This is a genomic window from Pseudomonas sp. LBUM1660 (assembly GCF_059695935.1).
Genome location: NZ_CP166796.1, coordinates 173015 through 288357 on the forward strand (window position 1 = coordinate 173015; position 115343 = coordinate 288357).

The 115343-nt window shown below is 55.1% G+C and carries 70 protein-coding genes and 35 pseudogenes (2 of these 105 running past the window's edge); 57 read left to right on the forward strand and 48 right to left on the reverse strand.

Annotation, left to right across the window (positions count from 1 at the left end):
- Positions 1-371 carry the 3' end of an alpha-xenorhabdolysin family binary toxin subunit A gene (locus ACA068_RS30535; RefSeq protein WP_497310701.1) on the forward strand. The gene continues 829 nt to the left of window position 1, outside the view, so 371 of the gene's 1200 nt are visible here — the last part of the coding sequence; its start codon lies beyond the left edge, outside the window; the stop codon is at positions 369-371.
- 170 nt (positions 372-541) lie between these two features.
- On the opposite strand, the pseudogene ACA068_RS30540 reads toward ACA068_RS30535, so the two are convergent.
- The 8 genes and pseudogenes from ACA068_RS30540 to istA (ACA068_RS30575) all read right to left on the reverse strand — a co-directional run.
- Positions 542-992 (reverse strand): annotated as a pseudogene (locus ACA068_RS30540) (Tn3 family transposase); the annotation flags it as partial.
- Positions 971-1948: pseudogene (locus ACA068_RS30545) on the reverse strand (5-(carboxyamino)imidazole ribonucleotide synthase); the annotation flags it as partial. The pseudogenes ACA068_RS30545 and ACA068_RS30540, both read right to left, overlap by 22 nt.
- Before the next feature lie 416 nt (positions 1949-2364).
- Positions 2365-2829 (reverse strand): annotated as a pseudogene (locus ACA068_RS30550) (helix-turn-helix domain-containing protein); the annotation flags it as partial.
- Between the two features lie 758 nt (positions 2830-3587).
- On the reverse strand, positions 3588-3905 hold the full coding sequence (locus tag ACA068_RS30555) for a TrfB-related DNA-binding protein (RefSeq protein ID WP_497310702.1): 318 nt from the start codon (positions 3903-3905) through the stop codon (positions 3588-3590).
- A gap of 53 nt (positions 3906-3958) precedes the next feature.
- Positions 3959-4417, reverse strand: a complete 459-nt coding sequence (locus tag ACA068_RS30560; RefSeq protein ID WP_497310703.1) for a hypothetical protein — start codon at positions 4415-4417, stop codon at positions 3959-3961.
- 54 nt (positions 4418-4471) lie between these two features.
- Positions 4472-5305, reverse strand: a pseudogene (locus ACA068_RS30565) (DUF932 domain-containing protein).
- A 1447-nt stretch (positions 5306-6752) separates the two neighbouring features.
- Positions 6753-7508, reverse strand: coding sequence for an IS21-like element ISPsy14 family helper ATPase IstB (gene istB / locus ACA068_RS30570; RefSeq protein ID WP_497310704.1), 756 nt, complete (start codon positions 7506-7508; stop codon positions 6753-6755).
- A gap of 20 nt (positions 7509-7528) precedes the next feature.
- Positions 7529-9057 (reverse strand): annotated as a pseudogene (gene istA / locus ACA068_RS30575) (IS21 family transposase).
- A 605-nt stretch (positions 9058-9662) separates the two neighbouring features.
- Here istA (ACA068_RS30575) and ACA068_RS30580 point away from each other — a divergent pair.
- The 5 genes and pseudogenes from ACA068_RS30580 to ACA068_RS30600 all read left to right on the forward strand — a co-directional run.
- Positions 9663-12392, forward strand: coding sequence for a Tc toxin subunit A (locus ACA068_RS30580; RefSeq protein WP_497310705.1), 2730 nt, complete (start codon positions 9663-9665; stop codon positions 12390-12392).
- 34 nt (positions 12393-12426) lie between these two features.
- Entirely contained in the window at positions 12427-16206 is a 3780-nt protein-coding gene (locus ACA068_RS30585) for a Tc toxin subunit A-related protein (RefSeq protein ID WP_497310706.1), read from the forward strand.
- 72 nt (positions 16207-16278) lie between these two features.
- Complete coding sequence (locus ACA068_RS30590; protein ID WP_497310707.1) at positions 16279-20856, forward strand: SpvB/TcaC N-terminal domain-containing protein; 4578 nt, start codon at positions 16279-16281, stop codon at positions 20854-20856.
- Positions 20853-23693: an RHS repeat-associated core domain-containing protein gene (locus tag ACA068_RS30595; RefSeq protein WP_497310708.1), complete on the forward strand. Its 2841-nt coding sequence runs from the start codon at positions 20853-20855 to the stop codon at positions 23691-23693. The genes ACA068_RS30590 and ACA068_RS30595 overlap by 4 nt, the downstream gene beginning before the upstream one ends.
- Positions 23694-23904: 211 nt before the next feature.
- Positions 23905-24006 (forward strand): annotated as a pseudogene (locus ACA068_RS30600) (IS5/IS1182 family transposase); the annotation flags it as partial.
- A gap of 204 nt (positions 24007-24210) precedes the next feature.
- Here ACA068_RS30600 and istB (ACA068_RS30605) read toward each other — a convergent pair.
- From istB (ACA068_RS30605) to ACA068_RS30625, 5 genes and pseudogenes are all read right to left on the reverse strand, one after another.
- Positions 24211-24966, reverse strand: coding sequence for an IS21-like element ISPsy14 family helper ATPase IstB (gene istB / locus ACA068_RS30605; RefSeq protein ID WP_497310704.1), 756 nt, complete (start codon positions 24964-24966; stop codon positions 24211-24213).
- 20 nt (positions 24967-24986) lie between these two features.
- Positions 24987-26515: pseudogene (gene istA, locus ACA068_RS30610) on the reverse strand (IS21 family transposase).
- Between the two features lie 244 nt (positions 26516-26759).
- Positions 26760-27502 (reverse strand): annotated as a pseudogene (locus ACA068_RS30615) (IS5 family transposase); the annotation flags it as partial.
- Between the two features lie 238 nt (positions 27503-27740).
- Entirely contained in the window at positions 27741-28559 is an 819-nt protein-coding gene (locus tag ACA068_RS30620) for an RHS repeat-associated core domain-containing protein (protein ID WP_497310709.1), read from the reverse strand.
- Positions 28560-28705: 146 nt separating this feature from the next.
- The gene (locus ACA068_RS30625) at positions 28706-32677 is read right to left on the reverse strand and encodes an RHS repeat domain-containing protein (protein WP_497310710.1); all 3972 of its coding nucleotides are present in this window, start codon (positions 32675-32677) and stop codon (positions 28706-28708) included.
- A gap of 443 nt (positions 32678-33120) precedes the next feature.
- On the opposite strand from ACA068_RS30625, the gene tnpB (ACA068_RS30630) reads away from it, so the two are divergent.
- Together tnpB (ACA068_RS30630) and ACA068_RS30635 are read left to right on the forward strand one after the other, a co-directional pair.
- A complete protein-coding gene (gene tnpB / locus ACA068_RS30630; protein WP_497310711.1) occupies positions 33121-33390 on the forward strand; it encodes an IS66 family insertion sequence element accessory protein TnpB in 270 nt (89 codons plus the stop codon).
- Between the two features lie 106 nt (positions 33391-33496).
- A pseudogene (locus ACA068_RS30635) lies at positions 33497-34069 on the forward strand (IS66 family transposase); the annotation flags it as partial.
- 31 nt (positions 34070-34100) lie between these two features.
- Here ACA068_RS30635 and ACA068_RS30640 read toward each other — a convergent pair.
- Positions 34101-35653, reverse strand: a protein-coding gene (locus tag ACA068_RS30640) for an IS3 family transposase (RefSeq protein WP_497310712.1) whose coding sequence is annotated in 2 segments (ribosomal slippage) — positions 34101-35191 and positions 35191-35653 — 1554 coding nt in all. Because the reading frame shifts where the segments join, the coding sequence is not laid out codon by codon here.
- 77 nt (positions 35654-35730) lie between these two features.
- Between ACA068_RS30640 and tnpC (ACA068_RS30645) the strand changes: the two are divergent.
- Both tnpC (ACA068_RS30645) and ACA068_RS30650 read left to right on the forward strand, forming a co-directional pair.
- Positions 35731-36735, forward strand: a pseudogene (gene tnpC / locus ACA068_RS30645) (IS66 family transposase); the annotation flags it as partial.
- A 39-nt stretch (positions 36736-36774) separates the two neighbouring features.
- Positions 36775-37002, forward strand: a pseudogene (locus ACA068_RS30650) (IS5/IS1182 family transposase); the annotation flags it as partial.
- A 181-nt stretch (positions 37003-37183) separates the two neighbouring features.
- Here the strand turns inward: ACA068_RS30650 and ACA068_RS30655 are convergent.
- The 4 genes from ACA068_RS30655 to ACA068_RS30670 form a co-directional block, all read right to left on the reverse strand.
- Positions 37184-37831, reverse strand: a complete 648-nt coding sequence (locus ACA068_RS30655; protein WP_497310713.1) for a helix-turn-helix domain-containing protein — start codon at positions 37829-37831, stop codon at positions 37184-37186.
- A gap of 618 nt (positions 37832-38449) precedes the next feature.
- The gene (locus tag ACA068_RS30660) at positions 38450-39427 is read right to left on the reverse strand and encodes an IS5 family transposase (protein WP_497310714.1); all 978 of its coding nucleotides are present in this window, start codon (positions 39425-39427) and stop codon (positions 38450-38452) included.
- 125 nt (positions 39428-39552) lie between these two features.
- The gene (locus tag ACA068_RS30665) at positions 39553-39783 is read right to left on the reverse strand and encodes a hypothetical protein (RefSeq protein ID WP_497310715.1); all 231 of its coding nucleotides are present in this window, start codon (positions 39781-39783) and stop codon (positions 39553-39555) included.
- 181 nt (positions 39784-39964) lie between these two features.
- The gene (locus ACA068_RS30670) at positions 39965-40345 is read right to left on the reverse strand and encodes a tlde1 domain-containing protein (RefSeq protein WP_497310716.1); all 381 of its coding nucleotides are present in this window, start codon (positions 40343-40345) and stop codon (positions 39965-39967) included.
- A gap of 383 nt (positions 40346-40728) precedes the next feature.
- On the opposite strand from ACA068_RS30670, the pseudogene ACA068_RS30675 reads away from it, so the two are divergent.
- Positions 40729-40948 (forward strand): annotated as a pseudogene (locus ACA068_RS30675) (hypothetical protein); the annotation flags it as partial.
- Between the two features lie 248 nt (positions 40949-41196).
- Here ACA068_RS30675 and ACA068_RS30680 read toward each other — a convergent pair.
- The 3 pseudogenes from ACA068_RS30680 to ACA068_RS30690 form a co-directional block, all read right to left on the reverse strand.
- Positions 41197-41478: pseudogene (locus ACA068_RS30680) on the reverse strand (addiction module antidote protein); the annotation flags it as partial.
- Positions 41475-41675 (reverse strand): annotated as a pseudogene (locus ACA068_RS30685) (type II toxin-antitoxin system RelE/ParE family toxin); the annotation flags it as partial. The pseudogenes ACA068_RS30685 and ACA068_RS30680, both read right to left, overlap by 4 nt.
- Before the next feature lie 317 nt (positions 41676-41992).
- Positions 41993-42727: pseudogene (locus tag ACA068_RS30690) on the reverse strand (IS5 family transposase); the annotation flags it as partial.
- A gap of 169 nt (positions 42728-42896) precedes the next feature.
- On the opposite strand from ACA068_RS30690, the pseudogene ACA068_RS30695 reads away from it, so the two are divergent.
- Positions 42897-43615 (forward strand): annotated as a pseudogene (locus tag ACA068_RS30695) (IS5 family transposase).
- Between the two features lie 174 nt (positions 43616-43789).
- Here ACA068_RS30695 and ACA068_RS30700 read toward each other — a convergent pair.
- From ACA068_RS30700 to ACA068_RS30725, 6 genes and pseudogenes are all read right to left on the reverse strand, one after another.
- A complete protein-coding gene (locus ACA068_RS30700; RefSeq protein ID WP_497310717.1) occupies positions 43790-45154 on the reverse strand; it encodes a TolC family outer membrane protein in 1365 nt (454 codons plus the stop codon).
- A 2-nt stretch (positions 45155-45156) separates the two neighbouring features.
- Positions 45157-46506 (reverse strand): HlyD family type I secretion periplasmic adaptor subunit, encoded by a 1350-nt coding sequence (locus ACA068_RS30705; protein WP_497310718.1) that lies wholly within the window; start codon positions 46504-46506, stop codon positions 45157-45159.
- Positions 46503-48290, reverse strand: a complete 1788-nt coding sequence (locus ACA068_RS30710; protein ID WP_497310719.1) for a type I secretion system permease/ATPase — start codon at positions 48288-48290, stop codon at positions 46503-46505. The genes ACA068_RS30705 and ACA068_RS30710 overlap by 4 nt, the downstream gene beginning before the upstream one ends.
- Positions 48291-48505: 215 nt before the next feature.
- Positions 48506-48889: an AprI/Inh family metalloprotease inhibitor gene (locus ACA068_RS30715; protein WP_497310862.1), complete on the reverse strand. Its 384-nt coding sequence runs from the start codon at positions 48887-48889 to the stop codon at positions 48506-48508.
- A gap of 134 nt (positions 48890-49023) precedes the next feature.
- Positions 49024-49305 (reverse strand): annotated as a pseudogene (locus tag ACA068_RS30720) (M10 family metallopeptidase C-terminal domain-containing protein); the annotation flags it as partial.
- 284 nt (positions 49306-49589) lie between these two features.
- Positions 49590-50567, reverse strand: a complete 978-nt coding sequence (locus ACA068_RS30725; RefSeq protein WP_497310714.1) for an IS5 family transposase — start codon at positions 50565-50567, stop codon at positions 49590-49592.
- Between the two features lie 578 nt (positions 50568-51145).
- Here ACA068_RS30725 and ACA068_RS30730 point away from each other — a divergent pair.
- The 5 genes and pseudogenes from ACA068_RS30730 to ACA068_RS30750 all read left to right on the forward strand — a co-directional run.
- Positions 51146-51691, forward strand: a complete 546-nt coding sequence (locus tag ACA068_RS30730) for a fimbrial protein (protein WP_497310720.1) — start codon at positions 51146-51148, stop codon at positions 51689-51691.
- A 64-nt stretch (positions 51692-51755) separates the two neighbouring features.
- Complete coding sequence (locus tag ACA068_RS30735) at positions 51756-52496, forward strand: fimbrial biogenesis chaperone (protein WP_497310721.1); 741 nt, start codon at positions 51756-51758, stop codon at positions 52494-52496.
- 38 nt (positions 52497-52534) lie between these two features.
- A complete protein-coding gene (locus ACA068_RS30740) occupies positions 52535-55123 on the forward strand; it encodes a fimbria/pilus outer membrane usher protein (RefSeq protein WP_497310722.1) in 2589 nt (862 codons plus the stop codon).
- Positions 55120-56211 (forward strand): fimbrial protein, encoded by a 1092-nt coding sequence (locus ACA068_RS30745; protein WP_497310723.1) that lies wholly within the window; start codon positions 55120-55122, stop codon positions 56209-56211. The genes ACA068_RS30740 and ACA068_RS30745 overlap by 4 nt, the downstream gene beginning before the upstream one ends.
- A gap of 617 nt (positions 56212-56828) precedes the next feature.
- Positions 56829-57577: pseudogene (locus tag ACA068_RS30750) on the forward strand (IS4 family transposase); the annotation flags it as partial.
- A gap of 58 nt (positions 57578-57635) precedes the next feature.
- Here ACA068_RS30750 and ACA068_RS30755 read toward each other — a convergent pair.
- A complete protein-coding gene (locus tag ACA068_RS30755) occupies positions 57636-58802 on the reverse strand; it encodes an IS256 family transposase (protein WP_497310863.1) in 1167 nt (388 codons plus the stop codon).
- 124 nt (positions 58803-58926) lie between these two features.
- Between ACA068_RS30755 and ACA068_RS30760 the strand changes: the two genes are divergently transcribed.
- Both ACA068_RS30760 and ACA068_RS30765 read left to right on the forward strand, forming a co-directional pair.
- Positions 58927-60123, forward strand: coding sequence for an IS256 family transposase (locus ACA068_RS30760; protein WP_497303600.1), 1197 nt, complete (start codon positions 58927-58929; stop codon positions 60121-60123).
- 51 nt (positions 60124-60174) lie between these two features.
- Positions 60175-60747 (forward strand): annotated as a pseudogene (locus tag ACA068_RS30765) (transposase); the annotation flags it as partial.
- 217 nt (positions 60748-60964) lie between these two features.
- Here ACA068_RS30765 and ACA068_RS30770 read toward each other — a convergent pair.
- The 4 genes and pseudogenes from ACA068_RS30770 to ACA068_RS30785 form a co-directional block, all read right to left on the reverse strand.
- A pseudogene (locus ACA068_RS30770) lies at positions 60965-61357 on the reverse strand (transposase domain-containing protein); the annotation flags it as partial.
- A gap of 104 nt (positions 61358-61461) precedes the next feature.
- On the reverse strand, positions 61462-61752 hold the full coding sequence (locus ACA068_RS30775) for a type II toxin-antitoxin system RelE/ParE family toxin (protein ID WP_140896269.1): 291 nt from the start codon (positions 61750-61752) through the stop codon (positions 61462-61464).
- Positions 61715-61978, reverse strand: coding sequence for a CopG family ribbon-helix-helix protein (locus tag ACA068_RS30780; protein WP_497310724.1), 264 nt, complete (start codon positions 61976-61978; stop codon positions 61715-61717). The genes ACA068_RS30775 and ACA068_RS30780 overlap by 38 nt, the downstream gene beginning before the upstream one ends.
- Before the next feature lie 688 nt (positions 61979-62666).
- Positions 62667-63868, reverse strand: a protein-coding gene (locus tag ACA068_RS30785) for an IS91 family transposase (RefSeq protein ID WP_497310725.1) whose coding sequence is annotated in 2 segments (ribosomal slippage) — positions 62667-63106 and positions 63106-63868 — 1203 coding nt in all. Because the reading frame shifts where the segments join, the coding sequence is not laid out codon by codon here.
- Between the two features lie 410 nt (positions 63869-64278).
- Between ACA068_RS30785 and ACA068_RS30790 the strand changes: the two genes are divergently transcribed.
- The 5 genes from ACA068_RS30790 (at position 64279) to ACA068_RS30810 (ending at position 66633) form a co-directional block, all read left to right on the forward strand.
- Positions 64279-64917, forward strand: coding sequence for an SMI1/KNR4 family protein (locus ACA068_RS30790; RefSeq protein WP_497310726.1), 639 nt, complete (start codon positions 64279-64281; stop codon positions 64915-64917).
- A gap of 152 nt (positions 64918-65069) precedes the next feature.
- On the forward strand, positions 65070-65312 hold the full coding sequence (locus ACA068_RS30795) for a hypothetical protein (RefSeq protein ID WP_497310727.1): 243 nt from the start codon (positions 65070-65072) through the stop codon (positions 65310-65312).
- A 111-nt stretch (positions 65313-65423) separates the two neighbouring features.
- Positions 65424-65654: a hypothetical protein gene (locus ACA068_RS30800; protein ID WP_497310728.1), complete on the forward strand. Its 231-nt coding sequence runs from the start codon at positions 65424-65426 to the stop codon at positions 65652-65654.
- Positions 65655-65707: 53 nt separating this feature from the next.
- Positions 65708-66049: a type II toxin-antitoxin system HicB family antitoxin gene (locus ACA068_RS30805; protein ID WP_497310864.1), complete on the forward strand. Its 342-nt coding sequence runs from the start codon at positions 65708-65710 to the stop codon at positions 66047-66049.
- 227 nt (positions 66050-66276) lie between these two features.
- A complete protein-coding gene (locus tag ACA068_RS30810; protein ID WP_497310729.1) occupies positions 66277-66633 on the forward strand; it encodes a hypothetical protein in 357 nt (118 codons plus the stop codon).
- Between the two features lie 728 nt (positions 66634-67361).
- On the opposite strand, the gene ltrA is transcribed toward ACA068_RS30810, so the two are convergent.
- On the reverse strand, positions 67362-68846 hold the full coding sequence (ltrA, locus tag ACA068_RS30815) for a group II intron reverse transcriptase/maturase (protein WP_497310730.1): 1485 nt from the start codon (positions 68844-68846) through the stop codon (positions 67362-67364).
- Positions 68847-69996: 1150 nt separating this feature from the next.
- Here ltrA and ACA068_RS30820 point away from each other — a divergent pair.
- The 8 genes and pseudogenes from ACA068_RS30820 (at position 69997) to ACA068_RS30855 (ending at position 76133) form a co-directional block, all read left to right on the forward strand.
- Positions 69997-70404 (forward strand): methyltransferase, encoded by a 408-nt coding sequence (locus tag ACA068_RS30820; RefSeq protein WP_497310731.1) that lies wholly within the window; start codon positions 69997-69999, stop codon positions 70402-70404.
- Between the two features lie 315 nt (positions 70405-70719).
- The gene (locus tag ACA068_RS30825) at positions 70720-71439 is read left to right on the forward strand and encodes a hypothetical protein (protein ID WP_497310732.1); all 720 of its coding nucleotides are present in this window, start codon (positions 70720-70722) and stop codon (positions 71437-71439) included.
- On the forward strand, positions 71429-72811 hold the full coding sequence (locus tag ACA068_RS30830) for a pyridoxal phosphate-dependent decarboxylase family protein (RefSeq protein ID WP_497310733.1): 1383 nt from the start codon (positions 71429-71431) through the stop codon (positions 72809-72811). The genes ACA068_RS30825 and ACA068_RS30830 overlap by 11 nt, the downstream gene beginning before the upstream one ends.
- Positions 72812-73085: 274 nt before the next feature.
- Positions 73086-73250, forward strand: a pseudogene (locus tag ACA068_RS30835) (methyltransferase family protein); the annotation flags it as partial.
- A gap of 59 nt (positions 73251-73309) precedes the next feature.
- On the forward strand, positions 73310-73933 hold the full coding sequence (locus ACA068_RS30840) for a methyltransferase (RefSeq protein ID WP_497310734.1): 624 nt from the start codon (positions 73310-73312) through the stop codon (positions 73931-73933).
- 258 nt (positions 73934-74191) lie between these two features.
- A pseudogene (tnpB, locus tag ACA068_RS30845) lies at positions 74192-74422 on the forward strand (IS66 family insertion sequence element accessory protein TnpB); the annotation flags it as partial.
- Positions 74423-74470: 48 nt separating this feature from the next.
- A pseudogene (tnpC, locus tag ACA068_RS30850) lies at positions 74471-75825 on the forward strand (IS66 family transposase); the annotation flags it as partial.
- Complete coding sequence (locus ACA068_RS30855) at positions 75822-76133, forward strand: hypothetical protein (protein WP_497310735.1); 312 nt, start codon at positions 75822-75824, stop codon at positions 76131-76133. The pseudogene tnpC (ACA068_RS30850) and the gene ACA068_RS30855, both read left to right, overlap by 4 nt.
- A gap of 468 nt (positions 76134-76601) precedes the next feature.
- Here ACA068_RS30855 and ACA068_RS30860 read toward each other — a convergent pair whose 3' ends face one another.
- The 5 genes from ACA068_RS30860 to ACA068_RS30880 all read right to left on the reverse strand — a co-directional run bounded on the left by ACA068_RS30860 (position 76602) and on the right by ACA068_RS30880 (position 83486).
- On the reverse strand, positions 76602-76946 hold the full coding sequence (locus ACA068_RS30860; protein WP_497310736.1) for an OmpA family protein: 345 nt from the start codon (positions 76944-76946) through the stop codon (positions 76602-76604).
- 98 nt (positions 76947-77044) lie between these two features.
- Positions 77045-77380: an outer membrane protein assembly factor BamE gene (locus ACA068_RS30865; protein WP_497310865.1), complete on the reverse strand. Its 336-nt coding sequence runs from the start codon at positions 77378-77380 to the stop codon at positions 77045-77047.
- A gap of 149 nt (positions 77381-77529) precedes the next feature.
- The gene (locus ACA068_RS30870) at positions 77530-78861 is read right to left on the reverse strand and encodes an IS4 family transposase (protein ID WP_497310737.1); all 1332 of its coding nucleotides are present in this window, start codon (positions 78859-78861) and stop codon (positions 77530-77532) included.
- Positions 78862-78976: 115 nt separating this feature from the next.
- On the reverse strand, positions 78977-82456 hold the full coding sequence (locus ACA068_RS30875) for a YadA-like family protein (RefSeq protein WP_497310738.1): 3480 nt from the start codon (positions 82454-82456) through the stop codon (positions 78977-78979).
- 67 nt (positions 82457-82523) lie between these two features.
- Positions 82524-83486 carry a tetratricopeptide repeat protein gene (locus ACA068_RS30880; protein ID WP_497310739.1) on the reverse strand — a complete coding sequence of 321 codons (963 nt, stop codon included), beginning with the start codon at positions 83484-83486 and terminating at the stop codon, positions 82524-82526.
- Between the two features lie 163 nt (positions 83487-83649).
- Here ACA068_RS30880 and ACA068_RS30885 point away from each other — a divergent pair.
- Positions 83650-83832 (forward strand): annotated as a pseudogene (locus ACA068_RS30885) (transposase); the annotation flags it as partial.
- A 58-nt stretch (positions 83833-83890) separates the two neighbouring features.
- Here the strand turns inward: ACA068_RS30885 and ACA068_RS30890 are convergent.
- From ACA068_RS30890 to ACA068_RS30905, 4 genes and pseudogenes are all read right to left on the reverse strand, one after another.
- Positions 83891-84249 (reverse strand): annotated as a pseudogene (locus ACA068_RS30890) (transposase); the annotation flags it as partial.
- A gap of 41 nt (positions 84250-84290) precedes the next feature.
- Positions 84291-85828 (reverse strand): IS3 family transposase gene (locus ACA068_RS30895; RefSeq protein WP_497307607.1). Its coding sequence is split into 2 segments (ribosomal slippage): positions 84291-85378 and positions 85378-85828, totalling 1539 coding nucleotides; the frame shifts between segments, so codons are not numbered across the junction.
- 83 nt (positions 85829-85911) lie between these two features.
- Positions 85912-86047: pseudogene (locus ACA068_RS30900) on the reverse strand (IS630 family transposase); the annotation flags it as partial.
- Positions 86048-86505: 458 nt separating this feature from the next.
- Complete coding sequence (locus ACA068_RS30905; RefSeq protein WP_497310740.1) at positions 86506-87561, reverse strand: autotransporter domain-containing protein; 1056 nt, start codon at positions 87559-87561, stop codon at positions 86506-86508.
- Between ACA068_RS30905 and ACA068_RS30910 the strand changes: the two genes are divergently transcribed.
- The 5 genes from ACA068_RS30910 (at position 87466) to ACA068_RS30930 (ending at position 89995) form a co-directional block, all read left to right on the forward strand.
- On the forward strand, positions 87466-87906 hold the full coding sequence (locus ACA068_RS30910; protein ID WP_497310867.1) for a hypothetical protein: 441 nt from the start codon (positions 87466-87468) through the stop codon (positions 87904-87906). The two genes, ACA068_RS30905 and ACA068_RS30910, sit on opposite strands and share 96 nt — an antisense overlap.
- On the forward strand, positions 87792-88604 hold the full coding sequence (locus ACA068_RS30915; protein WP_497310741.1) for a Mu transposase C-terminal domain-containing protein: 813 nt from the start codon (positions 87792-87794) through the stop codon (positions 88602-88604). Before ACA068_RS30910 ends, ACA068_RS30915 begins: the two co-directional genes overlap by 115 nt.
- Positions 88601-89047: an AAA family ATPase gene (locus tag ACA068_RS30920; RefSeq protein ID WP_497310742.1), complete on the forward strand. Its 447-nt coding sequence runs from the start codon at positions 88601-88603 to the stop codon at positions 89045-89047. Before ACA068_RS30915 ends, ACA068_RS30920 begins: the two co-directional genes overlap by 4 nt.
- 27 nt (positions 89048-89074) lie before the next feature.
- Positions 89075-89323: a hypothetical protein gene (locus tag ACA068_RS30925; RefSeq protein ID WP_497310743.1), complete on the forward strand. Its 249-nt coding sequence runs from the start codon at positions 89075-89077 to the stop codon at positions 89321-89323.
- Between the two features lie 279 nt (positions 89324-89602).
- Positions 89603-89995, forward strand: a complete 393-nt coding sequence (locus tag ACA068_RS30930; protein ID WP_497310744.1) for a hypothetical protein — start codon at positions 89603-89605, stop codon at positions 89993-89995.
- A gap of 349 nt (positions 89996-90344) precedes the next feature.
- Here the strand turns inward: ACA068_RS30930 and ACA068_RS30935 are convergent, their stop codons facing one another.
- A complete protein-coding gene (locus ACA068_RS30935; RefSeq protein WP_497310745.1) occupies positions 90345-90662 on the reverse strand; it encodes an addiction module antidote protein in 318 nt (105 codons plus the stop codon).
- Positions 90663-91177: 515 nt separating this feature from the next.
- On the opposite strand from ACA068_RS30935, the gene ACA068_RS30940 reads away from it, so the two are divergent.
- From ACA068_RS30940 to tssK (ACA068_RS30960), 5 genes and pseudogenes are all read left to right on the forward strand, one after another.
- On the forward strand, positions 91178-91642 hold the full coding sequence (locus tag ACA068_RS30940) for an outer membrane lipoprotein (RefSeq protein ID WP_497310746.1): 465 nt from the start codon (positions 91178-91180) through the stop codon (positions 91640-91642).
- Positions 91643-91675: 33 nt separating this feature from the next.
- A complete protein-coding gene (locus ACA068_RS30945) occupies positions 91676-92080 on the forward strand; it encodes a TraR/DksA C4-type zinc finger protein (protein WP_497310747.1) in 405 nt (134 codons plus the stop codon).
- A 290-nt stretch (positions 92081-92370) separates the two neighbouring features.
- Positions 92371-92865 carry a type VI secretion system contractile sheath small subunit gene (gene tssB, locus ACA068_RS30950; protein WP_497310748.1) on the forward strand — a complete coding sequence of 165 codons (495 nt, stop codon included), beginning with the start codon at positions 92371-92373 and terminating at the stop codon, positions 92863-92865.
- A gap of 94 nt (positions 92866-92959) precedes the next feature.
- Positions 92960-94436 (forward strand): annotated as a pseudogene (gene tssC, locus ACA068_RS30955) (type VI secretion system contractile sheath large subunit).
- 16 nt (positions 94437-94452) lie between these two features.
- A pseudogene (gene tssK, locus ACA068_RS30960) lies at positions 94453-95166 on the forward strand (type VI secretion system baseplate subunit TssK); the annotation flags it as partial.
- A 235-nt stretch (positions 95167-95401) separates the two neighbouring features.
- Here the strand turns inward: tssK (ACA068_RS30960) and ACA068_RS30965 are convergent.
- A pseudogene (locus ACA068_RS30965) lies at positions 95402-96432 on the reverse strand (IS110 family RNA-guided transposase).
- Between the two features lie 28 nt (positions 96433-96460).
- Here ACA068_RS30965 and tssK (ACA068_RS30970) point away from each other — a divergent pair.
- The 10 genes and pseudogenes from tssK (ACA068_RS30970) to ACA068_RS31015 all read left to right on the forward strand — a co-directional run.
- Positions 96461-97150, forward strand: a pseudogene (tssK, locus tag ACA068_RS30970) (type VI secretion system baseplate subunit TssK); the annotation flags it as partial.
- 52 nt (positions 97151-97202) lie between these two features.
- Positions 97203-97880 carry a type VI secretion system protein TssL, short form gene (gene tssL, locus ACA068_RS30975; protein WP_497310866.1) on the forward strand — a complete coding sequence of 226 codons (678 nt, stop codon included), beginning with the start codon at positions 97203-97205 and terminating at the stop codon, positions 97878-97880.
- Positions 97832-98269, forward strand: a complete 438-nt coding sequence (locus ACA068_RS30980; protein ID WP_497310749.1) for a hypothetical protein — start codon at positions 97832-97834, stop codon at positions 98267-98269. The genes tssL and ACA068_RS30980 overlap by 49 nt, the downstream gene beginning before the upstream one ends.
- Positions 98270-98302: 33 nt before the next feature.
- A complete protein-coding gene (locus ACA068_RS30985; protein ID WP_497310750.1) occupies positions 98303-98524 on the forward strand; it encodes a hypothetical protein in 222 nt (73 codons plus the stop codon).
- A gap of 33 nt (positions 98525-98557) precedes the next feature.
- Complete coding sequence (locus ACA068_RS30990; protein WP_497310751.1) at positions 98558-98974, forward strand: hypothetical protein; 417 nt, start codon at positions 98558-98560, stop codon at positions 98972-98974.
- 123 nt (positions 98975-99097) lie between these two features.
- Positions 99098-99541 (forward strand): annotated as a pseudogene (locus ACA068_RS30995) (OmpA family protein); the annotation flags it as partial.
- A 37-nt stretch (positions 99542-99578) separates the two neighbouring features.
- On the forward strand, positions 99579-100070 hold the full coding sequence (locus ACA068_RS31000; protein ID WP_497310752.1) for an Hcp family type VI secretion system effector: 492 nt from the start codon (positions 99579-99581) through the stop codon (positions 100068-100070).
- A gap of 180 nt (positions 100071-100250) precedes the next feature.
- Positions 100251-100556, forward strand: a pseudogene (locus ACA068_RS31005) (Clp protease N-terminal domain-containing protein); the annotation flags it as partial.
- A 264-nt stretch (positions 100557-100820) separates the two neighbouring features.
- Positions 100821-102900 (forward strand): annotated as a pseudogene (gene tssH / locus ACA068_RS31010) (type VI secretion system ATPase TssH); the annotation flags it as partial.
- 158 nt (positions 102901-103058) lie between these two features.
- Positions 103059-103313 (forward strand): hypothetical protein, encoded by a 255-nt coding sequence (locus tag ACA068_RS31015; RefSeq protein WP_497310753.1) that lies wholly within the window; start codon positions 103059-103061, stop codon positions 103311-103313.
- 418 nt (positions 103314-103731) lie between these two features.
- Here the strand turns inward: ACA068_RS31015 and ACA068_RS31020 are convergent, their stop codons facing one another.
- Complete coding sequence (locus ACA068_RS31020; RefSeq protein ID WP_497310754.1) at positions 103732-104085, reverse strand: hypothetical protein; 354 nt, start codon at positions 104083-104085, stop codon at positions 103732-103734.
- Positions 104086-104619: 534 nt separating this feature from the next.
- Here ACA068_RS31020 and ACA068_RS31025 point away from each other — a divergent pair.
- From ACA068_RS31025 to ACA068_RS31040, 4 genes are read left to right on the forward strand one after another with little or no spacing between them, the layout of a single operon-like run.
- Positions 104620-104913 carry a hypothetical protein gene (locus ACA068_RS31025; protein ID WP_497310755.1) on the forward strand — a complete coding sequence of 98 codons (294 nt, stop codon included), beginning with the start codon at positions 104620-104622 and terminating at the stop codon, positions 104911-104913.
- Entirely contained in the window at positions 104910-105785 is an 876-nt protein-coding gene (vgrG, locus tag ACA068_RS31030; protein ID WP_497310756.1) for a type VI secretion system tip protein VgrG, read from the forward strand. The genes ACA068_RS31025 and vgrG overlap by 4 nt, the downstream gene beginning before the upstream one ends.
- A 21-nt stretch (positions 105786-105806) precedes the next feature.
- Entirely contained in the window at positions 105807-107003 is a 1197-nt protein-coding gene (locus tag ACA068_RS31035; protein ID WP_497310757.1) for a DUF2345 domain-containing protein, read from the forward strand.
- 30 nt (positions 107004-107033) lie between these two features.
- Positions 107034-108662: an SH3 domain-containing protein gene (locus ACA068_RS31040; RefSeq protein WP_497310758.1), complete on the forward strand. Its 1629-nt coding sequence runs from the start codon at positions 107034-107036 to the stop codon at positions 108660-108662.
- Here ACA068_RS31040 and ACA068_RS31045 read toward each other — a convergent pair.
- From ACA068_RS31045 to ACA068_RS31055, 3 genes and pseudogenes are all read right to left on the reverse strand, one after another.
- The gene (locus ACA068_RS31045; RefSeq protein ID WP_497310759.1) at positions 108646-113796 is read right to left on the reverse strand and encodes an autotransporter outer membrane beta-barrel domain-containing protein; all 5151 of its coding nucleotides are present in this window, start codon (positions 113794-113796) and stop codon (positions 108646-108648) included. The two genes, ACA068_RS31040 and ACA068_RS31045, sit on opposite strands and share 17 nt — an antisense overlap.
- Positions 113797-113899: 103 nt before the next feature.
- Positions 113900-114573: pseudogene (locus ACA068_RS31050) on the reverse strand (DUF3313 domain-containing protein).
- 40 nt (positions 114574-114613) lie between these two features.
- Positions 114614-115343: pseudogene (locus ACA068_RS31055) on the reverse strand (OmpP1/FadL family transporter); its annotated part runs 313 nt beyond the window's last position; the annotation flags it as partial.

A 115343-nucleotide genomic window follows, 5' to 3' on the forward strand; every position in this document is an offset into this window, starting at 1 on the left:
CGGAGTCCGCACGAAAGGAGCGTGACTCAGTGAGAGCGGAGGTTGAAGTTTTGGAGTTGCTAGTCAGTGGTCAGGAGAACTTGCAGCATTCTTTAGAAAGTGTGATGTCGACCTTTGGTGATCTCGGCATTCGCATGCTCGATGCCGAAGTAGGACTCAACATATTAAACATGATGTGGCAAACCATGTTGAACAAGATTGACTCATCGGCTGAGCAATTCGGGGATATCAATAACGCGTTAAAGCTCACTTCATTCGTTTCCGCATTTACGTTGGTGCTTGCGCCTTGGGTGGATGTAAAAAATATTGCTGCGGCGCTGCTTACAGTGTTTAACGAGGCGCTAGAAGAATACGAATCCATCTATGGCTAAAAAATCACCTGGTGGCCGCAAAAACTGAGTGCAATACCTGACCATTTCGGTACGGTGTTGCCCTTATGTGTAGCGGCTCGCGTTTGAAAACACACGGGCTCGCATTTATCCCGTTTCCCGGTTCAGATTATCTGCAAGGGGGCGCCTCAGAAAACGGAATTTAAAGCACGCTAAGCTGGTGGCAGCGCTCGTAACGGCCTGAACTTCCCCGCGCCGACCTTGGTGCGGCTGCGCCATAGGTAGTCGCCGGTCAAATTGATGTGCCCCCAGCCCAGCTGGTGACAGGTATTGCAACAGTGCGTTGTCAACGCCTTGGCCGTGATTGCGCAAGGCGTTCGCGGCCCGCTCCAGATAAACTGTATTCCACAGCACGATGGCAGCGGTCACTAGGTTGAGGCCACTGGCCCGGTAGCGCTGCTGCTCGAAACTGCGATCACGTATTTCGCCCAGCCGGTTGAAGAACACGGCGCGAGCCATGGCATTCCGTGCTTCACCCTTGTTGAGTCCAGCCTGGACGCGACGGCGCAGCTCGACGCTTTGCAGCTAGTCGAGAATGAACGGCGTGCGCTCGATACGCACCAGCTCGCGCAGGGCGACAGCTAGGCCGTTTTGGCGTGGATAGCCTTGTCGACACAACGCAGGTTCGCGTGGCCGACTTTACGGCCGGTCTTGAACGCCTTGCCGTAGTGGTGCAGATGGCCGTCGGCAATCGCACTCACTTTCTCGACCGGCGGCACCATACCGATAAAATTGAGCATCGCGTGCTCGCCGATCTTGGCTGTCGAGCCCAGCGGCAGACCGGCAACGGCGCGCAGGTGGTTTTCGAACTGGCTGCACTCAGCACCTTCGGTGGTCCAGTGCCCGGAGTTGTGCACTCGGGGGGCGATTTCGTTGGCCTTCAGGCCACCGTCGACTTCTAAGAACTCGAACGCCATCACGCCGACGTATTCCAGTTGCTTGAGCACCCGACTGGAGTAATCTTCCGCCAGGGCTTGCAGCGGGTGATCGGTGCTGGCCACAGACAGCTTGAGGATGCCGCTGTCGTGGGTGTTGTGAACCAGCGGATAGAACTTGGTTTCACCATCGCGGGCACGCACGGCGATCAGCGAGACTTCGCCGGTGAATGGCACGAAGCCTTCCAGCAGGCAGGCCACGCTGCCGAGTTCGGCTAAGGTGCCGACCACGTCTTCCGGTTTGCGCAGGACTTTCTGGCCCTTGCCGTCGTAACCCAGGGTGCGGGTTTTCAACACGGCCGGCAGACCGATCGAGGCCACGGCGACGTCCAGGTCAGCTTGCGACTGGATGTCAGCGAACGCCGGGGTTGGAATCCCCAGGTCCTTGAACATGCTCTTCTCGAACCAGCGATCACGAGCGATGCGCAGGGCTTCGGCGCTCGGGTAGACCGGGACGAACTGCGAGAGGAAGGCCACGGTTTCGGCCGGGACGCTTTCGAACTCGAAAGTCACCAGATCGACTTCATCGGCCAACTGACGCAGATGATCCTGATCGCCGTAATCGGCCCGCAGGTGTTCGCCCAACGCAGCTGCGCAAGCATCCGGCGCCGGGTCCAGGAAAGCGGCTCAAAATCGGGAAAACGGCACTCTACAACGCTTTGCGTGGGACCGATCAAGAACCTCAGCAAAGCTAAATGTCGTCAAATTGTAGCTTCGCTCCCCATGGGCCTATATGTAGCGTCGCGAAATTTCCGTTATGTCCTAGATCTCGTCCAGCCCGCTTTCGCGAACGCCCAAGTTGGGTTATTGGGGCGGTCCGCCCAGTCCTCTTCGGAGAGCAGAGCCTCTTCAGCTTTCATGATCCGGGTACCGGTGTTTCCACCTCTGGAAATCAATGAAACGGAGCCATCTGGATTACGATTGAACTCAATCCGAACCAGCATAGAGCCCTTGTTGCCATGACCCGTAACAAGCATGCAGTCAGTGCAACCAATAAACTCTACTGCGTGAGGCATAGTTTTCAGCATGGTGCTTTTCCCTTAACTCCGTTGTTCAATCAGACCACGCTCAGGCAGACGCGCGAGGTGTTGCACCCAAACACGTTTTACCTGGCTGACGCTGATCCCGGCCAGGCGCGCAGTTTCCGCAATGCTACACCCGCCGCTTTTGAGGGCAATCACCCGTTCGTGCATTTTGGTATTCGGTTTGCGCCCAACGTATCGACCGGCGCCCTTGGCCAGGTCTATGCCTTGTCGCTGTCGCTCTCGCCGGTCCTCAAAGTCGTCACGCGCTATTTGCAAAGCCACACGCAAAAGCATGTCTTGTACGCTCTGCAAAACCACCTTGGCGACTCCGCTGGACGCCTCGGCCAACTCGGATAGATCGACGATGCCAGGCACAGCCAGGCGAGCGTCTTTGGCCCGGATCGCGTGAACCAGTTTTTCTGCTTCGGCCAGTGGGAGGCGGCTGATTCGGTCGATCTTTTCAGCAACGACGACTTCACCTGCAGGCCCTACGCCGCCGACGCGGTCGCAGAGAAGCACAGGAAGACGACGTGGATGCGGATCTGTGAGCGCCCACGCCTAGATAGACAGCACCCTGACTCAACAGTGCGTGCAGAGTCATTAGTCGGGCGCCTGGTCGCCGCAAGCACATAAGTGCGGAGGAGTTTCACCACTACAGCGCCTGGTTGCTCAAAGCCAGCCGGGAGCAGTTCGCGCGGATGAGAGGAAATATCATGTCGAGCGCCCCTCGTTACGATTTTGTTGTTTTCTAGCGCCTTTCCGGATTTTTCTTTCGTATAGATAGTGAATGAACCAGACCACCAAAAATAGACCCGTTATGCTAAAAACGAACAGCAATAGCTCTATTGCATGACCTTCGTGTGAAAACATTTTTCGTTCCTCGTCCTGAAGTAGCGTGACCTGAAAACGATCACAACCGAAATTGTTCGTAACAATTCGAACATTTTCAGGGTAGTCGGCAAAACTGCAGCTGACAACCCTCCTTCGCTGCGCGACAAGATGCTCGCGGCCAGCATTCCTCTGTGACTCTAAACCGCCGCTGGTCATTTGCAGATAGCGTGAGCCCGTCGCGATGAAATGCGAGCCCGCGCCTTCAAATGCAAGCTCATTTGCAATTAATGTGAGCCGGTGGCTTTGGCTGGTTGCAGTTAATGTGAGCCAGAAATGCCGTTGAATGCGAGCCTGCGTGTTTTCAAACGCGAGCCGCTACAATTAGGGCCAGCTTTGGCGCACTCGCCTCATTTCTTCTTCGCTTTCCCTTTGCCTTCTGGCTGGTCAAAGGGCGCCGCCATTTGCCGAACCTGCTCGGCCAGTTCAGGCGGGAGCCAGACCATCACCGGCACCAACTCTTGCGCCTGGTGTTCCTCCAGGATCTTACGAACCCGTCGCACGGCGGCATAGACAAGCTGCCGGGATACGTCAGCTTGTCGCGCCAGATCCGAGGGCCGCACGCCGTCGACCAATACCGCCTTGGCCATCTCGACAGTGCCGACAGCCAAACCGCGAAAGGCTGAGGATACCTGTTCCCATTGAGCGGCTGTGTACTTTGGCTGCATTCGTCTTCTCCATTGGTGAAGCGCCCGACGATCTGCCAGGCGCATTTAGCTTTTTAGTGTGGTGGTGATCCGTGAGCCTGTCGATCAGTGAACAGGCCCCCCGCTGTGCTCAAGGTAACGCGCTGGACAATTATCTGGTGCGTGAGGGTGGCCAGCCCTAAGAACGTCCAATAGCGGCCATGACAGAGCGTGTAGATGCGCGTCAGGTTTCCAACCTCGTATTTCTCCAGTTTGAACGAGTAAGTTTTGCCATCAGCGGCGAAGTCCAACACCGGGAGACGGGTCAGCGCGTAGTCATAGCGCGCCTCGGTGGTTTCTTGGGGCTGCGTACCTAACGCGGCTTCCTGGGCCAGCAAGAATGCCTCTTCCTCACCCAGCACTGCGCCGGGGTGGCAGACACGCAGCTCGGGTAGCATCAGCATGCTGCAACGGGTTGCCCACATATTCGGGCCGATCTCGTGGGCATAGTCGATGATCGCAGTTTGGCCGGGTACATAGAAAACTTTGGACATGGCTGTATCTCCTACCGCACAAGAACCGGGCGCACTCGGCGCCCGGTTGGGTGATTAAGCGGCCTGCTGAGTACGCAGGGCCTGGGCCAGAACCCACAGGGAGCGATTCAGTTTCACGTCCTGGTCAATGCCGCCAACGGCGCGGGTAGTCGCCCGGCGCCCTTGCTTGTTACGGCCACGTAAGCCCCCCTTAATCGAGTTTTCTTGAATGCGGTTGAAGGTAGTCCAGAAGTCATTGTCGTAGTCCTGCACACGGCGCGGGCTGAGCTACTGACTGGACGTCACCGGCGCCGGTCCCTCTTTCGGGTCGTAGCGGTAGGCCAGCGCCGCCATGGCGAAGGCTTCTTGCTCGTCCGGGCGCAGCTTGATTTGCTTCATGCACTCACGCTGATCGTTCACAGCGTCGAACTGATTGAGCACTTCATAGGCTCCCTCGATCACGTCGCTAATTACGTCACCGCGACCACTGTGCCGTACTTTCTGATCAATCGAGCAATCGCCGATTACCAGGCCATTGGCGCAAACAAACCGGAACATACCCGCCATCATCTGGTAGCTGCTGGTTCCGTCATGGCTGTTCAGCAGAATAATTTCGTTCGCTTCCTTGTCCATGATGCTGTTGGCATGGCGCAGGCGCAGCATGTGTTTAGTGTGTTCGCGCTTGTCGGTATTACGAACGCGGGTTTGGCACGCCATGAACGGCTGGAAGCCTTCGGCGCGCAGTGCGTCGAGCACCTTGATTGTCGGGATGTACAGGTAACGATCGGAGCGGCTGTCGTGTGCTTCTTCGGCAAAGATCGAAGGGACAACGCTGGCAATCTGTTCATTGCTCAAGGCTGCATCGCTGCGGATCATGCAAGGGTTACGGAAGTTGCTGGATAGACGCATTTTTGAATCTCCTTCGCAGAATTCCCGGAGCGGTTGCCGCCGCTGGTTCCGGGTGTCAGAGCCGAATTGCTTCGACAGGGTTATTATCTCCCGGGGGCGATCTCGCGTAAACTATTTGTAAAATATAATTGTCCGTTTGTTTTACACTATGCACGGTCAACCGCCTGCACCTGGGCGCGCCGCCACCGCAACCACCCCGCGCCATGATTACCCCCGCTTTTAGTGCGCGGACCCACGACGCACAGCACCCCTGTGAGGTCAGGTCATGGCAATTAACATGGTTCAGCGACACGGGGTAGGCCTTCGGCCGCAGGGGCGGCCCTGTGCGGAGCGACGGCGGAGCTGGAACGTCGGACGACGATTCAGGATTTCACTCCGTTCGGGGTAGGCCTCCGGCCGCAGGGGCAGAGCCCCTGTTGCGCAGCGCAGGCGGAGCATGTGTTTGGATGGAACGTAGGCTTAGGATTTCACCCCGTCAGTGGCAAGCGGCAAAGCCCCGCCGTCGGGGCACGCAGGCCAAGAGCCAAGGGCCGGAGGCAAACGGAGCGCGCAGCCCGGAACGGGCGAAGGCGTGAGGATTGAAGCCCGAAGGGGCAAGACCTGGCAGCTTCACCGCCAGGGCTTGATTGGGGTTCGGGGAGCAATGGAACAGTGCGACCTGAGGTCGTCTGAATTTCTGTTTTACTGGAGAGTTTTTCTCTTGATGAAACCGGTTGTTCCATCAACCGTTTCCTACCTGGACATGCGGGGCCGGTAACAGCCCGGTGTGAAGCTCCGGGGACAATGTACCCGCCGATTTTCGGTACGCCTATCCGTGAGGGGAAGCGGAATCTACCAGCACAACGGTGGTGAGGGGCTAGGAACGAGCGGCTACGACCAACACATGTGAACCTCTGTTAAACGTCGTCATGCTCAACAAGCCAAATGTGCTGACAGGCTTGAACCAAAACGGTACGCGGCCAGGTATGACCCCTTTATTCCTGGGGCATCATGGACAGTAGGCCGCCGGCGAACAGGAGGGGTCCGCCCCGCTCAGAAATTCAGGCGGAACAGGGTAAGCCCGTAGTGCCGCCGGAAACGGCAGGCGAACCGCAAGGAACGCTGTGGGTGCTGCGGGTAAAGGAATGCGGAAAAAGCGAAGGCCCGCCTGTAATGGGCGGGATACGGGCTGAAACATTGCTCGACTCGAAAGTGGGCAGACTTCCGTAGGGTCATTCATGGCGAGAGAACTTGATTAATCGTTACTCGAAGGAAAGCAGATGACGGTTATTGGTAGCGCTGGGAAAACAGATGCGATCGGTACTGGTGCGCCTTCGCACGCTGAAAGGATGTGGCTTCAGGCTTGCGCATTCCACGCCATCCGGCCACCCAGCCCACCAACATCCGGCCACCTATTCCACGCTCATCCGGCCGGGCAGTCGGAGCGCAGCGACGCAGGTTTGTATTGTTAGTCTGAAGTCTCTGTCGCCGTCAATTTCGTTGCGCGTCTGCGCATCGATTCGCCCTTCAGTTCGATCCGATAAGCGTTGTGCACCAGCCGGTCGAGGATCGCATCGCCCAAGGTTGGATCGCCGATCAGCGCATGCCATTTGTCCACTGGCATCTGGCTGGTCACTAGCGTCGAGCGGTTGCCGTAGCGGTCGTCCAGCAGTTCAAGCATGTCGCGCCGTTGCGCAGCGGTAAACGGCGCCAAGCCCCAGTCGTCCAGGATCAGCAAATCGGTCTTGGCATAACCCGCCATCAGTTTCGCGAAGCGGCCGTCGCCGTGGGCCAGGCCTAGTTCTTCCATCAAGCGCGGCAAGCGCAGATAACGCACGCTGTAACCGTCGCGGCAGGCCTTATGAGCCAGCGCGCAGGCGAGCCAGGTTTTGCCTACGCCAGTTGGGCCGCCGATGATCAGGTTCAGGCCGTCGCGCAGCCACTGGCCGCTGCCCAGTTGCAGGATCAGGGACTTGTCCAGACCGCGCGGGCTGCGGTAGTCGATGTCTTCCAGGCAGGCGTTATGGCGCAGTCGTGCAGCCTTGAGGCGAGTAGTCAGGCGTGCGTCTTCGCGCTCGGTCAGCTCGCGGTCGACCATCAGACCGAGGCGTTCGTCGAAGCTGAGATCGTTGATGTCAGGCGTTGCGTGTTGTTCGCCAAGCGCCTTGATCATGCCGTGCAGGCGCAGGGTTTGTAGCTTGTCGAGTGTCGGGGTGGGCAGCATTTTGGTGCTCCTTTTTCAGGTCAGTGGTAGTAGCCAGGGCCGCGCAGATTGATGTGTTCTTCGGGCAGTAACGGCAGGTTTGGCTGGGCAAGCGGCAGCCGTTCCAGCCCTTGGCGCAGGATCGATTCCAAGCTTTTGTAGCTGCACGCGCCCAGTGCCAGCGCTCGCTGGCAAGCGGCTTCCAGCCGCTCTTCGCCGTGCTGTTTGCTCAGGCGCAGGATCCCCAGGCAGGCGCGGAAGCCGTGCTGCGGATGGATTCGGCGTTCGAGGATATGAGCGATGACACCAGCGGTGTTCGGCCCGGTCTGCTCAGCCCAGTGGATCAGTCGCTGCGGCGTCCATTCGGCATGTTCGCGGTGACTTTTGGGCATGTGCTCGGTTTGGGTGGTGTGGCGGCCTTTGTGCATGGAGCGCAGATGGCTGGCCACCCGCTGGTTGGCGTGGAAGCACTCGACGGTCTTAGCGGTTAGCCGCACTTCGAGTGGGTGCTTCACCAGCTGGTACGGAACCGAGTAGTAATGGCCGTCGACCTCCACGTGGTAGTCGATGTGCACTCGCACCTTTTTCCATTCGGCGTAGACATACGGATGTTCTGGTAGCGGTTGCAGTGCGGGTTGGTCGATGGTCTCGAAGGCCGAGCGGCGTGAGCCGGGCAGTTTCTTGAAGGGCTTCTGATTGAGGCGATCCAGCAGCAGCGCGATGGCTGTGTTGAGTTCGCCCAAGGAGAAGAACTGGCGGTTGCGCAGCACCGCCAAGATCCACCGCTCGACTACCTGTACGCCGACTTCAACCTTGGCTTTGTCCTTGGGTTTACGCGAGCGCGCGGGCAGCACGGCTACGCCGTAATGCTCGGCGAGATCGCGGTAACTGGGGTTGATATCCGGCTCGTAGCGATGCGCCTTGGTGACGCCGCTGCGCAGATTGTCCGGTACCAGGATCTGCGATGTACCGCCGAGAAAGGCGAAGCAGCGTACGTGCGAGCCCAGCCAGTCGGGCAGTTTCTGCGACCAGGTGGCCTCGGCGAAGGTGTAGCTGGACGCGCCGAGGACGGCGACGAAGATCTGCGTCTGGCGGATCTCGCCGGTTCGCCGATCAATGACCGGCACGGTCTGGCCGGCGTAATCGACAAACAGCTTTTCTCCGGCACGGTGTTCCTGGCGCATGACCACGTCGACCTTGGCAGCCCAGAGGCGGTAGTGCTCGCAGAACCAGCTGTACTGGAAGCCTTGCGGATGGGCGAGTCGATACTCTTGCCAAAGCAGGGCCAGGGTGACGCCGGGGCGGCGCAACTCGGCGTGAACCCATGCCCAGTCGGGCATCGGACGCTGATCGCTGATCGCTGATCGCTGGGAACGGCGGGCGGCGGTGGAAAAAGCCGCCGTTGCAACTCGGCGTCCGTTAACGCAGACGGCCAAGTCAGGCCGCTGGCAGCAAAGCGATTGAGGTACTCACCGACGCTGGCTCGACCCACTTGCAAGCTGACAGCGACCTGGCGGGCAGATAGGCCGACCTCGAACTTGAGACGTAGCACTTCTCGAATCTTACGCATGGATAACCGCTCCACGACGACCTCTCAGCTTCGATAAAAGAGGTCGATGGTAGTGAATTAATCCTGCGTTGCTGCCTGCTTTAAGGGTGGCCGGATGAGCGTGGAACGGGTGGCCGGATCACCGTGGAATCAGTGGCCGGATGTTCATGGAATACGCGGCCGGATGGGCGTGGAATCCGCACCTGAAACAGCGCGATTAGAGGAAAGAACCGTGAATTAAGGACAAGAAGGTCTGATTTTCGACCGGCTTATGATTTTTTGAGCATCAAGTAGTGAGGGCATCAAAAATCCGTGGGTACTTCAGACCTTCCTCAGGATCGCCGACTACGATTTCAGACTTTTTATTTTTTTCTCGTATTTATGTTTTATAAAAGACTTTGCAAAGGAAGTAGGTCGTCTTTAAGACATTATAGAGATGAATCGCAATGCGCTGGACTGGCTTGATCTTTTAGCGCCGGTTCCTTGCGGGGCTATCAAGTTTTTATCGACCATCGCGAATGGTTTGACTAATAAAGTTTCATACTTGCGCTGTGCTAGCGCGTCTGTCCATGGCTGACAGCGCAACGCACTTCGGTTTTCAATAGAAAAATTCTGAGAATAATACTATGAGCGAGTCTTTGTTGCAGTCGCTACGAATATCCACGGAAAGCGAAGTGACACTAAATCAGCGTGATGAAAAGGGTTTTAATTCGATCTTCGATATTGCTAAAGAACCACTTGAACAATTTTGCTGCGCGATGGAAGAGTTGTCTGGAGAGCAGGCTGAACTGATTCATACGGCAGCGTGCAAGCGAGTCGAAGCCTTGGAGAGTATCCTTCGAACACTCCGCGCTCGTAATGAGCCGGTAATGCAAAGTATTCCCAAGCTGGGCATTGCACCATTTCCGCACGAGCTACAAGTGGCGATGGGGCGCTCGCTGGGTGGCGCCGTAGATTTTGACGATCTTTTTGACGAGCGCTCCGGCGCTGGCTACGCGGAAGTGACGTCTATTCAATCGCTATTTTCGCCGGGGCGCTACTTGGTTGAACTTTATAAAATTGCCCAAGGTCTTCACTTGGAAGACAGCCCGTTGCATATAGATAATCGTCGTCCGGATATCAAAGATCTTGTTCTGAATGAAATAAATCTTGTCAAAGAAATATCAACACTCGATATCTTGAACGAGACCTTGTTGAAAGGCATGCAGACTTCATCCGGTGCTCCTGCCCTGCAAACTCTGGAAACTGTTTGGTACCCAATGACACTGCCTTATCACGATAACCTGGTGCAGGTACGTAGCGTGCTGTCGGCGAACAAACTTCCACTTATGACGCTTTGGTCCGCGCTGGCCGATGATCAAATGACCGCGTTCAACGCTAGTACTTTTAATATGGGAGGTAGCACTTTAAATCCTATCCTCACAGCGTCGCCGAAAACGCGAGAGCAACTGGAAATAACACCTGAACTTTACAACTTGCTGGGCAGCCTAAGTTCTAATGAAAACCTGGTAAAACGTCATTACAACCTTGCATCTGAGTCTGATATCGCTGGGCAACTCAGGTCGGTCGATGAATTTATCGCGCGTACTGGACTGACTTTCAATCAGTTGATCGGCATGACTGCTCAGGCCAACTACTCGGGCAATGTTGTCGTCAATCTTATGAAGTCGGTGTTCTGGCGCTATGGTGAGAGTGAGCCTGTTAACGTCGATATATACGGGCAAACCTATCTATCGAATATGAGTTCAGATCCCGCCTCATTGCTCGTTTGCACGACTGATGCAAATAAACTTGAGCTGAAGCTGTCCGGCGCGAATGAAGTGCTTTTCTGTGATCGTGCACAGCGACTCATTCGCCTTCAACGCCAGGTCAATCTCGAATTTCATGAGCTTGATTGGCTGGTCCTGAATGCTAATCGGGCGATCCACAAAGGTAGGACAATGTGGCTGGATACACCGGTGCTCAGCACACTAGCCGAGTTTACGCGTCTGAAGACGACGTATGGCATCTCCTGCGAAGAGTTCTGTTGTTTCATCGGCGACATGAATACTTTTGCTCGGAAGTCCGAGCAGAGTCTTTATCAGCGGCTATTCACCTCGACTACGGATGGCACTACCCTTGCTCTGAACGCCACGCTCAACTTTGACTCTGCAGTACACAGCGCTCAAACCGCCATCGTTTGCGGGGCACTTAAAGTCTCCGCGGATGAGCTCAAGAAGATGGCCGGGTTGGCCTTCGGTACTGCCAACCTCACTACGGTAGACATGACGTCGGCGCGTTACGCTCAGCTCTACCGATTAGCCATGATTCCACGCATGCTCGGTCTGAGTTTTACCGAGGCAAACGTGCTCTGGGAGTTGCTCAATCCCGGTGCAAATACAGCCTGGCGAGTGGCCGGCGCGGCCACACTGGATACGCTTGAGATTATTCAGCAAACCGAAACGGTGCTTGCCTGGATGGTCGACAACCAGTTAGATATTCGCACCGCCCTGAGCATGACGACGGACATCTATAGCCCCATCTTCACGCCAGAGTTACACAATTTCACCCATAACCTCTATACCTCGCTTATTGGCGATAGTGTCGCGTCTAGTCATCAGACCAACCAACCGATTTCTCCAGTACTTGCAAAAAGACTGCACCAAGCCATTGCACCGGTATTTAAAAGTAAACCTAATGTGATGGGTAAATTGTTGCAATGGCAGGACTTTTTCTTTCGCACGGCGGATGGCACTGCAGCCTATGGGCTCAATGATTTTTGGGCCGATGTGATTCGTGTACACGGTACTCAACCGGAAGAGAGTGATTCGCAAGCCTCAGCCAACATCGCTCGATACTGCCAGGGAATGGCGCAATACGCCCTTATCAGCCAATGGGCCGACTTGACCGAGCAAGACCTGTACTTGATTGTCGACTGCCCCAGCTGGTTTACGTCGGGCGTCGGGGTAGCACCGTCCATGCCACTGCTGTTGCGAGTTGTACGGCTCAAACAATGGTTGTCGCGAATCGTTGTTCCAGCGTCTGAAGCGTTCGGCTATTTCAAGATGGCTAATCAACAGGGCCTGATACTTGACCAAGCACTTGCCGCGCTGGCGACGATCCATGGCTGGGACTTGGAAAAAACTTCACGGATGAATATCTATCTGGTTAATCACCAAATCTATCGCAGCTTTCCAACCTGCGTCGATGATGTTTGTCATCTTGAAGCCTGGATGCAAATCAGTGCTCACTTGAACGTCGGCAGCAATTGCATTGCCCAGATTTTTGAAATGTCCAGGCCGCAATCAATCAATGAGGGACAGTCGAGTCTGATTCGTGGTGTCGCCGAGCAATTAAGCGCTGCGATCAAGAACTAATCCGTTGTCACTATTCAGTACTCTGGAGTACATCATGAATAACCAAACCACCATTAATGTCATCCAGACCACGCGACGCGATGCACTGGTTGACTATTACACCACTTATTGCATCTCCCCAACAGTACTGGAAGACGGGACTTCCTTGAGGCAGCATGTCAACAACGCTGAAGAACTTTACGAGTATTTGTTACTCGACACCCGGATTGGCCCGGAAGTCCTGACTTCCCGGGTTGCCGAAACCATTTCCAGTTTGCAGTTGTACATTAATCGCTGCCTGAGGGGGACTGATCCGGATGTGAAGAACGTCCCGGGGTCCACCATGGTTGAGCAATCCAAGCCAGGCCGCTTTCTTTATGACTGGCCGGATTACAATCAGGTGTATTCGACTTGGGCGGGTAAGGAGCGTTTGCAGTATTACCCTTCTACTTATATCAGTCCTGGTTTGCGCTATAGCAAAACCGAACTATTTAAATCCTTAGAAGAGACCATTAACCAAGGACGTATTTCTGACAGCCGGGTACAAGCAGGCTTCCAGCAATATTTGTTCAGTTTCGAAACACTCGCCAACCTGAAAACCATCAGCGGCTATCAAGCAGGGACGAATGCATCTGCTGATTGTCAGGACACGCTGTACTTTATTGGTCGCAGCCAAAATGCGCCCCACAACTATTACTGGCGTAGTTGCAATATGGCTGTGCGCAGCGATGAGAACTCGCTTACGGGTGGTGCGTGGTCACAATGGTTAAAGATCAATGTGCCTACCGAGGAGGCCTTGGATAATATGATAAGGCCTTGTTGGTTCCACCAGCGGTTATATATTTGCTGGATTAGCCGAACGGCAAAGAATGGCATCGGTAGCAGCAATGTGACGATCGAATATGAATACTTTAGTAATATTTGGTATTTGCAGGGTGATGGTGTGTGGGTTTCTTATAAAAAGGAGCTTCTTGCACATAAGCCTTTGAAGTTTTCGATTGTCAATAATATGATTGCAGGAAAGTTGAGATTTTTAGACGAGTCTTATGCTCTTGGGGGGAAAGATTTTGTTTTTTCCGATGCTGCGCTATTAGAAGATAAGGCAAAGGAGGGGGATGTTCATGAGTTTCATAAATTAAATACTACTGTCACGGTAGGTTACTTTTCGAGTACTACCATTGAATTGCGTTATAAGCATGCGGCGACAGCCAGGGTTCGTCTGTTTGCACATGATGGTAGTGTCAGTGATGAGTTGCAGTTTCAGGTCAGCAATGATAGTAATTATATTTATGAATTGAATAATAATACTACGTATATTGAGGTGGGGTTGAACATTGGCGGCGTGTTGGAGAGTAAAAAAATTCATGTCTACATAGGTTATAACTTGCCATTATTCGGTCAGCTTTTTCATTTGGCTGGGGGGTTCTTAAAGTGTGCATTGGGTACTTCGACTGAGTTGGTTGTCAGCAATCTAGAGACTAGCGCTGCACCCTATTTTACTTCGGCGTTACAAAGTGAAGGTGTTGATGGTCTTTTAAGCTATAACTGTCAGGTTAAGAATGTAGAGCAGGGCAATACGGCCCCCATTGATTTTAATAGCTCCTATGGGTTGTATTTTTGGGAGTTGTTCTTCCATAGCAGTTTCCTGATCGCCGACCGTTATCTGACTGAGCAGAACTACGCTCAAGCAGAGCAATGGCATAAATATATCTTCTCGCCGACGGGTTATCGTAACAGTCTAGGCATCTTGGACACAGTAGAGGAGAACATCCGTTACTGGAACGTGGTGCCGCTGCAAACGGACCAGACCTGGAATACGTCGATTCCCGAGACGGTCGACCCTGACGTCATCGCCATGAATGACCCCATGCAGTACAAGATGGCGATTTTCCTCAGCAATCTAAACACGCTGATCGAGCATGGCGACAATTGCTACCGGATGCAGCAACGCGACTACATGGTTCAGGCCAAAATGTACTACATGCAAGCCTCACAAATGCTTGGTCCGCGACCGGACATCGATTACACCAACAGTTGGTCCAATCCCACGGTAGGAGTGGAGGCTTCTACCATCAGCCTCCAGCAATCCGACAGCAGTAATGAACAAACTTCTAGCCGCATGGCAACGTTGTTCAAGTTCCATCTGCAAGACGCCAATGGCAGTTTCCTGCCCCCTTACAACGCCGACCTGTTGCTGTACTGGGTAAAATTGGAGGTACGCCTCTACAACCTGCGCAACAACCTGACCCTCGATGGCCAGCCATTGGTGCTACCACTGTTTGCCACACCGGTTTCACCCACTGCCTTGCAGCTTCAGCATGGCGCGGGTAACGGCGCATTGGGTGGTTCAGTACCCGCCAACCAGCAGCTCAGTGAATTTCGCTTCCCGGTATTGATGGACAAGGCCCGCACGGCGGTGAGCAGCGTCATTCAGTTCGGTAACGAACTGCAAACAGCACTGCTGCAGCGTGATAACGAGTACATGAGCTTGTTGGTACAGACCCAGCAGCAACAGATATCGACCCTGACTGAGGAACTTCAGGTCGATAACATCGTCTCACTGACCTCCGGGGTGACTGCCGCGACAGAGGCGCTGAACAGTGCGAAAGCTCGCCTGGCACATTACACCGGCCTTTACAACAACTGGATTTCCCGCAGTGAGCAAAGTGCCATGGATCTGCGCGTGGCAGCCGGGGCGCTGAACGCCGGCTCGCTGATCAGCAACGTGGTGGGTGCTGCGGTTGAAATGGCACCTAACACCTTCGGGCTGGCTGTGGGTGGATCGCGATGGGGTGGTGCGGCACGTGCAGTGGCCTTTGGGCTGCAAGCGTCCGCTACGATCCTGGAAACCTCCGCCCAGCGACTGGATATCAGTGAGCAATACCGACGTCGACGCGCGGACTGGCAGATTCAGAAGGAAAGTGCGGAATTCGAAGTCAAACAGCTGACGGCACAAATTCAGTCGCAGAATCAGCAACTGGCGATGGCGCAAAAGCAAAAAACGTTGTACGCACAAGAACTGAGCAATATGCGTGCGCAGTACGCCCTGCAGACCACACGCTTCACCGGGCTGGAATTGTTTAACTGGATGACCGGTCGACTCTCTTCGCTTTACTACCAGCTGTATGACAGCGCGCTGGCGCTGTGCCTGACGACTAAAGCTGCGCTGGGACGCGAAATAGGTGATTCCAACGCCGGCAGTCTGTTCACCACGCCAATGTGGAACGATCTCTATCAAGGGTTGTTGGCCGGGGAAAGCTTGCAACTGGAGCTGCAAAAAATGGAGAACATCTACCTGCGCCTGGAAAAACGTGGGCTGGAAATTCAGAAAACCATTTCGCTCAATACACAAATCACTCGAGCTGTCAGCAGTAAAAGCTTTTCCGTGTCCCTGAACGGGGCGCTTTCGGGAAATCCGGTTGCAGCGGCTGGCGGCGTAGCAATCACGACGCTAAACGACGACAAGCTGGTCATTACGCTGGACATCGCTGAGCTTGATCTGAACGGCGCCTATGGCAGCACGGATAAGGTCGGGCGCTTCAAAAATATTAGCGTTACGTTACCAGCTTTGATTGGGCCTTATCAGGATGTAGAGGCCACCTTGAGTATGGGAAGCGGCAACTACGTTGCGCTTTCCCGCGGGCTCGATGATTCCGGCTTGTTTATGGTCGACTTCAACGATCCGAAATACTTGCCGTTTGAAGGCAGTTCAACCACCACCGGGACGCTCGTTCTGACGTTCTTCAATGCCGGCACAGGTCAGCAGCAGCGTGAGCTGGTGGAAAGCCTGGTCGATGTCATTTTCCATCTCCGCTACACCCTCAAAGGGTACTGACAGTGGCCGCGTGCCAGGGGCTCAGCCCTTGGCCGCGTTGGAGAACACCTGCGCAACTTTTGAGGATGAACTATGAGTACCAGTCAGAACACTCCCGTTGAAGTGAATCAACCCTCGCTGCCCAAAGGTGGTGGGGCAATCCAGGGCATGGGAGAAGCCCTGGGCAGCGTCAGTTTGACGGGTATGTCCAGCCGAACGCTGCCATTGCCCGTCTCCGCCGGACGAGGCCATGCCCCTGCATTGTCGTTGAACTACAGCAGCGGTGCCGGTAATGGCGCTTTCGCGATCGGTTGGGGCCTTTCTGAAATGACGATCCGCCGACGCACCAGTCGCGGCGCGCCCTTGTATCAGGAAGACGATACGTATTTGGCGCCGGATGGCGAGGTTTTGGTTCCAGAAACGGGCTCCGACCACATCGTGATTACTACCCAGTGTTCCAGCTATAGTGTGCTGGATCTCGGCCAGACCTATGCGGTCACGCGTTACTTTCCGTGTATCGAAGGTTCATTCAGCAAGATCGAACGCTGGAGCCCGGAAACTACCGAGGGTGATTTCTGGTTGTTGCACACGGCAGATGGTCAACTGCATTGTCTGGGCAAGTCCGCCGAGGCACGGATTACCGATCCTGCACAACCGGGCCACATCGGTGTCTGGCTGCTTGAAGAGTCGGTGACATTGACCGGCGAGCACATTCGCTATCGCTACAAGCAGGAAGACACTGTTAATTGCATCCTGAGTGGTCAGGAACCTTCTCGGTCACACACCGCCAATCGCTATTTGCAATACGTCGAATACGGTAACGTCACTGAATATCAGCCGCTCTATGCCTGGCGTAAATTCACGGCGACAGAGGCTCCGGCATGGCTGTTTACGTTGGTGTTTGACTATGGCGAGCGAACATTGAACCCGCTGGCGCCGCCGCCGTTGTCGACCTCTGACAGTTGGCCGTGCCGCTCAGATTCATTCTCCGACTACTCGTTCGGTTTTGAAGTGCGCACACACCGGCTGTGTCAGCAAGTGTTGATGTTTCACCATTTCCCCCAGGAGCTCGGACAGTCGGACAAACTAGTCTCGCGTCTGCTGCTGGAGTACCAACAGTCGCCGCAACTGACTCAGTTGATCGGCGCACAAGTGTTGGCCTATGAGAGTGACGGAACCGTTCAATCCCGACCGCCAGTGGACTGGTCTTACAGCTCATTTGCAACGGACTTTAACTCGTCCGGCTATGCGGCATTGCCAGCGTTCCCAAGCCTCAATGATGGTCAGCAGTATCAATTAGTTGATTTGTTAGGCGAAGGCCTCTCCGGGATTCTCTATCAGGAGGGTAACGACTGGCGCTACCGGGCGCCGATTCGCGGTATGCAAGGCCCCGATGCGGTCGGCTACGCGCCTTGGCAATCATTGCCGCAACTGCCTTCTCTACTGCCTGAGGGGAATGAGCGAAAGGCACTCGTCGACCTCATGGGCACAGGTCGACTCACCTGGCTGATTGCGCAACCAGGGTTGGCGGGTTATTTCACGTTGAACGCCGATCAGCGTTGGAGCCATTTCGTACCCTATCCGGCATTCCCCATAGAACTCCTGAATCAATCAGCGCAGATGGTCGATCTGATGGGTACTGGCCTGCCTGATCTGGTCTTGATTGGCCCCAAAAGTGTTCGGTTGTACGCCAACCACCGAGAGAAGGGCTATGGCGCAGGGCGAGATGTTGCGCATGACGGCAATGATCGTTTGCCGATTCAGTCGGGTGATCAAGCATCGATTGTTGCGTTCAGTGATGTGTTGGGCTCAGGCCAGCAGCATCTGGTCCAGATCCGCTATAACCAGCTCACTTGCTGGCCAAATCTAGGTCGAGGGGCCTTCGGCGAACCGTTGGTACTGGCCCAGCTTCCGTTCGACGAGCGTACATTCAATCCCTCTAGGGTTTTTCTGGCTGATCTGGACGGTTCCGGGGCGGCTGATCTGATCTATGCCGAGTCTGAGCGGTTTCTGATCTTCCTGAATCAGTCCGGAAACGGTTTCAGCAGTGTGCCACTGATCTTGCCGATGCCCGTGGGTGTACGGTTTGACCAACTGGACCAGGTCAATTTTGTCGATCTCAGTGGTACCGGAACGACCTCGCTGGTACTGACCGTCTCCCATACCAACCCCCAGCACTGGCACTACACTTTTGCAGCGTCCAAGCCGTACTTGCTGGTGTCGTCCAACAACAATCTGGGCACCCATACGAGCTATACTTACCGCAGTTCTGCACAGGAATGGCTCGACGAAAAGCAGGCATCGCCCGAGAGTGTCTGTGAGCTGCCATTCGCGGTACCCGTGGTATCGATACAGAGTACGCTGGATGAGATCAGCGGTAATTGCCTCACGCAGCAGTACCTCTATCGACACGGAGTCTATGATGGTGTTGAACGGGAATTTCGTGGCTTCGGCTTCGTCCAGCACCTGGACACTGAGCAGCATGCCCAAGCGACCGCGAATGATCTACCGACGGCTGCGCCGACGCTGACCAAGGTCTGGTACAACACCGGGCGGGAAGGTGAGGAACTGTCCGGTGCGCTTCCTTATGAGGACTCGTTGGTTTTTGACCTGGGAGCGCCGCGCTTAACCCGGTTAAATCCCGTGACCGGCAATGATGATCTACTGCCATCGATTGACAGTTCTATTCGCTACCAGATGTACCGTGCCTTGAAAGGCAGCATGCAACGGACAGAGATTTACGGTGAGGACGCCAGTCCCCAGCAGGGCGTTCCGTACAGTGTCCAGACAACTCGGATGCAGGTTCGCTTGCTTCAGGATGCCGTTTCTCCAGAGGCATACAGTATCGTCCTGCCAATGGCTCTGGAGCAACTGAGCGTCGGTTATGAGCGCATTGCCGGTGACCCTATCGTTCAGCAGCAAGTGACTTTGCTGACCGATGAGTTTGGTGCTCCGCTCTGGACCGTCGGTGTAAATTACCCTCGTCGGCCCAAACCGGCCACCAGTAGTTACCCGGCTTCTGTCCCGGATGCCGTGTGGGCGAGCACTTACGACGAAAACCAGATACCGCTGCGCCTGACCGAGAGTCGCAGTAGTGTCTACAACCTGACATGCTCGGATGAATGGCGGCTGGGGCTGCCTTATCAGCAACGGCAAAATGTGTTGATGTTCGCGACAGGGTACAGCGGCTACCCCTTGACCCGCAGTGGTTTAAGTTACGAAGCGCTGATCGCATCGGAAAGCCTGATCAGCGCGAAGCAACCGCGCACCTTTGCGGGACAAACAGTCACTTATTATTTCAATGCTTCAGGTACAGATGTTCTCCTCGCGGGAACACCACCTCCTGCGCTGGCATTGGTCCATCATCAGGAAACGGCTGAACTCGATGTCGAGACGCTCAAGGCATATGACGGCGTTTCGATCCTTGATCTGGAGGTTGCCTTACCCTCCGCGGGCTATTTGAAGCGCAGCAAGGTGTTAAGTTGGCCGACAGACGTAAATCCGGACATTTGGGTGATTCCCAGCGGTTTCAGCACCTATGTCGAAAATGGCAACCGGTTGCCGTTCTACCGGCTAAGAACCACGCAAAATACGCTCATCGTGGCGCCTCAAACATTTACCTACGATGCACACAGTTGCGTTGTCACGTCGGTCACTGACGGTGTAGGCAATCGAGTCCTGGCGTTTTACGATTACCGTTTTCTCAGACCGCATCGCATCATCGATGCAAACGAAAACACCCAGGAAGTGCTGTTCGATGCCTTGGGTCAGGTGGTTGCAAGCTCCGGTTACGGCACTCAGCTGGATGAGGCGGGTGACTCAGTGGCCATCGGATTTTCTCCGCTGACTGAATTTGATTCCAGCCACTCTGCCTTGGCCAGTATCGATGCCGCGCTGGAAACGCCCTCTGCGGCGATTCAACAGGCGGCGCAAGTCTATTTGTATGAATTTGAAAATTGGATGGGGTGCTTTTCCAGCCTCCGGTTTGCAACCCCTTTAGCTTTCCTTCCGAGTCTAGAACTCGAATGTGTTCTGCAGCAAAATCATTTTCTGACATTTAACGGAAAACTGCGCTCACACGCCCGAGCCTGGGCCCGATCAGGTGCACCATTCGAGGGTATCAACGAGTCGGTGCGCGGCGCGATTGCCCGTGTCGAGCGTCGTCCGGTGCAAGCCGCGACGCTCCTGGCAGATCAATATCCAGGCGCGCTCCCCGCTGCGCTGATCAGGATCTCACTGTCACTTTTTGACGGGTTTGGTCGCACCCTGCAGGCCAAACAAAAATGCCCGCCCGGGCTTGCGTATGTTGTTCGCGCTGACGGAGCACTGGAGATCAAGGCTGGAAATCCTGTTGAGCGTGATACGGGATCGGCGCCGCGCTGGGCCGTGTCCGGGCGCACCGAGTACGACAATAAAGGCCAGGCAATTCGAACGTATCAGCCTTATTTCATTGACGAGCCGATCTATGTCAATGATGCCAGTGCCCGAGAGTGGGGGTATGCCGATACCCATTACTACGACCCCGTTGGTCGTGAGTACCAAGTCATCACCGCGCTGGGCTACTTGCGACGCACGAGCATTTATCCGTGGTTCACCATCGCGGAAGATGAAAACGACACACTGCAAGAGGTCATGGATAACGACCTTTCCTTGCTGAGGACACTGTCATGAGTACCACTTCCAACCTAATCACTGCGCACCTGTGCAGTGGCACTCCCACAGTATCGGTTGTCGACAATCGTGGTTTGTCAGTCCGGACGCTGCAGTACAACCGTAATGCTGTCGGCGAGGCGGCTAATGAGTTGATTGCCCAACAACGCTACAGCATCAGTGGGCAGCTATTGAGCAGCATTGATCCTCGGTTGTTTGTTGCGCAGCAGGTCGATCCAGCGGTGTTGCCGAACTTACTCTACCATAACTCGCTGTCCGGCCAAGTGCTGCAGAATCAGAGCCAGGATGCCGGTCAGCAGGTCACGCTGTATGACATTGAAACCGGGCCAGTTTGGCAGGGTAGCAGTCGCGGACACCTCAAGCGTTTTGAGTATGACTCGCTGCATCGTTTGAGCCGCGTGTTTGAGCAAGACGGTACGGAACGTGAGCGGGTCAGCGAGCGTTATGTCTATGGTGATAGCCAGGCCAATGCCGAGCGGTCGAACAGTCGTGGGCAACTGGTTCGGCAATACGACACGGCGGGGCTCAACGAAGTGGGCGGTTACACGGTCAATGGCCAGCCCCAGCAGATGGTCCGACAACTTTTGGGGAATGACTCGGCGCACAGCGATTGGCAGGGGGCTGAAAACCAGTGGCTCGTGGTGCTGGAGCCCGAGCGACATCAAAGTCGCATCGGCTACAACGCGCTAGGCGAAGTGCTGAACAGTGTCGATGCCAAGGGCAATCAGCAACGTCAGCAGCTTGATATTGCCGGGCTGTTGGCAAGCAGTGGCCTGACCCTGGTTGGGCAGGCCGTGGAACGCCCGATCCTGACTTCCATCACCTACAGCGCCGGCGGCCAGGTGTTGCGTGAAGCGGCAAGCAACGGGGTGGTCACCGACTACCGCTACGAGCCGCAAACCCTGCGCCTGAGCCAGTTGATCAGCACGCGCCCGCCACAGGCCGGGCGCAGTTCGCTGTTGCAGGACCTGAGCTACGTCTACGATCCGGTCGGCAACATCCTGTCGATCAGCGATGCGGCGATTGACAACAGTTACCACAACAACCAGCAGATCGAGCCAGCCAACGATTATCAGTATGATGCGTTGTATCAACTGCTCACGGCCAGCGGCCGGGAGAATGTCGGGGCAAGCCGACAAGGCCCCGGGTTGTTGGAACCGAGCAGTGCCGACTCGAACCAGTACAGCAATTACACCCGACAATACCGCTATGATCGCGGCGGTAACCTGACCCAGGTGCGGCATGTCGGCAACCGCAATTATACCCTGGACATGCTGGTTTCCAACACATCCAATCGTGCTGCGCAGCAGACGGAGTTCCTGACGCAGGATGATGTCGAGGAGCAGTTCGATGTCGCCGGCAACCTGAAACAGCTGGTGGTTGGCCAACCGATGACGTGGGACGGGCGCAATCAACTGCAGTCGGTTACCCAAGTGCTGCGTAGCGATAGCGATGACGACGAAGAACACTACCAATATGACGGCGGCGGCACCCGGGTACGCAAAACCACGGTGAGTCATACCAGTGGTACGAGCCGTCGTGCGCAGGTGATCTATTTGCCCGGTTTGGAGTTACGCCGGATCGAGATCACGCAAGGCGCTAGTACCCGTCTCGAGGAAGGGTTGCAGGTCATCAGCGTTGGCAGTGCAGGTCGCCAGCAGGTGCGGGTGTTGCACTGGGAGGCAGGCAAACCGGACGACATTGCCAATGATCAGTTGCGCGCCAGTCTGGATAACCAGATCGGTTCGAGCTTGCTCGAGCTGGACCAGAACGCGGACATACTGACCCAGGAGGAGTATTACCCGTTTGGCGGCACGTCGGTGTGGTCAGGTAAAAAAGCCAGCGAAACCAAGTACAAGTTTGTGCGCTATTCGGGCAAGGAACGCGATGTGACGGGACTGTATTACTACGGTTTCAGGTATTACGCGTCGTGGTTCGGGCGCTGGATCAATCCGGATCCGGGCGGCACAGTGGATGGGCTGAACCTATACAGGATGTGCAGGAACAATCCGGTGACACTCAGGGATAGTAATGGACTACTAACAATCTGGGAGAATTTTAATGAAGAAAATGGTGATCTGGTTTATGGTCTGGCTAGCCCGCGGGGGCCTTATATTTCCTCTGCTTTAGGGCGACCATTTTTGCCGGAAAAAAAAGATGCCCCTGCATCAATTATTGACTTGTATAACAACGCTGTTTCCGGGCGAATAGTTTATGGCGTGCCAACCAAGACTTTGTCTAAGTTTATGAAGTCACCAAGAACGCATGAAAAGAAACTTTTCCCACCGATAAATATCAAAGACTTGGCGAAAGCCCATAGAGAGTACCCGTTGTGGGATAGCTATTTTTTAGCAGGTGAAAGTAATACAAAATTTAATGTGGCGTCCATATACAGGGAAGTCCACGATTCACACGGAAGAAGTCCGTATCATGAATGGTCCATGACTCCGGCAGCATTAGCACCAAAACTTCTTTGGAAAAGAGGAAGTAAACTAGGTATTGAGCTTGCAGCCAGCGGGGCTGGTAATAAAATCCATTTTGTTATTGATGAGCTGAATATATCATCCGTCGTCAGAAAAGAAGGTGGAGAAGGACAGTCCATTACGGCCAGTGAGCTGCGTTACGCATATAGAAACAGGGAAAGACTGGTAGGGAGAATTCATTTCTATAAGGATAATGTTGAGACAGAATCTCCATGGAATGCAGATCCAGAACTGTGGAGATCTTATAATCCAGGGTCAGCTTCTGGAGGAAGGGAAACAGTGCCAAGTAGACGGCAGAGTGGTACCAGAAATGTCTTTTCCACATTAGGAAAAATATTTAGAAGGCAAACTTAATCGTTTTGTTTTCATCAACTTCTGTCGGGAGCGGCGGCCACATAAAAAGTTGTGTGCGGGCTACATAATCGCAAGCTTCTATTTAAATGTTCCCGCTGGTCTAAGATGTATTTTTCACACAGATCAAAGATGCAGTGCGCTGGCCATAAACTCAGGAATGAATTTCTGAGGCATTGACATCGGTATCGCATGAGTCGCGAAGGTGAGTGTTGGGTGGGCGAAGAACATCGCTCAGCAGGCGACATTGTTCGCGTTGTCGAATCTGTGGATGGTGCGAAAGGGGTTGTTGAGTGCGGGAGAGGTTCGCCTGTAATGCGGGCTAATCGCCCTGAAACGGCGTGATTAGGGATGCTCCGATCAACTTGCCACGCGGTGGTGGTAAGTCGGAAATTCCCAGGTGTGCATCGCTATTTTGCGCATTCCACGCCATCCGGCCACCCAGCCCACCAACATCCGGCCACCTATTCCACGCTCATCCGGCCGGGCAGTCGGAGCGCAGCGACGCAGGTTTGTATTGTTAGTCTGAAGTCTCTGTCGCCGTCAATTTCGTTGCGCGTCTGCGCATCGATTCGCCCTTCAGTTCGATCCGATAAGCGTTGTGCACCAGCCGGTCGAGGATCGCATCGCCCAAGGTTGGATCGCCGATCAGCGCATGCCATTTGTCCACTGGCATCTGGCTGGTCACTAGCGTCGAGCGGTTGCCGTAGCGGTCGTCCAGCAGTTCAAGCATGTCGCGCCGTTGCGCAGCGGTAAACGGCGCCAAGCCCCAGTCGTCCAGGATCAGCAAATCGGTCTTGGCATAACCCGCCATCAGTTTCGCGAAGCGGCCGTCGCCGTGGGCCAGGCCTAGTTCTTCCATCAAGCGCGGCAAGCGCAGATAACGCACGCTGTAACCGTCGCGGCAGGCCTTATGAGCCAGCGCGCAGGCGAGCCAGGTTTTGCCTACGCCAGTTGGGCCGCCGATGATCAGGTTCAGGCCGTCGCGCAGCCACTGGCCGCTGCCCAGTTGCAGGATCAGGGACTTGTCCAGACCGCGCGGGCTGCGGTAGTCGATGTCTTCCAGGCAGGCGTTATGGCGCAGTCGTGCAGCCTTGAGGCGAGTAGTCAGGCGTGCGTCTTCGCGCTCGGTCAGCTCGCGGTCGACCATCAGACCGAGGCGTTCGTCGAAGCTGAGATCGTTGATGTCAGGCGTTGCGTGTTGTTCGCCAAGCGCCTTGATCATGCCGTGCAGGCGCAGGGTTTGTAGCTTGTCGAGTGTCGGGGTGGGCAGCATTTTGGTGCTCCTTTTTCAGGTCAGTGGTAGTAGCCAGGGCCGCGCAGATTGATGTGTTCTTCGGGCAGTAACGGCAGGTTTGGCTGGGCAAGCGGCAGCCGTTCCAGCCCTTGGCGCAGGATCGATTCCAAGCTTTTGTAGCTGCACGCGCCCAGTGCCAGCGCTCGCTGGCAAGCGGCTTCCAGCCGCTCTTCGCCGTGCTGTTTGCTCAGGCGCAGGATCCCCAGGCAGGCGCGGAAGCCGTGCTGCGGATGGATTCGGCGTTCGAGGATATGAGCGATGACACCAGCGGTGTTCGGCCCGGTCTGCTCAGCCCAGTGGATCAGTCGCTGCGGCGTCCATTCGGCATGTTCGCGGTGACTTTTGGGCATGTGCTCGGTTTGGGTGGTGTGGCGGCCTTTGTGCATGGAGCGCAGATGGCTGGCCACCCGCTGGTTGGCGTGGAAGCACTCGACGGTCTTAGCGGTTAGCCGCACTTCGAGTGGGTGCTTCACCAGCTGGTACGGAACCGAGTAGTAATGGCCGTCGACCTCCACGTGGTAGTCGATGTGCACTCGCACCTTTTTCCATTCGGCGTAGACATACGGATGTTCTGGTAGCGGTTGCAGTGCGGGTTGGTCGATGGTCTCGAAGGCCGAGCGGCGTGAGCCGGGCAGTTTCTTGAAGGGCTTCTGATTGAGGCGATCCAGCAGCAGCGCGATGGCTGTGTTGAGTTCGCCCAAGGAGAAGAACTGGCGGTTGCGCAGCACCGCCAAGATCCACCGCTCGACTACCTGTACGCCGACTTCAACCTTGGCTTTGTCCTTGGGTTTACGCGAGCGCGCGGGCAGCACGGCTACGCCGTAATGCTCGGCGAGATCGCGGTAACTGGGGTTGATATCCGGCTCGTAGCGATGCGCCTTGGTGACGCCGCTGCGCAGATTGTCCGGTACCAGGATCTGCGATGTACCGCCGAGAAAGGCGAAGCAGCGTACGTGCGAGCCCAGCCAGTCGGGCAGTTTCTGCGACCAGGTGGCCTCGGCGAAGGTGTAGCTGGACGCGCCGAGGACGGCGACGAAGATCTGCGTCTGGCGGATCTCGCCGGTTCGCCGATCAATGACCGGCACGGTCTGGCCGGCGTAATCGACAAACAGCTTTTCTCCGGCACGGTGTTCCTGGCGCATGACCACGTCGACCTTGGCAGCCCAGAGGCGGTAGTGCTCGCAGAACCAGCTGTACTGGAAGCCTTGCGGATGGGCGAGTCGATACTCTTGCCAAAGCAGGGCCAGGGTGACGCCGGGGCGGCGCAACTCGGCGTGAACCCATGCCCAGTCGGGCATCGGACGCTGATCGCTGATCGCTGATCGCTGGGAACGGCGGGCGGCGGTGGAAAAAGCCGCCGTTGCAACTCGGCGTCCGTTAACGCAGACGGCCAAGTCAGGCCGCTGGCAGCAAAGCGATTGAGGTACTCACCGACGCTGGCTCGACCCACTTGCAAGCTGACAGCGACCTGGCGGGCAGATAGGCCGACCTCGAACTTGAGACGTAGCACTTCTCGAATCTTACGCATGGATAACCGCTCCACGACGACCTCTCAGCTTCGATAAAAGAGGTCGATGGTAGTGAATTAATCCTGCGTTGCTGCCTGCTTTAAGGGTGGCCGGATGAGCGTGGAACGGGTGGCCGGATCACCGTGGAATCAGTGGCCGGATGTTCATGGAATACGCGGCCGGATGGGCGTGGAATCCGCAGCTATTTGCGGAAAAACGCTTTTTACCCAACTGAATGGCGGCTTTTCTGCCTGGTTCTCCGCTTCAGTCGCGCAACTCGCCCATCCCCATCAGCTGTTTTCGAGCCATCCACAGGTTTGGCAGGGCGCACAGCGTGCTCAGCTGAACCGTGTTTTTCATCAGTCCACGAAAACGCACTTTCATATAACAAAACTGCCGCTTGATCACCCGAAACGGATTTTCAATCCTTGGCCCGTGTCTGAGCTTTGCAGTACTCGATCTTGCGCTTAGCTCTTATAGAGCAGGCTGCGTTTATTCAACTTGGAATAGTTGCTGCGATTTGCCAGATTACTCACGATTTTCATGCTCTTCGCGCTTTTCGACACCCGTGTATCCGGCGAATGCATACACGGCGTTTTCGTCGCCATGCAGCAGTTCGGCGACCTGTGTCACATCGGCTACATTCGCCGCCGTACCGTGAACGTGATGAACCAGCCCGGACTCTGCATCGGCGCCAATATGGGCCTTCCTCCCGAAGAAATATTGGTTACCTTTCTTGGTCTGATGCATCTCAGGATAGCGCTTGCCTTCTTCGTTCTTGGTCGAGCTAGGTGCATGAATAATAGTGGCATCGACGATGGTGCCCTGTCGCAGCGACAAGCCTTTTTCCTGCAAATAGCCGTTGATGACCACCACGATTGCAGGGGCCAACTGATGCTTTCCAGCAAGTGCCGGAAGTTCATGATCGTGGTGTCTTCGGTGATCGGCGCGCTCATCGTTAGACATGGGAACTTGCGCATGGGCGTGATTTCATAAAGCGCTTCTTTTTTCACTTTGGCATTCGGGCGTGCATCATGAAGCACTGTCTCCTGAAAGAGTTCAGGAGACAGCATTTAGGATCAACTGGCGGCTTTGAAGGAGTAGGTGATGGGTCGTTTACAATGCAGACTGATCGCTTCCTGCCTCCTTGGCTACGTTGTCTAAATGACCCAATCGTTCAGGTTCATTCGCCTGTACCATCCGGTATCTGCAACAATACTTTTCGTACAGAGCTTGGTGTTTTGTTCAGATCAGTCCACTACTCAAGCCCGGTCGAATGCCTGGCTGGATTGAACGTAAACCGATGTTAGATAGAACTCCAGGTTGGTTTGCCGGGTAGGAGAGTCCTCGAGGCATGCCAAAGCTTTTAGCAGGAAATTTTGATAATACGCCTCCGCCCAAAACCATCCCGATACCCGCTAGCGTGAATGCAAATCCAACGTTTTTCAAGGCATGGCTATCGGTTGCCACACCCGCAAATATCAGACCAGAACCTGTCAGCGTGGTAAGAACGCCTACACCTTGTAGAAGAGTTGCAGTTCCGCCACCTAGCCCCGTACCAACGGCAAAGGATGCTGCACCCAACCCATAGGATATCCAGCCCAGTTTATCCGCATATTCGTTATCACCTTGCGCGTCATAAATGCCCGAGGCTATCCCTGTTCCGATTGCACTCAATCCAAGACTGGCAGCGGCAACACCAACAGCCAGTGCGGTTAAAGACAAGCTCGCCCCGCCGGTAGGGATAGCAAGAACCACGCCCACGACCGTACCGACGACGCCCAAAATAATTCCTCCAATGGCTTGCCAACTAATATGACCCGTGGGGTCTATATAGTTAATCGGATCCAACTGACAATATTGGTAACGGTTAACACCAGCCGCTCCAAAAGGACTTAAACTGTCGATCGAATAGAACATGCGCAAAGCTGGACTAAAAGCACGATAGCCATTGCCCAGCAGATATGTATTAGAAACTGCATCACGAATCAAACCATTGAATCCACGAGTATTACTATCGATCAGAAACGCTCCGGCAACGGGAGAGTTGTTAACTGTTATCATGTTAATTCACCAATTGGCTTCATTGAAAGTTTTGGCCGAGACCAGCGTCGCGAAGCAGCAGATAGCCGCGGTGATATAAGCGATCGGTATCACGGCGGGGTTCGGTTTATCCATGCTAATTACCTCTAGCTAAATTCATTTAACAATTACCATTCACGGGACTCTCCAAAATCCGAGTAATCATGATAAATGGTTTCCACAATATTCCCGCCGGGTAAGCACTTTGTAACGCAACGAACAGTTCCAGCATTATCTGTTCCAAAGAGTTCAAGCTCTTCCCGCTCACCTCGCAGTAGGTAGCGACCAATGATAACATCACCAAATGACAGGTATAACGTTTTGGTATCACCACTGATTTCGCCAACAACCATATCGCCATCATAAACATAGGTGATATTTTCGCTACCTTTAAGAATTTGACTTGTTTTTCCAAATGGATCATACAAATAATCAAACACCACATTTTCATTGTAAACGTCACATGACGTCACGCTATTGGCGGCGTCATATTTAAAGAAACGAGTGTCGGCCCCGGTTTCAGGACCATTGGTTAAATTCCCCATAAAGTCAACATTGAAGTTCACAAATCTTCCGCCATCATTGATCTTGCTTACCCGGTCGCCGTGATAGCTGTACTCCTGCGTGTTTTGATTAGTGATCTCAATAGTGCTGAATCGCTGCCCACCTGCGAAGTTATAGTTCGTCACCGAGGGTGTCGTCGTACCTTTGGTCGTGGTGGACGAATGCAAATGACCATATGCCCCAAGATAGGTAAATGTTTGGTATATGTTGTCGGTAGCATTCTCACCTTTGCTTAATTGGCGGGAGATAATTAGCTCATTATTACCGTATTCTATATGAACATCGAGAATCACACTCATTGTTTCATTTTTTCTGATTGCTAAGCTTCGGCGAGACTCAAAATTAGAGGTGTCATATTCAAAAGACAGTATGGCAAACTCTTCGTTGGCACCTGAAAACTTAGAACTTTGTACTCGGATGCTTGAAAGGGCTCCATTCCTATCGTAAGCCGCTCCTATTAAAATATCCAAATCGCCGTATTTCTTCACCCATAGTCGACCGTAGTGATCATAGTGGTAGCTTTGCTGCTTTCCGAGATGGTTGGTGGCGATCATGACACGATCCCCCTTGGCGGAATAAGTCTTTTCAGTCGTGGTAGATGTACCGGTACCATATGTGCAACAGGTTTTGGTCAGCGCCCCCTTGGCGTTGTAGGTGTATTCAAATTTCGCCGTTTCGAGATCGGAACGGTAAGCGTGTGCTTGAATGATTGAACCCGTTCTTTTGTTATAGATATATTTAAACTTGATGTCTGGGGCTTTGCTTAGCGTCTTGACAATTTCGTCCGTTGACAGGGTGGTCGAGTTAAATATGGTTGAAATCCTGGCTTCGTCAGCAATATTGGAACTGGAAGGTAGTTTGTAATAAGGCTGTGCATAGCTAAATGTCTGGTCGTCCTGTTGAATCAGTCGTCCAAACCCATCGTAAGACTGTCTCGACTCAAGCACTACCTCTTGCTGTGTATTGAGTGAGGTGGTGCTGGTAACAGATGCCGATAGATTCATATTTTGCAAAGCGGAATCATAGGTGTAGGTGTTGCAGTCGACACGGCCGCGACCATCAGAATCATGTACCGTTTCTTTTATCAACCTGTCAAATTGATCATATTCAAAGTTTGAACGTCCACCCGTACGATTAATGGTCTCGACCTTCCTGCCAAAATGATCGTAGGTCGTTTGTTCAATAGGGCACAAGACATGATTGTTTCCATGATTCGTAATGACAGAGAGGGATGTGACTTTTCCGGTGGAATCAAACGTTTTTCTATAGATGGCACCACTTGGTTGTTGGTGGTCCTCTGTGTTGAGCACCTTATTTCGCTTGATTGTGCTTGTCGTCCCATCGGGATGGTTGATCTTGACAAGCTCCTTTGAATCGTAGATATACTTGGTTGTGTTACTGACTAAAATCTCAGCTCCTGAAGGAATTAGAACTTTGTCGTATTCAGTCTCCGAGGAAATCAAACCGCTGGCAAAGTACTGTAATTTTTTGACGCAAAACTCAACACCATCGGGAAATGTTTCCAGAGCATAGCTGAGTTGGTTGTTGAAGTTAATGTAACTGGTGAACTGCATGCCACTGGAGTTCGTAGCTTTTACAATATTCTGGTAGCCATAAGTGCTGTCGATGTGTCTGTAGTACTCATAGCTGTATTTTTTTTCCCGCTGCCAGTCTGTTCCGCAAAAATTCGTCTCTTTTATTAGTCGATTTTCTGCATCGTATTGATAATTAGTTATAGCACCATTAAAATCCTCTTCTGTATAAGTGAGACCGGAGGAAAGACTAAATATTTTAGATGTATTTTTTTCCAGAGCGCCCCCAGCATCAATTGAACGATGCGATGTGTCTATCTTGGCCAGGGAGTTTACTTTGGTGTACGTGTAAGAAATAGTGTATGGCGTGCTGTCTGACGGGTGTTTCTCCCACAGTTGCATGCCTACAAAGATTCGAGCGTTCTCGTCGGTGTCATTGGTAGCTGAAACATAATCGGCAGTAGAAAGGATGATGCCATTTGTTTTTGATTCCACAGCGCGCACCATGTAGGGTGTGATCGTCGTGGGAGGAGTGGATAATATCGGCGATGTATAAGACAAGCCCTGTATTTTTTTGTACTTGATTTCAAGCGTTTTCATTTCATCACTGGAGGACTCTGACTTAATTTCAGAGCGCTTCAGGTGGCAGGCAAAGTATTCGTTTTGCGTGGGCGGGCAGCCATCTTCCAATGTGGAGTCAGCAGGATAATAGATATTGTTTGTTGTAAGGCCGGAGACTTCTCGGTGAGATAGCAAGTTCCCGAACACGTCAAAACTGCGAGTTTCGTAAATTTCTCGTTGGGCATTAGACGAGTCGCTGTATACTGTACTCTTTTTAGTCCAAAATGATAAATTAGCTGGCTGCCCGTTGATGTCTTGATTTTTTACGACCGGGTATGTAAACGTAGTCAATGAATGTCTAGTGCTAGTCAGCGCATCAATGTATTCTTCTTCGACAGTTAGGTGAAACCTATTGAACGTTCTTTTGATTTTAATATCATCGTGCACTTCGGTAACGGTGTAGTTAAAATCATCGCGTCGGTAAATGCAGTTATCGCGACCGGGCATCTGGGTAGTTACAAGAGGGTAGCCGGTAAAGTTTTTATCACTGTACTCATAAACTACGGTTGCTTTGTTGCTTAGCGCAGGGTCATTGCCCATGGTTACTAGCTTTGATACAACATTGATCGTCTGAGAACCATTATAACTAATCTCTTTATAGGTAAAGACTTGTACCTGCCCTGTGGGCTTTATGATTTTTGACAAGTATACAAGGCCGTCTTTTTTTGCGGTGTACTCAAACTGGAAGCGTTGATCGCTATTGTTGGGGAGCGAAATACTTTTCACAATGTCCTGATTTATATTTCGCTGAATGTAAACTTTGGTCGTACTTCGCTCGCCGGCGGAGAATTGTGTGACTGTGACCACTCGCACCATTGACCCGGGGGGAGCAACGCCGTAATCAATGGCTAGTTCATTGCCATAGCCATCGTTAATTTTAGATAGGACTTGATAGGCCTCTCCTGGCTGGCTTTCATATGTAAAATTCAGGCTGTGCCCACTGGCTGAAACGAGTTTGGTAATCGCCCCTAGTTCATTATAGTATTCTACGGTGCCGTTTTTGTAAGCGATGACGGTGTTCCAATAAGATATCGAACCGTCAACGATTCGCTTCTTTTCAATTTTTATATCCTTGACACGATGATACTCCAGCACAAAGTTTCCGGTATATTGCGCTGATTTACCGTCGCCAAAATAGATTGTACGATTATTGAAATCAATGCGCGGAGAATTGATAAGCCAGTTTCCGCCAAATCCATATTTATTATTGCCGGGGTTTCCTGGATTCGAAGAAATCGTTAGATTGAATGCTACCCGGTCTTGAAGGCCGGAACTGATCTGCCCCAGCGACACGGAGACAACTACACCGCCGGTTCGATCATTTACGGATGATGAAATTGACGACAGGTTGTATGCCTCTGATGTAACAGCAATGGTGCTCATAGGATTATACCTTCAAAGTTTTCGTGGAGTGCTCGCACAACTATCCATATGCTCGAAAAATGAAAAGTTGGATTTAGCACTAGAGAGTGCCGTGGAAACACTGAAGTAAATATAAATCATGCGCCCCCTGTGTATGCCTTAAGTCTAAAATCGGACTAAACTTGACGAAGGCAGGAGCTGAGTTCCATACCGTTATTGAATTGAAGAAGTGATCGATCGAGTGCGAGTCGATGGGGGCAGTCGACTGTGTCACAACAAGCCGACCCTAAAGCTTGCCCGCTGCGTCGGCAGGCACGTGAGCACACCCCACAGATAAGCATACGGATCATGCCCATCAAGCCACACAGACTGGATCAAACGTAAGCGATCCATCGCCTACACATTCAAAGCCGCCAGTTGAAGCCTGATGCTGTGCTCTTGATCTCTTTCAGGAGCCCGCAACCATGATGCGTCCCGACGCAAAAGTCGAAATAGTTTTTCTGTACCCCAAACCCGTGGACTTTCGAAAGTCCATCGACGGCCTTGCCGCGCTGGTCGAACTGGATATCAAAGTCGCGGTGTTCGACCCCGTGCTTTTTGTTTTCCTCAACAAGCCCCGCAACCGAGTGAAGATTTTGTACTGGGAGCGCAACGGATTCTGCCTTTGGCTCAAGCGCCTCGAATCTAGCGCTTCAAAACATCGCCTGATTTCACCGATGAAGCTATTGTCCTGACGGTTCAAGAATTGAACTGGTTGCTCGACGGTTTCGACTTGTGGCGTAACCGACCGCATCAAGTTTTGACCCCTCGATTCGTGGCCTGATTGGGTATAATCCGGCGATGAACTCGCTGCCTGAAAACCTTCCCGATGATCCTGTGCAATTCAAACAGATGTTGCTTGAGGCGTTTGAGTTGCTTGGCCGTCAGCAGGAAGTGGATCAAGCGTATCAAGTTCAGATCGTCGACTTGAAAGAACAGATCAAGTTGCTGCGTGACCGTTTATTTGGCCACAAATCCGAGCAGACGGTCGAAGCTGACACACCGCAATTGGCGCTGTTCAACGAAGCCGAAAGCGTTGCCGTGCTGGAAGACGGTATTGCCGAAGACGAAGAAGTCGTTGCCCCGACCCAATGCCGTGGCAAACGCAAACGCAAACGCAAACCGCTGTCCGCCGATCTACCGCGTATTGAAGTCGTCCACGAACTGCCCGAGCACGAACTGAGCTGCGTGTGCGGCTGTCGTAAACACGTCATCGGCGAAGAAACCAGCGAACAGCTTGAAATCGTGCCGATGCAGATCCGTGTGATCAAACACATCCGCAAGGTCTACGCGTGCCGTGGCTGTGAAACGGCACCGGTAACCGCTGACAAACCGGCTCAGATGATCGAAAAGAGCATGGCCAGCCCCGGCGTTTTTCAAGGTAGTTGTCGCGTCAACCGTCTAACTATGCCGCTCTTTTCTCAACCTGTTGCTCTCGATCCGGGTTCAACAACACGGTTCCGATCGGCTCCCAGTTACGTGTTCGACCCGACCACCGTTCCGGCTTTTTCTCTTTAGCTCGTTCGTACAGCTCATGTCGCCGGGCCAGGACCTGATGGTCCAGTCCTCGATGCCGCTCAGCCGGTGTGACGAAGCGGATACGGCTATGCCGGTGTTCGTTGTTGTACCAACGCATGAAATCCCTCACCCAAGCTCGTGCGGCGTCCAAACTGGCAAAGCCGTCCTGCGGCCATTGCGGGCAGTATTTCAGCGTTCTAAACAACGACTCCGAGTACGGATTATCGTTGCTCACCCGCGGTCGGCCCCGCGAGGGCGTGATTCCCAGTTCGTACATCTTGCTCAACAGCGTCACCGACTTCATCGGCGCGCCGTTGTCCGAGTGCAGCACCAGCGGCTCGCGTAAACACTGCTCGCCGATCACGCTGCGTTGCAGCAACGCGGCGGCTTTCTCGCCGCTTTCCGCGTCGTAGACTTCCCAGCCCACGGCCTTGCGGCTGTAAATATCCTCGATCAGGTAGAGGTAGTAATACTGGCCGCGTATCGGCGACGGCAGATACGTGATGTCCCACGACCACACCTGATTGGGCCCTTTGGCCGCATGCGTCGTCGGTGCGGCGTACCGCCTGGGGCGCTGACTACGGCCTCGATGTTGCTGTTGACCCGCCGCCCGCAAGACCCGATAAAACGTCGCCTCCGACGCCAGATAGCGCCCTTGATCGGCCAGGCGCGGCACGATCTGGCTCGGCGGCAGATGAGCGTACTCCGGGCTGTTGCACAGCGTCACAAGGGTCTGTCGCTCCGCCTCGTTCAGTGCATTTCGCGGCGTTGACCGTGTGACAGTCGTTCGGGCATCGGCCTGGATAACGTCTGTTTCAGTCCACCGTTGCAAGGTCCGCAGCGATAGACCGATTTCCCGGCAGGCCCTGATTTTTCTGGCTCCCGCCGCGACCGCTTCGCTCAGCCAGTCAACCAGTAAGTGCCGTTCTGGCAAAGACGTCAGTTGTCCTCGTTGTCGGTCCCCCAGTAGTCGTTGAGCTTTTTCCGCAGCACCAATAACGCGGCTGTTTCAGCCAGCGCCTTGTCTTTGCGGCGCAGTTCGCGCTCAAGTTCCTGGATGCGTTTCTTATCTTTACGAGACTGTTCGCGGTCTTCTATTTGCTGGGCTTTTTCCGACTTCTGGCCAGCGATAAACGCTTGTCGCCAGGCCGTGATCTGCTCGGGGTAAAGGCCTTTGCGGCGGCAATATTCGCCCAAGTCGATCTCGGACAAACCGGCGGCTTCAAGCACGACAGCAAACTTGGTTTCGGCTGACCAGTTCTCGGTCAACGGCTTGTTTTCGGACACTGCATTTCCTTCAGAACTGAGCTGCTTGCGCCAGTTGGACAAAGACATTTCGCTGACCCCTTCGCGCCGGGAAACCTCGGCCATCGACAGGTTCAGCGGGGGAAGCAGCATCTTAAGTAATGCGGCTCTGCGTTCAGGTGAATAGTACGGCACGACCAGTCTCTTTCCGCCCCCGATATGCTTTTTCAGGAAAAACCGGAGAGGCGACAACTATCCTGACACCGGGGGGCCCCAGCGTGTTGGCGATGCTGCTGACCACCAAATACGTCGACGGTTTGCCACTGTATCGGTTCGAAAAAGTACTTGGCCGACACGGCGTTGATATCCCGCGCCAAACCTTGGCGCGCTGGGTGATTAAGAGCGGCGAACACTTGCAACCGTTGCTGAATTTGATGCGCGACCGATTGCTGGAAAGTCCGGTGATCCACTGCGACGAAACGCGGGTACAAGTGCTGAAGGAACCGGATCGAGACCCGACGAGCCAGTCCTGGATGTGGGTCCAAGCCAGCGGCCCGCCTGAGCGCCCAGTTGTCCTGTTTGACTACACCACCAGCCGCGCGCAGGAGGTGCCACTGCACCTGCTTGCCGATTATCGCGGCTACCTGATGACCGACGATTACGCCGGCTATAACGCCTTGGGTACGCAGCCAGGTGTCGAGCGTTTGGGCTGCTGGGCACATGCGTGACGTAAGTTCGTCGATGCGCAAAAAGTGCAGCCCAAGGGTAAGACCGGGCGAGCCGACATCGCGCTGAATCTGATCAACAAACTGTATGGCATCGAGCGTGAACTCAAAGAGGTCACTGATGATCAGCGTTTTGTCGGTCGACAGGAAAAGAGCTTACCGGTACTCGCCCAACTGAAAATCTGGCTGGAGAAAACCCATCCTCAGGTGACGCCGCAAAGTGCCTTGGGCAAGGCGGTCGGTTATCTGGCCAGCAACTGGAGCAAGCTTGAGCGTTACATCGAGGCCGGCTTCTTGCCCGTTGATAACAACAAGGCCGAGCGAGCGGTAAAACCCTTTGTGATCGGTCGCAAAAACTGGATGTTCAGCGACACGCCCAAGGGTGCGATGGCCAGTGCGCAGATCTATAGCCTGGTCGAAACTGCCAAAGCCAACGGCCAAGAGCCCTATACGTGGCTGCGCCACGTACTTGAACGCCTGCCACACGCTACTTCGGTAGAAGACTTCGAAGCCTTGCTTCCGTGGAACTGTTCCCCAACTATCTCGTGCTAAATGCACACATCGGTTTTTTGCCATGTGTGGTTTATGGGTCGCTTACTCCTGTACAAAGCCAAACGCCAGATCGAAAAAGCCAAAGCGCAAGTCAGGGCGAAGGTCAAGCACCCGTTCCCGGTGATCAAGCGTCAGTTCGGCTATGTGAAAACACGCTTCCGTGGCCTGGCCAAGAACACGGTACAGCTGGTGACGTTGTTTGCGCTGTCGAATCTGTGGATGGCCCGCCGAAATTTACGGAGCAATGCAGAAGAGGTGCGCCTGTAATGTGGAGAATAGCCGCCGCGAGGTGCTCGCCGCGGCTAAAAAGACGGAAATGAGTGAGGGATCTGAGTATTGTGGATCGACTTGCCCATTTAAAATCGGCGGTGCCGAAGTCAGCCAAAAATACATGGCTATTTCAGACTATCTCTAACCACGAATGATCAAGGCGGCAAGTAGCATCTATTCAATAACCATCAGGCAACTTCCTGATTAAGTTTATCAGGTATCCACCGTCCATCTCAATATAACCTCCTTGCTTTAATGACTTCATAATAGATAAGGCATGGGAGCGAGAAACTCCTGTAGTATCGGTAATAAATGCAATGACAGAGAACTTTGACCGAATCGACTCCGGCAAATCACTCATCCACTCTAATGCCAATTTAACTTCTACGTAGCTATTCCCCATACATTGCACCAACCATTTTTTTGAGATATTGCGGGCACTCCAGGCCATGAATTCAAGCAAACCCTCAAATAGTTCTTTGTCCGGAACAACTAGATGCATGCAGTCCATGGAGAACTCATAATAGGTAGAGAGTGAGAGTACTTCATACTGGCTGAATGGCGCGTGTGAAGCTTTAGGATGGCGGGCAAGCAATACTATCCCCCCAGCCCCTACAATGCCTATGACCTTTTTCTCACCAACTAACAGGCGCCAAGTACCGCTTTCAATCGTAAATATTGAGTGTTTGCTAGCACCCAACAGCTCCCCCCCAGATTCGACTGTTTTTTTAGTACCGTTCTTTTTAATCCAACTATACAAATACCGCACACTAGCGCTAGCTGAATTTAGCTCACAATTGAATCCAGTCAGATGAATATTGTTCACTTTTGGCTCTCTTGTCAATGAAAAAAACGAAGACACTTTTCATAGTGTGGGGGGGGGGTTTGTATGAAGGCTCTCTAGCAGTATTAAATAGATAAGCAGAGTTGTTTTTTGCGAGACAGTTCGTTCTACGACGTTAACGTCATTACTGAAACTCATTCAATTATCTTTCTGTAACGTATTGAGTTCAATTTAAAGTCTGATAAAAGACCGATGTTTTGCTCTCATAAAATATTTATTTTTTGTGATATTTTATTACGAGCCTCTATTGGAAGTGCTTTTCATGAAAACTCGGACAGATTTATTGTTTTACTGCAAGGGATTGAGTGGATGCTCGGCTCTCGAGAGGAAATAGTCCCGCACTTGATGAAATGATGGGTTATTTCGGTAGGCGTTTAAGTATGTTTTTCGTATAACGGTAATAAAACTTGTCTCGCGCATATTAAAGAGTTTCGCTCTCCTGTGACATAACACTATGGAAGGTCTGAAGTACCCACGGATTTTTGATGCCCTCACTACTTGATGCTCAAAAAATCATAAGCCGGTCGAAAATCAGACCTTCTTGTCCTTAATTCACGGTTCTTTCCTCTAATCGCGCTGTTTCAGGGCGATTAACCCGCATTACAGACGCACCTCGCCCATGCCCATCAACCGTTTTCGCACCATCCACAAGTTCGACAAAGCGAACAACGTTGTCTGCTGCGCGATATTTTTCGACAAGCCACGAAAGCGCACTTTCGTATAACCAAACTGGCGCTTGATCACGCGAAACGGGGGCTCAACCTTGGCCCGCACCTGCGCTTTCGCGTATTCGATCTTGCATCGCATGCGCCCGATCAGACTCTTTTTTGCGTGCTTTTTATAGCTGCTTGGCCGGGCGGCAATCGACCAGATCATCTGGCGACCCTGATGTTCGGGACGCTTGTCTACACCGGTGTAACCGGCATCGCCAGAGACGTACGTTTCATCACCATGGAGCAACTGATCGACTTGAGTCATGTCCGCCACATTGGCCGCCGTGCCCACCAGGCTATGCACCAAACCCGTCTCGGCATCGACACCGATATGCGCTTTCATTCCGAAGAAATATTGATTTTCTTTCTTGGTCTGGTGCATTTCGGGATCGCGTTTGCCGTCCTTGTTCTTGGTCGAACTGGGCGCATGAATGATCGTGGCATCGAGGATGGTGCCCTGGCGTAACAGCAAGCCGCGATCGCCCAGATAGCCATTGATGACCTGCAAAATCCCGCCGGCCAGCTCATGTTTTTCCAACAGATGGCGGAAATTGAGGATCGTGGTTTCATCGGGAATTCGATCCAGATGCAGCCCCGAAAACTGGCGCAGAATCGTGGTCTCGTAAAGTGCTTCTTCCATCGCCGGATCGCTGTAACCGAACCAGCTCTGCATCAGATGAACCCGCAACATGGACAGCAACGGATACGCCGGACGACCGCCTTCACCCTTTGGATAATGCGGCTCGATCAAGGTAATCAAACCCTTCCAGGGCACGACCTGATCCATCTCGATCAGGAAACGCTCGCGGCGGGTCTGCTTACGTTTGCCGGCATACTCGGCATCGGCGAAGGACATCTGTTTCATCGGGGCTCAACCGTTGGGTTCGTGTGAGGCGCGTATTTCACCAAATTTGGAAGTCTTTTTCAGAGTTCCCCTAAGCATTTATTCCCGCCCGCAGTTTTATGCAAAGCTCGAATGGCATCGACGACTTACTGATTGAACTCAGTTTCTTTTGTTTGATAGAGATGAATTGAACACACAACGCTGGTACTCCGTGACACGACAGCATCATCAAACACTGAAATAACGCCAGGTGCATTTTTAAGGATAGCTCTAGCCAGAGCGGTACTAGCATCCTCATTCCAGCCTTCAGCATCTGTGGTGGTGACCAGCGGAACAATATCTAACCAATCTTTGGATCCGCTGGCGATGTGCTCCATGATGTAGCTCCATTCCCCCCATCGGCATCTGGAATACTGGTGATAACCTTATCTGCACCCTTAGAATAAATCTGCAAGGATAATTCTTGTGCCGTTAAATGGGGAAATGGATTAACTGAAGTAATATGGCGGTCAGCAGCCAGCATCGCGGCGGAGGAAAGCGCTAAACATAATATAATTCTCATCGCACTACCAAGATAGTATCGCTTGAATTCACAATATTTTGTCGTATGGATACCCCATTAATGATGATACACCCTTCGGATGAGTTACCAACTGATGCAGGGTTGTCACCAAATATACTGAATGCAGACCTTCCAAACGTATTCGTACCGACAATCGGTTCAAGTATTACGATAAAAGGCCCTTTATAGTTGTTATATCCATTTATTCGGTAATGTCCTTTAGGTATAGGGTCAACATTTCCTGTGCTCTCTACTGATGGATTATTTTTCCATGAAGCATGGCCACTGTAGCCGTGTGCAATTGTTGCACCGTCGTGCTTCAGCTCGCCTGTATTTTGCGTATATTCCCCCGGCATATATCTATCCTTGATGTTCAATATTCAAGCTGCCTTGCCGGAGACAGCTTTAAGGTTTTTGATATTGTCGGGAATACTTGACGGTGTCTGTAGGAGATTTCTATTTTTGACCTGTCGAAAGGCGATTGGCTGGGTTTTCGCGGTACGCCACCAACGCGTGTTCCATAACGGTTTGCAAATTTCCTCGGGGTAATGCACTGATTGTTTCCCCGGCGAAAGCCTAAGCAGCTATGCGCTTCTAACTAAATAGCCCATCAAGCTGTGTGCAATTTGGATGGATCAAAAATATGGATCTCCATATTTAGCTCTCGCTCACGAATTTCCTGCGTAGGGAATAAGCCAAATTATTGTAGGAAATTTCGCAAGCGAGTAATCGATATCAAGCGGGCGGTGATGCACAAGTCTTAGCCAGAGCAGTGTTCTTCAACCGGTTGGCGAAATCAGGGATTAAAATTTTGAACGGCAGCACTACCAGGCCAACGGCCTCAATCAGGTAGCTGTCGCAATAGCGCTGGGCAGGGGACACATCAACTTGCCAGGCAATCAGGCAATTACATCTGGCGGCAGAGCCGTAAGCTGGAGGACGGGAAACTCAGGCTGCTACGACAGGTCGGACAACCTTAGTGTACGATTTTTTCCGAATTCTGTAAGCATCCCGAAAAGGATCGTTTTCGGACACTAGGACGGTGCCCCAAGGCCGGCATTTTCGCGTAGGCGAAAATCAACACCAAGGGCGCTGCCCTTGTCATCTCGCAACTGCCGCGTTGGGCTCGGGAGCGCGGGGCGGTGAAGCTGCCACGACGAGCCGGGGTCGCGTCCCTTGACCTGAGGGATATCGGCGGCGTGGTCGGAGGGGGGTACAGCGGGGATATGTGCTGCCGGGCAGTCATGTCGATCCCGAGGGCTCGCATAACGGCCAGCATGGTTTTGAGTGTTGGATTTCTTTTGTCGCTAAGTGAGCGATACAACTGCTCACGGGATAGGCCTGTTTCGCGGGCAAGCTCTGTCATGCCTTTCGCACGGGCCACAACACCCATCGCTTTGGCAATGTATTCAGCGTCACCAGTTTCAAAAGCATCCGCCATGAAGATGGCCATGGCTGCCGGCCCATCTAGGGCTGCTGCAGGGTCGTAGTCGTAAATTGCTTCTATCATTCTTGCCTCCACTCACTCACGAGTTTCTTAGCCGTTTCGATATCATGGCTTTGGCTGCTTTTGTCGCCGCCGCACAACAACACGAATTCATCGCCGCGCTGCTGGAAATATACGCGGTAGCCGGGGCCGTAGTGAACCCGTAGCTCACTGACGCCCTGCCCTACAGGCGAACCATCGCCCAACAGTCCGTTAGCCAACGGGGTTGGGGGAGCAATGGAACCGTGCGACCTGAGGCCTTTTGAATTTCTATTTTACTGGAGAGTTTTCTCCTGATGAAACCGGTTGTTCCATCAACCGTTTCCTACCTGGACATGCGGGATCGGTAACAGCTCGGTGTGAAGCTCTGGGGACAATGTACCCGCCGATTTTCGGTACGCCTACGGGCTGAAACATTGCTCGACGCGAAAGTGGGCAGACTTCCGTAAGGTCATTCATGGCGAGAGAACTTGATTAATCGTTACTCGAAGGAAAGCAAATGACGGCTATTGGTAGCACTGTGAAAACAGTGGCGATCGGTGCTGCGCCGAGCTGCGATCTGCCAAACCACCTCGCGATTATCATGCTCTTCGCGATTTTCGACACCGGTGTAGCCCGCATCGGCATAGACCGCGTTTTCCTCGCCATGCAGCAGTTCGACAACCTGGGTGACATCGGCTACATTCGCCGCCGTGCCGTGAACGTGGTGAACCAGCCCCGCCTCAACGTCAGCACCGATATGTGCCTTCATCCCAAAAAAATATTGATTCCCTTTCTTCGTTTGGTGCATCTCCGGATCGCGTTTGCCGTCCTCGTTTTTGGTCGAACTGGGCGCGTGAATAATCGTCGCATCGAGGATGGTGCCCTGGCGTAACAGCAAGCCGCGATCGCCCGGATAGCCATTGATGACCTGCAAAATCCCGCCGGCCAGCTCATGTTTTTCCAACAGACGGCGGAAATTGAGGATCGTGGTTTCATCGGGAATCCGATCCAGATACAGCCCTGAAAACTGGCGCAGAATAGTGGTTTCGTAAAGTGCTTCTTCCATCGCCGGATCGTTGTAACCGAACCAGTTCTGCATCAGATGAACCCGCAACATGGCCAGCAACGGATACGCCGGACGACCGCCTTCACCCTTTGGATAATGCGGCTCGATCAAGGTAGTCAAACCCTTCCAGGGCACGACCTGATCCATCTCGATCAGGAAACGCTCGCGGCGGGTCTGCTTACGTTTGCCGGCATACTCGGCATCGGCGAAGGACATCTGTTTCATCGGGGCTCAACCATTCGGTTCGTGTGAGGTGCGTATTTCACCAAATTTGGAAGTGTTTTCAGAGTTTCCCTAGGGGGCGTTCTCATTTGAGCTAATTAGTGCCATTCGATACCCTTGAGCTATTTGGGGGTAACTGGTGAGCCGCTATAGGTTGCGTGACGATCAATGGGTGCGCATCAAGGAACTGCTGCCGGGCAAAGCCAGCGACCGTGGCGTGACCGCCCGCGATAACCGTCTATTTGTAGAGGCGGTACTCTGGATTGCCCGAACTGGCGCGCCCTGGCGGGATCTACCTGAAACCTACGGTCACTGGCATCGGGTCTATGTGCGTTATAACCGCTGGTCACGCAAAGGCGTCTGGTTACAGATCATGGCATCGCTTGCGACTGACGCTGACCTAGAACACCTGATGGTGGATGGCAGCATAGTGCGCGTTCGTCAGCATGGTGCGGCAAAAAAACATGGCAGGACGCCGAAGCCATGGGCAAGTCCAGAGGCGGACTGAGCATCAAGATTCATGCGGCCGTCGATGCCCTGGGGAACCCGGTACGCCTGCTGCTGACGCCCGGACAAAGCTCTGAATATGGCCAAGCCGAAGCGCTGATCGAAGGTTTTACGCCCGATGCGGTATTGGCAGACAAAGGTTATGACTCAGATGCCTTCGTGGAGTTGATACAGCGCAATGGGGCTGAAGCCGTCATCCCCTCAAGAGGGAATCGTCTGACGCCCCGAAAGCTGGATCGACATACCTACAAGGCACGTAATCTGGTGGAGCGTTGTTTCCAGAAACTGAAGCAGTACCGCCGTATTGCAACCAGATATGAGCGACTGGCAAGAAACTACCAGTCGATGCTGAGTCTTGTATCAGTCGTCATATGGCTGGCCTGATTGAGAACACCCCCTAGGTGCGACTCTCATCATGGCACGGAGCATGCCGCAAACAGACACCGGATAAATTTATGCAAGCCAGCCACTTCTCCCTCTAATCTGTATTGCCGAAATGGGGAACCATAGATTCATCAGACCACTTTACCGGTTCAAGAGCGGTGCCCAGTGAGGCATTTATCGGATGGTCTTGCGCGGACGGAAGGCTTCATCGACCCTGGCCAGATCTTGTTCATTCAACGTTCCGGCGTAGTAGTGCAACCGGGTCCACGCCATCAGGTAGTCATACCTTGCCTGGGCCAAATCCCGGCGGGTGGTAAATAGTTGTTGTTCGGCGTTTAGCGCATCAAGGGTGACGCGCTCACCGCCCAAAATGCTTTGCTTGGTCGAGACCACCAGCGCTTCGGCAGACGTCAGGGCCTTCTGATAAGCCCGCAGTTTGTTCACACCGGACAGGCAGGCACTGAACTGTCGACGCAGTTCGATCAATGTTTCCCGGGTCTTGCCGTCCAGTTCGTACTCGGCCTGCTCCATGGTGCGGCTGGCCTGGCGAGTCGAGGCCGAGACCCCGCCGCCCGCATACAGCGGCACGTTGACTTCGATGCCGATGGTGTTGGTGTCGTAACGCTGGTTGTAAGTGTTGCCGCTTTCCGATTCGTTCTGGCGCACCGAAGCGTAGGCACTGACTTTCGGCAGGTGTCCAGCGCGGTTGCGTTCGACTTCATACCGCGCGACTTCCACCGCCTGACGCTGGGAGGCCAGGTTCGGGTTGTTGGCCACGGCCATCTCGTGCCAGGTGTCGTAGTTGGCCGGCAATAGGCTGAAGGTCTGGAAGTTCTGGTCCAGCGGCGCCAGGTCCGTGATGTCGACGGCTGGCACGCCAATCAGCGCACCCAGTTCGCGCAAGGACGCGTCCTGCTCGTTGCGTGCCTCGATTTCCTCGGCGGTCGCCAGTTCGTAACGAGACTCGGCCTCAAGAATATCGGTGCGCGTGCCCTCGCCTTGCCGGAACATCTGCTCGTTCTGCTGGAACTGCTGCTCGAAGGCCTTCTTCTTCGCCAGCGCGATGTCGATCTGATCCTGAGCGAACAACGCATGGGTGTAGTTTTCCAGCACCCGAACCAGCAATTCCTGGCTCTTGCCGCGGAAGGCTTCGTCGGCAAACAGCGATTGCGCCACGCCTTTGCGATACGCCGCATAGGCTTCGTAATCGAGTAATGGTTGTTGCAGGGTCAGGGTCGAACCGTAACTGCTGTAATTACGGTCATCGCTCTGGTTTTGCCCGCGCTCATTGAGGTAGGTGACCTTGGATGTATTGCGGCCCTTGTTGTAGTTGTAACCGAGCTTTGGCAGCAAGCCAGCACGGCCAATGATGCGGTTTTCAAGGCCCGCATCGCGTTCCTTGATCGCGCCAAGGAATACCGGGTCATTGCGCAACGCTTGCTCGTAGATATCGAACGGCCCCATGGCCATCACACTGTTGCACGTCAGCAACGCCAGGGTTGCTGCGAGCATGGAAAGCTTATTCATACAGCCGAACATCCTTATTCCTCGGTCAACGCGGAGCCTGCCCGGTCGAGCAGCGGTTTGAACAGATAGTTGAGGAGTGAACGTTCACCGGTACGCACGAACATTTCCGCCGGCATGCCGGGCTTGATCACCAGACCGTTGAGTTTTTCCATGGCCTGATCGCTGACGCTACTGCGCAGCACGTAGTACGGCGCGCCGGTTTTCTCGTCGACCATCTGGTCGGCCGAGATCAGGCTGACTTCGCCCGGCACCCGGGGTGTGCGGCTCTGGTTGAACGCCGTGAACAGAATGTCCACCGGCAAGTGGGTGCCGACCTTGTCGATCAGGTTGATCGGCAGGTGCCCTTCCACTTCCAGGCGAGTGCCTTGAGGTACGATCTCCAGCAAGGTTTCGCCCTGGCGGACCACCGCCCCTTCAGTGTGAACGCCAAGGTTGACCGCAATGCCGTCGGCGGTGGCGATGATTTCGCTGTGTTGCAGATCGAACCCGGCGGAGGTCAGTTGCTCTTCCAGGGTCACGCTTTTGAGTTGCGCGTCGGCCAGTTGTGTGCGGACTTCTTTCTGGTATTCCTCGATGTGCTGTTGCAGCTTCAGGCGCGACTCGAGGATGCCCTGTTCGACCCGGCCGCTTTCACCGCTGTTTTCCGCCAATTGTTGCTGCACCTGCGACAGTTGCCGCTGGAACTCCATTAAGCGGTTGCGCGGAATGTAGCCGTTGTCTGCCAGGGGCTGGAGATTACTCAGTTGTTGTTGCAGGGAGCTGGCCTGAGCCGTCAGGTCCGTACGCGCGCGGCGCATGCCGGCCAATTGCGCACCGGCGCCTTCGATGCTGGCGCGCAAGCCCGCCTGCTCGCGGGAAAACGCTTCGCGGCGGCTACTGAACAATTGCCGCTGGCCTTCGAGGACCAGGGCCAGGCGCGGGTCGGGATCGTTGCTCAGTTCAGCGGGAAAATTCACCTGTTTGAGGTTGTCCCGTTCGCTCTGCCAACGCGCCAGGCTGGCCCAGGCCATGCGGTATTGCGCTTGCAGCGATTGCACGTCGGCCGCGACCTGGGTCTGGTCGAGCTGGAACAGTGGCTGGCCCTGCTTCACCACTTGGCCCTCGCGCACCAGAATCCGGCTGACCACGCCGCTGCTCATCGATTGCACGGCTTTGCGTTTGCCCGAAACCACGACCGTGCCTTGCACCGGAATGCCTTGGTCGAGCGGCGCAAGGCTGGCCCAGGTAAAGAAACTGCCGGCGCCGACGATCGCTAGAATCCAGCCCATGCGGGCGAAGAAACGCGCATCACGCTCGGGGCGTTCGGCGATGTAATCGTGTTCCATCGTCGCTTCGTTTTCAGTGTTCATGCGAGCGCTGCTCATACACCCGAATTCCTTGTCGTGGGCTGATACTGGCGACTCATGCTGAGCCCGCCCGGTGCTTGCGGCGTTTTTTCACGTTGCTGTTCCTGGGCGCCTGACTGGTTACCGGCAAGCGCCTTGAGCACTTCCTGGCTTGGGCCGAACGCCTGCAAACGCCCTTCGTTGAGCACCAGTAATTTATCGGCCTGGGCCAGCGCCGAAGAACGATGGGTCACCAGAATGACGCTGGTGCCCTGGGCTTTCATCTGCGCAATGGCGCCGGCCAACGCCGCTTCGCCCACGGTGTCGAGGTTGGAGTTCGGTTCATCCAGCACCACCAGGCTTGGCTTGCCGTAAAGCGCGCGGGCCAATGCCACCCGTTGCTTCTGACCGCCGGACAAGCCACTGCCGTCCTCGCCCAGCACCGTGTCGTAACCCTGCGGCATGCGCAGGATCAGCTCATGGACGCCCGCCTGTTGCGCGGCTTCGACGACTTTTTGCGGATCCGCCTCGCGAAAGCGGGCGATGTTTTCGGCGATGCTGCCGCTGAACAATTCGATGTCCTGGGGCAGGTAACCGATGTACGGGCCGAGGTCGTCGCGGTTCCAGCGATGGATGTCCGCGCCGTCGAGCCGCACGGTGCCGCCGAGGGTTGGCCACACGCCAACCAGCACCCGGGCCAGGGTCGATTTGCCAGAGCCGGAGGCGCCGAGCACGCCCATGACTTCACCGGCACCCAGGCTGAAATTGACCATGTGCAAGGTCGCCGCGCGTTGCCCCGGCGGACCGGCACTGACCTGTTCAAAGGTGATCAGCCCCTTCGGCGCCGGCAGTGCCATCGCCTCGTCACTCGGGGGGAAGGCTTGCAGCAACGCATCAAGACGACGGTAAGCGAGCTTGGCGCCGCTCCATTGTTTCCAGACCGCGATCAATTGATCGATGGGACTGAGGACGCGGCCCATCAGAATAGACCCGGCGATCATCATCCCGGCGGTCATATCGCCCTTGATCACCAGCAAGGCGCCCAGGCCCAGAACCAGGGATTGCAGGCACAGCCGCAACGTCTTGCTCAGGGAGCTGATGATGGCGCCGGTGTCGCTGGCCTGATTCTGCAGACCGAGGAACCGCGAGTGCACCTGGAACCAACGCTTGCGCAACACCCCGAGCATGCCCATCGCCTGAATGGTTTCGGCATTGTGCAAGTGGCTGGTGGCCAGTTGGTTGGACTTCTGGGAAAACCCCGCCGCCTCCCCCAACGACTTTTTGGTCATCGCCTCGTTGAGGCATGCCAGGCCGATCAGCAACACTGCGCCCGCTGTGGCCAATACGCCGAGCCAGACGTTGAACAGGAAAATAACGAACAGGTACACCGGAAACCACGGTGCGTCGAAGAACGCGAACAGCGCAGGGCCGGTGACGAATTGGCGAATGTGGGTCAGGTCCCCGAGGGATTCCCCGGCGTTGCCTTCACCTTTGAACAGGTTGCGCTCGAACGCGGCTTGATAAACCCGCAGGTTGAAACGTCGTTCCAGTTGGCTACCGATGCGGATGACGATGAAACTACGGACGATCTCAAGCAAACCGATGAAGGCAAAGAAACCGACCACCATTAGCGACAACATGGCCAAGGTCGTTTCGTTTTGCGAAGACAGCACGCGGTCATAGACTTGCAGCATATAAATCGACGGGACCAGCATCAGCACGTTAATTAACGCGGTGAAACAACCGACGCTAATCAGAATGCTCTTATAGTCGCCCAGCGTCTTCAATAGCGGTGCAGTGGGAGTGGTCTTCGTCATTCTCATTAATCTTCCCTGAGCTGATAGCCCGCGCGTAGTTCGACAAGGTTCCAATAAATGGCCCCAACTCCGGTCGGGGCGTGCTTTGAATAATGTAACTGACTGGCGAACGAACTCTATTTCATGACGAGATAGAGTTCAGGTTATTTACCTGGTAACAGAAAACTTCGGATGAATCCATATTTCTATTGCTGGAAACGATTCGGCTTACCGTTGTGCTCTTAGTCTTGAGCGCGTTGCAGAACAATCTGTGGATCAGATTGTTTGGTACTTCGGTAAAGCCCTTCCTGCTGGCGGCCAAGATGAATGATTCTTGAACCTTCTTTACCCGTCAGCGATATACCGTCGGGTTCCGGGAACCAACCGATCGGTATCTCACTGAGCCAGCCGGCGAGGCACTCAATATCGCCTACCAATGTTTGATTCTGCTCAAGTGTCAGTGCACAGATGTTCTGCGGCTGCGCCTTCAGATAAATCTGCCATTGCCCGGCCAGTTCCGATGGGTCCGCTAATCTCAGGCCGCTTGCCATGACTACTCCAGAAAATATTATGGGCGTGGCGATTATCCAAGCCATTGCCCTGTAGGTAAAGGCGTTATGCGTCATAGGATGTTTCGCTCCGAGCTGTAATCCATTAAAACTTGTCCACCACAGGAGTGCAGACAAGGACAGAGAGCAACGCATGTTCACGGCCCTCCGTTTTCCTTCACGTCGTTCAACCGCGCGGGCGAGCTCCGCCTTTACGCTGCGATATACGAGACCGCTGCCTGGCCAACGATGTTGACGAGGAGGTCAGCAACGCCATGGCCGGAAAAATCTACAGCCAAGGTCCTGTTGCCACCCAAGTTACTCAGTACTGCGTCGCCTGCCGCCCCCCCCGTGAAAGCATCCCGGAAGTGCAGGCCTGCGCCTTTGGTGATGGCGGTCAGGTCGATTTTGTCCTCGCCACTAGTAAAGTCCATGACCCGGTCGGACGCATCCGGCGTCGAGTCCGAACTAGCAGCGTATACGGAGGTATCCGCCCGATTCATCCGGTACATCGGCATAGCATTGATGGCCCCCGGTGCACCCAATCCCAGGCTGATACTCAGCTTACATGCGCGCATGATGACCCCCTCATTCGTCGGTGCGGGTCTGAGCCAACGAAAGAGTGCTCCTCTAGGGAAGGTCTGAAGTACCCACGGATTTTTGATGCCCTCACTACTTGATGCTCAAAAAATCATAAGCCGGTCGAAAATCAGACCTTCTTGTCCTTAATTCACGGTTCTTTCCTCTAATCGCGCTGTTTCAGGGCGATTAACCCGCATTACAGACGCACCTCGCCCATGCCCATCAACCGTTTTCGCACCATCCACAAGTTCGACAAAGCGAACAACGTTGTCTGCTGCGCGATATTTTTCGACAAGCCACGAAAGCGCACTTTCGTATAACCAAACTGGCGCTTGATCACGCGAAACGGGGGCTCAACCTTGGCCCGCACCTGCGCTTTCGCGTATTCGATCTTGCATCGCATGCGCCCGATCAGACTCTTTTTTGCGTGCTTTTTATAGCTGCTTGGCCGGGCGGCAATCGACCAGATCATCTGGCGACCCTGATGTTCGGGACGCTTGTCTACACCGGTGTAACCGGCATCGCCAGAGACGTACGTTTCATCACCATGGAGCAACTGATCGACTTGAGTCATGTCCGCCACATTGGCCGCCGTGCCCACCAGGCTATGCACCAAACCCGTCTCGGCATCGACACCGATATGCGCTTTCATTCCGAAGAAATATTGATTTTCTTTCTTGGTCTGGTGCATTTCGGGATCGCGTTTGCCGTCCTTGTTCTTGGTCGAACTGGGCGCATGAATGATCGTGGCATCGAGGATGGTGCCCTGGCGTAACAGCAAGCCGCGATCGCCCAGATAGCCATTGATGACCTGCAAAATCCCGCCGGCCAGCTCATGTTTTTCCAACAGATGGCGGAAATTGAGGATCGTGGTTTCATCGGGAATTCGATCCAGATGCAGCCCCGAAAACTGGCGCAGAATCGTGGTCTCGTAAAGTGCTTCTTCCATCGCCGGATCGCTGTAACCGAACCAGCTCTGCATCAGATGAACCCGCAACATGGACAGCAACGGATACGCCGGACGACCGCCTTCACCCTTTGGATAATGCGGCTCGATCAAGGTAATCAAACCCTTCCAGGGCACGACCTGATCCATCTCGATCAGGAAACGCTCGCGGCGGGTCTGCTTACGTTTGCCGGCATACTCGGCATCGGCGAAGGACATCTGTTTCATCGGGGCTCAACCGTTGGGTTCGTGTGAGGCGCGTATTTCACCAAATTTGGAAGTCTTTTTCAGAGTTTCCCTAAGGCAATTGGGTATGCAGGTGGATCTCTGAAGGGCCGGGGCGGCATTTGCGATCCGAATTGACTTACGGGTTCGCCACTGAGGCTGTCCGTTGAAACCTTCCGTTCTGAACTGGGGGTTAAGCCCGTTGTGGCGAGCGGCGCGGCATTATCGTACGGATCACATCAGGCAGCCCGAACTCCCAGGGCGCCCACTCGATCAGTTGCCTCGGCCTGTAATCCGGGTGTTTGCTTCTTCGCAAATAGCGAGGGTGTGATTTCATTTTCTGATTGGGTGCGGGCTGCTCCCTGTCGCGCCTGATGCGGGGTTTAAAAAGTGACATGCGTTCGTTGGGAAATTTCCTACAGCTTGGAAGGACCAAGCCTACATTGGCGGTGTGTGCTCCAGCGCATGATGGTCTCGCCGCTCAAACAGAGGATTTGTTCTTACTCATGACACATCCAGTGTCAGGCAAATCATCAAGGTTTTTGTGGCAGGTTGTTGAATCTAAAATTTTGGAGTTGCACATGAATCGCCAAGTTCTTGCCCTTGCTGTGCTGGTTGCCGCTTCGGTTTCTCAGTTTGCCAATGCTGCTGACGGTACTATTAACTTTAACGGTCTGTTGGTTAACCAAACATGCACCATCGCCGTTAACGGCGTGGTGAGTCCTGCTCCGGCGACCGTAACCTTGCCGACTATCTCCAACAGCCTGTTGACCGCTGCTGGTCAAGCCGAAGGTCGTACTGGTTTCAACATCAAACTGAGCCAGTGCGTCGGTGCTGCGACCACTGCTGCCGCATTCTTTAACAGCGGCGCCACTGTTGATCCAGTCACCGGCAACCTGAAAAACATGAGCGGTACTGCTACCAACGTTCAACTGCAACTGGTTGACGCTCAAGGCGGCGCCCCTATTCAGGCTGGTTTCTCTCAGCAGAAGACCGCCACCACTCGTAACACTATTGATGGTACCGGTGCCGCCGACATGCCATACGCCGTGCAGTACCTGGCTACCGGCGCCACCACTCCGGGTACCGTGGTCAGCTCCGTGACCTATAACGTCGACTACCAATAAGTCATGTTCACTGATGCGCGCCTGCCCTAGGGCAGGCGCGCATCAGTGCGCGGTGAGGGGTTTTATGTCTAGTTTTAAAGCGGTTCGTCGCGGCGTGTTGTTGATGCTTGTTAGCTTGGCCTGCTCCCAGGCCATGGCCGGTGTGGTGATCACCGGTACCCGCTTGATTTACCCGGCAGGCCAGAAAGAAATCACCGTCAAATTGAACAATAACGGCACGCGTCCGGCCCTGGTGCAGTCTTGGGTGGACAGTGGCGATGTGGAGTCTAGCCCGACCAGTTCCAAGGCGCCGTTCGTAATCTCGCCGCCGGTCGCGCGTATCGATCCGAGCAAGGGTCAGAGTTTGCGGTTGATGTTTACCGGTTCGCCCTTGCCAACCGACAAAGAGTCGGTGTTCTGGTTCAACGTATTGGAAATTCCCCCGGCAGCCGAAGGTCCGGTGGATCTAAATGTGTTGCAAATGGCATTTCGCTCGCGAATCAAGATTTTTTACCGTCCAGATGGGTTGCCCAGTAGCGCAACCGAAGCAATTGATCAGGTGCAATGGAAGGTCATCAAGGTCGCTCAGGGCTATGCCTTACAGGCCCATAACCCGACCGCCTTCTACGTGTCGCAAGTGGAGCTGACTCTGGTCGCCGCAGGTCAGCGCTACAACAGCGTCGACGGCATGGTCGCTCCGGGCGAAACCAAGGAATTTGCTCTGCCCTCGCTCAAGGCGCTGCCTGCTGCGGGCGCCCAGGTCGAGTTTAACGCCATTAATGATTACGGCGCGCTGATGCCAACGAAAAAAACTCTGCCCACTTGAAGTTACGCCTCCGTCGTTAGTCGCTTGAGTATCCTGTCATGAGTATGTCCAGCTTTAAGTTGAATCAACGATCTCCTTTAGTTTTGAGTCTGAAGAATATCTTATTTTTCAAAATGTTTGCCGTCGCAACGGGTGTATTTGGCGGACAGGCATGGGCAGAAGATGTTCAGTTCAACGGGGCGTTTCTCCCGCAGGGTTCGAAAGAGCTTGATCTGACCCAATACGAGAAGGGTAATCCGGTGTTGCCGGGGGAATACCGAGCCGATATTGCAGTCAACGGTCAGTTGGTCAGTCGTCAGGATATTCGCATTAATGCTGAGGCGGATGGCAGTAATCCGACAGTGTGTATCAATCGGGCACTGTTGGAGTTGGCCGGTGTTGACCTTCATAAACTAAGCGTTGATGCCACGCTTAGTCTCGAAAGTGGCAAAACTTGTCTGGACTTGACGCAGTTGATCGAGGGGGCTAGTGCCACTTTTTCGCCATCGTCCCAACAGCTTGATCTCAGTATTCCGCAAATTGCACTTCGTCGTGACGCTCGAGGCTATGTAAGCCCTGAGTTGTGGGACCGTGGGGTGACGGCGGCAACTTTGAGCTACAACCTCAATGCCAACCATAATAAAACAAGCTTCGATACCTATGATTCGGCGTATATGGGGTTGAATGCAGGGTTCAATATTGGTGACTGGCGCCTGCGTCATAACGGCTCTCTGAGCTGGGACAAGATGGCCGGTAAAAATTATCAGTCGTTGGACAGTTATGCCCAGCGCGACATCACTTCGCTCAAAAGCCAGTTGTTGGTGGGCGAGTCTAATACCAGTGGTGAAATTTTCGACACTTTGGCTTATCGCGGCGTACAAATGGCCACTGATGATCGAATGCTGCCCGAATCCCAGCGCGGCTATGCCCCGGTCATTCGCGGCATTGCCCGAACCAGTGCCCGAGTGACGGTGCGCCAGGCCGGTAATCTTCTGTATGAGACGACAGTGGCGCCTGGCTCGTTCGTGATCGATGATCTGTACTCCACCGGTTACGGTGGTGACCTGCAGGTGACCGTTTTCGAGGCGGATGGCAGCGAGCAAACGTTCATCGTGCCTTATGCCTCCACCGCGCAGTTGCTGCGCCCTGGAACTTCGCGCTACAGCGCCACGATTGGTGAAACCCGTAATAACTATGTCAGCGAACAAGCAAAAGTATTGCAGGGCACTTATCAACGCGGTCTGAACAATATTTTCACCGGTTTCGGTGGTGTCCAGGCAAGCGATGATTACAAGGCAGTGCTGGCAGGTTTGGCATTTAGCACGCCAATCGGCGCCATGGCGGCCGATATCACGCAGGCCCAGACCGATCTGCGAAGGGGCACGATCAGTGGTCAAAGTCTGCGTCTGACCTACAGCAAGAACATCCTCAGCACCGGCAGTAACTTCGCGGTGGCCGCGACCCGCTTTTCCACCGAAGGCTTTCTGGATTTCAACAGCGCGGTACAGCTGGCTGACGCTGAGCATAATGGCCTGGACACCAGTCTGTATGGTCGCGCGCGCAGTCGTCTTTCCTTGACCGCTAACCAGAGTTTGGGTGGGTGGGGTCAAGTTGCGCTCAGTGGCTTCACCCAGAATTACTGGAATTTGCCCGGCACTGACGTTCAATATCAGTTCAGCTACAACAAGCAAGTCGGTCAGGTCAGTTACGGTGTTAGCACTAACCGCAGTCGCGTTGGTTTGGGTGACATGGAGAGCACCCTCATGTTTACCGTCAGTATGCCGCTGGAGTTTGGCTCTTCTCTCAACCGTCCTCAACTGTCCGCACGAGTGCTGCGTGATAACAATGGCAACTACAGTGAACAAGCGAGTGTAAGCGGTACAGGCGGTGAGGATCGTCAGTACAGCTATGGCGTAACGGCAGGGCATGATGGTGTATCTCGCGCCAACAGCACGTCGGTGAATGGTCAGTACATCGGCCCTAAAGCCACCGTCGGCGCCACCGTCAGTCAGGGGGATGGTTACGAGAGTCTTTCGCTTAATGCCAGTGGCTCAGTCGTGGCGCACCCGGCAGGCGTAACCTTTTCTCCGTATCGCGGCGAGACCATGGCAGTGATCAGTGCGCCAGGTGCTGAAGGCGCCAAAGTGGTTGGGTTCCCGGGACTGAAGCTTGATGGGCAGGGTAACGCCGTCGTGCCGTATTTGCGTCCTTATCAACTTAACGAAGTGGCGATTGATCCCCTGGGCAGCTCAATGGATGTTGAATTGACTGAAACCAGTCAACAAGTCGCACCTCGTGCCGGTGCTGTGGTCGCTCTTAAATACGGCACCAATAATGGTCAGGCCGTACTGCTCAATGTAACCCTGGGCGACGGTAGCCCGCTGCCGTTCGGGGCTAGCGTGACCGACGATCGCGGGGTGTCTGTAGGCGTGGTCGGGCAAGGTGGTCAGCTCTATGCTAGAGTCAAGGATGATGCGCACCGACTGTTGATCAGTTGGGGGGGCTTGGTCAATCAGCAATGCAGTTTGCCACTGCCACCGAGTAAGAGTGACGGCAAACAACTGCATCAGGTGGATGTTGTGTGCTCTACCGCTCAACCAGACGCTCGCGTTGTTACGACGAGTCGCGTATCGGAAGCCAAGTTATGAACATGATTCGAATAGTAAAAAATAGTATAGCGCTGCTGGGTTTATCGTTGCTGGCCGGTGTAGCGTCGGCTAATAACTGTACCTTTCAAGCGGGCAGTGGCCAAATTATACGAAACATGCCGCTGCTCAGTAGTAACCTGACCGTGGGGCGTGATGTGCCGATAGGTAGTGAAATCTATCGTCAAACCTTTAAACCTAGCAGTTCGATCAAGTATCAGTGCGATCCTGGTGTTTACACTATATATGAAGAGAGGGCACTTATATCAACGCCGCTTCCATTGGCGAACTATACGGGCTCTCCGGCTCAAACCGGAAAGATATATGAGTCGGGAGTGCCGGGTATCGGCGTAGGTTTTTGGCGGGCCGGTACTCATATGCCTAGTTCATCGACTTTGGCAAGCAACCCGGGGGCGATTCTTTTAATTTCTTCCCCTGGGGATTGGGATATCTCTTTATATAAGATTGGCCCGATTTCTCCGGGGGTTATTCAGGGCGCTTCTCTGCCGACGATGGCTCTTCGCGTTACATCTCCTAACCAACTGGTGTTAGAGCAAATTGGGTTATCCGGCAGTATTAATATTGTTTCGCGTACCTGCGATACCCCCGATGTGATGGTAACAATGGGGGAGCACCGTACGAGTGAATTTAGCGGCGTGAACAGTGCGACGCCATGGCAAGATTTTTCCATCTCCTTAAATAATTGCCCTGCGTTTTACGGTTTCTACCCCTCCGGCGGCCCAGCGTGGTGGTCTGATGCTAGTGTTACGAGCCGTAGCGCCAACGCCAACGTGTTGTCTTTCCGTTTGGATGGAACCCAATCAGCCATAAATTCGAGCCTAGGTATCTTGAGCATAAACCCAAGTATTGCAGGACAGCCCACCGCTGCCGTGGGCATCGGCGTGCAGGTCGCCGATAAATACAGCACACCGTTGCCGCTGGCGACCTACGCCGCGAGTCGCATCACGACTAAAGACATTGATGGCCAGAGCTACTCCATTCCACTCAGGGTACGTTACATCCAAACCGGCAGTAGTCTGGTCGGCGGTCCGGCCAATGCCTCGGCAACGTTTACCATCAACTATCAGTAAGGAGCCTTTGAGGCAGAAATTCTACCGTCCCAGGGCATCCGCAGCAGTCCCAAGTCACCAGCGTGGCCACCACAGCCAAGTTGCTTGCGCTTGCGCGAAACGCACCATGCCTGGCGCAAAAAAAAACCTTCTCGAAGGAAGGTTCAAAAGTGCTGTAGACATAAGCCGCTCAACAATAGCACCCGGCAAGGGAAGTGCTAGCCAGAAGCAAGAGTGTCGCGGGTGACTGCTAACCTGAAGGAAGCCCGAAGCAAATGCGGGCCTGACGAACAGGAGGCGGATAGAGGCGGTGCAGTGGGGTGAAATGGCCAAAATCATCAAAGCCCAATACTTGCGTGTGTCGCGAACGCTGGCGTAAGCCAGCGATGCTGGATCGAAGATCGGGAGTAGGCCTCCCGAAGTCCGCTTGCAGGAGCCGGCTTCAAACCTCCCGGTGCTGCTGCGTTCAAAAGGCGTGGTGGTGAGCGACTTTGGAAAAGGCAATAGAGGCGTCAGGTATGAATGGCACTTACTTAGCAGTTAACCTCTTGAGCTAAAAGCAAAAAATGAAGACGGGCTGGTCTTGGTCTACGGTGATAGTTGCGAACACACACCGACGAACCAAGGACACAGCCCCAATGAATCGTAGACGTCAAATTCTCCAGCATCAAAAGCAACGTTTTCATCGACACGCTTCGAACTGTGATGTCTAAGTTTTTTCAATCTTCTCACTGCTCCCGAACTGTTCCAGCCTGTCGAATCTGCACTGCCAGAATATCGGGAGCGTCTGTTTCCGCCGACTGAAACGCTGTCTATGTTTCTGGCTCAAGCGATGAGTGCCGACCGTTCCTGCCAGAACGCCGTCAGCGACTTGTCCATCAAACGGTCTTGTGGCGGCATGAAGCCCAATAGCATTCGTACGGGCGCCTACTGTAAAGCCAGAAAACGCCTGCCTGTGGAAATGGTTTCCACGTTGGTCAGGCACACCGGCGCTTCGATCAGTGATAAAGCACCATCGTCGTGGCGCTAGATGGGACGGCCTGTACGCCTTGTGGACGGTACGACGGTCAGCATGCCCGACACCGCGGCCAATCAGGGTGCCTATCCGCAGTCTCGCGCTCAGAAAGTCGGTCTTGGCTTTCCGTTGTGTCGAGTGGTTGGCATTGTTTGCCTCTCCAGCGGCGCCGTTTTATATGCCGCCCTTGGGCGTTTCAGAGACAAGGGCGGCGATGAACAGACGCTGCTCAGATCAATGCTCGACACGTTGAAAACAGGCGACATTTTGTTGGGCGACGCTTACTACGCTACCTATTTCCTGTTGTGCGAGTTGCAGCGAAGAGGTGTCGATGGCGTATTCGAACAATATGGCGCTCGACGGCGCAGGACGGGATCGTGTCCCTGGACGTGGTGTAACTCCCGTGTTCTTGGCTGTTGAGTTTGATGCCTCAGTTAATTATGGCTGATAGTTTAGCCGTGGGGTTGTCACTCACCGCCTGGAAGCCTTCCAGCTGCATGTAGCGCTTCTGCAGGCTCCATTCGTCGTTCTGCTCCAGTAGCATGGCGCCGACCAGGCGCACGATGGCGGCGTCGTTGGGGAAGATGCCCACCACGTCGGTTCGCCGCTTGACCTCGGCGTTTAAGCGTTCCAGTGGATTGGTGCTGTGGATCTGTTGCCGGTGGGCCTTGGGAAATGTCATGTGCGCCAGGACTTCGTCCTCGCTGGCATCCATCAGCTGGCTGATTTTCGGGTACTTTTCGCGTAATTGATCCGCCACGACACGCCATTGCCGGCGTGATTCGGCCTCATTGTCCTGGGCAAAGACCGTGCGCAGCAGGGCCGCCACCATGGTGCGCTGGCCTTTGCCCACATGGGCCATGGCATTGCGCATGAAATGGACCCGGCAACGTTGCCAGGTCGCGTTGAGTACCTTAAAGATCGCGGCCTTCAGGCCTTCATGAGCGTCGGAGATCACCAGCTTTACGCCCCGCAGTCCTCGCCGCATCAGGCTGCGCAAAAAATCCGTCCAGAACGGTTCAGCCTCCGAGGGGCCTACGCGCATGCCCAGCACTTCACGACCTCCGTCAGTGTTGACGGCCACGGCGATTATGACGGCGACCGAGACGATCCGTCCGGCCTCCCGCACTTTGACGTACGTCGCATCGATCCACAGATAAGGCCAATCTCCTTCGATGGGGCGATCCAGGAAGGCGTGCACACGCTCATCGATTTCGCCCGCGAGTCGTGAAACCTGGCTTTTGGAAATCCCGGTCATGCCCATGGCCTTGACCAACTCGTCGACCGATCGCGTTGAGACGCCTTGGATGTAGGCCTCCTGAATGACCGCGGCCAAGGCCTTTTCAGCGGTGCGGCGCGGCTCCAGGAAGCCAGGGAAGTAGCTGCCACTGCGCAGCTTGGGGATGCGCAGATCCACGTCACCGGTGCGCGTCTGCCACAAACGGTCCCGATAGCCGTTGCGGCTGTTGGTGCGCTCCATGCTCTTGATGTCGTAGCCGGCGCCGCACAGGCCTTCAACATCGAGTTCCATCATGCGCTGGGCGACAAATTGAATCATTTGCCTGAGCAAATCGACGTCAGCCCCTTTCTCCAGGATCGTGTCCCTGGAAGTGGTGTAACTGAAACCAGCTGAAGGCGCCTTGCGGCGAAAGAAGTGGGTCACCGTGGTTCTTGGCTAAGGTTGAGTTTGCAAAGACCTAACCTGAACCGGGAGAACCACGATGACCAAACCTACTGTCTCACTGAACGAGCTGCTGGAGAAAGGGGCTGACGTCGATTTGCTCAGGCAAATGATTCAATTTGTCGCCCAGCGCATGATGGAACTCGATGTTGAAGGCCTGTGCGGCGCCGGCTACGACATCAAGAGCATGGAGCGCACCAACAGCCGCAACGGCTATCGGGACCGTTTGTGGCAGACGCGCACCGGTGACGTGGATCTGCGCATCCCCAAGCTGCGCAGTGGCAGCTACTTCCCTGGCTTCCTGGAGCCGCGCCGCACCGCTGAAAAGGCCTTGGCCGCGGTCATTCAGGAGGCCTACATCCAAGGCGTCTCAACGCGATCGGTCGACGAGTTGGTCAAGGCCATGGGCATGACCGGGATTTCCAAAAGCCAGGTTTCACGACTCGCGGGCGAAATCGATGAGCGTGTGCACGCCTTCCTGGATCGCCCCATCGAAGGAGATTGGCCTTATCTGTGGATCGATGCGACGTACGTCAAAGTGCGGGAGGCCGGACGGATCGTCTCGGTCGCCGTCATAATCGCCGTGGCCGTCAACACTGACGGAGGTCGTGAAGTGCTGGGCATGCGCGTAGGCCCCTCGGAGGCTGAACCGTTCTGGACGGATTTTTTGCGCAGCCTGATGCGGCGAGGACTGCGGGGCGTAAAGCTGGTGATCTCCGACGCTCATGAAGGCCTGAAGGCCGCGATCTTTAAGGTACTCAACGCGACCTGGCAACGTTGCCGGGTCCATTTCATGCGCAATGCCATGGCCCATGTGGGCAAAGGCCAGCGCACCATGGTGGCGGCCCTGCTGCGCACGGTCTTTGCCCAGGACAATGAGGCCGAATCACGCCGGCAATGGCGTGTCGTGGCGGATCAATTACGCGAAAAGTACCCGAAAATCAGCCAGCTGATGGATGCCAGCGAGGACGAAGTCCTGGCGCACATGACATTTCCCAAGGCCCACCGGCAACAGATCCACAGCACCAATCCACTGGAACGCTTAAACGCCGAGGTCAAGCGGCGAACCGACGTGGTGGGCATCTTCCCCAACGACGCCGCCATCGTGCGCCTGGTCGGCGCCATGCTACTGGAGCAGAACGACGAATGGAGCCTGCAGAAGCGCTACATGCAGCTGGAAGGCTTCCAGGCGGTGAGTGACAACCCCACGGCTAAACTATCAGCCATAATTAACTGAGGCATCAAACTCAACAGCCAAGAACACGGGAGTTACACCACGTCCAGGGACACGATCGCGTTTGACCTGGAGGTTCGTCAGCATTGTCCGAAAGCGCGAGTGGTCTACGACCTGTTTCATGTGGTGGCCAAATATGGCCGGGAGGTCATTGATCGGGTCCGCGTCGACGAAGCTAATCGGTTGCGTCACGACAAGCCGGCTCGCAAGGTCATCAAGCAAGCGCGATGGCTGTTGCTGCGCAATCCGCAGAATCTGAAAACGCCGGAACAACAGGTTCACTTGCAGGATTTGTTAGCCGCCAACCAATCGTTGATGACGGTTTATTTGATGAAGGCTGAGCTCAAAACGCTTTGGACACCGCGTGCTGCCTGGGCCTGGAGATCGGACTGGAAGCAATGGCTGCGCCATGCTCATGAAAGCGAAATACCAGCTCTGATCCAGTTTGCCAAACGGTTAAAGGGTTACTGGCGGGGTATCGTGAGCCGGGTGCGCTGGCCAATGCACACTGGTCAGTTGGAAGGAATAAACAATCGAATAAAGGTCATCAAGCGAATGGCGTACGGTTACCGGGATAGCGAGTTCTTTTTCATGAAGATCAAGAGCGTCTTTCCCGGTAATCCGTGAAGAAATCGAGTAGGAGGCGATTTCACAACCGCCGTCCTCTCACATACATGGACGCCCCCCGTTTGCCGAGCTTTCAATTCGTGACAACACAGACGGGGTTGAGATTGCAGCCATACATCCGGACTTTGAATGAGGCTCTGCCTCTGTCCCTGATGGAATTCGCTGATCGGGCTCTTATCACCACCACGCGCTCGAAGCGCCTGTGAGAGGGCAGAGTTACCTGCAGGTCATGCCAGGCATCATCGTCGTAGCGCTCCGCGCCCCATTGGGTTCCGGCTTTGCGGAATAGCCACTCAACAGGATCGGCACCGAGCCGCTTTCGCGCCTCGGTTACACCACTGCGGGCCAACAAGTGATCAGAGGCCAGGCCTTGGGCGCAGATGTTCAAGCGTCTGGCCACCTCGTGAACCGGCTCGTCACGAAACAACGCCATGCCGAGCACCAGCCAAAGCACTTGGTCAGCGGGCAGGCGACGTCGGCGAATGGTTGCCTGACTCGACAGATCCAGCGCAGTCGCTACCCATTCAATGGGAATGTTTTGGGTGAAAGTGCTCAGGTCGCAGAAGTTGAAAAGGTCGCCGAGGTCGAGCAGGTCCTGTTGAACAGACATAAAAAATCCGATGCCAGAGGTCTGGCATCGGATTTTCGGATAAGCCCGACTTGACTCAAATGCTTAAGTGAACAGCATTACGTATGGCTTACGGGCTTTTTGGCTTACCAGTCTTCTGGGCGTTCGGCGTGCTGATGGAGAATCCGGAAGACCAATACGGTGGCCCCTTTCAAGGTGTAAACAGCTCGGTAGGGGAACTTCGCAATAATCAGTTCCCGGCAATCAGGGATGTCCGAGGCTTTCCCTAGCTGGGGAAAGCTCTCCAGCCGATACAGGGCCTCGAGCACCTGGAATACCACGGCCTCGGCTTTTTCCGCGCCTAGGCGCGGTGCGTAATGCTCGTAGATCCCTTCAAGATCACTGTCCGCCTTGCTGGTTAATGCGATTTTCGGCACGGGCCACCCACTTAGCCTTCACGGCATCCAAGTCGATTAGATTACCTGCCTCTGCATCGGCGATCCCCTCGGCTACAGCGCGAAAATGCCAGGACTCAGATTCTACATAACGTGCCAGTGCACGCTTGAGATGGTACTGACGATCCCGGTCGGTTGCTTCAGCGAGCTGATCGAGCTGGGTAACCAGTTCGGGCTCCACACGAAAAGACAGGACAGGCGAGGCCATGGTAAATGCTCCCAGCAAATTTGTATACGTTGTTTACGATAATAACTATGTCAACACGATAATCATAAATGACGGCCTCGTCAATGGCGAATACCCATCATCCGATGAAGAGGGGAGGCCGCCGCTGCTGTGTCAAGGCTAGGTAGAAATGTCGCTCATCGGGCTAAGTAGAAATGTCACAGACCGAATACGACTCGAGGTCGCAATCAGCCATTTGGCACTGACGGCAATATAAGCCTACGAACAATACGGCGCCTAGTAAGATCTGTCCCCTAGATGACGCATTCGGTCGCGTTTCACATTGAGTGATCTTTTACACTGACCGCCCAAGGGCTGGCATTTTATGGTGTTACTGATGAAAAAAACTGTCTTTCGTTTTCTCTGACCCTGCTCGTGGTGGTAGCCGCTGTTCCTGTTTTTGCTGAGCCAATACAAGGGCCGTACATAGCTCCAGATTCGCCTGTGAATACGACGATTGCCGGGTACCAGGACTGGCCCGATGTGGCCACTCTTCTTGATGTATAGGAAACTCAAAGCTGTAACCCTCCCTATACATCAAGGCGGCGTTACCTGTCTTCGCCATGAAGGCAGTGCAGTGGTTGCCTTCAGGGCATAAGTGAGGTGACGTTTTTGCCGATAAGCGGCTGAATTGCCGCCTTTTGCGAATCGCGGACGCACCTTCCCTGCATCACTGCGAGACATACCTCAACAGCCCGATGTCGCGTGCTTTGCACACCAGCTGGGCGATGCCCAGGCCTGACAGGGCACGGGTGTAGACCAATTTGCTTCCACACAGCACGCAGCTGAACGGATTGCGGTTGAGAAACGCTTTGCTCATCTGCGCGAAATACAGCTTCGGCGCTTTTTCGGGTGTGACCATCTGCAGGGCCTCATAGACCCGCGGCAGCTGCCGGCCGCAGACACGGTTGGCCAGAAAACCAAAATAGCGAATCATCCGGAAGTGCTTTTCCGGAATGTGCTGGATAACCCGGCGCAGCATCTCTGACTGGCTCACGGTTTCGCGCTGAAAGGTCTTCGTACGGTGATCCAAGTAGGTAAAACTCACTGTCGGAATGGCCGAGTAATGCGCCAGGCGGCTGCCGGAGATCGGTGGTTTTTTCAGGTGGCGCCGAGGTATTCCACCATTTTGCGGCCGTTGTGGGTCTTTTTCGATACGTAAATGTGCCAGTGTGAACCGCCGGCCTGCCGCACAAAGTGTTTAAAGGTGCTTTCGCTGTCGATCCACTGCAATTGCGGTGGCATCTGCAGCTGATCCCACTGACTGATCAGAAACTGACGCAGATTCCACATCCAACGGCGGCGGATGGCCGCTTTGTGATACGCCAGATCCCTCCAGACACCGTCTTTGTCGAGGCCACGGCAGGTTACCGAGACATGCACGTGCGGATGCCAGTTGAGCCGGCGGCCGTACGTGTGGATCGCACAGAAAATGCCAATGATTACCCAGCGCTGCCGCGCGGCATACAGCAGGTTGTCGACGGCCAGGCGGCACACGGCTTCGAGCAGGTGGCGGTTGTAGAAAAACAGTGGCCACAGCGTATCGGGCTGGGTGAACACCAGGTGTTGCCAGGCACAGTCGGGCAGGCGGTGATTTTGGGTGGTGATCCACTGATCGGTGGCCTTTTGGCCGCAGCAGGGACAGGCACGGCTGTGGCAGGTGTTGCACAGGCATTTCTGGTGCGGACAATTTTCGTGGCTGCAGCGGTACTGTCTGACGCCGAGGATCGAGGTGCTGCAGGCGAGCATTTTGGTGACCGCTTCGACTTCGATGTCGCGCAGGCCTCTAGCGTCGAGCAGGACCGGCCAGCACTGATTGGCGGTGAAGAGGTATTTCAGCGGACGAGGCTGGAAGCCGGAAGGGGTGGACATGGCAGTGGGTAAAAGTGGCAATGGAGCGACTCAGGCTAGCAGAGCCCGCCACGTAATCGACCGAAGGCAAACAACTTCAGAATTTCCCTACAGACCGTGTATGCCGGGCCCTATATATTGCGTGGCTAAATTAAGTAAACAATACAGTACTGGCATGACACTGTCCGATTTGCTGCCGAAAGCTGCACAGTTCGCGTCTTGTTGAGCGGAACGCAAGTCGTCGAGATGGGGGACGCCGAGACGTCGTTCGTATCCCCAGAGTGGCAATAGGCAATGGAACTTCCGGCCACCGCAGACGTTCGTTTGCACCCAACCCGACGTTGGCGAGCGGTGGGTTGCCGGCAAGCCCTCTTTATCGACCAAACGAGGGTCGATCGAAGGGATGGCATCACTTAACGTTGGACTTCAATATGATGAACGAACTCTCACAGATCGAGCAGCAGTACAGCTTCACGCTCCCGAGCACGTACCGGTCGTTTGTGGAGCGCGGGTATTTAACGTACCCGGGCGACACCTGCCTTTATGTGCACGAGGCCGAGTGGTTGCCGACGGAGAAAATGCAAGATCTCGGCGGATTTTGGGGCAACCCAAAGCCTGGACTGGTCGCGTTTGCATTCAGCGGTCGTCGCGATCTGTGGGCATGGCAGACGCAATGCATCTCAAAGCTTGGTGAGCCCGCAATCGCCTTCTGCCCACGCGACGACTATGAAGGAGAATGGTTTGCGCCTTCCCTTCTCGGCTGGCTGTATCGCATCTCTTTGGAGTACGGGAATTCAATGTGGGATGACGAGCCCGCAACAAGGAAGAATCTGAACCGATGGGCTGCGGTACTTCGGGAGCACGGTGCACAAGAGTGGGCGGAAGTCGTGTACTCCGTCGCTTCCCGTAAGGTCGCCCAAATTCGATCCAGCTCGCGCGGACGAGAGTATGTTGAGAACTCACTGATTGGCCAACGCGAACTCAATGAGCGCGTGACGGCAGCGTTTGGACCGCACTTCGTCGAGACGCCCTATATCTGGGACATGGATGGGGAACCGTTGGCAGGCTAGTCCTTGCTGCAATGGCGAATCGCGATCACATAGCGGCTCCTCTGACTTTCGCGGATCGGCCATGATCCGACTTTTGGGAAAGACCGCTTTGAAGCACGCCGCGGGACGCAATCAATCATCAACAACGATCTGATTTTGTGGGGGGGCGCGCGATGAAGGTACTAGAACAGAATCTGCGGGCAAGGCTTGCGCATGACGATCTTCCACACTTGCTGGCATTGCTTCAGCAGTTCAAAGAGCGCGGTGGAACTAGCGACTGCGCCAGACGTGTTCTTGAGATGCTCAGAGAAGAGCAATCTGTGGCCTACCTTGAGGATCGGGTCCTCGAACTGCTGGACGTTGCCACGCGCTTCTGTTCGCAGAAGCTTCGCATTTGGGAGGAAAATTCCAAGTAACTATCTCTAGCACAGGTCACGAAGGCACTGGAAACCGTTGCTTCTGGGGATTTACTGGTTGTTGCGCGTGTTCGGGGTCACAACAAGAGTGAAATCAGGCGCATGGTCCAAATGACAAGTGATGATTTGAAGAAGCTTGTTTTTAGTGCTCTAGAAGATGGCCACATGCGCGGCGGGGACATCGAAGTATTTCTCCCAGGATTGAACCGCATGCTCGTCGGACACCATGACGGCGTTTTCTGGTTCAATGGCAAAACAACCGTCTTTGCGGACCAGGGCAGCAAGGAAATGCACGAAGGGTTGCGCAAAACCATCATCAAACAGTTGGGCCTCAAGGCTTGAGGCTTGGCTGTACCCCCAAGAGGTGAGGCGCCATATATCAATACCCGCTAGAGCTGCACCCCGAGTCCATCGGCGTGTGGTTGTCGTGCCCGGACATTCCGGAAATGAACGCCGCCGGCGACACCCTGGGCGAAGCCTTTGCCGATGCCCTGAACGGACTGGAATCGGCGCTGTCGTTGTACGTCGAGCAGCGCCGTCCGATTCCGGCCGGCTCGTTTGACAGGTTTAATTTCAATCCGATCCCGGCGAAGGACTTTGACCAGTACTTAGAACTCGTCGCGCTTGACCCCGACAAAGGACTGCTTTCTTGGGCGCTGTCGTGGGTGGTGGAAATCCCGGACCTCACGGCTGACCAATTTCGAGCTCTTGCAGTGCATCCTCTTGTGGCGACCTGAGAGAAACACGCATTCTTCCTTGAACGGAACCGAAACGACTCGGAATGATGGAAGCGGCAAATCGGCGGCCATCATCAGATTAGGTCAACTTGAGACAAAGACGAGAGTTCCTCTGATGGGTCTTCGACCAGGCTGGACCGAACGCTTAGTACCTTGTTGAGTCAGGTTCGGTCGTCCGGCTGCGAGGTCTTACGCGACATCGAACGACCGAACATCCCGAGAAAATCATGAAAGTACCCAACTCGAAGGCCGTCAAGATTCTTCTAAACTACAACCTGCTTGCGCCCCAAGAAACCACGGCGGATGATTTCGCCTATGCCAAAGCCGCTGGGCTTATGTTCGATCCGTCGCGGATAAGCCATGATGCCATCGTGCAGTGGGCATTGGACGAATTTGCTCGATGCGATCGGCAGTCAGTTGCCACCGCGTTTCTCCTTGGGCTGGAGTTGAATCAGCCCCATCTCCGCGCCGCGTTGTCCGCCTGCGCGGTGATGACGCATTTCCCGTCTCACGGTTATCCTGCAATGGTCATCCGTTGCATTGCTCCATATGTGCCGTTGCTGAGGTTGCAAACGTCAATCTGACGTTCCTGAACCTATGTCGATGGGAGGCTGGATGCATCATCGCGCGCGACCCTAGCGCTCTAGCCTTCAACCTACAGCAGCACCGCCTTGGTGAGATCACGCCGCCAGGCGGCACGGGCGCCGACAGGTTCTGCGAAATATTGAGTCTGATTGACGCCAGTAGTCCGGATGAGACGCCGTCGACGCTACACAAAAAGATTCGCAAATTGCCCGGACTTCGAATGTCTTTGGAACAAGCCCGCTATCTCCTTGACACGATGGGCTATTGCGGGATTTTGCATACCCCGGAGCACCAAGGTTTTATTTACCGGTACGTCGATCACCTCAACCCGCGCAAGTCCCGTAGCTCTGATTGGGGCTACCCAGTTGATTTCTGGAAAGGCAAAGAGGGCATCAACCCAGATGCATTGAGGTACTGGTTCCCTCACCAACCACGCATCGCCGGATGGCGCTCCGTACGAGCGTAGCAGCGCGACAGCGACATGGCTGAATCCAGCGACCGCTTTGGAACCATGCGTACGGCCGGTAAGGCCCCGCTGCCGCTCGTGGCCCCCCCCAAGTTCTCGGCATAGGGTTCAGCGCGAAGCCGGCGACCATCGGCCTTAAGTCGGTTTGCGTCGGGTAACAGCAGCGCATTACTGCGCCGCCGTCCCCTAAGAACCGGACATGAGAGTCGCCCCTCATCCGGCTCAAGCCGTTCAACAGCACCGTCGTCTGGTACCGGGCAATTAATCAACGTCCATCGCGGCTCGACGTCGGGCAAAGTAAGACGACCACGCAGGGTCAAAGGGATTAGCCAAGCCACGTATTTTGACATGCCGAACGATTGGAATCGTCGACGCGCGAAAAAGCCACCATCGTTGGACAATACCTCCGACTTTGGTTTGCGCAGCAAATACCCAGTTTTGGTACCTCACTGTGTGGAAGTATCTCTGTCTTACCCAGCCTGCGCCTTTATTGGGATGCCGGCGCAGGGCCCATGTCCATAAGAGACGCCAAATTTGAGCATCTATCGATGAGAATAGAGACTTGGATACCACATGGCGGTGATACATCGCCCAACCGCGAATGATCGGGTTGAGCTGTAGGATCAGATTCGCCTGTGTGGCACTCTTGTTGTTCTTTACGATTTCCCTAACCTTGCCCAGCAGCGCCTTCACGCTCTTGTTGGCCGGTTTGATGAGCAGCTTACCTTGGTACTTGCGTACGTTCTGCCCAAGGAAATCAAAACCCTCAGCAATGTGGGTGATCTTGGTTTTCTCTTCCGAGAGTTCCAGTCCCCGGATGGCCATGAACTGCCTGACCGCCGGGAGGACGCTGTGCTCTAGAATTTCTTTCGAGATTCCAGTCACAACAAAATCATCCGCATATCTGACGACGTTAATCTTGGACCTTTCGCGCGCGCGTTTCGTCGGTCCCACGCTGGCATGCACTGCCGCTTCCAGTCCGTCTAACGCCATGTTTGCGATCACCGGCGAAATGATTCCCCCCTGCGGGGTACCGGCCTGTGTCGCAAACAGAGTTCCTTCATCGATAAACCCAGCCTGAAGCCATCGCCGCAGGATCGTCTTATCCATCGGTATATTCTTGAGCATCCATTCGTGGCTAAAGTTATCGAAACAGCCACGGATATCACCCTCAAGTACCCACACTGGCGACCTACGTTTGGCCAGCGTGATGAAACAATATTCGATGGCGTCGGCGGTCGAGCGGTTGGGCCGAAACCCATACGAGTTTGGATCCGCCAAGCTTTCTGAAACAGGTTCCAGAGCCAGCTTCCACAGTGCCTGCATTGATCTGCAGAGCATGCGGGGAATTCCCAGCGGACGCTTCTGGCCATTGCTCTTGGGGATGTAGATACGTCGCAGCGGCAACGCACGGTAGCTGCGATGCCGCATTGACTCCATCCCGCTCCACTTGGCCGCCGGGATCGCCCAGATTTTGCCATCGACGCCCGGCGTTCTCTTGCCACGATTTTCTGTCACTCGTTTGACAGCTAACATCTTGCCGCTGTGCGAGCGGGTCAGCAGGTGTTGCAGGGCTTTCACCTTGCCCCACCGGCCTTCCATTGTTGCCTTAGCGATACGCGCCTGGAGTCGTTTCACGTCTTCTTTGATGAGGCCCCAGTTAGCCTGAAGCCACATCCTTTCAGCGTGCGAAGGCGCACCAGTACCGATCGCATCTGTTTTCCCAGCGCTACCAATAACCGTCATCTGCTTTCCTTCGAGTAACGATTAATCAAGTTCTCTCGCCATGAATGACCCTACGGAAGTCTGCCCACTTTCGAGTCGAGCAATGTTTCAGCCCGTATCCCGCCCATTACAGGCGGGCCTTCGCTTTTTCCGCATTCCTTTACCCGCAGCACCCACAGCGTTCCTTGCGGTTCGCCTGCCGTTTCCGGCGGCACTACGGGCTTACCCTGTTCCGCCTGAATTTCTGAGCGGGGCGGACCCCTCCTGTTCGCCGGCGGCCTACTGTCCATGATGCCCCAGGAATAAAGGGGTCATACCTGGCCGCGTACCGTTTTGGTTCAAGCCTGTCAGCACATTTGGCTTGTTGAGCATGACGACGTTTAACAGAGGTTCACATGTGTTGGTCGTAGCCGCTCGTTCCTAGCCCCTCACCACCGTTGTGCTGGTAGATTCCGCTTCCCCTCACGGATAGGCGTACCGAAAATCGGCGGGTACATTGTCCCCGGAGCTTCACACCGGGCTGTTACCGGCCCCGCATGTCCAGGTAGGAAACGGTTGATGGAACAACCGGTTTCATCAAGAGAAAAACTCTCCAGTAAAACAGAAATTCAGACGACCTCAGGTCGCACTGTTCCATTGCTCCCCGAACCCCAAAGAAAACGTTTTTTCTGAGACAGCACACTATGGCGCCTCCTCGGATGAGTTGTGCTTATGAAGCTTACATATACATAAAATTCCAGTCTGACCGCACAAATAAAGAAATATTCTGTAGCACTTCCTCAGCTTGCCACCCAGTCTATGTTGCGACTACTCTGCCCAACGATAAAAATCGTTATACAGATTACAACAAATGATAGCCCCCATATGCTTTATTCTGTTGGAAAGCTCATGCATTTTGAAAATCATCAATGATAATTCGGTGAGTCGGTGAGTCGGTGAGTCGGCACAATGCCACGCCATGCTCTTATATCCTTATATTTCGCCGACCAAGTTTCTTAAAATCGTTCTAGATTTATATCTACATGGACTGAAAGTTTTTGCGTCCAGGCTCTGTACGGAACATCTTGAAACAACTGAACGTATAGGATCATCGGATACATCATATGGGAATCCGGATAACATTCGTAACACACACCTTACAACTTTAACTCTTTATACAAGAATTGACGTCATGCAGGCCAGTCCATTCAAGGATCGCGAAGAAGTAAAACAATTAGAAAAAGAGCTCATTGCAAAAGCGAAGATCAGCACAGATGAAAGATTTAGTATTTTCGGCCTAGAGTTATTTATACCAAAAACAGTATTTAATACTGTAATATTCTCATGCGCAACAGACCGGATGATTACGCATATTCCGATAAAACCAGGCAAGTCATTTCTTGATCTCGGGTGCGGCTGCGGGCTGTATGCGATACTGGCAGCCAAATCTGGATGTTATCCAGTATATGCTACCGACATCAACCAGGACGCCATCCATGCAACCGAAATAAATGCAAAGGCGAATACTGTTTCAGTAACGACAATCAAGTCAGACATTTTTCATGATGTGCCGAAAAAACATAAATTCGGCATAATCTAGTGGCACCACCCTTACAACTTCGAACTCAATGCAAACGATACCGATCCTTACTTCAAAAATCTTGTTGACCCTGACTACAGCCTTCTGAAGAACTTTCTTTCAGAGGCGCCTAAATACCTTGAGAAAAACGGGAGAATATACCTCCCGAACAGCAAAGAAATTGGATGCAGAGAGCTGCTTTTGCAACGAGTGCACGAGGCAGTCTTGACCGCAAAACTAGTGGCAAGTGAAGCAACGGGTGATGGTGTGTCTGTGGATATATTTGAGCTACACAACTAGATTAAATAATTAAACATTGGTGATGGTGGACGTAGCATGTCTTTGCAATTGGCTGAGCGGTATGATCACAACAAATTCATTCTTTCAGAGCAAAGTCCAGAAGATAGAGAGACATGGAGATCTGTGTGGCAGTCTATTTCAATATATAAGAATTTTATATGTAAAGAGTGGCATCAGGGGGTCGAAATATTTTCGATTTGCGAAAAAATTCCATCATTGGCGGACCTTGAAAAAATATCGTACTGCGGTGGTATGGAGTTAAGCCTGACACCTCCAACAACCTTAGATAAATGGTTCTATATTCTAAGTTTGGGTAAATTTCCAACCTATAGCAACATGAGAGCTAAATCGGAGGTGCTTCAGGCTCAAAAACCAGATTTCTGTCATGACATGATTGGCCATATTCCTTATTTGTATAACGACGAAATTTGCTCCGCCGTTATCTCATTTGCAAACGATTGGATGAGGGCGACAAAGGAGCAAAAAGAACGACTTATAATACTGTGGTTCTACATATTGGAGTTTGGTGTAATACAGGAAGTAGATGGGAACAAAATATTTGGTAGCGGCCTCATTACTTCTGCAGTATTGGCGGAAAGATTCAAAAAAAATGAAATCATGGTGATTTCATACGATTTTCATGAGGTTATGGAGCACGAGATTTCGCCATCTGGAATGCCGTCGGTGCTTTTCGTGTTTCAGTCTATTTCTCATGCAATTTTCGAACTAAAAAAAGGGATAAAGTATGTTGTCTGAGAGTGCGATAGACGTGCTTGCAAAATCAATAGAGTCGCTAAAAAGCAATTTCAGCTATCTTCCAGAGTTTAATCAGGAAACCCCTAACCTTAATGTCGTAATTGCCGAGCTGACCAAGAGGCTGTCTGATAACGATCCTTACTTTCATCCAAACTATCTTGGACATATGACCGGGTATGTTTGCGAGGCCGCCCGCATTGCTCATTTTTTGGCAATGCAAATAAATCCCAATAATCATAGCTACGATGGCGGCAGAGCGACAACCAATATGGAGGTTGAGTGCATCAGGGAAATGGGAGGACTATTTGGATGGACAAATTTCCAAGGACATCTTACATCGGGTGGAACAATAGCAAATCTTGAAGCTGTTTGGCACTCCAGGGAGCTAGGGACCACCGCAGTCATCGCAAGCGATTGCGCCCATTTCTCCCACAAAAGGATCGCAAATATATTGGGAATGAACTATATCTCGATTCCTACTGACGCATTGGGAAGAATGGATGCTACGGCACTTGGGGACGTGTTGAAAAGTTTCGATCTGCCGCAAAAACTGGTTGTAATACCAACAATTGGGACAACCCTCTGCGGGGCAGTAGATCCACTACATGAGATTGTTGAGCTTAAAAACATATTTGGTTTTAGAGTTCATGTTGATGCCGCCTACGGAGGATATTTCTATATTGTAAGGAACCTTCTTTCAAAAAGTGTCTGCGATGCATTGTCGGCGTTACCAATAGCTGATTCTATAGTTATAGATCCTCACAAGCACGGTTTGCAGGCGTTTGGCTGCGGATCCTTGTTGATTAACTGCGAAAACAAGTCTCCATCCGCTGCTGTTTATGATCATGAGTCGCCATATACATACTTTGATAAAAGCGGTGTTAGTATAGGGAAGAATACATTGGAGTGTTCTCGATCAGGCGCTGCTGCTGCTGCGTTATGGGCAACCATGCAATGCTACCCATTTACCTCTGGCGGTGACTTTTACAAGTTGCTATCAGACTGTAATGCGGCTGCAACTAAAATAACGGTTCTTCTTCAGTCAGACACAAAAAAATTTGAGGTTCTTATTGAAAATCCAGACCTGGATATTGTTGTGTTCTACCCTGTTGCAGAAAACGTTCAAGAAATAACGAATGCATCCAATTACATATATAACAAGGCCAAGGAGCTCGGATTTTATATGGCACTTGCGCAAGTTGATCTTAAGCAATTTGGCAGAACGAACTTTGGGCAAGCGACCTGCATCAGACTTACGCTAATGAAAAAAGAGCATCTAGTAACGGTACATTCGCTCTATGAAGCCCTTTGCATTGCCCACCAAGAATACTTTGAGGACGATGAATTGGCTAATAATTATCCCGTAGTATAATACTTGTGCAGAATATGAGTATCTTCACGTATGAATCTTGAATTTTCGTACCTCTTCTACTGCCGTGCTTTGCGAAAGGGAGGTAAGAAATTATTCGAACAGATTGCACAAGGTGCTTGATATCATATCGATTACGCTTACTTATTGTATTTTATTTTTACAATTTCCTGAGTGTCTGGATAATATACTGTACTGGTACAGTAAAATGAATAAATGTGGTATTTCAAACTCGGCATCAAAAGAAAACCTTTCTCCATATGCCAAAATCCTTGACATGACATACGTGTCGCTCATAAATGCTCGCGCAATTTATGCAGCGGTTAAGCTTAGGATTCCAGATCTTACAAAGGAGTCAATTTGCGATTGCAACGGTATTGCTCACATGGTTAAGGCGCATCCAGAATCCATATATCGCCTAATGCGGGCGCTGGCAAACGCAGGTATTTTGACTGAACAGCCCGAGAGGAAGTTTTTACTAACCCCGCTGGGAGAAACGTTGTGCAGCGTAGCTCTGGGCTCCATGCGCGATTGGGTATTATTCAGCGGCGCATCCTTTTATCAAGGCACATTGCAAGAGATTGTCCATTCGATTTGCACGGGCGAGCCTGCATGGAACAAAGTGCATGGAACAAGTTTTTCGAATACATCAGGCACGATAGCGAAGCATCGGATATTTTCGACAGGGCAATGACTAGCCTGTCAGGAAGAGAGGCCCATGCGATTGCAGATGCATACGACTTTTCAGGCCTAGAAACGCTGGTCGATATTGGCGGAGGGCACGGCGCACTTTTGCTGGAAATTCTTGAAAAATACAAGCATGTGCGAGGAATACTGTTTGATCAATGTCAGGTTGTATCCGACGCGCGCGAGAATATTTTAACCCTTGGCCTGGATGATCGTTGTGAAATAAGGTCCGGAAATTTCTTTGAGTTCATCCCTGATGGTGCAGATACGTATATATTGAAATATATAATTCATGACTGGGACGACGTTAATTGTGTGGCTATACTAAAAACTGCCGGCAATCAATGTCACCAAAAAGTAAGCTTCTCCTTATTTAGACGGTTGTTCCGGACATCGGAGCGGTGCACATTTCCAAGGCACAGGATCTTGACATGTTGATGTTACTGGGGGTGCGGTAGAAATCTTGGACTACCTGGAGGTAGTTCATGTATTCATACGAAGACCGCATCCGAGCAGTCAAGCTCTACATCAAACTGGGGAAGCACACCGGGGCAACTATTCGTCAGTTGGGCTACCCGACGAAGAACTCTCTGAAGAGCTGGCATGAAGGTAAGCGCGCCATAAAGCCCACATTCCAAGCCGAAATCTAATGACTGATGCTGTACTCCCGATTTCTTTCAGGAGCCAGCCGCCATAATGCGTCCCGACGGCAAAGTCGAAAAAGTGTACCTCTACCCCAAGCCCGTGGACTTTCGAAAACCCATCAACGGCCTCACCGCTCTGGTTGAGTTGGATATCAAAGTCGCGGTGTTCGACCCCGTGCTTTTCGTTTTTCTCAACAAGAACCGTAATCGGATCAAGGTGCTGTATTGGGAGCGCAACGGCTTCTGTCTTTGGCTCAAACGCCTGGAGGCCGAGCGTTTCAAAACCTCGCCCGATATGACCGAGGAGGTCATTGTGCTGACGGTTCAGGAAACCCCGCAGCTTGTGCTGTTTAATGAAGCCGAAAGTATCGCTGTGCCCATCGCTGACAAGGCTGATGAAGAAGCTGAAGAAGTCGTCGCCCCGACCAAGCTCCGTCGTAAACGCAAGCCGCTGCCTGCCGAGCTGCCGCGCATCGAGGTTGTCCACGAACTCCCTGAGCACGAACTGACCTGTGCCTGCGGCTGCCGCAAACATTCCATCGGCGAAGAAACCAGCGAACAGCTGGAGATCGTGCCGATGCAGATCCGCGTGATCAAACATATCCGCAAGGTCTACGGCTGCCGAGGCTGTGAAACAGCGCCGATCACTGCCGACAAACCAGCCCAACTGATTGAAAAAAGCATGGCAAGCCCCAGCGTCTTGGCGATGCTGCTAACGACCAAATACGTCGACGGTTTACCGCTGTATCGTTTCGAGAAAGTTCTCGGGCGTCACGGCGTCGATATCCCGCGTCAAACGTTAGCGCGCTGGGTGATCCAGTGTTGTGAGCGCTTCCAACCGCTGCTTAATCTGATGCGTGACCGATTGCTGGAAAGCCCAGTGATTCACTGCGATGAAACCTGGGTGCAGGTATTGAAAGAGCCGGATCGCGACCCGACCAGCCAATCCTGGATGTGGGTTCAAGCCAGTGGGCCACCTGAGCGCCCCGTCATCCTTTTTGACTACACCACCAGCCGAGCGCAGGAGGTGCCGTTGCGCCTGCTGGGTGATTATCGCGGCTATCTGATGACCGATGATTACGGGGGCTATAACGCTTTAGCGTTGCAACCGGGCATTGAACGTTTGGCCTGTATGGCCCATGTACGACGTAAGTTTGTCGATGCGCAGAAAGTGCAGCCCAAGGGAAAAGTGGGCCGTGCGGACGTTGCGTTGGCGATGATCAACAAGCTGTATGGCATCGAGCGCGACTTCAAGGACGCCAACGATGAACAGCGGTTTGTCGGGCGTCAGGAAAAGAGCTTGCCAGTGCTCGCCCAGTTGAAAAATCGGCTGGAAAAAACCCAGCAACACGTCACCCCGCAAAACGCCTTGGGTAAAGCAGTCAACTACTTGGTCAATAACTGGAGTCGGTTGGAGCGTTATGTGGAAACCGGTTTTTTACCCATAGACAACAATAAGGCCGAGCGCGCAATAAAGCCGTTTGTTATTGGAAGAAAGAGCTGGTTATTCAGCGATACCCCAAAGGTGCGACGGCCAGCGCGCAGATTTACAGCTTGGTCGAAACCGCGAAGGCTAATGGTCAAGAGCCCTATACGTGGCTGCTCCACGTACTGGAGCGGTTGCCGCAGGGCGTGTCGGTAGAGGACTTTGAAGCACTGCTGCCGTGGAATGTGGAGACATTATGAGTATCAATATTGATCATCTGAGTGCGGATGAATTGGTGGCGTTGAATCACCACATCATTGAACGGCTGAAGATGCTGAAGATGCTGGAGTCGCTGGAAGCGCACAAATCGATGATGCAGTTCCATTCAGGTGCGCGGGTAAGCTTCGACTCCCCCAACAATGGGCGCCTGTCTGGGACCATTATGAAGTTCAACCGCAAGAGCGTCACCGTGGTCACCGATAATGGACAGCGTTGGAATATTTCGCCGCACCTGCTCTCGCCGATCAAAGATCGTACGGGCGGGGGCGATGGTGGATATCAAGCATAAGAAATAAAAGAATATCGCATGTTGAGCGCCTCACCTTTTTGAACAGGTGGAGTTTATGGTGCGCTTACATCGATTTAATGTAGGACGTTTCTGAATCTATCTTTGTATGGCGCCATCCATCTGATGAACGTTTGATGGGGTGACCGCCAGTACAAACAATAAGCACACGAAGGGAACGCAACCTGGCGGCGCTAAAGGCCAGTTTTGAAGCTCATTCGGTAGTAGTAAGATAACTGCTGTCAGCGAGGCACGACTTCACCAGTTTCGATCAGTTTCATTAACCAGTACTTTCCTTAATTAGGATAAAAGACCGCACCATTTGCCGCGCGACTGAATGCGTCAAGTTGGTGCGCCGATTGTGCCAAACGCTGATTCCAGCCTCAGTGAGTTCCTCCCTTTGTTCGCTCAGGAACTGGGCGTTCAAATCGGCCCACGGCCCGCTGATCCATAGACCCAAGGTCGAGGGACCTATCTTGGGAGGGGGCAAACGCGGGGCTGATTGACGCCGGTGAGTACCGAGCTGTTTACAATACTTGTCGCCACTGTCTTGGAACACATCTCGGTCATACTGACGACAATTTCTGGCGGCGGAGGCAGCATTCGGAAAAGCTTAGCGTACGATTTTTTCCGAATTTTGCAGGCGCCACGAGAGGAAACATCTTGCTCAATCAGATACGTGCGAACGGTATTGGCCCTGCCCAAGGCCAGTCGCGTATTTCGCTGCGGGCTGCCAATCCGGTAAGTATAGCCAACGATGTGAACGCTATGCGCATTGGACAGGTCTAGATCGTGGATCTGTTTTGCCAATGACACTTTTCCCTTCCGGGCTCAGCCGCGCGCTGCCAAATGCAAATGAAGCATCGGCCGACAAGGTGACTTTTTCAGACTCGCGGTGCCATTGCTTTCTGTCTTTACCGGTGCATTAACTGTTGTGCTGGTTGTAGACAATTTTGAGGAAAAAAGTAAAACGATTGGGCAATCATGTTGTCGTCGAACAATACCTTGTATTGGCATACTTTATCGGCTTGACCATCTGATTGTCGGAACTTGAGGATGTAGTCCCACTCTCGAGGGCCGAACATACCCTCCGAAAAGTGTGGAGCACCGATCAGATCGCGAACTTTCCCTTTAGACATCCCTTTTGCGATGTTGTGCAAATTGTCTAGGTTTACATAGGTGCCTTCTGCACGGCTGGCATCTGTGACTGCTGGAAATACAGAATGTGGAGTAGTTCCTTGGCCATCCACATCGCTGAGGGTACGAGTGCCGCAGGCCGAGAGTGTAACTAACGTGAATGCTATTGCCGCCAAGCGGAAGTAACTTGTTTTTTAAGCCGTACATTGTTCGTATCTCAAAAATATTGCCGTGAAAGGCCCGTCTCCAGACGTAATGCTGTTCACTTAAGCGGAGCAGCCTTACGGTCCACTGGAAACCGGGTCTTTGAGATCTTCACCGTCCTTGGCCTCGAAGGCCTGGGACGGTGATCCAGAAACAATCCCCCGATACCTGCCCTCAGCTCTGCCAAACGTCTTCCTGTCGCTGAAACTGGGTTGGCTGCGGCCATCACAATCAGTTGCACAGCGATGTACTGACAAGCTGGTTTGAAACGGATGTCCGATGGTGCTCGGCCAAACGCCACCGCCGCCTGACTGGCCTCTCGACGAATCACGTTGTAAGCCAGCAAAAGCCACCACACTTCCTGATAGATCAGCTCGACTTTTTTGCTGCGCAAGGTCATTGCGTTCTGCTGCATCGAACTCTTGATGTCCCTGAAACCCAACTCGATCTCCCAGCGCTCCTGATAAAGCTTGGCAACGGCCTTGGTGTTGTAGGTCTTGGCCGGCAAGGACGTCATGACGGTCTTTACTTTGCCTTGGACTTCATAGCTGACCTCGCGTGCCTCCCAGTGCGATGGAAGAGCCGGATTTCGCTTTCTGGCCTGCGGCGAGACTTTCATGCGCACCAAACGGTCGTGCTGGCTGTAACGGGCCACTTCCTCACAGACCATCCCTTTTTTGGCCGGGATCAACCAATGACGGTTGATGCCCGCACTGCTCAGGCTCGACAGCAGCTCGGCGCCCCAGAACCCTTTGTCGAACAGCGTCACCGAGTGGTCGGGAATCTGCTGCAAAAACTCGTCGGCCAAGCGTATTTCACTTCGTCGGTAAGGGCTCAATTGAGCATCCAGGATCACGTGCGAACGCACATTCATCAGCGCCACCAGGCGCAACATCGGAAACGGCGTCTGGCGGTCGTTCGGCGTGTTTCCCGACCCGAAGTGATCGCGGAGTTCGGGCGTATCCGGAGAGCGCAAAAGTGCACCGTCCACCGCGAATACCTGCAGGTCATGCCAGGCATCATCGTCGTAGCGCTCCGCGCCCCATTGGGTTCCGGCTTTGCGGAATAGCCACTCAACAGGATCGGCACCGAGCCGCTTTCGCGCCTCGGTTACACCACTGCGGGCCAACAAGTGATCAGAGGCCAGGCCTTGGGCGCAGATGTTCAAGCGTCTGGCCACCTCGTGAACCGGCTCGTCACGAAACAACGCCATGCCGAGCACCAGCCAAAGCACTTGGTCAGCGGGCAGGCGACGTCGGCGAATGGTTGCCTGACTCGACAGATCCAGCGAAGTCGCTACCCATTCAATGGGAATGTTTTGGGTGAAAGTGCTCAGGTCGCAGAAGTTGAAAAGGTCGCCGAGGTCGAGCAGGTCCTGTTGAGCAGACATAAAAAATCCGATGCCAGAGGTCTGGCATCGGATTTTCGGATAAGCCCGGCTTTGACTCAAATGCTTAAGTGAACAGCATTAGGTCTCCAGACGGGCCCACTCACTCAGGAAGCGATTACCACTGGTAACCCACGCCGATCGATGCGCCCATTTCACGCTGAGTATTCGCAGTCGCTTGCACCTTGGTGACCCAACGGCCGTTATCGGAAATCCGCGACATACCCACTGCCATTGCGGATTGACCGCGGTAGGTGCCCAAGCCACCGGAAGTCATGCTGGCGCCCGGCGCATAGGGCTGAGGCAGCGAAGCCATGGCCATGGCACCGGCGATACCAGCGCTCAGCTCATCGTCGAGCTGCTTGATGTCCTTATTCAGCGAGTTGTAAACGTCGTTGGTGTAGGCATTGGCGTTTTTGGTCACATCCGCCAAGCTGCTGTTCAACTGACTGACGTTGACCGCATCGGTGGCAGCAGTACCGGCCGCCACGTTGGTGATCTGCCGCTCACTACCCGCCGCACCTACGGAGACGCTATTGGCGCGATCCGCAATCGAGTTGGCACCCAGTGCAACCGAGTTGTCACCCGAGGCATTGGAATTGCTGCCCAACGCCGTGGAGTTGCTGCCTGACGCCTTGGAACCTGCACCGCCCGCGACCGAATCCTTGCCGGTAGTCTGTGGTTTTGCCAGCTTACTAGTGTTGTTCACCTGAAACATGCCGTCAGTGCCGTCCTTGAGGTTGTTGATATCACCCTCGACATTCGTCACGCGGTTGCCAAGGTTGGTCACTCGGACCCCTTCGTTCGTTACAGCACCCTTGACATCGCTGATGGAGTCATCGGTGTAGTTCTTCGACTCGGCCACTGCGCCATCGAGTTGACGCAGGTTGACCGCATCAGTGTCTTCCTTGCCGTCCGCGACGTTGCTGACCGTGCGGTTTTCACCGGTTGCGGCGTTGCCGACGGAAACGGTGCCAGCGGTGTCGTTATCGGCACCGGAATACTTACCGGTGTAGCTTTCCTTGCCGCGGCCGCCGTCGCTCGAGCCTTTGCCCAGCGCCACGCTGCCGTCGGCGGAGGACGAAGCGCCCTCGCCCATGGCCACGGAGCCTGCTCCTGAAGCGTTGGCACCGCTACCCGACGCCAGTGCGCCCGCACCAGATGCCGTAGCGTTCGGACCGATTGCCACCGATTCGGCACCACTTGCCACCGAATCAGCGCCTGTCGAATTGGCATGGAAGTACTTGACGCCTTTACCGTTGTTGATGTCGCTGAAGTTATTCTCGATGTTCGTGACACGACCGTCGACATCGGTAACCCGATTGCCCAGCGCGAACAACTGCGAACCGTTTACTGCATCGGTGCTGGTTGAATTTAAGGCGCCGTCCGCCACGTCGGTAATCTTATTCGGACCTGTGCCGCCGTGCTTGGCACTGAATGCACCCACACCGCCGTTGGCCGTCGCGTCCCACAACAGAGCGTCGTCTTGCAGACCTTTTATGTTGTTGGTGTTGTTCGTGACCTGGTTATTGGTCTCGTTCAGCTGCGACATGTTCACGGCGTCGCTGTCGGCCACTCCATCGGCTACGTTGGTGATCTTGGTGCCGCCGGCCTTGGTGCTGCTGTTGTAGGTATCGCCACCCAGCGTAATGCTGTTATGGGTGCCGTTGTCATACATCACCGCATCTGCGACGGCGGCGCTGGCGGTGGCCTTCAGTTGTGACACGTTGACGGCATCCGTGGCATCTGCACCAGCCGCAAGGCCCGTCATGCGGCGATTGCCTACGCTGACTTCGCCGGTGGCGGTACCCCCCACTAGGTAAGCTTCGTTGCTCAATGTGCTGCCGTCTGCCACAGAGCCTGCGCCCAGTGCGACGCTGCCATCGTGGCTGGCCACCGCGCCCATGCCGATAGCGACCGCATCCTGGCCCGAAGCGACCGAGTCGGCACCGGTGGAGTTGGCGTGGAAGTACTTAGTGCCAGTCTCGTAGATGTTGGTCAGCGAGTTGCCGAGGGTCGTCAGGATTGAATTAGTGGCGTTCAGTTGCGAACCGTTCACCGCGTCGGTGCTGCTCGAAGTCAGCGCGCCATCGGCTACATTGGTGATCTTGTTCGGGCCGGTGCCACCATGCTTGGCGCTGAATGCGCCGTTACCGCCGTTGGCCGTCGCGTCCCACAACAGCGCATCGTCTTGCAGACCTTTGATGTTGTTGGTGTTGTTCGTGACCTGATTGTTTGTCTCGTTCAACTGCGACATGTTCACGGCGTCGCTGTCGTCCACGCCATCGGCCACGTTGGTGATCTTGGTGCCGCCGACTTTGGTGGTGGAGTTGTAGGTATCGCCACCGAGTGTCAGGGTGTTATGCGAGATATCGTCATACATGACGGAATTGACCACCGCCGACTTCAACTGTGAAACGTTTACGGCATCCGTATCGGTTGCACCCGCTGCCAAATTGGTAATGCGGCGGTTATTACCAACACTACCGACCGAAACTTCGGACATCGGAGCAGCACCGGCGATAGTGACATTACTTTTACTGTCGGGGTTATAGGCGGCTTGATTAAGCGTACCACCGTCAGCAATAGAGTTTGCCCCGAGCGCAACACCGCTCTGTACAGTCGCGACAGAATCGCTACCAATTGCTACACCGTAGTCCGCATTACCGGTTGCACCGGAACCAATCGCAACTGCTCCGCGGCCTGCCGACAAAGCAGCGGCACCAATAGCCGTCGAAATCAAACCTGACGCCATTGTATTACTACCAAATGCGGTAGCCTGCGACGCAAGTGCGGACGAATAGCTGCCAAGGGCGGTCGCATAACCTCCATCCGAATGTGCATTGAGGCCTACGGCGACATCCAGCGCACCTTTAGCAGTAGCATGTCCACCGATTGCAGTGGTGTTGTTTCCCGTTGCCTCTGCTTGGCCGCCGATCGCGGTGCTAAGATTAGTTACGGCTTTAGCAAACCAACCGATAGCGGTAGATTGATCTTGCCCCCCAAACGAATATTGACCGATAGCAATAGATCTGACCCCTGCCGCGGTAGCAGCTTCGCCAAAAGCCAATGCTCCAGCAGCACTAGTAGCAGATGCGTTGTGGCCAAGGGCGATATTGCCGATGCCACTGGATATGGCGTTTTGGCCAAAAGCGATCGAATTTGTACCAGAAGCTACAGAGTTGCGCCCTGCTGCAATTGCCCATGACGCGGTCGCACTTGCATTGTCACCAATGGCAATAGTGTCAGCATCCGTTGCGTTCGAGTTTAATCCGATTGCAATGGCTTGATTGCCACTGGCCGTAGCTGTCGGCCCTACGGCAATAGTGTTGCCGGCGCCAGTTGCTTTGCCCCCATTAATGGAGGTGTTCGAGTTGATATTGCCATCCAACAAAGGACCGCTCACGCCGGTCCCTGCCACCCAGGCATGCGCGGGACCAGCCACCAGCGAGATTGCCATCGCACTGATCACACCCCCGGCACGGATAGCCGAACGACGCGTGACGCTTTTGCTCTTACCTTTCGCAGTCGCCAGTTCCGAAGCTACAACCCACATATTCGAACTTGCATTCCAGATCAATCGAAACACTTTATTCACAGGTACTCCATCGCCTTGACAATCAGTCAAAGCTAATTAGAAAAATTTGATGAATGAGGGGATGGTATTAAATTGAGTTGATAGCCTGCTCTATGAGCGGTTTTTCCACCGAAGCTTCGGTTTGAGGTAACTCGCGCAAGTACACGCGAAGGGCACTCTTAATATCCTTGCGAACATATTGCAAATAACCACCTCCAAAGAATGCTGCTTCAGAGCGTGCATCGCGCGCTGGAAGCCCTTCGACGACCGTTTTATTTATCATCGTGAACACTTCTGCCACTTCACCTTCTCCGGCAAACACAGAGATCAATTTGCGTTGATAAGCGGCGCTGGGGCTGGTGTCGCTAGCCATCTTTTTCAGCTCTTTCTGCAGAGCTGCTGGTTTGCCTGTAAAGGTACGAGCCGTCAGCCATAACTGCCACAATTTGGCATAGCTGGCTGCTCGCTCATCGTCGCTCCTCTCTATCTTGGCGAACGCTTTTTTAGCGTCATCATAACGGCCCAGCACCGCGAGGTTGACCGCCGAGGGAACAGCAACGCTAAAGTTCAGGTCTGCGCCTTCAAGTGCGTCGTACCATTTGCGGGCCTGCTCGTGTCGCCCCGCCGCATCATCCGCGACAGCCTGTTTGAACACAGACGCCAGATTGCTGTGGTCAACCTGAGGTGTAGCACCGCTGACTACCGCACCAGCAATACTCGATTGCGAATCTGCTACTGGTTGTTTAGTCGATGCGTTAGCGACAGTGCGATCACAAAAGAAAGAGCCCACTGTGATTGCGCCAATAACCGCGATCTGAAGTGCTGTAGCTCGAATCCGCATGGACTTAAAGATTATCCACGCGTTCAGAATGAAGGGAGGAAGTCCATTTCCAAGTTTTAAATCACAAGATTGTGATTCATTAATGATCTCGGATTTAATATTCATTTCCAGATACTGATGTGTGGCAGACATCCATAGACTATGGAATGCGGGATCTGCGCGACACAGGTATATTCCCAGCGCCTTGTAGGAAATTTCCGAACGGCTCACTCCATCCCGCTTGCGGCTCACAGAGATTGGCCTGCAGCATCGAGCCCTTAGCGTTGGGTGAGCTTGGAGCATTACCTCAGTAGGCGGCCTAGCGGATGGGCCTCACAGGGAGTCACAGCACGATCCGCCCCCCCCTAGGCAACGCACCTGCCGCCCCGGCATGGGAGCTGAGGCCGTGATTCCATCCAAGAAGAATCGCCTGCTCCCTCGCACACTGGATCGGCATCTCTACAAGGCGCGCAACCTGGCGGAGCGTTTCTTCCTGAAGCTGAAGCAGTTCCGCCGGATAGCGACCCGATATGAGCGACTGGCCAGGAACTATAAGGCGATGTCAAGCCTCGTGTAAGCCGTCATTTGGCTGGCCTGATTGAGAACGTCCTGTAGTGTGCTGCTCTCGAAATAATTTACCTTTCTTGCACGGTTTCAAGCGCCTCACGTGCCCGCTGGATTTTGCTCAAAATCTCCTCACCCTTTGCGTTCCAAACGTATCGGGTCGGCTTGGCGTTTCGTAATGCCATGAACGTTGTAATTGAGCTTTCCAACTCGCGCACGGAGGCAAAGCTACCGTCCCGTAGATATACCGTAATGTCTCGAAAAACCATTCGACCATCTTCATCCAGGAACTGGACGTCGGTGTGAAGTGCATATGAAAGCGTGGATCCCAGCCAGGCTTCACGGCGGGGTGCTTGTGCGTCGCCTAGTTATCGACGATCAGATGGAGCTGGAGGTGCTTGGGGGTCTGCTTGTTGATTTTCTTGAGGAACGGTACGTGTCAAGGTACCTGTCGCCTTAGTACTGCTGTGGCTAACCCATTGCGTCCTTAACTTCAGGGCGTTCTGGGTTCAAATACACCGCATCTGCCAGCTTCCAGTTGCGTGTCCTGGTACTCCAGCGGCTCGGATTCGCTTCCTTGGCCTTTTCATAAAGCGCTGCTCTAGCTTGTAATAAAGCCGTCGCTTTGCCTTCGTGTCGCTCGTTTGGTGTCACGTATTTCAAGGCACTGTGGCGGTGATCTTCGTTGTACCACTCGATGAATTTCTGCACCCAGAGCCTTGCATCAGTGACCGTATCAAAAGGTTGATCCGGCCAGAGTGGGCAGTACTTGGCGGTGCGGAAAAGTGCCTCGGCATAGGCGTTATCGTTGCTCACCCTTGGCCGGCTAAAGGATGGCTCGACGCCCAGCGCAACCATACTTTCACGCAACAAAGAACCTCTCATCACGTGCCCGTTATCCGAGTGCAGCACCAGCGGACGACCCGCTGTGTGTTCACGTAAGCACCCCTTTCTGAGCAGTTCGCACGCGTGTTCGGCGCACTCCACCTCATGTACTTCATTGGCGACCAGCTTGCGGCTGTAGACATCCTTGACCATGTACCAGTAGAAAAAACGACCTCTAACGGTACTAGGCAACCAGGTGATATCCCAGCACCACACCTGATTGGGGCTGTCAGCGCGATGCGTCGTCAGCACCCTGCGTTTCGGGGCTTTGGTTCTGCCACGACGCACGTTTTGGTTGGCGGTTTTTAACACACGATAAAACGTCGACTCCGAAGCCAGGTAGATGCCTTCATCGGCCAGCTTAGGAACGATTTGGTGCGGGGTGAGGCTGGCGTAGCCAGCCTGATTGGCGGCATCAAGCACCGCTTGGCGTTCCGTCACACTGAGCTTATTAGCCGGAGCTGCCCGTTGAGCCAGTCGTCGTCGATCACAGCCAGCGTGTCGCCAGCGTTGAACTGTGCGCAGGCTCAGCCCCAGCTCATTGCAGGCTCGATATCGACGAGCGCCATTCAGCACCGCGTCTGCAATCAACTTCATGGCTTGCTTACGATCAGAGGCGTCGATCAGTCTTCCTTGTCCTTGCCCCAGATCGCATTGGCTTTTTTTCTGAGTTCCAGCAAAGCCTCCGCCTCAGCACGTCCAGCGTCTGATCGGATCAACTGACGTTCCAACTCTTTAATCCGCCGTTGCTCGGCAGTTTTCCCTACATTGGGTTTCAGATCAGCAAGAATATTGGCGTTTTGGCAGGTCTCGCGCCATTGACGGATTTGCTCCGGGTAGATGCCCTTGATCCGGCAGTATTGAGAAGTTTCCACCTCACTCAACGGTGCGGTTTCCATCACAGCGTTGAATTTATCGGCGCTGGACCATTGATCACTGGTCTTGCCGTTTCCTGGCACGATCAAACCTTTATCTCTAGCCATTTGTCTCCAGTTTCGCAGTGACTGAGGCGTGAGATTAAGCGCAACGGCGAGTTCCGCCACTGAGCGATTGAGGGGCGGCATCATTTGCAGGACGACCCAGTCTTTGAAGTCGTTGTCGTAGCGTTTGCCAAGGTTGGACATTGTTATGCACCTTCGCCCTCTTGAATGAATGAGTCAATCAACAAGGGCGACAGGTAGCCTGACACGGAGGGGGAAGGCCAACAGTCTTGATTACGGTGTTGACGTTCGATGCTGCTGATCAGTTTGCCCTGTAGGTAGTCCAGCGCTGCGAATAACGTAAGCGTGCCGTGGAGCGTGTAAATCATGGGATTTTGTCTGGATGTGACCGATGCCCAAAGGAGACGTGCATCGTGGGCGGCCGCCGCCTCTCAAATCGCTTCAGCCTCAATGAAATCGTTTAGTTGCCTTTGACGACGGCTTGATTTACTGCGGGGCGTGCAGTTTCACCGCGCAGTCCATCGAGCGAGCCAATAGGCTTCGCCGCACGACTCCATCACCACCTTACAGGCCGGTGGCCGCGCTAATTTGGCTGAACTACCTGCCGCGGTTAGTTTTCTTGCGTAAAACCTGATGACCTTTGGCACCTTGCCCATGCAGTTGGAAACTGTGTCTGCCAATGCCAATACCGAGAAGCGTCATCTTGTCCGAGAGAAAGCCTCCGCCGAAAAACGAGAAAAGCCCTGCAAGCGTAAACCTGCAGGGCTTTTTGTTTACTCTGACCATCTTATTAAAGGCTATAGACAAAGTGGCCTAAAAAACAAATAAGTATTTGGTCGAAGTGGCCTGTACTTAAGGGTTCAGTGGTCTATGTCTAGTTTAAAGTTTTTGTCGTCGAGAGATTTCTTATTATTTAAAATTTTTACACTGAGTCCCACTTGAGCATTGTACCCACTGCCAGCAGTGTTTTGCGAAGCTCCCCAATCGTAGCCCGGTTTGCTGTTGAGAGAGACGTTTTTGGTCAATTTACCGTCCACCCCCATATCTAATTTCAAGAGCGTACCACGCTCATCAGAGTTGAAATTAACGTCTCCCTGAGTTGAGGTAGAGAAACTAGTGGTTGGATTGCCTTTGAGCTCTTGTACGACGCTCGGTCGTACCCAGGCTATGATCGAAGTCTGCTCCGGTTTAGTCCAGGTCTTGGAAACACGTACGCCCATACGGGCCTGCAGACTATCCACCGCACCAAATTGCACGTTCGCCGCCACATCATGCGAGTTGTCCATGCTTATATGCTGATAAACCACTTGAGCCTGGGGCTCAACCACCACCGAGTTACCCATATCAAGCCGGAGTCCCGCCTCGAGCGAGGCTGCTGTGCCAAAACCATTGCTGCTCAGATTGAGGCCGTTGGCCGAATCAGCTTCCGCTTTGTTCCAAGTGGCTTGCAATACACTATCGAGATACCAGCCAGACGGAGCAATATGAGTCCAGTAGGCGCCCAAGGAGTAAGCAGCCAGCTTGTTGTTACCGGCATTGCTACCGTCAAAGTGATCTACCGAACCTTTGCTTTGACCGATGCCTCCATAGACGCCAGCAAGATCCTTGCCAGTGGTATCGTTGCGCTGATAAAGGTCAGTACCAATTTGCAGGGCCGTGATGGTGGAATCATAAGCGGCGCCATTGCCGTATACGCCATCCGAAGAACCATCATGCTTAGTATGCTGGGCCAACGTGCGCATCCAAGTACGCTGACCGTGATCGTGTCCCTGGAAGTGGTGTAACTGAAACCAGCTGAAGGCGCCGACGGCACGGCGGTGATGCCACGGGCGATTGCCTGGCTGGACGTGGCCACCCAGCGCTTGCATGTGACACTGATCCAGCTGGAGAAAGGCGAAGGGGTCAAACAGGTGCATGTCGCCCAGTCCTTTGCGACGATGTGCAACGCTTGGGGCTTGCCGCGTCAACTGTACCTGGACAATGGCTCCGAATACGGCTGGCAGGACATGATGGACGGCTTTGCCCAATTGAGCCGCTTGACCGGCGCTTCGCTGGACACCCGGCTGGAGTCGCCGCCTTCACCTCCGCAGGCCGTGGTCCGCGCCAGGCCCTACAACGCCCAGGCCAAACCCATCGAAGGGATTTTTTGCCTTACTCGAACAGCAAGTACTGTCGATGCTGCCGGGCCATCGCCTATTACCATGCCCGCGCGCAACCGCGCAGTCGTAGTCTCAAGGGACAAAGCCCCAATCAGGCGCTGAGCTCCGCCATCGCCGAAGGCTGGGCCGGAGCGCCCGAGGTCGATCCGCTGGCGCTGCGGGTCGCGTTCTCCTGCGAGGATACACGGCTGATTCACGGTGGCGGCTATGTCAGCTGGAATGGCAAAAGCTATTTTGATGACACGCTGATTGCCCGGACCGGGCAGCGTCTGACCATCCGCTTTGCCAAATGGGATGAGCGTTACCTGTTTGTGTTTGATGAGTGCAATCAGTTGATCTGCGCTGCCCAAGAAGCCCAGCACTTTGCCTTCTTTGGCGAGGACGGTGCCCGTACTCAAGCGCAACGGACCAAGGTGCTGAAGCGGTATCTCCACGGGCTGCGTGGCAACACCGTACGCCTTGACCTGCAAGCGGCGATGCAACGTCGTACCGAGTTGGCTGAACCGGCGCCGGAGGTTCAGCTGGGGCCGTGCATTCAACTGACCCCGACCATGTCGAGCATGCTGCTGGCGGTCAAAGACCATCAGGCGCAGGCCTTGCACACAAGCACCAGCTCACGGCGCCCACCGATCACCACCTCCCAGTGGTCGACGCCGCTCAATGCCTGGCTGCCGGCCTTGGCGGGGCCTGAGGACCCCGACGATGAGTGTACGTGCGTGCTTGAACCCGAACGGGGAGAACCCGAGCCGGCACTCGCCGCTCACACTCGCACGGCGGACGTGTCGGGCGGTGACGCATGAGTGCCGTGATCGAAACCCTCGCCGTGCAACAAGCGCTGACCCTGGCGCAGACCCTGCTCGACGCCGACAGCAACCGGGTCGGCAAAATTGACGGCAAACCCGGCACGGGCAAAAGCACCATTGCCCACTACCTGGTCCAGCAACTGGACGCGGTTAGGGTCTGCGCCTATCAGGGCATGACCACCAAGAACCTGATGCTCGATTTGTGTGGCGCTCTGGGATTGGACGTTTCCGGGGGCAGTGCCGCGACGCAGATTGCACGACTGCGGCCACGGGTGAAAAATCGGCTGGTGATTGTCGATGAGGCCAATCACCTGAAGTGGCCACAACTCGAAGGCCTGCGTTTTCTCGCCGATGAAGCTGGCATGGCCCTGCTGCTGATGGGCACCGACATTATGAACCGGCAATTTCGCACACCGCAGACCGGGGTGTACCTGGCGTAACTGGCGTCACGGATTGGTGCCAAGACCTTGCACCTGACGCGCATGCGCCGCATCGATGAAGGTCAGGCCTACGTGCTGCAGCCGTTGTTCGGTAAAGTTGAGCGCGCCGCCGCCAAGCGTTTCATGCAGGTCAGTCAGGGGTACTGGCGCGACAGCATCGAACTGGCACGCGCCTGCCAGCGTTTGATGGCCCCGAGCGGGCTGACGCAGCTGACCCTGGAGGTCATCGACACGGCTGCGCTGTGGATGACCGAAGGGCGCCGGGACTTGGGCTAACCCTTCATCAAAGAAAGGGCGGGGCTGAATGGGAGCATTCTGCCATTCACTGTGTTCATTCGCTTGGATTGCCGACCTCCGAGTGCCAGCAGTTCCAGGTCGAATACCCGCGTCGCATGTGTACGAAAGCGGCCAGATCGCGCCGCTTGGTAATTTTTGCACCGTCACTCGGAAAGCACCTACAGCGGCGGGTGTCACTCTCACCGTAGGATGGCCTGATATGTGGCCAAAGGGAACTGGGTAAAACAATGCATTGAAATACCGTGTAGAGAGGCATCCGTGGAACTTAAACGCTACCAAAAGACCCGAGACCCACACGGCCGCGCCCTGCTGGAAACCTGCGACTCCAGCGCGTTCTTGGCTTTCTGGTCAGACTGCAAGTATGTATCGGCCCGCGACAGCTCCGGCGTGGAGTGGCTGCTGAATCGCGACACCGTGCTACGGGATATCGAGGCAGGTGATGAAGGGTTGATGCGTATTCATCACTCGCGCCTGGTGCGTCGCGAGTGCATTGATTCGTTTCTCCGCATCCGACCCAAGGATGGCCAAAACGGCTACGGTGTGGTTCGTGTGGCTGGGCATGACTATCGCGTTGCGCGTAATTATTGGCGCCAACTGATGAGCCCGCGCCGTCAGGAGCAAGCACAGCAAACGGAGGCTCTTATACACTGAGTCAAGATGCCTTGTGTGATGGCTGTAGTCCGTGCCTGTCATGGCTGGTGGAGCCAGCGCATGAACACCCTCAATAAAAAGCGCGGGGTACGCGTCATCGTTGCCCCTGCGCTACAGGCTCACCCTGGAGGGGGCGAGGGTCCACCAGTTCTATGTACGCGTCAGCGGTTTGGGTGCGGGGCCTTTACGCACCTTTCGTGGCATCGCGTAAAGCAGGTCGCGAGCATCGCTGGCCTCGAACCATTCGGGCTCCGGCACAACGTCGTCATCTAACTTGGAAGGTGTGACGTCATCTGCTGACTGTTTGCGTTTGTTCGGTTGGCGCTGTGCCGGGGCAGAGATTGGTTTGTTAGCGTTCATTGAGTGAATCCTCCCGCACTGGGACGGCTACAAAACACAGCTGGAGCCCCAATGCTCGGGTGACCTTGAGGATGGCGGAAAAACTCGGATCGGCATCAATGGAAAGAACCCTGTACAGCGTCGTTCGCCTGATACCGGTATCGCGCGCCAGCTGAGTAATGCCCTTGGTTCGGGCAATCTTGCCCAACGCGGCGGCCAACAGCCCCGAATCATTTTCTCGAAGGCAACCTTCCAAATAGCGAGCCGTTTTTTCGTTTGCTCTCATCTGCTTTTCAGCATCCACCTCAGTCAATTTTGCGTTACGCATGGTGACCTCCTACGGGGCGCGCATCCACATATCCGCCCAGCTGGAGAAGCCTCTCGGGCCAGAGTCGGCGAGGATATGTAATAAAAGATAGTTCACTGTTCGCCACATAGCGACACCACGCCTACCCGCGCCAAGCAGGCCGAGCCCCTGTGCGAGTGATAAACATGACGATGTCCAAGCAGCGGCCTGTCCCGCTGACGGGATCAATCGGCCTTGAAAAACTGATGGGGCCGGTGGCCCTTCATTTGCTCGGCGAGCCGCGCCCCGTATGGAGCAAGGCGAATGAACTCACTTTGGCACCGACAGCTCATTGGGGCAGACCTGAATAAAGGGCTTAGCAACGGTTTTGAGCGCTTCCCCCAGAACACCATTAATAAGACGAGTCCTACAGCCTATTCGGAAAGGTCTGACATTTTTGTCTTGCCTGACGCTGTTAGCGTCCACGCCTCGTTTTACTGGCAAGTGCCAGCGCCGGCTGCGGAGCTGAATGAGTCATGTCCTTTGGAGTTGATGCTATGCGCAAGTCTGTTCTGTTGGTTGCTGCCTTTTCCACAATGGCGGTGCTGCTCACGGGGTGCCAATCGAGCTTGACCGGTGACTCCTATTCCCGTGATGAAACGCGTCGTGTACAGACGGTTCGCATGGGCACCATCGAATCGTTGCGTCCGGTGAAAATCGAAGGCACCAAAACTCCAATTGGCGCCCTCGCCGGGGCGGTCGTGGGTGGTGTCGGCGGTAGCGCCATTAGCGGCGGCAAAGGCAGCATCGTCGCGACGGTGATTGGTGCAGTGGCCGGCGGCCTGCTCGGTTCGGCCGCTGAAGAAGGCGTGACACGCACCCAGGGCGTAGAAATCACCGTGCGCGAAGACGACGGCAGCCTGCGCGCCTATGTCCAGCAGGTTCAGGAAAATGAAGTGTTCCGTGTCGGCGAGCGGGTGCGGATTGCCACGGTTGATGGCACCAGCCGCGTTTCGCACTAAGTGTGACGCGGTCATTCAAGAGCGGAGTGAGTGATGACGCGAGAACAGTTGTTGATGTCCAGTGCGGCGGATTACATGGGCGATGACCAGCTGGCTTTTTTCAAGGCCTTGATGGGTTGCCTGCTGGAGGAGTGTCAGGCGCGGATCAGCAATGGGGTCAAAGCGTTGTCCGAACTGGAGAAGGCGACGGATGAGATTGATCTGGCGTCTGTTGAAGAGGATCGGCAGGCCATCCTGCGAATACTGGATCGCGACCGTCAGAATTTCCCAAGACTGCATAAGGCGATGCAGCGGATAGATGATCGCAGCTTTGGGTACTGCGAGGAGCTGGGGGAACCCATAGGGATTCAGCGTTTACTCGCAAGACCCGCCACGACCCTATGCATTGAGGCCAAATACTACCAGGAGATGCGAAAAAAACATTTGAAGATGGCGTAGAGATACTGAAAGGATGCTTTTTCAGTGCTCTATTCCTCCTGTCTCTCGACTACCTCAGTTGCCCTCTGACTTCGCTCGTTTCAATCACGTTCAGAAACGTCCTACAGCTAGTTAGGGGGCAGTTAGTTAGCCTGTCGTAATCGGTCGAATCGCGCACGCGACGCAGGACAGGGAAATAAACCATCGGCCAGTGCCAAAGTTGCCGCAAAAAATCAAAGCCAATCCATAGGCCCTATACCACTGAGCCTGGTAGCGCTCCTGGGCCTATTACTACACAAGGAAGCTGTTTTATGTCTGGGTCATTTCAAAATGAAGTGCCAAAAGCACGTGTCAATATCAAACTTGACCTTCACACGGGAGGCGCCCAGAAAAAAGTCGAGTTGCCACTGAAGTTGATGGTAATGGGTGACTACAGCAACGGCCAAGAGCAGCGTCCGCTGTCCGAGCGTGAAAAAGTCAATATCAATAAAAACAACTTTAACAGCGTACTGTCTGAGTTTAATCCCTCCCTGAAGCTCACCGTTGAAAACACCTTGGCCGGGGGCGACGGCGAAGAAAGCATTGCGCTGAACTTCAAGGACATAAAGGACTTTGAGCCTGAGCAAGTGGCCCGTCAAATTCCGCAACTTCGCGCCATGCTGGCCATGCGTAACTTGCTGCGCGACCTCAAATCCAACTTGTTAGATAACGTCACATTCCGTCGTGAGCTGGAAGTCATTCTGAAGAATGACGCGCTGAGCGATGAGCTGCGTGCCGAACTGGCGGCCCTGTCGCCAAAGTCGTAACCCTTCCTGCGCTGAACTAACACGAGCCCATGTCAATACTAAACATAGTCAAGAAAGCCAGGTCACCGTACTGGAACGCCCTTAAGCCGGTGGTGTGTACGCTTCGTTATTTGAAAAAATCAATCTGACCCCGTGGCCGCTCTGGGGGATGTGAACGACTTCCAAGACACTCTGGCCCTCGCGGAAGCCACGGAGGATGAACGGGTGACCGCCGGTGTTCAGGTTTTTCTTGAGCGCCTGAAACAGTCCGGGCAGAAAGTCGAACGGCTGGACAAAACGCTGCTGGATGCACATATCGCCACCCTGGATGACCAAATCAGCCGTCAGCTGGATGCGGTGATGCACCACCCTGATTTTCAGCGCGTCGAGTCCGGCTGGCGGGGGCTGAAGTTCCTGGTGGATCGTACCGATTTTCGGCAGAACGTCAAAATTGAACTGCTGGACGTGTCCAAAGACGATCTGCGCCAGGACTTCGAAGATTGCCCCGAAATTGTCCAAAGCGGCCTGTATCGCCATACCTATACTCAGGAATATGACACGCCCGGTGGCGAGCCCATCGGTTCGGTGATCTCCAACTACGAGTTCGATGCCGGCCCGCAAGACATTGCCCTGCTGCGCAATATTTCCAAAGTGGCCGCTGCCGCTCACATGCCGTTTGTGGGTTCTGTCGGGCCGAAGTTTTTCTTAAAAAATTCGATGGAAGAAGTGGCCGCCATCAAAGATATCGGCAACTACTTTGACCGTGCCGAATACATCAAATGGAAGTCCTTCCGTGACTCGGATGATTCGCGCTATATCGGTCTGACCATGCCGCGTGTCCTCGGTCGCTTGCCGTATGGCCCGGACACCGTGCCAGTGCGCAGTTTCAACTATGTGGAAGAAGTCAAAGGCCCGGACCACGAAAAATACCTGTGGACCAATGCCTCTTTCGCCTTTGCCGCCAACATGGTGAAGAGCTTCATTAACAACGGTTGGTGCGTGCAAATTCGTGGCCCTCAAGCGGGCGGCGCGGTGACGGATCTGCCGATCCACTTGTACGACTTGGGCACCGGCAATCAGGTTAGAATCCCGTCTGAGGTGATGATCCCCGAAACCCGCGAGTTTGAATTTGCCAATCTGAGATTCATTCCGCTGGCGTACTACAAGAACCGGGATTACTCCTGCTTCTTCTCGGCCAACTCCACGCAAAAGCCGGCGCTGTACGACACGGCCAATGCCACAACCACAGCCAACAGCCGAATCAACGCCCCTTGCCGTACATCTTCCTGCTGTCGCGCATTGCGCACTACCTGAAGTTGATTCAGCGCGAAAACATCGGCACCACCAAAGATCGTCGGCTGCTGGAGCTGGAACTCAATACCTGGGTGCGCAGTTTGGTCATTGAAATGACCGATCCAGGCGATGACCTACAAGCCTCGCACCCACTGCGTGATGCGCGAGTGACTGTGGAAGACATTGAGGATAACCCGGGTTTCTTCCGCGTCAAACTGTACGCCGTGCCGCACTTCCAGGTGGAAGGGATGGACGTCAACCTGTCATTGGTTTCGCAGATGCCAAAAGCGAAAGCTTAAGCAATTAAGGGCCATCATGAAGATCTATCGACCGTTATGGAGTGACGGAGCCTTTTTGGCCCCGCAACAATTCCAACAGCAGACGCGCTGGGACGCTTATGCCGGGGACTGCCTTGCACGCATGGCCATTGCCCACCCATGGGGGGTGCTACAGGCCGAGTTTGATGACAGTGCATTAGCCGTTTTTCGCTTAAGTGCCGTGCAACTGATTGTGCGGTTTCAGGATGGCTCCCTGATTGATACGGCGATTGCCGACAACCTGCCACCGGCCTGTGATCTGTCGTCGCTGTCAGGTCATGATTCAGTGGATGTGTTGCTGGCCTTATCCTTGCTGCAGGCCAATGGCGGCAACCTGGATGAAACCGACCACAGCGAACGTCCTCGGCGCTATCAGCGTGAGTGAATGACAGTGCAGGACCTGGCCGGTCACGAGCAGACCGACATAGCGGTCCAGCGCTATGCCATTTCCTTGCGATTTGGTCATGAAGAAAACAAAGAATACTTAACCACGCCCGCTGCTCGCCTGATTCGTAATGGTCAGGGGCAATGGTCGTTTGATCGCCAGTTTATTCCGCCGATGATGGCGCTGTCTGCCAGCAGCCTGTTGCTGGAAGAACTGCGCCACTTAACGCACCGACTCAAAGCCAAGCGCAGCCGCTTGATGGCGATGCGCCGTGAGAGCAATCAGCGCATGGCCGATTTTGCCGTCGCCAATGTGTCGCTTATATGGACTCCTCCTCTTTGCAAGCCCCCTTCGCTTTGGCGCCCGTGCCGACTGCACACGTATATTCGGCCTCTGACTGCGGCATCGTTTCGATGCAGGGCCATGATGGGCTATTCGCGCGTCGGCTTCCAATCGCTTCTACGTGCTTTGCGCACCTGGACACTTGAGGGTTTTGCCGACGCCGGTTCGACCGGTTTGCCATTGCTCGGGTTGCTTCGGGGCTTCTCCCGGGATGAATAGGTCAGGCCGCTGCCCGATCCGGTTGGTAATCAGTGCCATTACGCAGCATCGCCCAAGCCATGCGTGCAGTTTTGTTGGCCAGTGCGATAGCGGCCACATTGGGATGTGAGCGCTCGGCTAATCGGACAGCCCACTGGCTGAGTCGATCGTCTTTGGACTTAGCTGTGCGCAGTGCCGACCGCGCACCGTGGATCATCAGCGTTCGCAGATAAGCATCGCCACGTTTACTGATGCCAAGCAGTCGATCCTTGCCGCCAGAGCTGTGTTGCCTTGGCGTTAGCCCTAGCGAGGCGGCCAACTGTCGACCGTTGGCAAACTGACTGGCATCACCGATGGCAGCAACGAGCGCGGTGGCGATCATCGGGCCGACGCCACGCAGCTGTTACAAACGGACGGCCGTTGGCTCGCTTGCCGCGATCACAGATATCTCGCCATCTAGCTCGCTCACGCGCTCATCCAGTGCGCGGAGGTCATCCCACAAGCCATTTAGCAGACTACGAAAGCGTGCCGTCAAACCGTTATCTGCATCTTCTAGCCAGCACGGTATTGCGCGACGCAGCATCAGTAATTCCTTCGGTGCAACAAGGCCGTACTCGGCGATCAACCCACGAATCTGATTGGCTTTGGCCGTCCGCTGTTCGATTAAGCCGGCCCGGATGCGATGCGTCGCCTGGATATCCTGTTGTTCGATGGTCTTGACGGCGACGAAGCGCATGCTGGGGCGGCTCATTGCCTCACAGATTGCCTCGGCATCGTTGGCGTCGTTCTTGTTGCTCTTGACGTACGGCTGACGAATTGAGGCGCGATCAGCCGCACCCGAAATCCGCGTGCCTGTAGCTGCCGCGCACAATGGTGCGCACCGCCACAACTTTCCATGCCGATCTCACAGCCGGGTTCGATCTTTTCCAGCACCGTTTGCAGCCAGCGATCGCGCGGTAAACGCTGCCGCCAGACAGGCTGTTCATGATGATCCACGCCGTGAATCTGAAACACGTTCTTGGCCAAGTCGACCCCAATGCGCATAAGTTTCATGTGTGGACTCCTTCTCACTATTGACTGTGGTTTGCACTTTCAGTCTGGCACTCAAGATGCCGAGGTGAGGAGGAGTCCATCCCATTGCTTCTGGTTGTTGAATGCCCTCAATAGCCATGAGCCAGTGCTGGATGACCTGTTGGCGCATCCGCGCTTACACCCGGAGTTGCTGTATCGAGAACTGGCACGTCTGGCGGGCAGTTTGCTGACCTTCTCGTTGGAGCACGATGCGGACGCCATTCCGGTGTATCAGCATGACAAGCCGGAGTCCGTGTTTCCCCCGCTGCTAACGCTGCTGAGTGAGTTGCTGGAAGCCAGTCTGCCGTCCCGTGTGATCACCATCGAATTGACTCACGACACGCCATTCTGGAAAGGCGAATTGAACGATGCGCGCCTGCGTGAAGACGCTGATTTCTACTTGTCGGTGAGCTCAAGCCTGGCCGCTCACCTGCTGCAAACACAGTTCCCGCTGCTGTGCAAAGTGGGCAACCAAGATGACGTGAGGGACGTGGTGAACGTGGCCCTGAGCGGCGTACCGCTGAAAGCGTTAAGCCACGTACCGGCGGCGATCCCGCTGCGTTTGGAAAACCAATACTTTGCGCTGGAACTCAATCACCCCTCCGCTAAAGCAATGCTCGCCTCGGGCGCTTGCGTGTTTTATGTCCCCGGTGCGTTGGGCGACGTTCAACTGGAGCTGTTTGCGGTGCTGCGCGCATGACACGGGAATTCACATTGAACGCTAGAAAAAACAACCCGTCGTCGTCGATCGCATTTTTGCGGATACCTGGCTGACGGTCTGCCAGCTGCGTAATGCGACTCTGGTGGAGGATGGCAAAAGCTTGTACCGCAAGGCCTGCGCACAAGTTGAGCGCGCGCGTGAGCAACTGGAGGACCTGGACGTATCACCAGCCTCCATCGAGCACATGCTCTATGCGCAATGTGCCTTGCTCGATGAGAGTGTCATGAACCGTCAGGGCCAAGCGCAAGATGAAGGTTATCGGCAATGGCTCAAATCCCCTTTGCAAGCCAAGTACTTCAATACGCTGGAGGCGGGTGAGCAGTTATGGGATCGCATTCGCACAGTACTGCATGAGCCGACACCTGATATGACGGTACTGACCTGTTTTCACCGGGTCCTGTTACTGGGCTTTGGTGGACGTTACCGCGAGCAAGACGATGAGCAGCGTGAAGGCATGCGAGCCACATTGGCCAGCCATGTTCCGCCCTTTAGCCTAACCCAAGAAACCCCAGTGGTAGTGGCAGCAGGTCGCGCTCGTCGAGGCCGCCGCGCTGTTTGGCCGTGGTGGGTGCTGGGTGGCGCCTTGCTCGCCAGTTTGTGGTGGTGGCTGAATTCTACCTGCGTCTATTCGTTCACCAAGTACTGCCATAAGGGTCACGAATGCGCACGTTCGCAAAATATCTGCTGTGGCTTATATTCGGTGTCTTAGCGGCGGTACTCGTGTGGGTTTTTTTGCCCCTCTACCTGCAAAGCCGCGTCCTGCTTTCAGTACTCATCCTGCTGTTGGTGGCCGGGGGCTGTGGGTACTTGATCCGGCAATCCCATTCGTTGATCGGGCAGATGGCGCCTGGGCTTGCATTAGCGTTGCCGCCTGAGGGTTTTACCGGCGCGCTCATCCTCGTCTGCGGTGACACAGCGCAACTCTTTACGGATAAGAACGCCGGACGAGAAACGCATCATGGTTGGTACATCAACACCCCCACGCCAGAGGATTTTGCCTTAACCGTGCAATGGATTGCGGGCACCTCGCCGGCGCTGTTAAGCCAGATGTCCATGATGCTCTGTGTGTCGCCTGAATATCATCAAGACGAAGCCTAACTGCGCGGCTCATTGCACCTGTGGCGCTCCCATATGTCGCAATGTCGCCGCTGGCTACCGTCCACGCCACGGGTACTCTTGTGCAGCTATCTGAATGCCATAGGCACGCCATCTTCGCCGGTGTGGTTTACCCATATCGCGGGTGACCACGGCATGATGGTGCGTGACAGTGAAGGGCGTTGTGCGACCTTGTCGCTCTGGGGCCAACACAGCGAACGGGGCGTTGAGTCGCAGCGCACCCGCCAAATCGCCTGATTGGAGGTCTTTTTGCCCTGGCGGAACCAGGCCGTGATCGCGGAACTGAGCAGCGTTCAGCCCGGCTTGCCCGTGCTGCCCATCATCGCGGTGGCGGTGAACTTCTCCTCGCTCAATGGTTTCAGCCACAACCTCTGGCAGTCCGCTGCCGGCGGGCGAACCACTCTGTCGCCCCCGATCCACAGCGCCGCCTCGGCATTGCCTTTTCCGGATTGTCTATTAACGCTCCTGCCGGGACGTCAGGCCTTCACGCCGGCCCAGCAGTTTTGCAGTGCCACGGCGGCCATCGTCGCGGTGTTTCTGGTCGTCGCTATGCTTTGCAGCTCAACCAATAATTGTCGTTTTATTGAGACTGTGGTTCAGGACTTGGCGCTTTACCATCAACTGGATGGTCAACCACCTGAGCCCAAAGTACGCGCCCAACAACAGCTGCGCAGCGATCAACAGTAACTGGCCGTCTATCAGCGCGAAGGTGCGCCGATAGCCATGGGCTTAGGGCTGTATCAGGGGATGATGCTTCAGCTTTCCGTCGAGCGAGCACTCAGTGATTGGGCTCCGCCGGTTAAGCCGCTCGTTCAGACCGTCCGCCTGGACAGTCTCTCGTTGTTTGATGTGGGCAAATCCCAGCTCAAACCGGACTCCACCAAAGTGCTGGTGACGGCCCTGATCAACATCAAGGCCAAGCCCGGTTGGTTGATTGTGGTCGCCGGTCATACCGACAGCACCGGCAACGCCCAGGACAACCAGAGTCTGTCGCTGAAACGCGCCGAAGCGCTGCGCGATTGGATGTTGTCGACCAGTGACGTATCGCCGACCTGCTTCGCCGTCCAAGGCTATGGCGCGACCCACCCCATTGCCAGCAATGGCACCCCGCAAGGGCGTGCGGCCAATCGCCGAGTCGAAATCAGCCTGGTGCCCCAAGCCGATGCCTGCCAAGCCCGAGGTGCTCAGACGATCCGACTCGCTTTACCCGTCGAGGGCGAAGTCCTCATCCACAACACCCGCTTCGCCTTCTGAGAGCGACGCGTTTATCCCACGCATGGAGAAGTGACACATGGCAATTCCAGTATACCTGTGGATCAAAGACGACGGCGGCGCTGACATTAAAGGTTCCGTTGATGTGCAAAGCCGTGAAGGCAGCATCGAAGTGGTGGCAATGGACCACGCGCTGTACATCCCTACCGACAGCAACACCGGCCAGCTCACCGGTACGCGCATTCACACCCCCTTTGTCTTCACCAAAGAAATCGATGCGTCCAGTCCTTACCTGTACAAGGCGGTCACCACCGGCCAGACCCTGAAATCGGCTGAGTTCAAGTGGTACAAAATTGACGACGCGGGTCAGGAAAAAGAGTACTTCAACACCAAGCTGGAAAACGTAAAAGTGGTGAAAGTGGCGCCCAAAATGCACGACGTGAAAAACCCGGCGATGGAGAAGCACAACCATCTGGAACTGGTGGAACTGCGCTACGAAAAAATCACCTGGACTTACAAAGACGGCAACATCGTTCACTCCGACTCCTGGAACGAACGCGCCACGGCGTAATGACACGCAGCAGACGGCGTGGCCGTCTGCTGTTTCCATTGGCGTGACGTTTGCTGAGCAAGCCCGAGGGCGGCTTGTTCAGCAAACATCATGACTCGCTTTATGCATCGCCCCATCGCGCTTCGTTTTCGATACCAAAAAATGATCATGGGCACTCGCGTACTCCAGTAGGAATTCAGCATGGAACATCAGTCAGCCGCTTTACTGCGCCGTTTAAATCCTTATTGCGCACAGGCGCTGGAAGCGGCAGCCACGTTATGCCAAACCCGCGCTCACGCTGAAATCACCCTTGAACATTGGTTGCTCAAACTACTGGAGCAAGGCGAGGGAGATATTACGGTGTTGGCCCGTCGCTATGAGTGGGACCTGGACGGTCTTTGGCAATCACTGCTGACCGACCTGGATAACCTGCCGCGCTCGGTGCATACGCGGCCAAAGCTGTCCGAGAGCGTGCAAGCGCTGATGAAAGCGGCCTGGCTGGTGGCCTCGTTACAAGGTGACGACTCCATACGCAGCGTGCATTGGTTGCAGGCCGTGATTGCCCAGCCAGGTCTGCTGCATTGTGAGGGGGTGTGGCCGCTGTTAAGCGTGAGCGAAACCCAAATCACACGCTTAATGCCGTTGCTCGATGCCCAGTCCGACGAGCGCCCTGAACAGCAACAACAGGCCAGTCTCAACCGGCCTATCTCAACACTGAGCGACGGCGTCCAGCCTGAAACGCGTACCGACGTCGGTGTCTCGAGCCACGCTCTGAATGAAGCCCTGCAGGCCGCGCTGGATAAATTCACCCTGGACGTCACCGCCAAGGCTCGGGCCCAGCAGATTGACCCGGTCTTTGGCCGTGACAGCGAAATCCGTCAGATGGTGGATATCCTTTCTCGCCGCCGTAAAAACAACCCCATTTTGGTGGGTGAGCCGGGTGTGGGTAAAACCGCGCTGGTCGAAGGTCTGGCCCTGCGCATTGCCGAAGGCAACGTGCCGGACAGCTTAAAAACCGTGAGCGTGCGCACCCTGGACCTGGGTCTGTTGCAGGCGGGAGCCGGGGTAAAAGGTGAGTTTGAACAGCGCTTAAAAAACGTCATTGATGCGGTGCAGCTATCGCCTACCCCCATACTGCTGTTTATTGACGAAGCCCACACCATTATTGGGGCGGGGAATCAGGCCGGCGGCGCCGACGCGGCCAATCTGCTGAAACCGGCGTTGGCCCGTGGTGAGTTGCGCACGATTGCCGCCACCAACTGGTCGGAATACAAACAGTATTTTGAGCGTGATGCCGCCCTTGAGCGTCGCTTTCAGATGGTCAAAGTTGATGAACCTGACGACGAGGCGGCCTGCTTGATGCTGCGTGGGCTCAAGTCACGTTACGCCCACCACCACTGGCGTGCATATCACCGATGAAGCGGTGAAAGCCGCCGTCACTCTTTCGCGCCGTTACATTACGGGCCGCCAACTGCCGGACAAAGCCGTTGATTTGTTGGATACCGCCAGTGCGCGTGTGCGCATGAGTTTGGACACCTTGCCCGAGCCATTGATGCAGGTCAGTGCTGAGCAAGCGTCTTTGCAGATGGAACAGCAAGCCTTGCTGGAGGACAGTGCACTCGGCCAAATTCAGCCAACTGAGCGCCTGGCGCAAATCGCTACGCGTGGCGAGCAACTATCTCAGCAATACCAGCAACTGAAACAACAATACCAGCAGGAAAAGCAGCTCACCCAGCAACTCCTGGCCCTGCGTCAGGGGGCGGGTCATGCAGCGGACAGCGCCAGACTGCACCAGCAACTGAGCGAGGTACAAGGTCATGCGCCGTTGCTGTCATTGGATGTGGACGTTCGCACCGTGGCTAACGTGATCGCCGACTAGACGGGCGTTCCCTTGGCCAGCTTGCTTAAAGATGAGCAAACCGACCTGCTGCAACTGGAGCATCATCTGGGCGAGCGCGTGGTGGGGCAAGACCCGGCCTTGGCCGATATGGCGCAGCGTCTGCGCGCCGCTAAAACGGGATTGACCTCGGAGCACGGCCCGCTGGGCGTATTCCTGCTAGTAGGCCCGAGCGGCGTCGGTAAAACCGAAACCGCACTGGCCTTGGTGGACAGCCTGTTCGGCGGTGAAAAATCACTGATCACCATCAACCTGTCGGAATACCAGGAAGCCCACACCGTTTCCCAACTCAAAGGCTCACCACCGGGTTACGTGGGCTACGGCCAAGGTGGCGTGCTGACAGAAGCCGTCCGTAAACGCCCTTACAGCGTCGTGCTGCTCGATGAAGTTGAAAAAGCGCATCGTGACCTCATCAACCTGTTTTACCAGGTCTTTGATCGCGGCGTGATGCGTGACGGCGAAGGGCGCGAAATCGATTTTCGCAACACCGTGATCTTGATGACGTCCAATCTGGGCAGCGATGAGCTGATGCAGTTGCTCAGCGAGCAACCAGAGGCCCCCAACGCCACCTTACAAGAGTGCTTGCGCCCGTTTTTGCGCGATCACTTCCAGCCAGCCTTGTTGGCCCGCTTCCAAACGCTGATCTATCGCCCACTCAATGCCACCGCGCTCAGAACCATCGTCGAGATGAAACTGGCCCAGGTCGCTCGCCGTCTGCGGACCCACTACAACCTCAGTTGCAGCATTGACGCCAGCCTGTACGACACGCTTGTCAGTGCCTGCCTGCTGCCCGATACCGGCGCACGCAACATCGACAGTCTACTGAATCAGCAAATCCTGCCGGTCCTTAGCCAGCAACTGCTACAGCGTCAGGCACAGCAACAAAAAACGCAGTTACTCACCCTCGGCTATGACGAGCAATCCGACATTACCCTGGAGTTTTCGGCTGCCTAAGCCGGGGCTGGCATCGCCAAAAAACCTAGTTAAACACCTGATCGGCGGAGCGTTTGAAGCACACACGCCTACTATTATATCTTCAGCATTAGGCCGGCACAGAGCATGCAGAAAAGAACAGCGGTGGGTTGGGGCGGAGATGACGCTCTACTCGGCAAATGTCGGACAAGCATATTGCCGAGATCGCCGGAGTCACCCCCAGCACCGTGATGAAGCGGCGAAACAAACTGAAAATCCCGGCCTATTCAACAACTTCAGCCCTTGCCGATTTTGACTACTTGCTGGGGGCCGTCTCCGACCGGTTTATTGCAGGCCTGGCCGGGGTTTCAAAAAATGCTATCACCCGTCGCCGTAACGAATTGGGCATCGCGTCCTGGAAAGCCATACGCTTGCCCCGCTGGAGCCCTTTTTGAAGCTGCTCGGCAAGTTGAGTGATGCGGAAATAGCCGATAGGGCTTGGGTGACGTCGGTAGCGGTTTAGAAGCGGCGCAGACAAAGCGGTATTCCCGCCTATAAGCGTAAAGCCAAGAACGTGACCGTTTCCGATTGACGCAACAACGATTACAAACAAGGCGACTGTCCCAGGAGTGTCCAGGATCAAACCCACGGCGAGTCGGAAAGGGATACTGGAGCCCGATCAGACTTCTCATGAACTACACGCCTTCACAGGCATGAACACCGAAAAGGTCTTTTAATTTGTGCAAGTTGCTACTTCTGGTCCTGGCCTGGGGGGTGATGATATTCGCCATGGCTGAACTGTTGTGTTTCCGTGCATAGGCTTCAGTGCGCCCCCTTGAGCAAAAAAACCCCGTCGGCGCCCACTTCGCCCCTCTACCTCATCGGTACTATCGTTACGCGCGCGGGCACTTTTGCCCGCGTTATTCCGCAAGGTCCACCCAAAGCGGACGCGTCGACCAGAAACGTTGCGGCCTCGGTGTGCGACAACGCCCTGAGCACGACCATGCTGTACAGCCACACGCCCAGACGCGTGACACTGCCGGCCCGCTGCAGGCCAAGCGCGCGCAGGTGCGTGAGCATGTCCCCTGCCAAAGTCGCGGACGTCTGGATCAGGACTTCAGGCCGCAAGGCGCTGCCGATACGCCCACCCAGTTCCGCGCAGGCCGGGGACCGGGCACGCAGGGCTTCCAACTGCAGGCGATAGGCGTTTGTGTCGGGTAACGGCATGGAGAGGCTCCCGTTCAAGTCAGCGGCGCTCAGTGCATCACACCTGTGGCCAGGGGGCTGATGGGCTGCGCCCTGGCCGAGTGTCTGCCGATTTAACTTATGGGTCACTCGTGGGCTATCAGAGCAGACAACCGCTCGATACTTGCGCTCGGTATGAGTGTAATTCACTGCCCCACTTCGGCGCTATTTTTAACTCGCTCACGCTACTTTCAGAATCGTCCTACAGCCTGCTGTGCGATGAGTGGTTAGCCTGCTGAGGCTCATGCTCTTCGGCTTGCCCTACGCCGAGTTAGAGCCGCCCCGGCGTTTTTTTCACGCCGCCCTTCAGCTTAAGGACAAGCGTATGCCCGCTCCGACTAACCACGCACCATCGGCACCGACCCTTTTGGGCCGTCAGCACGACGTCCAGGAGGTCGCCGTCCCCAGCCAAGAGTCGCTCGGAGAGCCGGATTCCAGTTTCCTCGAACGACTCAGCGAGCGGCCTGATCTGGTACGGCAATTGGCCGCTCTCTTGACGTTGTGGGAGCCTAAAGCATGACGGTGTTAAGTTCGTTAACCGGCGCGGCGAAGGCCGTATTGGGCACCTTGAACCGCTATAAGCTGGACGTGCAAGGCTGTGAGGCGCACCTGGATGTGGAGTCTTTTTCCGGCCGAGAAGGCTTGAGCCAGAGCTATCGCTACCGCATTGCCTTCACCAGCACCCACAAAGACATCAGCCTCCAGCAAATACTGCGGCGCAGCACCACGCTGACTATGCAAACCCTGGGGCAAACAGTGCTGGGCATCGTCACCCCACCACAGGTGCACAAAGTGGTGCACCTGTGGTGACTGACTTCAAACGCCTGTCGGGCTCGGTGGATGAAGCCCACTACCAAATCATTCTGGGGCCGTTTTTTTCGTTGCTGGGAAATCAGCAACGTTCGTATCGGTTCTTTCTGAACCAGTCCGTGCCGGATGTGGTGGAGCAAATCCTGCGTGAGCACAACTTCAAGGGCTGGGAGTTTGAGTTTAAGCTGAAAAAAACCTACCCCAAGCGTGCACAAATCAACCAAGTCAATGAAAGCGATCGCGCCTTCATTGAACGCTTGCTGGCTGAAGTGGGGATTTTTTACAGTTTCACCTTGCAGGCCGACACTCAAACCGAAGTCATCCAGTTTGGCGACAGACAAAGCTGCTACACATTTGGCAAGGAATTGCCACTGCATAACCCCGCAGGGATGAGTGACCACCACGCCGACTCAGTGTGGAACCTGTCACTGCGTCACCACGTGGTAGAACAATCCGTCTTCAGCAAAGACTACAACCACCGCCAAGCCCACGACGGCCTGAAATCGGCCATCGCTTACATGACCCGTGGCGAAGGTCAACGCACCACCTACGGCGAGGTCTATCACTACCAACCGCGCCACCTGGAAGCCGGTGATCAATACACCCCAGAAGCGGAAACGGCCAACATCTGGGCCCGCCTGGATCATGAGCGCTTCCTCACCCCTCAAACTAGCCTGCGCGGCCACAGCACTGACAGCGCCCTGGCACCGGGTCAAGTGCTCACGGTCAGAGACAGCGCTTTACTCACCTCGCTGCCTGAAGTGTGGCAAGCCCCGGTGGTCATAACAGCCCTGCGTTTGAGTGCCAGCCGCGCTGAAGCGCTGCTGGTCAAATTCAGCGCCGTGCCCTACAGCGACACCCTGTGCTGGTGACCGCCGCTCAAACCGCGCCCGGTGATCAGCGGCACCCTCACCGCCAGAATCACCAGCCCCAAAGACAACGACCTTTACGCCCATCAAAATAAGGACGGTCTGTACTGGGTTAAGTTTGATGCCGACCTGGAGGATAAAAAACAGGGTTATGAAAGCATGCCGGTGCGCCTAGCCAAACCTTACGGCGGCGACACCTACGGCCTGCACTTTCCGCTGATCCAGGGCACCGAGGTGGCGATTGCCTTTCACGAAGGCGACCCCGACCGACCGTATATTCCCCACGCCCTGCACGACTCACGCCATCCGGACCACGTCACGGAGCGCAACAACACTCGCAACATCATTCGCACACCGGCGAATAACAAGCTGCGATTTGAAGATCGACGCGGCGAAGAGCACTTAAAACTCAGCACCGAATACGGCGGCAAAAGCCAGCTCAACCTCGGGCACCTGGTTGACAACCGGCAAACCAAACGCGGCGAAGGCTTTGAGTTACGCACCGATGCCTGGGGCGTCCTCCGTGCTGGCAAAGGGCTGTTTATCAGCGGCGATACCCAACCCAGGGCACAAGGTGAAGTGCTGGACATGGCCAACGCCCTCCATCAGTTGGAGCAGGCCGGGGAACAACTACAAACCATCTCCAGCGATGCACAAGCCGCCAACGCCCAGGCTCAGTTGAATCTGTTGAGGCAAGACATCGCGCAACTGAAGTCGGCGGTTCTGCTGCTGAGTGCGCCCAAAGGCGTAGCCCTCACCAGTGGCGAGCATCTGCAACTGGCCGCCGCCAAGAATCTGATACTGAATGCTGGCAACCAAGCCGACGTGAGTGTGGTTAAAAACTTGTTTGTCGGGGTGGGACAGGCGTTCAGTTTGTTTGTCCGCAAGATGGGCATGAAGCTGATTGCCAACCAAGGTGCAGTTTCCATTCAGGCACAGAATGACCTGATGGAATTGCTGGCCCGTAAAGCCATTGTGATTACCAGCAGCGAAGACGAAATAAGAATCACGGCGCAGAAAAAGATCACCTTAAATGCCGGCGGCTCCTACATCACTTTGGACCCGAACAAGATTGAGTCCGGCACCTTGGGCGACTACACCGTCAAGTCTGCGCACTTCGACCATCAAGTCCCCGCCAAACAAGGACTGGAAATGCCGCCGTTACCTCAATTGGCCGAGCATGACGCCAAATCCTTAGCGTTTACGGACTTCTCTGGCTGACCCCTTTGCAAACCAGGAGCAACACACAGCATGGCCAACTTGTTCTCTCTGGGCCTTGATCTCTTCGACAGTGTCAGGAGTTCACTATTCGCTGAGCCGCCGGCCCCTATTTCGCCGCGCCCCGCGACAGTGCCACCCCCTCAATCCTCGGTGCCGTCTCAGGCCAGCCCCGGCGCACTACAACCGCTGAGGAGCTGGAGTCATCCCTTCAAGGATGACAGCCACCCGCTGCTACAGTTGACCCGATTGGCCCAAGCGGCAGCGGGCTACTATCCGCTGGGGCGCAATGGCCTCTGGCACGGCGGCGTGCATTTTGACAGCGGCACTGCCGGTGTCCTGGATCAATCCAGCGTGCACTGCTTGGCCGACGGTGAAGTGGTGGCTTACCGCATTGACGAGCACTCCCCGACCACGCCTTACCTCATCGACGGGCTGACGGTGCCGAAGCCATTCTCGCGCAATTTTGTGCTGGTACGTCATCGTCTTCAGCCGCCGACCATCGAGGGCAGTCCGGACACACCGCCCAGTTTGACCTTTTACAGCCTGTACATGCACCTACAGGACTGGGCGATTTATCAAGCGGATGTAACCGTGGCTCGCCCAGCCTTCTGGCCCGAGGGGGCGACTCGTCACGTCAAGGTGACGGTGACGGTGAACGATGTCCGCCCTGGTCTCCCTGGGCAGCGGGGCTTGAACGTGCTCAACCAAGCACGACGCGGCAAGGTCCTTGGCTTCCTACCACGGTGCGCGGAGGTAACCGTCAGCGGCGACGGTGATTACCGCAAGCTGGAGAACACGTTGGGGCCGGATCTCCTGAAAAACGCCGAGGGGTCGCTACTCGGCTACCTCGCCTATAGCTTGTTGGAACCTAGCGCCGGAGGCCAATATCAGGTCAAAAGTCATGATCAGGTTAACGTCCGCGCCGAAGCCAATGCCCATAGCAAAGTGATTGCGAAACTGCCGCCAGGCACCGAAGTGGCGGTTAGTGGTGAAGGCGAATTCCGCAAGCTGGAACGCGTCAACCAGTATGTGCATTACACATCGCTGCAAGGCGCACAGGCGCCCCTCGCGCAGGATCGTATCGTCGTGCTCGATCAGCCGGTAGCGATCAAGGCCGGCGACTTGATCGGTCATATTGGCTTGTATCAAGACTTCCGTGCGGCCCAGCCGGAAACGAAATTGCACCTGGAAGTGTTGAGTGGCGATGACGTGGGGGCCTTTATCCAAGCCAGTCGCACGTGGGCGCAGCGGCTGCCCGCCAATGGCAAGACCTGGCTGAAGCTCACCAAGGGCACTGCCGTGGTGGCACACCAAGACAGCTTCAGTGCCACCCATCCGCCCATCTTGAGCGAGAGCACTCCACTAAGTGGCGCCGACTTGTTGGTGCCCAAGAGCCTGCTCGATGGCTTGTCGGCCGAGCAGAAAGTTGCACCGCCGGCTACCAACGGTCGAAGGGCCTGCAACTGGTACCGTCTCTTTGGTCTGCTCAACAAAGCCGACAATACGTTGCTTAGTGGTTGGGTGCGGGAAGAAGTGGGCGTAACCCCTTGGGTCAATCCCTGGTCATGGGAAGGTTACGAGGTGATCTATGACTCCACCTCCCCTCGAAACAGTCTGGCCTCGTTCCTGCATGCCCATAACGCTACCAGCTCACCTTGACACCGAGCGAGCCTTGCACGGAGGACTTGACGCTCGCATTGCCGTCGATGGCGAAGACGTTACCGAGCTCACCGTAGAGACTGGTGCGCGAGTTCAGCGCCAGCGTCAACCCACCGGCCAACTCCGCAGCGCTGTAGCCGGTGGCGCTGCTCACGTCGGTGAACCCACCCGGGCCGACGAAGCGCGCCTCGTCGTTGCCCGAACCGGCGTAGTACAGGTTGAAGCGCCCATAGGGCTGCAACCGACCCGCTGCTGTGGGCATCTCGCCCTTCACCCGTACGCCCAGACGGGCAATCCAGCCGGCATTGGTGTTCTGCCGCACCCTCGCGCCGGCAATCAGCACGTCGTCGAAGTCGCTCTTCTGATAAATAAGTTGCGCCTGCGGCTCGATCGTCCAGCTTTCGGCCAGCGGGAAGGATTGTCCTACCTCGACGGAGGCATTCAGACTACTGGCCTTGCCCGAGGCACTGGCGGCGAGGTCAGGCCGTACACTGTAGCGGTGGCTTGCGCCCTGCAGTACTGCATCGACGTAGCGACCCTGGGTATCGCTCCAGGTGGCGTAGCCGCCCAGGTAGCGCGACTGCAGATTGTTAACGCCCACGCGTGCCCAGGTGCCGCGCGCGTTGCCGCTCACGTCGGTGCCGCCCCCGAGGTACCCGACGTAGAGGCCGGTATGCCAAGTGGGCGAAGTCCAGAGATCAGTGCCCACCTGCAGACCGCTCAAGTGGCCCTTGCTCTGCGGGTTGACGGTGCCGTCCTGGCGAACATCGACTTCGGTATAGACCGCGCGCGCCCAGGGCCGGCGCTCTGGTGCCGAGGCGTCTTCGTCGCCGACGCGCCGGTGCAGGTTGCCCAGCATTGTGAGATCGCCCTGGCGTAGCTGTGCGGGCAGCGCGGCGAACAGCGGCACCTCGGTACGGAAGGTCACTACGGGTGGCGTCGAAGGCTGCGTCACCGAGGCTTCCGAGCGCAGGTACCAGTTCTCGCCGGTGCCGCTGGCATCGGCAGCAAACAGCCGGTACTCGAAGGCGCCGGCGTCCACGTGGCCGCCACCGGCCAACGTGAAGGCGTCCTTGGTTGTTTGTGCAGTGGTGGTGGCGCCGTTGAGCGCAGAGACGACTTCGATACCGTTGCCGGTGGTCTGCGCGCCCAAGCCACCCAGGTTGGTGATCTGGATGGTGGTGCTGCCGCTGGCGCTGGCGGTCGGGCCTACAAACACCAGACGGTCGCTCAGGCTGCCGCTGCCGCCAAGTACTGTGCCCATGCGCAGGATGCCACCATCACCAACATAGGCGCCGGTGACGGTCAAGGTGCTGCCGGACGCGGGACCCAGCAGGCTAACAGTGCCGCTGTTACGCAGCGCAGCTACGTCCTGGTTGAAGCCTGCAGTGTCCAGCGTGGCGCCGCTGTCGACCACGTGCGCCGAGGCGGCGCTAAAGCTGCCCGCGGTGCCCGCCTTGAGTGTGCCGGCTGCCACTGTGGTAGTGCCGCTGTAGTTTTGCGTGCCTAGGAAGGTAGTGGTTCCCGGGCCTGCCTGCGTCACGCTGCCGCTGCCGATGATGGTGCCGTCAAGCACCAGCGTATCGGAGCGGTTGATGATCAGGGCGCCATTGTTGGCGATGTTGCCCACCACACTGCCGCTCGATCCACCATCGCCGAGTTGCAGGGTGCCAGCGTTGATGGCAGTGCCCCCCGTGTAGCTCTGATCGGCTGTGAGCACGACAGTGCCGGGGCCCGACTGGGCCACCGAACCCGCGCCGCTGACGACGCCGTCGTACGTGAGCGTGCCGCTGCGATTGAACACCAGCGCGCCACTGTTGGTAATGTTGCCCAGCACGCTGCCCGTGAAGTCGCCGTTGCCGATCTGCAAAGTGCCGGCGCTAATTGTTGTGCCGCCTTCGTAGAGGTTGTGGCCCGCAAGCACCAGGGTGCCGCTACCGAGCTTGGTGAGCCCGCCGATGCCGCTGAGGGTCTGGCCGAAGGTGGTGTTGTGGCCGTTGGTGTCGATGCGCCCGCCCAAGGCATTGAGCGTGACGGCCCGGGTGGCTGCAGGGTTCATGTCGGCGTCCAGTCGTAGTGTGCCGGCGCCGAAGATCAATGCGCCGCCGGCTGCGCCGAGGTTGGCATCGCTCGCCACCGCGAGTACGCCATTGCCGAGGAAGGTACCGCCGGCGTAGCTGTTGGCTCCGGCGAGCACCAGCGTGCCGGTGCCGAGCTTGTTGAGCATACCGGGGCCAGAGATGACTCCTCCCAGCGTCAGCGTGGTGTCCGCCGCAGGGATGAATGTGCCGCCGTCGCCACCGAGGTCTACAGCTCGCGCGCTGTCAACGCTCGCGCTGGTGATCAGCGTGCCGTTGTTCAGGTTCAACCCGCCGGCAGCTGCGCCAAGATTGGCATCGGCACTCACCTGCACAGCGCCGCCATTGATCGCGGTGCCACCCGAGTAGGTATTGATGCCGCCCAAAACCAACAAGCCTGCATCGGAGCGCACCAGCCGGGCCGGGCCATTCGCGCCATCGACGATCGGCGCGTTGATGGTGGCCACGGTGAGTGGATCGACCCGGATGATGGTTTCCGGCTCGCCGGCTAGTGCGAAGCCACCACCCTCGATGGTGTAGCCGCTGGTGCGAAACTGCATACCCTCGATCGCGATGTTCTCGCCCAATGTGACGGTGCCTGCCGTGCCTTGGAAGACGGCGAAACCGCTCTGCCAGGGAGCATTGACGTTGCCGGATGCGCTGGTCCAGTTGGTGGTGGTGGTGTTCCAGGTCGCCGTACCGCCATCGACCGCATTGTTCGAGCTGGTATTGGCCCCATCCCAGAACTGCAGCGCGAAACCGCCCGAAAGGGCGATCAGGTTCACCTGACCCGGTGTGGCGGTCTCGACCAGGAAGTCGCTACTGACAAAGCGCGTCGGCAGCGCCCCCCCGACCGTTAGCCCGTTGTTGGTGAGCGTTCCGCCGTAGTTGAACAGGCGGTAGACACCGGGCGACATGCCCCCGAGGTTGACCAGATTGAGAGTGCCGTCCAGCGTGAGGTTGCCGGCTACCGTGGTGAGGTCGTTCAGACTGCCTCCGACTTGGCCGGGAAGGCCCAGCTCGTAGTCCAGTTGCGAATTGGGATTGAGCACCAGCAAACCGGTACCGAAGGTGCCCGGACTGTTGCCTGGTGCCAGATGGCCTGCGTCAGCGACGGTGACCAGGCCGGCCACCGTGCCGGTGCCGCGCAGCGTCGCGCCCGCATTGACCTGCGTATTGCCGGCGACCGCCCCGTTCACTGCCAGCACGCCCGCGTTGACGTTGGTGAGACCCGTATACGTATTGAGGCCTGTCAAGCTGAGGGTGCCGCTGCCGGCCTGGATCAGCGTGCCGGTGCCGCTGACGACGCCGTCATAGCTCAGAGCATCGCTGCGATTGAATACCAGCGCCGCGCTGTTGAGTACGTCACCCACGATGAAGCCACTGCTGGCGCCGGCGCCGACTTCCAAGGTGCCCGCGCCGATAGTGGTGGTGCCGGCGTAGGTATTGTTGCCTGTGAGGGTCAGCGTGCCAGAGCCCTGCTTGATGAGTCGGCCGGGGCCGACGAGCGTATTCGTAAAGGTGTTGTTGTTGGCCATCGTGTCAATGGTACCGACGGTGGTGAGCGTTACGGTGCGATCGGTATTGAACGAGGTCGTGAGTTGAAGCAGTCCACCGTTCGGGGCGACGCCACTGAACTCCAGCGGAGCTGCGGGGGCGCCCAGATTGCTGTTGCTGGCGACACTCAGGACGCCATTGTTGATGTGGGTGGTGCCGGTGTAGGTATTAGCTGACGTCAATGTCAGCCCCCCCACGCCCGCCTGGGTCAGCGAGCCGGTACCGCTGACCACACCGCCGAAGGTCAGCGCATCGGCCCGATTGAATGCCAGCGCTGCGTTGTTGACGATGCCGCCAAGAACGCTGCCAGTTGCGCCGCCATTGCCCAGTTTCAGCATGCCGGCAGAGATCGTTGTACCCCCTGTGTACGTCTGTGGGCCCGTCAGGGTCAATGTGCCTGCGTTGGCCTTGACGACCGTTCCGGTTCCGCCAATCGCCCCGGCGTAGGCACCTGCTGTTGCCTGGTCAAATAGGACGGCGCCGTTGTTCGTTATGAGCGGCGGCAGGCTTTGAGCCTGGGTTTGAAGCGTCCCGGTCGGCTCGACGGCGATGCTCCCGTTGAATCCTGAGTTGGTCCCTGTGAGTGCCAAGGTGCCCTGTTGAATATCAACGGCCAAGCGACCGCCCGAGCCGCTGTCGCTTACCGAACCGGTCAGGGTCCAAGTTCCGGATCCGCTCTTGATCAGGCTTTGGAAATTCCTGAAGGCACCCGGGAGGCTGTCCGCCCCGGCCCCGCCGAGCGTCAGGCTGTTGATGCCGCCGCCGCCGTCCAGCAGGCCGGTGAGCACCGAGCCGGTATTCAAGGTCAAGTCGTCGTCGCCACCGCTGAATTGAAGATTGCCTTGAACCCGCGCCCCGGATTCATTGGTGAAGACGATTCCCTGATTCCCGCTGCTGCCAATCGCCTGATTGTTCGACCCCGCAATGATGATCCCAAAGTTATCTACGACGTTTCGGCCGCCGGCGATGGTCTGGTTATCAAAAAAGATCGCCGACGACGCGCCTCCTTGCACGGTCCCGTGATTGACGATCCTGTTGCCATCGCCAAATGCATTGATCGCCTCCGCCGTTGTCGCAGAGCCTGCCGCGCGAACCGTCGCACCAGTGCCTATGGTCAAGAAGGCGTTGCTCCGGAATTCGATGGTATTGGGGCCTCCTGAACCGCTGGTTGCCCCCGGGTAGAAACCGCCTAATGCCGTTATTGGGCTATTGCGAACAATAGTATTAGGCCCGAGGGTAATCGTTGCCCCATCCCCCAGCGAAATCGCATTGGCGTCGCCAACGACAAGCTGCGCTGGCGTCGCGCCGCCGTTTAATGTCACGCTGTAGCCAGCAACTGTACTTGGCCCCGTGCCGATGGTCGCCGTATAAGGGTTGGGATTGCTGCTGTCGCAAGTGGCGGTCGCGGCCGTCACGATGCAGTTGGCTAGTGCTAGGGGCGCGAAGACCACCCCGCCTAGCACAACAAGTACACACTCCGGATGCCGACAGTTCATCATTTCCTGCTCCACGCCCCTTCGAGCGATTTCGAACTCAATGAAGGTGACCTCATTCGTATCGGCCTCCGCAGTAGGTTGAGCCGACTCCAACAACCGTGACCGTTTACTGAAGGAGCGCTTGCAGATCGCTGGTCATCGCTCTGATCGCCGCCTTGAAATCATTCGCCGTAATCGGTTGACTGGAGTTTTTAAGATTTTCCCCAAACACCTTGCGCACGGCTTTTGCCACCGGCGCCCCGGTACTGGCGTCGACCAGATCGGCCTCGATAAACTGCTCGGTGTTTTGATCACGGTGTCCAGTCGCGGCCTGAGTAGCACCCACTACTGCGGCGACCGGCACGACTTCGTACCACTTCATGCCTTCGTTGGAGGCCGTCACGCCAGTGATTGCCGCATGTAAGACGAGCGCACGTTCACCTTTGCGAACCTCCCTGTACTCGGAACGACCCGATAATTTTGCGACAACGCCTGTTTGGTACTTTCAGTGGTGTACGCCTGCAATTCCTGCAATGTTTTCAAATCCACACGCTCGTTCGGCTTGGGTGCCGGATACAGCTCAAGACGCTCGAACACCACAGTCGAATAGGCCGACGGCTGGAACCCCGGCGCCATCCAACGCATCACCGTCGCCCCACTCGGAGACGTGATTTCCTGCAAGCCGTCATAGCTCTTGAGGAAGCTGGAGTACTGTTCTTTCTCCGTCACCTTCGGAACGCAACCTGCCAGTAACAAGCTGCTCAGTGCAGCACCCATAATCCATTTATGAGACAGGTTCATGTAACGGTACTCCTTGGGTTGAAGTGTTACGCAGTGGTCCTGCCGAGGTGTCATAGGCGACGCCGAAGTCCCATAACAAATCAGGGTTCATTTGATACTGCGCGCCAATGGCCAATTGATAGGTGTCTTTGTAATGCGCATCGATGGTGGTCGACCGCGCACCGCCAGCAGAGGTGTCCACGTCTAGGCCGATGTCACCGAACTCCGACCAGCCCTGCCAGTTGACCGAAGCCAGGAATGCCCATTGCGAGTCCAGTTGCTGGTACAGGCTGAGGGTGGCGGTTTGCGGTACTTTCAGATCGATCTTGGTATTGGTACCGTCGAGCCGACTCACAAGCGAGCCGCTACTCTTTACATCCAAGCAATCCTCGAAGTCCAGATCGACCTGGCTGGTGTAGGCCAGACCGATACGCGTGCCCGGTTGCGGCGCATAGATCATGCCGACATTGGCACCGTAACCCCAAGTGCCATCCTTGTATTTGTATTGCCCGTCCGCACGGTCCGTCAGACCAAGAGGCGTTTGATCAATGGCGGCCTCGGATTTCAGCATGCCATACATGGCTTTCACACCGACACCCACTGACCATTGCTCGTTGAAGCGATAAGCCACACTCGGTACCAACGACAACCCTGCGATACTCGCGTTCTGCACGAAGTAACGTCCAGACCAGTCGTTGTCGTAGTTTCCGCAAGGCCGAAATCGCCATAGGAGCCGAAGCCGACAGACCACTGCTCATCCAGTTGATGACTGATGAAAAAACTGGCGCCGG

Bases quoted from the DNA above. Each gene is read 5' to 3' on its own strand.
- ACA068_RS30555 (WP_497310702.1), bottom strand. From the start codon at position 3,905: ATGCAGCCAAAGTACACAGCCGCTCAATGGGAACAGGTATCCTCAGCC.
- ACA068_RS30560 (WP_497310703.1), bottom strand. From the start codon at position 4,417: ATGTCCAAAGTTTTCTATGTACCCGGCCAAACTGCGATCATCGACTAT.
- istB (WP_497310704.1), bottom strand. From the start codon at position 7,508: ATGCTGCCCACCCCGACACTCGACAAGCTACAAACCCTGCGCCTGCAC.
- ACA068_RS30580 (WP_497310705.1), top strand. From the start codon at position 9,663: ATGAGCGAGTCTTTGTTGCAGTCGCTACGAATATCCACGGAAAGCGAA.
- ACA068_RS30585 (WP_497310706.1), top strand. From the start codon at position 12,427: ATGAATAACCAAACCACCATTAATGTCATCCAGACCACGCGACGCGAT.
- ACA068_RS30590 (WP_497310707.1), top strand. From the start codon at position 16,279: ATGAGTACCAGTCAGAACACTCCCGTTGAAGTGAATCAACCCTCGCTG.
- ACA068_RS30595 (WP_497310708.1), top strand. From the start codon at position 20,853: ATGAGTACCACTTCCAACCTAATCACTGCGCACCTGTGCAGTGGCACT.
- istB (WP_497310704.1), bottom strand. From the start codon at position 24,966: ATGCTGCCCACCCCGACACTCGACAAGCTACAAACCCTGCGCCTGCAC.
- ACA068_RS30620 (WP_497310709.1), bottom strand. From the start codon at position 28,559: ATGATAACAGTTAACAACTCTCCCGTTGCCGGAGCGTTTCTGATCGAT.
- ACA068_RS30625 (WP_497310710.1), bottom strand. From the start codon at position 32,677: ATGAGCACCATTGCTGTTACATCAGAGGCATACAACCTGTCGTCAATT.
- tnpB (WP_497310711.1), top strand. From the start codon at position 33,121: ATGATGCGTCCCGACGCAAAAGTCGAAATAGTTTTTCTGTACCCCAAA.
- ACA068_RS30660 (WP_497310714.1), bottom strand. From the start codon at position 39,427: ATGAAACAGATGTCCTTCGCCGATGCCGAGTATGCCGGCAAACGTAAG.
- ACA068_RS30665 (WP_497310715.1), bottom strand. From the start codon at position 39,783: ATGGAGCACATCGCCAGCGGATCCAAAGATTGGTTAGATATTGTTCCG.
- ACA068_RS30700 (WP_497310717.1), bottom strand. From the start codon at position 45,154: ATGTTCGGCTGTATGAATAAGCTTTCCATGCTCGCAGCAACCCTGGCG.
- ACA068_RS30705 (WP_497310718.1), bottom strand. From the start codon at position 46,506: ATGAGCAGCGCTCGCATGAACACTGAAAACGAAGCGACGATGGAACAC.
- ACA068_RS30710 (WP_497310719.1), bottom strand. From the start codon at position 48,290: ATGAGAATGACGAAGACCACTCCCACTGCACCGCTATTGAAGACGCTG.
- ACA068_RS30715 (WP_497310862.1), bottom strand. From the start codon at position 48,889: ATGACGCATAACGCCTTTACCTACAGGGCAATGGCTTGGATAATCGCC.
- ACA068_RS30725 (WP_497310714.1), bottom strand. From the start codon at position 50,567: ATGAAACAGATGTCCTTCGCCGATGCCGAGTATGCCGGCAAACGTAAG.
- ACA068_RS30730 (WP_497310720.1), top strand. From the start codon at position 51,146: ATGAATCGCCAAGTTCTTGCCCTTGCTGTGCTGGTTGCCGCTTCGGTT.
- ACA068_RS30735 (WP_497310721.1), top strand. From the start codon at position 51,756: ATGTCTAGTTTTAAAGCGGTTCGTCGCGGCGTGTTGTTGATGCTTGTT.
- ACA068_RS30740 (WP_497310722.1), top strand. From the start codon at position 52,535: ATGAGTATGTCCAGCTTTAAGTTGAATCAACGATCTCCTTTAGTTTTG.
- ACA068_RS30745 (WP_497310723.1), top strand. From the start codon at position 55,120: ATGAACATGATTCGAATAGTAAAAAATAGTATAGCGCTGCTGGGTTTA.
- ACA068_RS30760 (WP_497303600.1), top strand. From the start codon at position 58,927: ATGACCAAACCTACTGTCTCACTGAACGAGCTGCTGGAGAAAGGGGCT.
- ACA068_RS30780 (WP_497310724.1), bottom strand. From the start codon at position 61,978: ATGGCCTCGCCTGTCCTGTCTTTTCGTGTGGAGCCCGAACTGGTTACC.
- ACA068_RS30790 (WP_497310726.1), top strand. From the start codon at position 64,279: ATGATGAACGAACTCTCACAGATCGAGCAGCAGTACAGCTTCACGCTC.
- ACA068_RS30795 (WP_497310727.1), top strand. From the start codon at position 65,070: ATGAAGGTACTAGAACAGAATCTGCGGGCAAGGCTTGCGCATGACGAT.
- ACA068_RS30800 (WP_497310728.1), top strand. From the start codon at position 65,424: ATGACAAGTGATGATTTGAAGAAGCTTGTTTTTAGTGCTCTAGAAGAT.
- ACA068_RS30810 (WP_497310729.1), top strand. From the start codon at position 66,277: ATGAAAGTACCCAACTCGAAGGCCGTCAAGATTCTTCTAAACTACAAC.
- ltrA (WP_497310730.1), bottom strand. From the start codon at position 68,846: ATGACGGTTATTGGTAGCGCTGGGAAAACAGATGCGATCGGTACTGGT.
- ACA068_RS30820 (WP_497310731.1), top strand. From the start codon at position 69,997: ATGCAGGCCAGTCCATTCAAGGATCGCGAAGAAGTAAAACAATTAGAA.
- ACA068_RS30825 (WP_497310732.1), top strand. From the start codon at position 70,720: ATGTCTTTGCAATTGGCTGAGCGGTATGATCACAACAAATTCATTCTT.
- ACA068_RS30830 (WP_497310733.1), top strand. From the start codon at position 71,429: ATGTTGTCTGAGAGTGCGATAGACGTGCTTGCAAAATCAATAGAGTCG.
- ACA068_RS30855 (WP_497310735.1), top strand. From the start codon at position 75,822: ATGAGTATCAATATTGATCATCTGAGTGCGGATGAATTGGTGGCGTTG.
- ACA068_RS30870 (WP_497310737.1), bottom strand. From the start codon at position 78,861: ATGTCTGCTCAACAGGACCTGCTCGACCTCGGCGACCTTTTCAACTTC.
- ACA068_RS30910 (WP_497310867.1), top strand. From the start codon at position 87,466: ATGCCACGGGCGATTGCCTGGCTGGACGTGGCCACCCAGCGCTTGCAT.
- ACA068_RS30905 (WP_497310740.1), bottom strand. From the start codon at position 87,561: ATGCACCTGTTTGACCCCTTCGCCTTTCTCCAGCTGGATCAGTGTCAC.
- ACA068_RS30920 (WP_497310742.1), top strand. From the start codon at position 88,601: ATGAGTGCCGTGATCGAAACCCTCGCCGTGCAACAAGCGCTGACCCTG.
- ACA068_RS30935 (WP_497310745.1), bottom strand. From the start codon at position 90,662: ATGCGTAACGCAAAATTGACTGAGGTGGATGCTGAAAAGCAGATGAGA.
- ACA068_RS30940 (WP_497310746.1), top strand. From the start codon at position 91,178: ATGCGCAAGTCTGTTCTGTTGGTTGCTGCCTTTTCCACAATGGCGGTG.
- ACA068_RS30945 (WP_497310747.1), top strand. From the start codon at position 91,676: ATGACGCGAGAACAGTTGTTGATGTCCAGTGCGGCGGATTACATGGGC.
- tssB (WP_497310748.1), top strand. From the start codon at position 92,371: ATGTCTGGGTCATTTCAAAATGAAGTGCCAAAAGCACGTGTCAATATC.
- ACA068_RS30980 (WP_497310749.1), top strand. From the start codon at position 97,832: ATGCGCACGTTCGCAAAATATCTGCTGTGGCTTATATTCGGTGTCTTA.
- ACA068_RS30985 (WP_497310750.1), top strand. From the start codon at position 98,303: ATGTCGCAATGTCGCCGCTGGCTACCGTCCACGCCACGGGTACTCTTG.
- ACA068_RS31000 (WP_497310752.1), top strand. From the start codon at position 99,579: ATGGCAATTCCAGTATACCTGTGGATCAAAGACGACGGCGGCGCTGAC.
- ACA068_RS31015 (WP_497310753.1), top strand. From the start codon at position 103,059: ATGTCGGACAAGCATATTGCCGAGATCGCCGGAGTCACCCCCAGCACC.
- ACA068_RS31020 (WP_497310754.1), bottom strand. From the start codon at position 104,085: ATGCCGTTACCCGACACAAACGCCTATCGCCTGCAGTTGGAAGCCCTG.
- ACA068_RS31025 (WP_497310755.1), top strand. From the start codon at position 104,620: ATGACGGTGTTAAGTTCGTTAACCGGCGCGGCGAAGGCCGTATTGGGC.
- ACA068_RS31040 (WP_497310758.1), top strand. From the start codon at position 107,034: ATGGCCAACTTGTTCTCTCTGGGCCTTGATCTCTTCGACAGTGTCAGG.
- ACA068_RS31045 (WP_497310759.1), bottom strand. From the start codon at position 113,796: ATGATGAACTGTCGGCATCCGGAGTGTGTACTTGTTGTGCTAGGCGGG.